The 90,000-nt window shown below is 37.5% G+C and carries 83 protein-coding genes and 1 tRNA gene (1 of these 84 cut by a window edge); 45 read left to right on the plus strand and 39 right to left on the minus strand.

Going from position 1 to position 90,000, the window contains the following annotated elements; translation table 11 throughout:
• The coding region (locus tag U0R11_RS07295) for a pseudouridine synthase (protein WP_406750963.1) at window positions 1-1,113 on the plus strand (1,113 nt) is incomplete at its 5' end.
• Between the two features lie 81 nt (window positions 1,114-1,194).
• On the opposite strand, the gene U0R11_RS07300 is transcribed toward U0R11_RS07295, so the two are convergent.
• Window positions 1,195-2,121: an AraC family transcriptional regulator gene (locus tag U0R11_RS07300; protein ID WP_406750965.1), complete on the minus strand. Its 927-nt coding sequence runs from the start codon at window positions 2,119-2,121 to the stop codon at window positions 1,195-1,197.
• A 315-nt stretch (window positions 2,122-2,436) separates the two neighbouring features.
• Between U0R11_RS07300 and U0R11_RS07305 the strand changes: the two genes are divergently transcribed.
• The 8 genes from U0R11_RS07305 (at window position 2,437) to U0R11_RS07340 (ending at window position 9,119) form a co-directional block, all read left to right on the plus strand.
• Window positions 2,437-3,462, plus strand: coding sequence for a rod shape-determining protein (locus U0R11_RS07305; protein ID WP_166373829.1), 1,026 nt, complete (start codon window positions 2,437-2,439; stop codon window positions 3,460-3,462).
• 16 nt (window positions 3,463-3,478) lie between these two features.
• A complete protein-coding gene (mreC, locus tag U0R11_RS07310; protein WP_406750967.1) occupies window positions 3,479-4,318 on the plus strand; it encodes a rod shape-determining protein MreC in 840 nt (279 codons plus the stop codon).
• Window position 4,319: 1 nt separating this feature from the next.
• Complete coding sequence (locus U0R11_RS07315) at window positions 4,320-4,829, plus strand: hypothetical protein (RefSeq protein WP_406750969.1); 510 nt, start codon at window positions 4,320-4,322, stop codon at window positions 4,827-4,829.
• Window positions 4,830-4,928: 99 nt separating this feature from the next.
• Window positions 4,929-5,537 carry a sigma-70 family RNA polymerase sigma factor gene (locus tag U0R11_RS07320; RefSeq protein ID WP_406750971.1) on the plus strand — a complete coding sequence of 203 codons (609 nt, stop codon included), beginning with the start codon at window positions 4,929-4,931 and terminating at the stop codon, window positions 5,535-5,537.
• Between the two features lie 53 nt (window positions 5,538-5,590).
• The gene (locus U0R11_RS07325) at window positions 5,591-5,863 is read left to right on the plus strand and encodes a phosphohydrolase (protein ID WP_406750973.1); all 273 of its coding nucleotides are present in this window, start codon (window positions 5,591-5,593) and stop codon (window positions 5,861-5,863) included.
• Between the two features lie 20 nt (window positions 5,864-5,883).
• Window positions 5,884-6,450 (plus strand): guanylate kinase, encoded by a 567-nt coding sequence (gmk, locus tag U0R11_RS07330; protein WP_406750975.1) that lies wholly within the window; start codon window positions 5,884-5,886, stop codon window positions 6,448-6,450.
• Window positions 6,451-6,453: 3 nt separating this feature from the next.
• Window positions 6,454-7,026 (plus strand): nicotinate (nicotinamide) nucleotide adenylyltransferase, encoded by a 573-nt coding sequence (gene nadD / locus U0R11_RS07335; protein ID WP_406750976.1) that lies wholly within the window; start codon window positions 6,454-6,456, stop codon window positions 7,024-7,026.
• Between the two features lie 17 nt (window positions 7,027-7,043).
• Entirely contained in the window at window positions 7,044-9,119 is a 2,076-nt protein-coding gene (locus tag U0R11_RS07340; protein WP_406750978.1) for a ComEC/Rec2 family competence protein, read from the plus strand.
• A 32-nt stretch (window positions 9,120-9,151) separates the two neighbouring features.
• On the opposite strand, the gene typA is transcribed toward U0R11_RS07340, so the two are convergent.
• From typA to cysS, 5 genes are all read right to left on the minus strand, one after another.
• Entirely contained in the window at window positions 9,152-10,960 is a 1,809-nt protein-coding gene (gene typA, locus U0R11_RS07345) for a translational GTPase TypA (RefSeq protein ID WP_406750980.1), read from the minus strand.
• Between the two features lie 114 nt (window positions 10,961-11,074).
• Window positions 11,075-13,027 carry a 1-deoxy-D-xylulose-5-phosphate synthase gene (gene dxs / locus U0R11_RS07350; RefSeq protein WP_406750982.1) on the minus strand — a complete coding sequence of 651 codons (1,953 nt, stop codon included), beginning with the start codon at window positions 13,025-13,027 and terminating at the stop codon, window positions 11,075-11,077.
• A 67-nt stretch (window positions 13,028-13,094) separates the two neighbouring features.
• Complete coding sequence (locus U0R11_RS07355) at window positions 13,095-13,958, minus strand: rhomboid family intramembrane serine protease (RefSeq protein ID WP_406750984.1); 864 nt, start codon at window positions 13,956-13,958, stop codon at window positions 13,095-13,097.
• Between the two features lies 1 nt (window position 13,959).
• Entirely contained in the window at window positions 13,960-14,700 is a 741-nt protein-coding gene (locus tag U0R11_RS07360; protein WP_406750986.1) for a rhomboid family intramembrane serine protease, read from the minus strand.
• A 4-nt stretch (window positions 14,701-14,704) separates the two neighbouring features.
• A complete protein-coding gene (gene cysS, locus U0R11_RS07365; RefSeq protein WP_406750988.1) occupies window positions 14,705-16,198 on the minus strand; it encodes a cysteine--tRNA ligase in 1,494 nt (497 codons plus the stop codon).
• Window positions 16,199-16,365: 167 nt separating this feature from the next.
• Between cysS and U0R11_RS07370 the strand changes: the two genes are divergently transcribed.
• Together U0R11_RS07370 and U0R11_RS07375 are read left to right on the plus strand one after the other, a co-directional pair.
• A complete protein-coding gene (locus U0R11_RS07370) occupies window positions 16,366-17,544 on the plus strand; it encodes a hypothetical protein (RefSeq protein WP_406750989.1) in 1,179 nt (392 codons plus the stop codon).
• Window positions 17,545-17,554: 10 nt separating this feature from the next.
• Window positions 17,555-18,463 carry a PfkB family carbohydrate kinase gene (locus U0R11_RS07375; protein WP_406750991.1) on the plus strand — a complete coding sequence of 303 codons (909 nt, stop codon included), beginning with the start codon at window positions 17,555-17,557 and terminating at the stop codon, window positions 18,461-18,463.
• Here the strand turns inward: U0R11_RS07375 and U0R11_RS07380 are convergent.
• The 11 genes from U0R11_RS07380 to U0R11_RS07430 all read right to left on the minus strand — a co-directional run bounded on the left by U0R11_RS07380 (window position 18,460) and on the right by U0R11_RS07430 (window position 32,010).
• Entirely contained in the window at window positions 18,460-19,728 is a 1,269-nt protein-coding gene (locus U0R11_RS07380; protein WP_406750993.1) for a M16 family metallopeptidase, read from the minus strand. The genes U0R11_RS07375 and U0R11_RS07380 overlap by 4 nt on opposite strands.
• 69 nt (window positions 19,729-19,797) lie before the next feature.
• Window positions 19,798-20,979, minus strand: coding sequence for a type IX secretion system outer membrane channel protein PorV (gene porV, locus U0R11_RS07385; RefSeq protein ID WP_406750995.1), 1,182 nt, complete (start codon window positions 20,977-20,979; stop codon window positions 19,798-19,800).
• A gap of 101 nt (window positions 20,980-21,080) precedes the next feature.
• Window positions 21,081-24,425, minus strand: coding sequence for a type IX secretion system sortase PorU (gene porU / locus U0R11_RS07390; protein ID WP_406750997.1), 3,345 nt, complete (start codon window positions 24,423-24,425; stop codon window positions 21,081-21,083).
• Window positions 24,385-25,008 (minus strand): SprT-like domain-containing protein, encoded by a 624-nt coding sequence (locus tag U0R11_RS07395; RefSeq protein WP_406750999.1) that lies wholly within the window; start codon window positions 25,006-25,008, stop codon window positions 24,385-24,387. The genes porU and U0R11_RS07395 overlap by 41 nt, the downstream gene beginning before the upstream one ends.
• Window positions 25,009-25,071: 63 nt before the next feature.
• Entirely contained in the window at window positions 25,072-25,245 is a 174-nt protein-coding gene (locus tag U0R11_RS07400; RefSeq protein ID WP_269004519.1) for a hypothetical protein, read from the minus strand.
• 197 nt (window positions 25,246-25,442) lie between these two features.
• Window positions 25,443-25,937: a GtrA family protein gene (locus U0R11_RS07405; protein ID WP_406751001.1), complete on the minus strand. Its 495-nt coding sequence runs from the start codon at window positions 25,935-25,937 to the stop codon at window positions 25,443-25,445.
• A gap of 12 nt (window positions 25,938-25,949) precedes the next feature.
• Entirely contained in the window at window positions 25,950-27,347 is a 1,398-nt protein-coding gene (locus tag U0R11_RS07410) for an NADH-quinone oxidoreductase subunit N (protein ID WP_406751003.1), read from the minus strand.
• Window positions 27,348-27,383: 36 nt separating this feature from the next.
• Complete coding sequence (locus tag U0R11_RS07415; protein ID WP_406751004.1) at window positions 27,384-28,832, minus strand: complex I subunit 4 family protein; 1,449 nt, start codon at window positions 28,830-28,832, stop codon at window positions 27,384-27,386.
• A gap of 22 nt (window positions 28,833-28,854) precedes the next feature.
• Window positions 28,855-30,735 carry an NADH-quinone oxidoreductase subunit L gene (nuoL, locus tag U0R11_RS07420; protein WP_406751006.1) on the minus strand — a complete coding sequence of 627 codons (1,881 nt, stop codon included), beginning with the start codon at window positions 30,733-30,735 and terminating at the stop codon, window positions 28,855-28,857.
• 30 nt (window positions 30,736-30,765) lie between these two features.
• Entirely contained in the window at window positions 30,766-31,095 is a 330-nt protein-coding gene (gene nuoK / locus U0R11_RS07425; protein WP_109324234.1) for an NADH-quinone oxidoreductase subunit NuoK, read from the minus strand.
• 105 nt (window positions 31,096-31,200) lie between these two features.
• Window positions 31,201-32,010: an exonuclease domain-containing protein gene (locus U0R11_RS07430; RefSeq protein ID WP_406751008.1), complete on the minus strand. Its 810-nt coding sequence runs from the start codon at window positions 32,008-32,010 to the stop codon at window positions 31,201-31,203.
• Window positions 32,011-32,063: 53 nt separating this feature from the next.
• On the opposite strand from U0R11_RS07430, the gene U0R11_RS07435 reads away from it, so the two are divergent.
• Window positions 32,064-32,771 (plus strand): YjjG family noncanonical pyrimidine nucleotidase, encoded by a 708-nt coding sequence (locus tag U0R11_RS07435; protein WP_406751010.1) that lies wholly within the window; start codon window positions 32,064-32,066, stop codon window positions 32,769-32,771.
• 520 nt (window positions 32,772-33,291) lie between these two features.
• Here the strand turns inward: U0R11_RS07435 and U0R11_RS07440 are convergent.
• The 5 genes from U0R11_RS07440 to U0R11_RS07460 are packed head-to-tail and all read right to left on the minus strand — an operon-like array spanning window position 33,292 to window position 35,452.
• Window positions 33,292-33,381, minus strand: a complete 90-nt coding sequence (locus U0R11_RS07440; RefSeq protein ID WP_406751097.1) for a DUF5408 family protein — start codon at window positions 33,379-33,381, stop codon at window positions 33,292-33,294.
• On the minus strand, window positions 33,382-33,684 hold the full coding sequence (locus tag U0R11_RS07445; protein ID WP_223144113.1) for a (2Fe-2S) ferredoxin domain-containing protein: 303 nt from the start codon (window positions 33,682-33,684) through the stop codon (window positions 33,382-33,384).
• Between the two features lie 5 nt (window positions 33,685-33,689).
• Window positions 33,690-34,451: an exodeoxyribonuclease III gene (locus U0R11_RS07450; RefSeq protein WP_406751011.1), complete on the minus strand. Its 762-nt coding sequence runs from the start codon at window positions 34,449-34,451 to the stop codon at window positions 33,690-33,692.
• A 4-nt stretch (window positions 34,452-34,455) separates the two neighbouring features.
• Window positions 34,456-34,821, minus strand: coding sequence for a hypothetical protein (locus U0R11_RS07455; protein ID WP_406751012.1), 366 nt, complete (start codon window positions 34,819-34,821; stop codon window positions 34,456-34,458).
• A gap of 16 nt (window positions 34,822-34,837) precedes the next feature.
• Window positions 34,838-35,452 (minus strand): hypothetical protein, encoded by a 615-nt coding sequence (locus tag U0R11_RS07460; RefSeq protein WP_406751014.1) that lies wholly within the window; start codon window positions 35,450-35,452, stop codon window positions 34,838-34,840.
• 209 nt (window positions 35,453-35,661) lie between these two features.
• Between U0R11_RS07460 and U0R11_RS07465 the strand changes: the two genes are divergently transcribed.
• The gene (locus U0R11_RS07465; protein WP_406751016.1) at window positions 35,662-36,978 is read left to right on the plus strand and encodes a 4-hydroxy-3-methylbut-2-enyl diphosphate reductase; all 1,317 of its coding nucleotides are present in this window, start codon (window positions 35,662-35,664) and stop codon (window positions 36,976-36,978) included.
• Here U0R11_RS07465 and U0R11_RS07470 read toward each other — a convergent pair.
• Window positions 36,975-37,865, minus strand: a complete 891-nt coding sequence (locus U0R11_RS07470) for a fructosamine kinase family protein (protein ID WP_406751018.1) — start codon at window positions 37,863-37,865, stop codon at window positions 36,975-36,977. The genes U0R11_RS07465 and U0R11_RS07470 overlap by 4 nt on opposite strands.
• Window positions 37,866-37,996: 131 nt before the next feature.
• Here U0R11_RS07470 and U0R11_RS07475 point away from each other — a divergent pair, with 131 nt between their 5' ends.
• Window positions 37,997-41,290, plus strand: coding sequence for a hypothetical protein (locus tag U0R11_RS07475; RefSeq protein WP_406751020.1), 3,294 nt, complete (start codon window positions 37,997-37,999; stop codon window positions 41,288-41,290).
• A 115-nt stretch (window positions 41,291-41,405) separates the two neighbouring features.
• Here U0R11_RS07475 and U0R11_RS07480 read toward each other — a convergent pair whose 3' ends face one another.
• Genes U0R11_RS07480 through rpmH form a run of 5 tightly spaced genes read right to left on the minus strand, consistent with a single transcriptional unit; the run spans window position 41,406 to window position 44,883 of the window.
• On the minus strand, window positions 41,406-41,915 hold the full coding sequence (locus U0R11_RS07480) for a DUF2480 family protein (protein WP_406751022.1): 510 nt from the start codon (window positions 41,913-41,915) through the stop codon (window positions 41,406-41,408).
• Window positions 41,915-42,610, minus strand: a complete 696-nt coding sequence (gene tsaB / locus U0R11_RS07485; RefSeq protein ID WP_406751024.1) for a tRNA (adenosine(37)-N6)-threonylcarbamoyltransferase complex dimerization subunit type 1 TsaB — start codon at window positions 42,608-42,610, stop codon at window positions 41,915-41,917. The genes U0R11_RS07480 and tsaB overlap by 1 nt, the downstream gene beginning before the upstream one ends.
• 1 nt (window position 42,611) lies before the next feature.
• Window positions 42,612-44,282, minus strand: coding sequence for a S41 family peptidase (locus tag U0R11_RS07490; RefSeq protein WP_406751026.1), 1,671 nt, complete (start codon window positions 44,280-44,282; stop codon window positions 42,612-42,614).
• The gene (gene rnpA / locus U0R11_RS07495) at window positions 44,263-44,667 is read right to left on the minus strand and encodes a ribonuclease P protein component (protein WP_166373864.1); all 405 of its coding nucleotides are present in this window, start codon (window positions 44,665-44,667) and stop codon (window positions 44,263-44,265) included. Before rnpA ends, U0R11_RS07490 begins: the two co-directional genes overlap by 20 nt.
• A gap of 60 nt (window positions 44,668-44,727) precedes the next feature.
• Window positions 44,728-44,883, minus strand: a complete 156-nt coding sequence (gene rpmH / locus U0R11_RS07500; RefSeq protein WP_109324196.1) for a 50S ribosomal protein L34 — start codon at window positions 44,881-44,883, stop codon at window positions 44,728-44,730.
• Window positions 44,884-45,180: 297 nt separating this feature from the next.
• On the opposite strand from rpmH, the gene U0R11_RS07505 reads away from it, so the two are divergent.
• The 4 genes from U0R11_RS07505 (at window position 45,181) to U0R11_RS07520 (ending at window position 47,833) form a co-directional block, all read left to right on the plus strand.
• Window positions 45,181-45,432, plus strand: coding sequence for a type II toxin-antitoxin system ParD family antitoxin (locus U0R11_RS07505; protein ID WP_406751029.1), 252 nt, complete (start codon window positions 45,181-45,183; stop codon window positions 45,430-45,432).
• Window positions 45,425-45,718 (plus strand): type II toxin-antitoxin system RelE/ParE family toxin, encoded by a 294-nt coding sequence (locus U0R11_RS07510; protein WP_406751031.1) that lies wholly within the window; start codon window positions 45,425-45,427, stop codon window positions 45,716-45,718. The genes U0R11_RS07505 and U0R11_RS07510 overlap by 8 nt, the downstream gene beginning before the upstream one ends.
• A gap of 291 nt (window positions 45,719-46,009) precedes the next feature.
• Entirely contained in the window at window positions 46,010-46,861 is an 852-nt protein-coding gene (locus U0R11_RS07515; RefSeq protein WP_406751033.1) for a hypothetical protein, read from the plus strand.
• 195 nt (window positions 46,862-47,056) lie between these two features.
• Window positions 47,057-47,833 carry a glycosyltransferase family 2 protein gene (locus U0R11_RS07520; protein ID WP_406751034.1) on the plus strand — a complete coding sequence of 259 codons (777 nt, stop codon included), beginning with the start codon at window positions 47,057-47,059 and terminating at the stop codon, window positions 47,831-47,833.
• Between the two features lie 148 nt (window positions 47,834-47,981).
• On the opposite strand, the gene rpsJ is transcribed toward U0R11_RS07520, so the two are convergent.
• Window positions 47,982-48,287, minus strand: a complete 306-nt coding sequence (rpsJ, locus tag U0R11_RS07525; protein ID WP_130895342.1) for a 30S ribosomal protein S10 — start codon at window positions 48,285-48,287, stop codon at window positions 47,982-47,984.
• Window positions 48,288-48,476: 189 nt separating this feature from the next.
• Window positions 48,477-50,681, minus strand: coding sequence for a hypothetical protein (locus U0R11_RS07530; protein ID WP_406751037.1), 2,205 nt, complete (start codon window positions 50,679-50,681; stop codon window positions 48,477-48,479).
• A 217-nt stretch (window positions 50,682-50,898) separates the two neighbouring features.
• Between U0R11_RS07530 and atpD the strand changes: the two genes are divergently transcribed.
• The 6 genes from atpD (at window position 50,899) to U0R11_RS07560 (ending at window position 56,613) form a co-directional block, all read left to right on the plus strand.
• Window positions 50,899-52,416, plus strand: a complete 1,518-nt coding sequence (gene atpD / locus U0R11_RS07535) for a F0F1 ATP synthase subunit beta (protein WP_406751039.1) — start codon at window positions 50,899-50,901, stop codon at window positions 52,414-52,416.
• Window positions 52,417-52,425: 9 nt separating this feature from the next.
• Entirely contained in the window at window positions 52,426-52,656 is a 231-nt protein-coding gene (locus tag U0R11_RS07540) for a F0F1 ATP synthase subunit epsilon (protein ID WP_109324192.1), read from the plus strand.
• Between the two features lie 4 nt (window positions 52,657-52,660).
• Entirely contained in the window at window positions 52,661-53,197 is a 537-nt protein-coding gene (locus U0R11_RS07545; protein ID WP_269010078.1) for a hypothetical protein, read from the plus strand.
• Window positions 53,198-53,301: 104 nt separating this feature from the next.
• The gene (locus tag U0R11_RS07550; protein ID WP_406751041.1) at window positions 53,302-53,760 is read left to right on the plus strand and encodes a MarR family winged helix-turn-helix transcriptional regulator; all 459 of its coding nucleotides are present in this window, start codon (window positions 53,302-53,304) and stop codon (window positions 53,758-53,760) included.
• A gap of 60 nt (window positions 53,761-53,820) precedes the next feature.
• Entirely contained in the window at window positions 53,821-55,611 is a 1,791-nt protein-coding gene (locus tag U0R11_RS07555) for an acyl-CoA dehydrogenase family protein (protein ID WP_406751043.1), read from the plus strand.
• Window positions 55,612-55,713: 102 nt separating this feature from the next.
• Entirely contained in the window at window positions 55,714-56,613 is a 900-nt protein-coding gene (locus U0R11_RS07560; RefSeq protein ID WP_166373873.1) for an OmpA family protein, read from the plus strand.
• Between the two features lie 45 nt (window positions 56,614-56,658).
• Here the strand turns inward: U0R11_RS07560 and U0R11_RS07565 are convergent, their stop codons facing one another.
• Both U0R11_RS07565 and U0R11_RS07570 read right to left on the minus strand, forming a co-directional pair.
• The gene (locus U0R11_RS07565; protein ID WP_406751045.1) at window positions 56,659-56,973 is read right to left on the minus strand and encodes a LytR/AlgR family response regulator transcription factor; all 315 of its coding nucleotides are present in this window, start codon (window positions 56,971-56,973) and stop codon (window positions 56,659-56,661) included.
• A 1,537-nt stretch (window positions 56,974-58,510) separates the two neighbouring features.
• Window positions 58,511-58,583: transfer RNA gene (locus tag U0R11_RS07570), tRNA-Met, on the minus strand.
• Between the two features lie 96 nt (window positions 58,584-58,679).
• Between U0R11_RS07570 and era the strand changes: the two genes are divergently transcribed.
• Both era and der read left to right on the plus strand, forming a co-directional pair.
• Window positions 58,680-59,582: a GTPase Era gene (gene era / locus U0R11_RS07575; RefSeq protein WP_406751047.1), complete on the plus strand. Its 903-nt coding sequence runs from the start codon at window positions 58,680-58,682 to the stop codon at window positions 59,580-59,582.
• Between the two features lie 10 nt (window positions 59,583-59,592).
• The gene (der, locus tag U0R11_RS07580) at window positions 59,593-60,915 is read left to right on the plus strand and encodes a ribosome biogenesis GTPase Der (protein WP_406751049.1); all 1,323 of its coding nucleotides are present in this window, start codon (window positions 59,593-59,595) and stop codon (window positions 60,913-60,915) included.
• On the opposite strand, the gene U0R11_RS07585 is transcribed toward der, so the two are convergent.
• Together U0R11_RS07585 and U0R11_RS07590 are read right to left on the minus strand one after the other, a co-directional pair.
• A complete protein-coding gene (locus tag U0R11_RS07585) occupies window positions 60,895-61,944 on the minus strand; it encodes a YCF48-related protein (RefSeq protein ID WP_406751051.1) in 1,050 nt (349 codons plus the stop codon). The genes der and U0R11_RS07585 overlap by 21 nt on opposite strands.
• 54 nt (window positions 61,945-61,998) lie before the next feature.
• Entirely contained in the window at window positions 61,999-64,494 is a 2,496-nt protein-coding gene (locus tag U0R11_RS07590) for a T9SS type A sorting domain-containing protein (RefSeq protein WP_406751053.1), read from the minus strand.
• 248 nt (window positions 64,495-64,742) lie between these two features.
• Here U0R11_RS07590 and U0R11_RS07595 point away from each other — a divergent pair, with 248 nt between their 5' ends.
• Window positions 64,743-66,410, plus strand: coding sequence for a glutamine--tRNA ligase/YqeY domain fusion protein (locus U0R11_RS07595; RefSeq protein WP_406751055.1), 1,668 nt, complete (start codon window positions 64,743-64,745; stop codon window positions 66,408-66,410).
• 31 nt (window positions 66,411-66,441) lie between these two features.
• Here the strand turns inward: U0R11_RS07595 and ftsY are convergent, their stop codons facing one another.
• From ftsY to rpmG, 3 genes are all read right to left on the minus strand, one after another.
• Complete coding sequence (gene ftsY / locus U0R11_RS07600) at window positions 66,442-67,419, minus strand: signal recognition particle-docking protein FtsY (protein WP_406751057.1); 978 nt, start codon at window positions 67,417-67,419, stop codon at window positions 66,442-66,444.
• A gap of 102 nt (window positions 67,420-67,521) precedes the next feature.
• Window positions 67,522-67,674: a DUF4295 domain-containing protein gene (locus U0R11_RS07605; protein ID WP_109324168.1), complete on the minus strand. Its 153-nt coding sequence runs from the start codon at window positions 67,672-67,674 to the stop codon at window positions 67,522-67,524.
• An 18-nt stretch (window positions 67,675-67,692) separates the two neighbouring features.
• Entirely contained in the window at window positions 67,693-67,875 is a 183-nt protein-coding gene (rpmG, locus tag U0R11_RS07610; protein ID WP_166229754.1) for a 50S ribosomal protein L33, read from the minus strand.
• A gap of 175 nt (window positions 67,876-68,050) precedes the next feature.
• On the opposite strand from rpmG, the gene U0R11_RS07615 reads away from it, so the two are divergent.
• The 7 genes from U0R11_RS07615 to lon all read left to right on the plus strand — a co-directional run bounded on the left by U0R11_RS07615 (window position 68,051) and on the right by lon (window position 76,584).
• Window positions 68,051-69,265, plus strand: a complete 1,215-nt coding sequence (locus U0R11_RS07615) for an NADH-quinone oxidoreductase subunit D (RefSeq protein WP_406751060.1) — start codon at window positions 68,051-68,053, stop codon at window positions 69,263-69,265.
• Window positions 69,266-69,268: 3 nt separating this feature from the next.
• A complete protein-coding gene (locus tag U0R11_RS07620; RefSeq protein WP_406751062.1) occupies window positions 69,269-70,246 on the plus strand; it encodes a polyprenyl synthetase family protein in 978 nt (325 codons plus the stop codon).
• Window positions 70,247-70,294: 48 nt separating this feature from the next.
• Window positions 70,295-70,918 carry a rhomboid family intramembrane serine protease gene (locus U0R11_RS07625; RefSeq protein WP_406751064.1) on the plus strand — a complete coding sequence of 208 codons (624 nt, stop codon included), beginning with the start codon at window positions 70,295-70,297 and terminating at the stop codon, window positions 70,916-70,918.
• Complete coding sequence (locus U0R11_RS07630) at window positions 70,912-72,084, plus strand: 1-deoxy-D-xylulose-5-phosphate reductoisomerase (protein ID WP_406751066.1); 1,173 nt, start codon at window positions 70,912-70,914, stop codon at window positions 72,082-72,084. The genes U0R11_RS07625 and U0R11_RS07630 overlap by 7 nt, the downstream gene beginning before the upstream one ends.
• Window positions 72,085-72,100: 16 nt before the next feature.
• The gene (rseP, locus tag U0R11_RS07635) at window positions 72,101-73,492 is read left to right on the plus strand and encodes an RIP metalloprotease RseP (protein ID WP_406751068.1); all 1,392 of its coding nucleotides are present in this window, start codon (window positions 72,101-72,103) and stop codon (window positions 73,490-73,492) included.
• A gap of 3 nt (window positions 73,493-73,495) precedes the next feature.
• A complete protein-coding gene (locus tag U0R11_RS07640; RefSeq protein WP_406751070.1) occupies window positions 73,496-73,999 on the plus strand; it encodes a DUF6702 family protein in 504 nt (167 codons plus the stop codon).
• A gap of 89 nt (window positions 74,000-74,088) precedes the next feature.
• Window positions 74,089-76,584 (plus strand): endopeptidase La, encoded by a 2,496-nt coding sequence (gene lon / locus U0R11_RS07645; RefSeq protein ID WP_406751072.1) that lies wholly within the window; start codon window positions 74,089-74,091, stop codon window positions 76,582-76,584.
• On the opposite strand, the gene U0R11_RS07650 is transcribed toward lon, so the two are convergent.
• The gene (locus tag U0R11_RS07650; RefSeq protein WP_406751074.1) at window positions 76,545-78,467 is read right to left on the minus strand and encodes a RecQ family ATP-dependent DNA helicase; all 1,923 of its coding nucleotides are present in this window, start codon (window positions 78,465-78,467) and stop codon (window positions 76,545-76,547) included. The two genes, lon and U0R11_RS07650, sit on opposite strands and share 40 nt — an antisense overlap.
• Window positions 78,468-78,632: 165 nt before the next feature.
• Here U0R11_RS07650 and U0R11_RS07655 point away from each other — a divergent pair, with 165 nt between their 5' ends.
• The 11 genes from U0R11_RS07655 (at window position 78,633) to U0R11_RS07705 (ending at window position 89,748) form a co-directional block, all read left to right on the plus strand.
• Window positions 78,633-78,845, plus strand: a complete 213-nt coding sequence (locus tag U0R11_RS07655; RefSeq protein ID WP_406751076.1) for a response regulator transcription factor — start codon at window positions 78,633-78,635, stop codon at window positions 78,843-78,845.
• 154 nt (window positions 78,846-78,999) lie between these two features.
• On the plus strand, window positions 79,000-79,284 hold the full coding sequence (locus U0R11_RS07660; protein WP_406751078.1) for a hypothetical protein: 285 nt from the start codon (window positions 79,000-79,002) through the stop codon (window positions 79,282-79,284).
• Window positions 79,285-79,290: 6 nt separating this feature from the next.
• Window positions 79,291-80,022, plus strand: coding sequence for a GLPGLI family protein (locus U0R11_RS07665; RefSeq protein WP_406751080.1), 732 nt, complete (start codon window positions 79,291-79,293; stop codon window positions 80,020-80,022).
• 426 nt (window positions 80,023-80,448) lie between these two features.
• Entirely contained in the window at window positions 80,449-81,186 is a 738-nt protein-coding gene (locus tag U0R11_RS07670; protein WP_406751082.1) for a GLPGLI family protein, read from the plus strand.
• 213 nt (window positions 81,187-81,399) lie between these two features.
• Entirely contained in the window at window positions 81,400-82,137 is a 738-nt protein-coding gene (locus U0R11_RS07675; RefSeq protein WP_406751099.1) for a GLPGLI family protein, read from the plus strand.
• The gene (locus U0R11_RS07680) at window positions 82,130-84,694 is read left to right on the plus strand and encodes a hypothetical protein (RefSeq protein WP_406751084.1); all 2,565 of its coding nucleotides are present in this window, start codon (window positions 82,130-82,132) and stop codon (window positions 84,692-84,694) included. Before U0R11_RS07675 ends, U0R11_RS07680 begins: the two co-directional genes overlap by 8 nt.
• 331 nt (window positions 84,695-85,025) lie before the next feature.
• Window positions 85,026-86,501, plus strand: coding sequence for a DUF4301 family protein (locus U0R11_RS07685; RefSeq protein ID WP_406751086.1), 1,476 nt, complete (start codon window positions 85,026-85,028; stop codon window positions 86,499-86,501).
• A 428-nt stretch (window positions 86,502-86,929) separates the two neighbouring features.
• Window positions 86,930-88,120 (plus strand): mannonate dehydratase, encoded by a 1,191-nt coding sequence (gene uxuA / locus U0R11_RS07690; RefSeq protein ID WP_406751087.1) that lies wholly within the window; start codon window positions 86,930-86,932, stop codon window positions 88,118-88,120.
• Between the two features lie 139 nt (window positions 88,121-88,259).
• On the plus strand, window positions 88,260-88,664 hold the full coding sequence (gene rpsL, locus U0R11_RS07695; RefSeq protein WP_109324130.1) for a 30S ribosomal protein S12: 405 nt from the start codon (window positions 88,260-88,262) through the stop codon (window positions 88,662-88,664).
• A gap of 72 nt (window positions 88,665-88,736) precedes the next feature.
• Window positions 88,737-89,204: a 30S ribosomal protein S7 gene (gene rpsG, locus U0R11_RS07700; protein ID WP_109324129.1), complete on the plus strand. Its 468-nt coding sequence runs from the start codon at window positions 88,737-88,739 to the stop codon at window positions 89,202-89,204.
• A 136-nt stretch (window positions 89,205-89,340) separates the two neighbouring features.
• A complete protein-coding gene (locus tag U0R11_RS07705; protein WP_109324128.1) occupies window positions 89,341-89,748 on the plus strand; it encodes an RrF2 family transcriptional regulator in 408 nt (135 codons plus the stop codon).
• A gap of 1 nt (window position 89,749) precedes the next feature.
• Here U0R11_RS07705 and U0R11_RS07710 read toward each other — a convergent pair whose 3' ends face one another.
• Window positions 89,750-90,000 carry the end of an RluA family pseudouridine synthase gene (locus U0R11_RS07710; protein WP_166373933.1) on the minus strand. 481 nt of this gene lie beyond the right edge of the window, so the window shows 251 of its 732 coding nt (coding positions 482-732); its start codon lies beyond the right edge, outside the window — the gene reads right to left on this strand; it ends in the stop codon at window positions 89,750-89,752.

Consider the following 90,000-nt stretch of genomic DNA (forward strand, 5'->3'; position numbering starts at 1 on the left):
CGTTCATTCTCAGGCCCAAGAAGAGATTCAGGAGATACTCGTCGCCCATTTGGAGATAGAGAAAGAAGACCCTATGATGCAAACCGCGAATTTTCTGAGGATAAGCCATTTGTGCCCAAAGAAGATTTTAGTTCTGAGCCAAGTAGTGAGCAAGGAAATGATGAAGTAAAGCCAAGAGCTTATAGTAGTGATCGTACTCGTCCTGACACAAGAAGAGAAGATGCTCCAGAAAGCAGAGACTTTTCTGAAGGCAGAAATGCTAAGTTCTCCAAGCGCGATACGTTTAAAAGTAGAAATCGCTATGAGGAGAAACCTGCCTTTACCCCTCAATATAAGTTAGATCGTTTTAGAGAAAAAGCTCCAGCACGTATACAAAAGAAATTCATTCAGGAAGAGCGCAAGAATGATTCCATTCGTTTGAATCGTTACATTGCCAATGCCGGTATTTGTTCTCGTCGTGATGCAGATAAGTTGATTGAAGCGGGAGAGATCAAAGTAAACAATAAAGTAATTACAGAAATGGGCTATCAAGTTCAGCCTACGGATATTGTAAAATATGGTAACCGTAAACTGAACAGAGAAAAACCAGTTTATGTGCTTTTAAATAAACCCAAAGATTTTCTTACAACTACAGAAGATCCCAATGATCGTAAAACTGTGATGGAATTGGTGAAAAATGCTGGTGATGCCCGCATTTACCCAGTAGGTCGTTTGGATAGAAATACCACTGGTTTGATTTTGTTGACCAATGATGGCGAGTTAGCTGATAAATTAACGCATCCTTCCAATGAAATAGAGAAAATCTATCAAGCAGAATTGGATAAGCCTTTGACAGATGAAGATTTGGAGAAGATCAAAGCAGGTTTGGCCTTAGAGGACGGAGAAATCAAGGTAGATGACATCGCCAAGGTTACACCAGATGGATACGTTGTGGGAGTAAAAATCCACTCAGGTAAAAATCGCATTGTTCGTCGTATTTTCGAACATTTAGGTTATGAAGTAACCAAGTTGGACAGAACTACATTTGCTGGATTGAATAAGAAAGATTTGCCAAGGGGCAATTGGAGGTATTTATCTGAAAGAGAATTGGTTAAGTTGAAATACTTAATGTAGGTACAAACAAAAGGCCCATGAAAATGGGCCTTTTGTTTTACAAATCTTTTTGATGTTTATTTCAACCAACCTAGTGAAGCATTATATATTCATCAATGATTCTCTTCTTCTCATTTTTCCTGCTGGGATACCGAACATCATTTTAAAACGACGGCAGAAATAGGCCGTGTCTTTGTAGCCCACTTCGGAACCAATGGCTCTAATCGATTTCTTGGTAGTTCTCAATAATCCAACAGCAGCTTCCATTCGTTGGTACTCAATATAATCCTGAGGATTGATTCCTGTCAGCATTTTGAAATATTGACCCACATAGTCTTCTGATACGTTAGCCACATTGGCTAGGACTTTATTAGAAAGATCTCCACCCAAATTATCTTTGATATAGGCAAAAATGTCTATTAAGCGTGGGTCTTTGAAATAAGTACTGTTGGTAGCTAATTGCTCAACAAACAAACGGTTACGAATGATGTAGCGAATTACTTCAATAACGATTTCTTCCGTCTTAATTTTGATGATACGCCCCTTGCCAATCTCCTCTGACATATCTTCCAACAAGATTTCCTTGATGGATTGCGCTAGGTTATCATCTTTCTTTATTAAAAATGGAGGTATATCTAAGGAAGTAAAGAAGTTGACGGAGTCAAACACCTTTGCCTCAAAAGCCACCATGCCAAATGAATTATCCGCTTTGCCAATAATGGCAGGATCCATGTTTTGATCAAAATACAATTCACGGTGCGTCATGAATTCTTCATTATTGACGGCTTTCGGTTTTTCGGAATTACCATAGGTCACGCTGACCATTTTTCCACCGGGTATAAAGAGCATATCACCCTCTTCTACAGGAGTGTCTTCCTCACCAAATGAAACCTCTCCTTTGTACAAAATCAAGAGAGAGTTTTCCACATCATAATAATTTTTGATGCGGATTGGTTGTAATATTCTAATGTTTCTCGCCTTAATGAATTTAACACCAAGGGATTCGATAATTTTGTTATAATCTTCCATTTTTTTGCTCGTTTACAAACATTCAGAACATTTGTAGGATTAAACTTGGACAAAACTAATAAAACAGATAATAATTCCAAATTATTTAATCCAATTTTTTCCTTAAATTGACAAATAAATTATTGTAATAAACCTATAATTGGCAGCTTTTGCTTAGGAATGCATTTAAAGCGTAGTTTAGATTGACTTTTATAATTATTTCGAGGATATTCCATTTTTTGATTTAATTTAAATAATTAGCTCGTTTTTTATTGGTAAATTTGTTTTTTAGCTTTAGTTCAGCCGCACGACTGGGGTATATTTTAGCATTCAATTATGGGAATTTTTAATTTTCTAACCAAGGATATTGCCATCGACTTAGGTACGGCCAATACCCTGATTATTCACAAAAATCAAGTGGTGGTAGATGAGCCATCCATCATTGCGTTGGATCGAACAACCAACAAAGTGTTAGCTGTTGGTAGACAAGCCATGATGATGCATGAAAAGACCAACGATAACATCAAAACCATTCGTCCATTGAAAGATGGGGTTATTGCAGACTTTACTGCAGCCGAATTAATGATGCGGGGCTTGATTAAAATGATGGATAAAGGAAATTCATTTTTCTCGCCTGCTTTACGTATGGTTATTTGCATTCCTTCCGGAATAACGGAGGTGGAAAAAAGAGCGGTAAAAGATTCGGCAGAGCATGCCGGTGCACGTGAAGTATACATGGTTCATGAGCCGATTGCAGCGGCGATTGGAATTGGAATAGATATCGAACAACCTAACGGTTCTTTAGTCGTAGATATTGGAGGAGGTACCACCGAAGTAGCTATTATTTCTTTAAGTGGTATTGTGGTGGAGAATTCCATCCGTGTAGCAGGTGATGAATTTACTCGTGATATCAAAGATTATTTGTTACGAGAACATAAGTTAATTATCGGAGAACGTTCAGCAGAACAAATTAAAATTCAAGTTGGGGCTGCTTTACCCGAACTAGAAAACCCACCTGCTGATTTTGAAATTCGTGGTCGTGATCAAATGACGGGAATTCCGAAAGAAATTTTAATCAACTATTCTGAAATAGCTTATGCGCTGGATTCTTCTATTACCAAAATAGAAGTTGCCATTATGGAGACTTTACAACGAGCTCCGGCAGAGTTATCAGGTGATATTTTCCACAATGGTATTCATCTAGCTGGTGGTGGTGCGATGTTGCATGGTCTAGATAAGCGTATTGAAAAGAAAACGCAATTGAAAGTCCATGTTGCTGATGATCCATTAAAGGCAGTGGTACGTGGAACAGGAGAAATCTTGAAAAATCTAGAGAAATACAGACCTGTTTTAATCACCTAGCCAAAAAAATTTAGGTATGAATCAATTGTTTCAATTCCTCTTACGACAAAGGAACCTCCTTTTGTTTTTCGTATTGGAATTGATCAGCTTATGGTCCGTATTTAAGTATAATGACTACCAAAGAACACTGTATTTTAATACCACAAATCAGTGGGTAGCTTCTTTGTTGGCTCAAAAGCAAGAAGTTCAGAATTACTACCAACTTAGGGATATCAATCGAGAATTAGCGGCTGAAAATGCGAAATTACGGCAAGAAGTGTTTCAATTAAAAGCCAAGCAAGCACCCGAATTGAAGTTACCTTATTTTATCAGTGAAGCAGTATTAAACCGATATCAGCCCGTGGCGTGTAAGGTCATAGATCTAAGCACCCAACAATCTCAAAATTATTTAACGATAGATAAAGGAACAAAAGATGGCCTTCATCCTGGAATGGCCGTAATTTCCTCCACAGGTGTGGTAGGGAAGGTGCTCTCTTGTACAGAAAATTTATCCATGGTTATTTCCATTTTGCACATCAACAATACGGTTTCAGCTAAGCTGAAATCCAGTGGAGAGTTGGGCTATGTTAAATGGGCTGGCTGGCAACCTGAGGTGGCAGAAATGATGGATGTGTCTAAATATAAAAAAGTAGTCAAAGGAGATACCGTAGTAACCTCCGATTACAATGCAGTTTTTCCGCCCAATGTGCCCATAGGTATTGTAGCCAAACTAGGCTTGAAAAAAGATGGTAATTTTCATGATATAAAAATCATGTTATTGACCCATTTTTCGACCTTACAATATGTCTATGTGATTAAAAACCGATTGGCATGGCAGCAAGCTAAATTGGAACAATCTAAACCAAAGACGGAATAAGATGGGATCAAGTAGTACTTTTCGATGGATTTTGACGGTAATTTTCACCTTATTCATTCAAGTTCTATTTTTAAGGGATTTGACCATTGCCTATTTTGCCTTTTGTTTCATCTATGTATGGCCCTTAATCAAGGCACCAATAGATACTCCTCCTGCCTATTTAATGTTGGGGGCTTTTGTACTAGGCTGGATGGTGGACGTATTTTACAATACCCATGGCATGCATGCTTTTGCTTCCGTATTAATGGCCTCTTTACGTACTCCAATCTTCAGATTGTTAACGCCAGCCAATGGCTACGATGAGCGTTCGAGTGTAAGTTTACAAGAAATGAGACCTTTGTGGTTTTTTTCTTACTTGTTTTTGATGCTTTTTTGTCATCACAGTGTATTATTTCTCTTGGAAGCGAGTGATCTAAGCTTGTTAGGAATTAGCCTGTTGAGGGGTTTTTCTAGCTGCTTGTTGGGCCTCTTGGTATTTGGTATTTTAGAACTTTTTAATTTGAACAAATAAGCCTTTTTGTCATATTTTTCCTTTCTTTTTTCTTGGGCATAAAATTGTAGGAAGGGAATGTACGTTATCAGAAAATGATAATGCCTTAATATATTGACTATGGACGTCCAAGTAGAAAATGAAATCGATCCTTCGCCACATGCGAGACAGATTTTTGAAAAGGAATTTATGCCGCATTTAGATGCGATGTATAATTTTGCATTGAGATTGACGAATGATGAGGATGATGCACAAGATTTGGTTCAAGATACCTGTTTAAAAGCTTATCGTTTCATCCATTCTTTTGAGCCTGGTACCTATGCCAAAGCATGGTTATTTCGCATCCTAAAGAATAATTTCATTAATGATTACCGCAAAAAATCTCGCGGTCCATCCAAAGTTGAGTTTGAATGGGTGGAGCAATCTTTTGCCGGTGATGATGATCCAGAACCTTCTCATCAAGCGGATTTACACGCGGAGACGGTGAATGAAATGTTGGGTGATGAAATCACAAAAGCCATACAAGCTTTGCCGGTGGACTTCCGTATGATTATTATTTTATGTGATTTGGAGGAGTTTAGCTATGAGGAAATGGCTAAAATTTTAAATATTCCTATTGGTACAGTACGTTCACGTTTACACCGTGCCAGAGCATTATTGAAAGACTCTTTAGCGACTTATGCTAAATCAAAAGGATATGGAGCTGACACTTTGTCAGAGTTGGATTGAACTTTTACATCAAGGCTTGTGTTAGCCCAAACAGAATGAATTAATTAATGAGCATGAAGAAGAGCTGTGAACATCAGAAAGATTGCATGAAGCTAATCCAGCGCATTTTGGATAAAGAAGCAAGTCCAGAAGAGGAGGCTGCCTTTTTGGCCAACAAAGATCAATGTATTCCTTGTCAAGAAGGTTATGAATTGGAAACGACTTTAAAAAAGGCGATTAAAGAAAAATGTACTGCAAAATGTCCTGATGAACTTTTCGCTCGGATCAAAGAGAAACTTTTTCTATTAATTATCCTTATTTCCATCTTAATTCCCTTATTTTGTTAGCTTAAACAAACATCAATTTTTTGGAAGGGAAATTAATTATTTTTTCAGCACCTTCGGGTTCAGGTAAAACGACCATCGTTAAAGAACTCATCAAAAATAATTCCAATTTGGGATTTTCCATTTCAGCTTGTACCAGAGATAAGCGCGGGAGATCAGAGGAGAATGGTAAAGATTATTATTTTTTAACTCCTGAAGAGTTTCGTCAAAAAATCAATGAAGAGGCCTTTGTTGAATGGGAAGAAGTCTATCCTGGGGCCTATTACGGCACATTGAAATCTGAAATTGAGCGGATTTGGGCATCTGGCAAACATGTCATTTTTGATGTGGATGTGAAAGGTGGACTAGCGTTAAAGAAATATTATGGAGATCGCGCTTTAGCTATATTTGTGAAGGTTCCAACCTTAGAAATTTTGGAAGAAAGATTGCGTTCTAGAGGTACAGAAAGTGAGGAAGCCTTATCCAAACGCATCTTTAAGATGAAATTTGAATGGTCTTTTCAAAGTCAATTTGACGTCATTTTGGTGAATGATAACTTAGAGGAAGCAATCGAAAAAGCACAATCTCTTTTCGATGATTTTACCCAATAAACCATGAAAATCGCTTTGTTTTTTGGTTCATTTAATCCCATTCATCACGGTCACCTGATGATTGCCCAAGCTGTATTGAACCAAACTGATGTTCAGCAGATTTGGTTTGTGGTTTCGCCTCAAAACCCTCATAAAAAGAGTAAAAGCCTGTTACATGAGTTTGATCGATTGGATTTAGTGGAAAGAGCCATCGCAGATAATTTTCAATTCAAAAGCTGTGATATTGAGTTTAGCTTGAAGAAACCCTCCTATACAATTGATACCCTCATCCATTTGTCAGAGAAGTTTCCTCAGCATGAATTTGAATTGATTATGGGTGGAGATAATTTAGAACAATTTAAAAGCTGGAAAAACTACGATAAGATTCTTGATTATTTTGGTCTTTACGTATACCCACGTGGGGAAGAGCCTACAAGCGACCTGTGGAATCACCCTAAAGTTAGAATGGTGAATGCGCCCGTTTTGCATATTTCAGCTACTTACATCAGAGCGTGCATTCAAAAAAAACATTCGATCAAATATCTAGTTCCTGATACTGTTGAGCAGTTAATCGCTCAAAAAAAATTCTACATTTAAGCCTTAGCGCTTAAAAATTGTTTTCATTTTTCAGTCCATTTCCTTTTTTACGACTTTGCCTATGGTGGGCATTGGGAATTATTTTAGTTCCTGAAAATCCCACAGAATTGGTTTACCAGGTTCTTTTTTGTCTCTTTTTGGTAGGCCTGTTTTGCATCATCATTTGGACAAAAAATAGACCACTTTTTTATGCTTGTTCTTTATCCTTAATCTGCTTTTGTGCAGGATATCTGCGCACGTTGGACGTGATAAATCAATTTCAAAACTTGCCTTCTGATGTCATTGCTTTTCGATTTCAGCTGGTAAGTACACCTATTAAAAAGCCAAAAACCTATGCATTTGTGGGAGAAATTTCAGCATATATGAATTCAAAAGGGGAATGGAGAGCTATACAGACTCTAAGTCAATTCTACTTAGATAATACAGTTGATTCTCCACAAATGGGGGATATCTACCTCGCTAAGGCTCATCTTCAAGCCATTCGACCAGCGGCATTTCCATATGGACAAAACTGGTCAGCCTATTATGCCAGAAAAGGAATATATTCCACGGCATATTTGGCAGCAAAATGGACGAAATTGCAGCAGCGTACCGAAAGTAATTTTTCATATAAAGCGTTTTTTGAAAGTTTGCAACAGAAACTATTGCAGCATCTTCATCGGGCGCTTCCTGGGGAAAGGAATAGGGCTGTAGGAGGTGCTATGTTATTGGGAGGACATGAAAGTATCGACTTTGAAACAAAAAAGAGTTATGCGGCTTTAGGGGCCATTCATATTTTATCAGTTTCTGGGATGCATGTAGGAATACTTTTTATGTGTATTCAATTTTTTCTCACATTCATCCCTCGTCGTAATCGAATATTTTCTATTGGAGTTTTCATGCTACCTATACTTCTTATTTGGATGTATGCTGGAATTACTGGATTTTCTGCACCAGTATTACGCGCGAGTTGTATGTTTTCGGTGGTACTTTTTGCTCAGACATTTCGATATTCCCTGAATTCAATCAATCTCTTGGCATTTACGGGTTTTGTGATGCTGGTTTGGGATCCCATGCAACTATACGATGCGGGTTTTCAATTGTCGTTTTTAGCTGTTTTAGGAATACTTATATTCCAACCCTCATTAAATGCTATTTGGGAACCGAATATAAAACATCCCATAGGACAATATATAGTTAAACAAGCATGGTCTTTAACTACTGTAGCTGTTACCGCTCAAGTTTTGACTTTCCCTTGGATCTTGTATTACTTTCATCAATTCCCCCATGTGGGTATTATGTTATTGGTGAATCCCCTACTGGTGTTACTGTCATCTGTCTCTTTGATTTTAGGATTAGTATTCCTACTGATTGGACCCATTTTTTATGCTTGGGACATTAGTCATTTGTACATTATTATGGGAAAAATTTTGGATACAAGTCTCACATTTCTGCATGAAATAATGTTTTGGATTGATCATGCATTTCAACCAACGATCCCTTTTTTACATTGGGAAAATTGGATGTTTGTTTCGTACTATTTGATGCTAATCCTAGTGAAATACTGGTGGGATATTCGGCGCGTTATCATTTTAGGTTTTTTTGGTTTAGTGCTAATTGGTAGTGTTTCGTATTTTCAATTGGAGCAATGGAAAGCAATGAAACATCAAAGATTAGCGTATTTAGGCCAATATCGGGGAGAACCGGTATGGCTTTCAATACATGGATTAAAAGCCATATTGCTAGCTCCTAGGAAGACGTATCAAGATCCAGCTTGGATACAATCCAACATTTCTCCTGTTTTGGCACATCATTTTATCGAGGATACAGTTCAAGTGAAATGGGAGGAAGAAAAGAATGTTTCTTGGCAATGGAAGGGTAAGCGATTTTATATAGTTCAGCAACCTCAGGTGACATTTTCTGCTAAAATCGACGTTTTGATTATTAACAGTAAATTAAAAAAGCAAAGTTTTGATTGGTTGAAATCTAGGAGAGGGGGAGATTGGCTTTGGACTCAATCATTCGCAAGTTATTATCTGAAGAACTTGTCTAAGATAAATCACTTGCCCAATCATCAGCTGGCTTTGGACTCGGTTACCGCTAGGGTATATTAAAAAAGGCTGTCGTTTCGGACAGCCTTTCTAAATTATTTATTTTTTTGCTCTTGACGTTTACGTTCGTTTGGATCTAAGAAGATTTTACGCATACGTAAAGACTTTGGAGTGATTTCTAAATATTCATCTTTTTGGATGAATTCCATACACTCTTCAAGCGAGAAGTTTAATTTTGGTGCAATCTTGGTATTGGTATCAGTACCTGAAGCACGCATGTTGGTTAATTGTTTTGCATTTTGCAAGTTAACCTCGATATCGTTTTGGCGATTGTGTTCACCAACAACCATACCTGAGTAAATTTCTTCACCTGGATCGATGAAGAACACCCCTCTGTCTTGTAATTTATCAATGGCATATGGTGTAGCAACACCTGTGTTCATGGAAATCAATGAACCGTTAATTCTACCTGGAATTGATCCTTTAAAGGACTCATATCCAATAAAACGGTGTGCCATGATTGCTTCTCCAAAAGTAGCTGTTAACACTTTAGAACGTAATCCAATCAAACCTCTAGAAGGAATGTTGAATTCTAAGTGTTGTAAGTCTCCTTTAGGTTCCATAATCAATAACTCACCCTTTCCCTGAGTAGCTAATTCAATTACTTTACCAGCTACTTCTTCAGGTACGTCAACGACTAAAGATTCAATGGGCTCTAATTTTTCTCCATTATCGCCTTCTTTATAAATTACTTGTGGTTGACCAACTTGTAATTCATAACCTTCGCGACGCATGGTTTCAATTAAAACAGACAAGTGAAGGATACCACGACCAAATACTAAGAATTTATCTTCGCTTTCAGTAGTCATAACTCTCAAAGCCAAGTTTTTCTCTGTCTCTTTGAATAGACGCTCACGAATATGACGTGAAGTTACCATTTTACCTTCTCTACCAAAGAATGGAGAGTTGTTGATGGTAAACAACATGTTCATCGTAGGTTCATCAATAGCGATACGCTCTAATGCTTCTGGATTTTCTGGATCGGCCAATGTATCTCCGATTTCAAAATCTTCAATTCCTGTTACTGCACAAATTTCTCCACATTCTACCGTATCAACACGTACTTTACCTAAGCCTTCAAAAACCTGAAGTTCTTTGATACGCATTTTTTTAATTGAGCCATCTGACTTACAAAGTGCGATAGGCATATTTTCTTTCAATGTTCCACGCTCCAAACGCCCGATAGCAATACGACCTACAAATGAAGAATAGTCTAAAGAAGTGATTTGCATTTGAGGAGTACCTTCCTGAACTTTAGAAGCAGGAATGTGCTCGATGATGGCATCTAACAATGGGATGATGTTGTCTGTTGGAGTTTTCCAATCGGTATTCATCCATCCTTGTTTAGAAGAACCGTATAAGCAAGGGAAATCCAATTGCTCTTCTGAGGCATTCAAGTTAAACATTAAGTCAAATACGGACTCATGTACTTCATCTGGGCGACAGTTCTCTTTATCTACTTTATTGACAACTACGATTGGTTTTAAACCTAAAGCGATGGCCTTAGATAAAACGAAACGTGTTTGAGGCATAGGACCTTCAAAGGCATCGACTAATAACAAAACACCATCAGCCATACGTAATACACGTTCTACTTCTCCTCCAAAGTCGGCGTGACCAGGAGTGTCAATGATGTTGATTTTCACGCCATTGTAGCGAACGGATACGTTTTTGGAAACGATGGTAATTCCGCGCTCTCTTTCTAGGTCGTTGTTATCTAGGATAAGGTCACCAAATTCTTGATTTTCTCTAAAAATCTTAGATGCATGAATGATTTTGTCGACTAGGGTAGTTTTACCGTGGTCAACGTGGGCAATAATGGCAATGTTGCGAATGCTTAGCATATAATAATGGCGCTTTGATGAAATCAAATCTCTCTGCCTGAGGAAATTTAAGGTGCAAAGGTAGGGATAATTTCTTAGAAAAGTACTAATTGAAGATAATGAAATTGTGAAATCTTAGTCTTGATTCACTTTCTGAGAAGTAGATTTGATTTTGTTCGGATAGAAATCGGCAATTTTTTTCAAGATATTTTCAGAATCAATCCCACATAATTGGTAAAGTTCATGCGGCTCCCCATGTTCAATTATATCGTCAGGGACTCCTAATCGTAATATGGGTTTGTTGTATCCATGATCTAACATAAACTCCGCGATAGCAGAGCCAAATCCTCCTTGGATACAAGCATCCTCAACGGTAATGATTTGATTATATTGAGAAAATACTTCATGAAGTATTTCTTCGTCCAATGGTTTGACAAATCGCATGTCATAAAGCGCAGGCTTCAAGCCCAAAGATCTTGCTTTTTGGCAGGCTAATTCAGCTTCATTTCCAATATGGCCAATACTTAAAATGGCAATTTCTTCTCCATCCAACACTTTTTGTCCTTTGCCAATGGTAATTTCCTCAAAAGAAGTTCTCCAAACAGGCATGACACCAGAACCCCTAGGGTATCGAATAGTAATAGCCTTTTGATGATCTTTGAATTTATCTAATGAGGCTGTATACATGATATTTCTAAGCTCCTGTTCGTTTCTCGGTGCCGCAACAATCATGTTAGGTATACAACGCATGTAGACTAAATCAAATAAACCGTGATGGGTGGGGCCATCAGCGCCTGCAAGGCCTGCTCGATCTAAACAAAATATGACTGGGAGTTTTTGTAAACAGACATCATGCACCACTTGGTCATAGCCTCTTTGCATGAAAGAACTGTAGATGTTGCAAAAAACGGTTAGCCCTTGCGTCGCCATTCCTGCTGAAAAAGTAACCGCATGTTGTTCTGCAATACCCACATCAAATGCGCGATCGGGCATAGCTCTCATCATAATATTTAGAGATGAACCAGAGGGCATAGCAGGAGTAATGCCCATAATTTTTGGGTTTTGCTCTGCCAGTTCTAATATCGTATGACCAAAAACTTCTTGGTATTTAGGAGCTTGAGGATTATCAAATGTCTTTTTGTGGATCTCTCCGGTGATTTTATCAAATTTTCCGGGGGCGTGCCATAGGGTCTGATCTTTCTCGGCTAAGGAATAGCCTTTACCTTTGGTAGTGATGCAATGTAAAATCTTTGGCCCTGGAATATCTTTTAAATCATTTAACACCGTGGTTAAATAATGTACATCATGTCCGTCAATAGGACCAAAATACCTTAAATTGAGGGATTCAAATAGGTTGCTTTGCTTAAGTAAGGTAGCTTTTAACCCGTTTTCTATTTTCGAAACAATTTCTTGAGCTGATTTCCCAAACTTGGACATCTTGCCTAACAGATTCCAGACATCGTCTTTCACCCGGTTGTAGGTATGGGAGGTAGTAATATCTGTTAAATATTCTTTTAAAGCACCTACATTGGGATCGATTGCCATGCAATTATCATTTAAGATAATCAACATGTTATTGGGGATATCCCCCGCATGATTCATGGCTTCGAAAGCCATACCAGCAGTCATGGATCCATCTCCAATGACCGCAATGTGCTGTTTGTGAAATTCTTTTTTATACCTAGAGGCGACAGCCATACCCAGTGCCGCAGAAATGGATGTAGATGAATGCCCTACGCCAAAGGCGTCATATTCACTTTCTGAACGCTTAGGGAAACCACTAATTCCTCCCAATAATCGATTGGTATGAAATGAATCTTGGCGCCCAGTTAGAATCTTATGGCCATATGCCTGATGTCCAACATCCCAAACAAGCTGGTCATCAGGTGTGTTGAATACATAATGCAAGGCTACCGTTAATTCAGTGACGCCTAAGGAAGCACCAAAATGCCCACCATTGACTGAAACATTGTCGATGATGAATTGGCGTAATTCATGACAAACCGCAGGTAATTCTGCAGGGGACAACTTCCGCAAATCCGCTGGGGATTGGATTTTGCTTAAGATAGGTCCGGCTTGAAATTGCATCTTGGAGGGGTAAATTTGATGAAGGGTTCTGATTTAACTATACAAAGGTAAAAATGTTTTTGGCTGACTAGTCATTTTTTTGACTTGCTTTAAACAATCGTTTCTTTTCATGCTTACTTAAACTTTCATAACCTGAGGTTGAAATTTTATCTAAAATCGCGTTCAATTCATCCTCTTCAATCTCATCTGCTTCATTTTGCTCCACAAAATCCTGAATTTTTTTCTGGACAGTCATGGAGTAAGAATAAATTTTTTCTTCAGGTACGGGTCTTCTAGATTGCCTTCTTTGATAAGAATAGGCATAAAGAAATCCTAATAAGGCTCCTCCTAAATGGGCTATATTACCACCGGCATTAGTTCCAGTGGTTTCAATCATGGACCAAAGAATATAAAATGCAGCCACGTATTTAATAGCTACTTCTCCAAAGATCAATAAATGCACTTTATAATTGGGTTGTAAAGTTGCTGCACCTACAACAATGGCAAAAACACTGGCAGAAGCCCCATTTAAATATATGGGGCCTTTCATGACGAAATAGGAGAAGCTATTTAATAACAAGATGTAGGCAATGGCACCCGCCAATCCACCTAAAAAATACAATTGAATAAGGCGTTTTTGACCTACAAAGCTATGAATGATATTGCCAAACCAATATAGGAATAGCATGTTGAATACTAAATGGAAAACCTCGAAATGCGCAAAGAAATAAGTAAAAAAGGTCCAAGGTTTGTATAAGACCAATTTGGGTTGAGAAGAAAGGGCTATTTGTTCTAGTAATTGATTATACCAATCTTCCTTTCCGGCCAAGGATAAAAAAACATGGCTTAGGGAAATGACAACAAAGACAAAGATATTAGCCAAAATAAGTCGCCACAACCCATTTTCTGGATTTTGAATGACGAGCCTGATGTCTTGCCAAATACTTTTCATCTCAATAGAAATTGTTTCTATGTGTTTTCCAAACTTTCAATAAAACTACTGCAAAAATCATCCCTCCAATGTGGGCGAAATGAGCAACATTATCCCCTTGACTTTGCTGAATGCCCGCATATAACTCATAAAGGCCATAAAACGTAACGAAATATTTGGCCTTGATCGGAATAGGAAATGGGAACAAAAACATTTCTGAATTTGGGAATAAATAACCAAAAGCCATGATGATGCCAAAAATGGCACCCGAAGCTCCACCCAAGGCACCCATATTAATCAAGGCCTCATAATTAGATATAACCCAGTTGATGTTGATTTGTCCACCAGGAGCCGAAATGACCCCATAGTGCTGGGCATAATCAATCAAATTATCTGAATTAGGGTTCGACAAAACAAGCTCTGTGGCCCTTCTTATTTCTGCAAAATCAATGAAATGTTGGATGCCCATGTATAAGAGTCCCGCGCCAATTCCACAAAAAAAGTAAAAGAAAAGAAAGCGTTGCGCACCCCAAATGCGTTCTAATAGGGAGCCAAACATATACAGTCCAAACATGTTGCCTAAAAGGTGCATGAAACTAGCATGAACAAACATATAGCTGACCACCTGGAAAAAACGGAAATCACTAGCGCCGAAATAATGTAATGAGAGTAGTTCTTGAGGAAAGCCAAAGCCCTTGATCAAGTAAAGCCCCACATTAATTAACAATAAAGTACGTACCGTAGGTGTTAAGTTTTGTAGCATTTTTTTATTCTTCGTAACCCCAATCAATGGAGGTTTTCATGTCTTTTATGAGTAATCCCATGGATTTGAAAGTTGTTCTAATTTCATCCACTTTGTCGTATTGCTTACTTTGCTTGAATTCCGTATACAATTGAAGTAAGCCTTGAATCATGCTCTCCCAGTTATCTGGAAGTTCTTCTTTAATGCCTAATATATTTTCTAAGAATGAAATATAGTTAGTTTTTAATAAATCAAACGACTTTTCACCCATGGATTCTAAGGAAACTTGGGCTGTATACAGTTGATTTATTTTCTTCAATAAAGTGAATAAATTGGCTATCGTTACTGCCGTGTTCAAATCATCATTCATGCCACCATAACACCCTTGCACGGCTGCTTGTATTTCATCGCCGTGTTTGGTGTCGACAAGTTCAAGACTGGCATTCGCAGGGAAGGACATATTCTTTACGATTCTAAGTCCATTCGCGATACGCTTATACCCTTTTTGTGCGGCTTTTAATGCCTCATTGGAAAAGTCTAAGGTACTTCTATACTGCGATTGCAGCATGAAAAAGCGGACTGTCATGGGACTGAAGGCTTGTTCCAATAAAGGGTGATTTCCACTAAATAATTCTGAAGGTAAAAATGAATTCCCTAATGACTTACTCATTTTTTGGCCATTCACGGTAAGCATATTGGTATGCATCCAGTATCGAACAGGTGCTTTGCCATAGGTGGCTTTTGCTTGAGCAATTTCACATTCATGATGAGGGAATTTCAAGTCCATTCCACCACCATGTATATCAAATGTGTCACCTAAGTACTTATGACTCATGCAAGTACATTCTAAATGCCAGCCTGGGAATCCCTCTCCCCAAGGTGAAGGCCAATGCATCAAATGCTCAGGTGCAGCTCTTTTCCACAAGGCAAAATCCAAGGGATTTCTTTTTTCTCCCACACCATCCAAATCCCTGGTTTCTGTTAGTAAATCCTCTAACACACGACCAGAAAGTTTTCCGTAATCTCCTCCTTGTTTATTGTAGGTTTCTATATCAAAGTAGACAGAGCCATTCGATTCATAGGCTAATCCTTTGTCTAATAAAATCTTAGTTGTTTCAATTTGCTCCATAATGTGCCCCGTAGCAGTTGGTTCGATGCTCGGTGGAAGTAAATTGAATTGTTCTAACACTTGGTGGAAATTTTGGGTATAGCGATGTACAATCTCCATAGGTTCTAGCTTTTCAAGCTTGGCCATTTTCCCGATTTTATCCTCTCCTTCATCACCGTCACCCACTAAGTGCCCGACATCAGTGATGTTTCTAACATAACGCACTTGGTAGCCTATGTGACGTAAATAGCGGTGAAGGATGTCAAATGAGGTGAAAGTCCTTAAATTACCCAAGTGAACATAATTATAGACCGTTGGTCCACATACATATAATCCTACGTGTGGAGCATTGATGGCCGTGAATAATTCTTTTTCTCTACTGAGTGTATTGTATAATTTTAAGGCTTGCATGGTATAAATTATCCTTTCGGAGCTGCTATTTATAAAAGAACTAAAATTACTTTGATTCTTTTAAACCACCAAACGATATATAAGCATTGAATGTTTTATGGGTGGTCGGATTGCTCGTTTCATTCTATTATCTTTGTTGAATATTAACATTTCATTTCAAACCCAGCATGTATTTACGAGAAGTAGCTGAAGATAGCCAATTAAAAAAAGCTTTTTTAACCTTTCCTGTTAGCTTATATGCACATGATGCTAATTGGATTCGACCCTTGAATTCGGACATTGAGTCTATATTTGACCCTAAAAAAAATCCACATTTTAAACACGGGGAGGCTATTCGCTGGTTATTGTTTAATGAAGAAAATCAAGTCATTGGTCGCGTTGCAGCATTTCACGATGGAAAACCAGCCAAAGAAGGAGAATTATCCGCTGGAGGTATGGGATTTTTTGAGTGTATCGAAGACGAAAAAGCTGCTTTTATGTTGTTTGATGCCTGTGCTGAATGGTTAAAAAGCAGAGGATTAGACGCCATGGATGGTCCTATCAATTTTGGAGAGCGAGATAGTTTTTGGGGATTGATGGTGAAAGGATGGGAATTTGAACCTACGTATAAAATGCCTTGGACGAAAGAATATTACATCGCTTTTTTTGAGCGTTATGGTTTCCAAGATTATTTCCAGCAATATGTATTTGTTTCACCCGTTTCTGCGGCGAATGTAGCACCATCCATTGAAGAAAAAGCGCAAAGAATTTACCAAAATCCGAACTATATTTTTCAGCATATTGAGAAATCAGATTTAAGTAAATATGCTGAAGATTTCAAAGTGATTTTCAATGCTGCTTGGGCTAAATTCCCCGGTGTCTCGGCCATGAGCTCAGAGCAAGCACAGAAGTTAGTCAAGAAAATGAAGCCCATCATTGATGAGCAATTATTATGGTTCGCCTATACCTCAGAGGGAGAACCTGTGGCCTTTTTTATCGTGATTCCTGATTTGAATCAAATTGTTAAACACCTCAATGGTAAAATGAATGTTTGGGGAATGATCAAGTTTTTACTCCTGAAATGGAAAGGTGCTTTAACGCGCTGTTGCGGTGTGATTTTTGGTGTCGTGCCTGAACACCAAGGCAAAGGTGTGGAATCTGCAATAGCCCTGCGTTTCCGTCAAGCGGCCCGCGATAATCCTTTTTATCCTTATGAAACGATGGATATGAATTGGGTGGGCGATTTTAATCCTAAAATGCTTCGATTTGTATCTCAGTTGGGAGCCAGCATCGATAAAACATACATTACTTATCGTTATTTATTTAATCCAAACCAGCCCTTTAGTCGTTGTCCTAAAGTAGGCTAAATATTTTAAAATGAGCTTATTATCAATTGGAACAGTGGCTTTTGATGCCCTAGAAACCCCTTACGGGAAAACAGATAAAATTATTGGTGGATCTTGTACCTATATTAGTTTGTCTGCGGCATTTTTCTTGCCTAAAGTGAATGTAGTTGCCGTAGTGGGTGATGATTTCCCCAAAGAGTACATGGAAACCTTAGAAGAGAAAGGAATCGATTTGACCGGTTTACAAATTAAAGAAGGGGAAAAGACTTTCTTTTGGGCGGGGAAGTATCATAATAACATGAATACGCGAGATACATTGGTGACTGATCTAAATGTATTAGCTAATTTTCAGCCAACGATTCCTGCTGAATACCAAGATTGTGACTATTTAATGTTGGGTAACCTGACCCCTCAGGTGCAAATCGATGCGATTCAAGGTTTAAGCAAGCGTCCTAAATTGATCGTGATGGATACGATGAATTTCTGGATGAATGTGGCCATGGATGATTTGAAACGGGTATTGAAAATGGTGGATGTATTATGCATCAATGATGAAGAGGCACGTCAGTTATCGGAGCAATATTCGTTGAGAATAGCAGCTAAAATGATCATGGCCATGGGCCCTAAAACCTTGATTATCAAAAAAGGGGAACATGGCGCATTGTTGTTCCAAGAGGATAAGATGTTTTACTGCCCAGCTTTGCCTTTGGAAGAAGTTTTTGATCCAACAGGAGCTGGAGATACCTTTGTAGGTGGATTTATCGGGTATTTAGCTCAAAAAGATGATGTATCTTTTGAAAGCATGCGCCAAGCCATTGTCTATGGCTCAGCTATGGCTTCCTTCTGTGTCGAGAAATTTGGTACAGAACGTTTGTTTGAGATTAGTCCTGCCGACTTAGAGTCTCGAGTGAATGAGTTTAGAGAATTAGCTAGATTTTAAGCTCCAACCATCACCACATGTATTTCATCCAGGTTCAAGTACTGATTCGCTATGTCGCGCAGTTCTTGAGCTTGGCATTGGATAACTTGGCTTTGAAATTGATCGTAGAAGTCAGGCGCTAAGTTTTCAAGCTGAATGACTTTGATTTTTTCAGCGATATCAAAGGCCTGAGTGAGTTCACCTGTAAAGCTCCCCATCAAATAGTTTTTGACTAATTCTAATTCTTCTTCGGGAACCAATTCAGTTTGTAAAATTCGAATCTCTTTCTTAATTTCTTCTAAGGTTTGTGCACTATTTTCCCCGTTGACATCGGTACCTGTAACCCAATAAGCGGACTCTTGTAACGGAACTATGGAAGAAGATATACCATAGGTAAAGCCCTTATCCTCACGAATGTTATTTTGGAGTCTAGAACCAAAATAGCCACCTAAAATGGTGTTCAAAATACTGAATTTAAAATAATCTGGATGATTTCTTCCAATGGCTAATTTGCCTGCACGGATGGAAGTTTGTAATGCCCCCTCTCGGCGTTCATGTTCGATTTGAGCTGATTGGGGCTTTATTGGGGGTGTATTATCTGGCCAAGTTTTCTCAAAGCTTAAATGGCCAATAAAGCGGTCAAGCAACTGCAATTCTTGGTCAGAAACTTTACCAGAAAGGAAAATAATTGGTTTGACATTTGCCCAAGTAGATGTGTAGAAATCAAATAAATCATTTCGACTTAAGTCCAATAAACTTTCGGGTGTGGAGTGGCGGCCATACACATGATTTCCGAAAATTTGACCACGGAACAATTGGCTTGCTGCAAAAGAAGTCTTTTGCCAGTTTAGCTTGTTTTTTTGTATTTCAATAGCGATTTCTTTCTCGTATTCCTCTTGACTAAAAGTAGCTTCTTTCAGCATATCTGCTACCCATGGAATAAGTGCTTCAAAGTGCTTATTTAAACCATATACCGAAAAGTTCGCATGATCAAGATTGGCTTGAATATCCCAAAATGCGCCTAAAAAGTCAAAGGCCTCATGAATTACTTGTGCCGAGTGAGATTGAGTGCCCCTTCTCATGAGGTTCGCCACCATATTCGCCAAGCCAGCTTTAGCTCCCGATTTAGCACCTGCAGGGCTTATAATTTCCAGTTTAAAAACGGGTTGCTCACCAAGATTGATGGAATATACAGGAATTCCATTGCTTAGATGAAATACACCTACGCTAGGAAATTTCACTAGTTCAATGGGATAAGCAGCAGGAGGAGTGGAGCGGTCTAGCATGAGTTATTTGGGTAAAAAACAAATGACATTCCGAGGAATGTCATTTGAAATCAAAACATGTATGTTAGCTTATTTTTTAGAAGCACCGTTATTGATAGCAGCTAATAAAGACACACGAAGTGTATTAGCTAATGGGCTACCAGAACCTGTTGGAACTAAGTAAGCAAAATCAAATCCGTATTTTTGGTCTAATTTAAAACCTACACCGAAAGTGAAATATTTACGATTACCTTTCATTTCGCTTTCATTGAAATAACCTGTTCTTAAAGCGAATGAATTGTTGAATAAGTATTCAGCACCAATAGAAGTAGTGACTTCTTTTAACTCTTCACCAAATCCGTCTGGAGCATCAAACAAAGAACTAAAGATACCACCGATAGCCGTAGCATCGTTTGGATCATTTCCAACCTTAGCACCATTGGCATCGATTGAATATGGAGTCGGAACCATTAACTTGTTGAAATCTAAGGTAAAAGTTAAACGATTTCCTTCTGAAATGTCTTTCGTTGTAGCAACACCAAAACGAAGGTTTGTAGGAATGAAGTTTTTATCTACACCACCGTAAGAAACTTTACCTGAGATATTAGATAAAACTAAACCGTAAGTATATTTCCATTCTTTCGCAGAAACGCTATTCCAATACAATGCTACGTCAGCAGCTACTGTTTGTGCTGGCTTCATCGCCACACCTGAACCATTAGTTCCTGTATAGTTTCCTAATAAATTGGAATTGATGTATTTTAAATTAACACCTAAAGATAATGTGTTGGATAATTTACGTGCGTGTGTAGCGGTAATGGCATATTCTTTTGAATTGAAATTGCCTGCACTTTGTCCTGTTGAAGTAGTTGCTTGGAATAATCCTTGATCAAAATAGTTAATTGAGAATCCAAATGCTTGATCTTTACTTGTCTTTTTGTATCCAGCTATATTATAAAGAGCCATATCATTTACCAAGTTTCTCAACCAAGGGGTATAAGATATAGAGAATCCTAAGTCCTTCTCAGCAGTGGCTAATTTAGCAGGATTCCAATATATGGCGTTTACATCCGATGAAATAGCGACACCAGCATCTCCCATACCAGCCGAACGTGCATCTGGAGCAACATTCAAGAATAACATGGTTGGTGTAGGAATTCTTCCTGAATTAATTTGACCAGAAACTAATGCTTGTCCAAACGCATAAGAACTAATCAAACCTGCTACCAAGGTTAATAATGCTTTTGGGAATAATGAATTGTTTGTCGTCATTGTTTAAAAAAATTAGAGAGTCTATTCAGCATAAAGCGAAGTCCAAAAATAGGCATTTTTACGCTAATTGTTGTTTTATAAGCTAAAATATTTGTCAAAATTTATTTTAAGGTAGCTATTTTGCCCTTGTACTTACGGAAACCTGAGCCACTTATATCTTTGATTTCAAGCATATAATAAGCCCCAATTCCCATATTTCTTATCTCAGCGTCATGGAATACGAAAGAAAGATCCATGTATTCCGTTCCACCTCCCTGTAAATTTCCCATTTTTTCTACAATTGTTTGACCCAAAAGGTTGATAATTTTGAAATTATACATGTAATCCGACCAGAATATATCTTGCCAAAGGCGAATGTTCACCTGATCGTAGAATGGATTTGGATAAACTAGGCAAAAACTAGCAGTAAGATTCTCTTGCGAAACTCGAAAACGAAACGTTGACTCGCTCATGTTATTGTTTACATCAAAACATTTTACCTCAATTTTGTATTCTCCAGGAAGTAAATTCTGAAGGGGATATAACACTGTACCTTTGATGGATGAACCTGGTCTGGGTTTAAAATAGTCCAAAAGAGGCACTTTTAGGGTGTCATTTACCAATAAGTAACTGATCTCCCCATTGATTTTTTGCCACAAAAAACCCACATTATCTTCTAATTGAATTTCTACTTGGGGTTTTGAGCTAGTAGCCCATATATTGGGCTCGTTGGCCAAGCCAATTTGAATACTAGGTCCTTGCGTATCTACCATTGGTTGATTGCTGACTTTGAGATACACGCTTTTAGCCCCAGCCCATACCTTTCCAGCTTTATCTTTACCTAGTACTTTTAAGGTATTGTCACGTAAATTATTTGAAGTTTGAGGTATACTTTTTGGAGAGAAAGAGAGCTTTCCATCAGTAATTTTACTGGAAATCTTCCAAAATAGTTCTCCATCAGTTTCGTAAGCATAAACCGGCGATTTAGTTCCTAGGGTTTTTTGAGCAAGCTTTGGACCGATTAAATGCAGTTCCACTTCCTCTACATTGGCAGGTATTGGCAAGGTGACAAGAGTTTCAGATCCTGCCAAGAGTGTATCTATTGGTAGGCTGATGGACTGATAGCTCCAAGGTAATGCGAGGGAGGGATCTCCTAGTAAACTGATATTTCGATTGATAACTCCAGCATGACTTTGGTTTTTGGTATCTCGAAACAAATCCCCCATTCGATAATTGCTATCATGGATATGAGCTTGAATAAGTCGATAAAATGCTTGACCAAAGACATAATTACTACTTTGAAAAACAGGTCTAGTCGTACTAATCAAGCCAATTGCCCCACCTTGATTTGATATTAGGCTTAATTCGGCACCTGATAATACATTGGGGTCATCAAATCTTCCAAATTGACATGTGGCAGTCAGTACCCAGGGAAGATGTTGAGCATTAATCATTTTTTGAATATCCTCCGTTGTCCAAATTTTTTCATCTGCCCAAACCGTTTCTGCCCCATGACCAATATAATGGATGAAATCCCCTTGTTTTTCCCAAGCCTTTTTCACACGTAATTTAGTGGCGGACGATGTATATACTCCATTATTTATTAGCATGGGATATTGATCTAAGTAAATCTTTTGCTTCGGGAAAATGGGATTACTTTTGGCTAAACTTGAAGAAAAATCTTCTGCATCCTGAATATGAATATTGGAATCACCATCATCAGCAATCCAGGCAAATTGGAAAAAGGAAACTCCGGCAGATTTTTGTTTTTCACTGTAGTCCATGAGTTTGTTAACCAAAACCATAGCTTCTTGAGGATTTCTGGCTGGTAATCTACCCACCCCAATAGAAAGACTTTCATTGATAGCAAAATCTCCTTCTGTCCATTCTCCTTGTCCGGGAGCCAGCAACCCGTAATAGTCGTCCGAGGCATAGCTCAGTAAGGGGTGGAATGATTCTCTACTTTCATACGTAGGAATATAACTCGCTTTTTCTGAGGCAGTGGCAACTGAATTTTTGTTTTTATAATCGACGGAAGCATCCCCTAAAAGTATGGCATACTTTAAAAGAGCGTCAGGTCTATTTTTTTGATCAAACAAATAATCGCGAATGGCCGATACATCTTGTTTTCCACCGGAGTATTCATGGTAAATTAAATCACTTGTAATGACGGTGGTTTTGATGTTGGCCTTGGTGTTTTTGTATTCAGCAAGTTTTTCTGCGGCAGCTCGTAAAGCTGGACTTGTTACTATGATCAGTTCACTGGCTGGACCTTGCTTAATATCTTGATTTTCAATATGCTGAATAAAAGTTGGGGTATTTAGTTTACTAGGATCAAATAATAACATTTGACTTCCCGGTTTCGAAGTTATTTTCCCTTTGGCAATTGAATTATTTAAACTAAGCCAGTCTTGTTCCCCGTTTTTAAACCATATTTGATGTTGTTTGCTTAGATTTTGAATGGAAATGGTAAAGGTGGAATCCAGTATGTTGGTGAAGTAGTACAAAGGATTTTCATTGGCAGCATTTAACAATCTGGGATAATTCAGGGAAAGGCTATTGAGATATCCCGTACCTACAGAATTGATGTAATTAATTTTCCAAGACCATTGGTTATTTTTAATGGTCGGAATAAGCCAAACGGAGAATTCATTGGTTTGGATTTTTTGATCATATCGATCTCCAGAAATACTTCCTAAGGTCCAAGGGGATAGTGTATTATTTTCTATTGTAAACGCAAAAGAACCTTCCTTTACCGAGCTTGAGGCTAATTGTCCGAACAGCTGAGCAGCTTTTCCTTCTTTATAATCCTTGATTGGATATTGAATAATTTTTTCATTATTCCCATAAAAAGCATCTCCGAGCCATTGTCTTCCAGATTGGATTGCATTTGTTAAATCAGGTTGATAGTGAAAGTGAGACCAGGCATAATCGATACTGGGTTCTTGGCCTGTTTCCCAATTATTTTGTTTGATTCTGTTGCTTTGTGAATTATCCCAACGAATAAAATAAAAGGCAGAGTCACTGTATGGGTGGATATTTGTTTTCCATTTCTTCTGTTCTTTATCCCAATTAGTCACATGTGAGGACTCAGCGAAAAAGCAAATTTGTTCATTCTCATCCCAAATTCCATTTTCTTCTCCCAGGAATAAGCTGGTAACAGGAACTAAGTCACTTGTTCTCGGACTAGTATTCAGTTGGGGCAATACACCTCGTTGACCTTGGTAGACAACTACTTTTTGCGGATTGATGCGGCTAGGATCTATCTTATTTTTACGGAGCCATTCTTTATTTATTTGATAGACGCCAGTTTGGTTTATGGCAATTTTTGTCCAAGTTCCTTCTGATAAGACGGAATGAGTTTGTGATAAACCAATGAAGGGAATGAATAAAATATGAATGAAACCCAAGAAAAAAAGTCCAGGATTAATCGGTGGATTGGTTTTCCAATAAGCTAACTTGGGCATTTTTGGCTACTAAATAGAGTTTTCCGCTAATCTGTTCTTTGCAAATGTAACGTGTTCTTCGAAGTTTCCCTTTGACGAGGCGGAGGTTTTTTAGAAAAAACAATTGATTCTCTGCTAATTCATGTAAACTAATCAGGGGTGTTTTTGGATCAAATGTTTTTAAAACTTCCACTAAGGGAGTATACATGGATGAAGAAGCCGTTGGGTTTTTCAGGTAGGATTGGAGTACTGTAACAAATGGCTCTGGGAGTAAATCAGGATCAAGGATCGGTTCAAACAAGTTGTAAAATTCCTGTTTCCATTCCTTACCATGAGGAGAGACTTTATTTTTAAAAGCTAAATAGGTAGTTAAATGTGCTACTTCATGAATGTAAGTAACCAAAAAAGCATAAGGATTCAGGTTGTGATTGACTGTAATCTGATGTCCTTTTTTGGGAGAAAAACGGTAGTCGCCTAATTTGGAACCCCGTTCTTTACTGACTATAAAGTCAAAGGAGTAATCTTGCCAAAGCTGAAAACAGTACTCAGCTACGCTGGCGGGGAAATGATCGAAAAAGGATTGGATTCTTTTGCTTTTGACCATTGGGTAAAGGGCATAAAAAAAGTCCTTCGCAAGCGAAGGACCTTTCTCTCTTTTGCTTTGAAATTATTTCGCAGCAGCAGTGTCAGCAGCAGCAGTGTCAGCAGCAGCAGTATCAACAGCAGCAGCAGCAGCAGTATCAACAGCTACAGTGTCAGCAGCAGCTTCAGTTTTTTTCTCACCACAAGATGCCAAAGTTACCATTGCAGCAACGAAAGCTAGAGCGAATACTTTTTTCATTTTTTTGATATTTAAGGTTTGAGCTACAAAACTAATGGAATGATTTGTATCTACCAATTATTTTGACAAAAATTTTAAGAAATTTTTAAGTATTGGGATACAAATATTTAAAAATGACCATTTAAATCCCATTAGGCCTATTTTTGAATCTTAAGAATATTAAGTAAATCTTAAGTATTTATAAGAATGGAATGAATTTAGCGAATTAAATCCTTGAAACGGTCGTAAAAACCGCTGCTTTTGAAGGTGAAAGATTTGTGTAAAACATAGTTTGATACAAAACTAAAACCCATCCCATTGATGGTAGTCAGTACTTGAGTCAGGTTGATTTTTTTGACAGAATAGGGAATTTGCCAGTAAAAATCACGCATGATTATATTCAATCCACGGTAAGGTATCACACTAAAAAACCACGTGACAAATCCTGAAAAAGAGGCTACCATCAAAAATTTGATCATTTCTCTTCTGGTTTGCTGAGACTGCCGAGCATTGAAGGCGAACAATTTGGTTAAAATAAAACCGACAACCAGAGAGATGTAATAAGCAGGTAAAATGGACTCTTCGTAGGAAACTTCAAACCAATCTTTAATAAGTCCTCCTGATACCAATTGAACAACAGCCCCTGTTCCTGCTATGAGGAAATAGGCGAATAGGTCTTTTTTATTAAATAGTTTAGAGTTCGATTTGCTCAAAATGGCGAAAGATTAGAATACACTTTTTACTAAGCTAGGGTAAACACCTAAGATGATGGTACCCAACGTACAAGCCCAAAGTGCCATTTTGAATAGTGCAGGTATTTCTATTTTTTCGATCTCGCCAGCTTTTAAGTAGACAGCGATAATGCCTTTGAAATAATAGTAAATACCTACAGCTGACATAAAGATGGCCAAAATAACGGGGTAGATGATATTTCTACTAAAGGTATCTGAGAAGATAAAAAACTTACCCCAGAAACCAGCCGTTAATGGAATACCTGCCAATGAAAGCATGGAAATCGTGAAACAAAATGCTAAACCAGGGTTGTTTTTAGCTAAACCCTCAAATGAACTGAAGTTTTCTGGTTTTTCTACTCGCGCACTTTGATATTCTGAAACTAAAATTAGTACGGCGAATGCCACTACTGTGGCAAGGGTGTAGGATAGTGAGTAATAAAGGATACTAGAAGTGGTACTAATTTGCTTGGAACTAACGGTTAACAATAGATATCCTGCATGAGAAATACTTGAAAAGGCAAGCATTCTTTTGACACTTTGCTGGTAAACAGCTGAGATATTTCCTACGACAAGTGTTAACATACTGATGAAATAAACAGGTAGGACCCAAACGGTATATAGACTTCCAAATATGCCAGAAACTAAATGGAATAGGGCAGCAAAGCTAGCCGTCTTCACAATCGTTGACATAAACATGGTAAAGATGGTCGGAGCTCCTTCATATACATCGGGAGTCCAAAAATGGAATGGTGCAGCAGATACTTTGAATAATAATCCAACGATGACTAATAGCACACCAATAAATAAGAAACTAGGAATAGATTCAGGAGCGGTACTAGTTAGAATGGTTCCGATGTTAGAAATGTAGAAAGATCGGGTGGCGCCATAAACCAAGGTAATTCCAAAAAGTAAGAAGCCCGTGGTAAATGATCCCATCAGGAAGTACTTAATAGCAGCTTCATTAGATCTAAGATTTCTTTTATCACTACCCGTCAAAACATACATGGCTACTGACAAGATTTCTAATCCCACAAATAAAACAATCATGTGATCAAATGAAACCATCAAAATTGCTCCTACCAATGAAAATAGCATGATGGCATAATATTCTGCCGGATGGGTGTGCTCATCATCTTGGCCAAATGCTTTGGAAAATGCCACGACAAAAAAGGCCGCTAATTGTAAGATGAGGCTAAAATTAATGGAGGTATTGGTAGTACGGAACATATTTCCAAACCACAATAATTCATGATTCCAGTCGGAAACGGTCAAAGCCATGGACACCACTAAAAACAATAGGGTGATCAATTGTATTGTTTTTCTTGGGAACCAAAATCCTAAGAATAAATTACTAATGCCAAAAAGAGATAAAGCAATGATAGCCGTCATAATTGTATGCGATGCTGTTTATATATTTTGTGGTTTCTATTTTAACAAAGAAACCAAAGCCTGAACACCAGGTTCAGTGAAATTTAAAATCCATGTAGGGTAAATGCCACCCATAATAACTAAAGTGCAAAGTGGAATTAAAACCCATTTCTCGGCTGCACTTAAGTCTTCAAAGTCTTTGGTGATACGAGAAAAGTTGCCAAACATTGTTTTTTGAATCAGACGTAAAGTATATACAGCTCCTAAAATAATGGTGATACCTGCCACTATACCTAAAATCATGTCATGGTCAAACACACTTTTTAATAGTAAAAACTCACCGATGAATCCATTGGTCAAAGGCAAGGCTACTGAACCTAAACTTAAAATGACAAAAGCTACGGTTAACACGTAGGAGTATTGAGTAATACCCCCCAACTGAGCTATTTCTCGCGATTTTGTTCTTCTTTCCATGATTTCAATAATGAAGAACAAGCCTACTATATTGATACCATGAGATAGCATTTGATATAAAGCTCCTTGGATACCTTCTAAGCTTTGGCTTAGAATACCTGCTGACATCAATCCAACGTGCGCAAAAGATGAATAGGCTAATAAGCGTTTTGCATCTTTTTGTTGAATGGCAATAATAGAACCGTAAATGATTCCTATAACCGATAAAATGATCGCCGTATTTCCCCAAGTAATGATTCCTAAAGGGAACATGGGTAATACCAAACGGATCAGTCCATAAGTACCCATTTTCAACATAATCCCGGAAAGAAGCATCGTGGCTTGGGTTGGAGCTACCGTGTAGGTATCTGGCTGCCAAGTGTGGAAAGGGAATATGGGCATCTTGATAGCAAAAGCAATAAAAAAGGCTAAGAATAAATTCCCTTGAATATGTTCTGGCAACATGGTTGCCGTTTGGTATAGGGTTTCTATATCCGATGAATGACTTCCTGGAGTAACTAAATACACATAAATTAAACCAATCAATAAGAATAAAGAACCAAATAAGGTATAAACAAAGAATTTGAACGTAATCGCATTTTTGTTTTCTCCTCCATAAATAGCTGCTAAGAAATAAATGGGCAGTAAAGAAGCTTCAAAGAAAAAGTAGAATAAGAAGGCATCTTTAGCAAGAAATGCTCCCATTAAGGCTGTTTGCATAGCGAGCATTAAACCTTGGTATTGGGAATTGTTGGCTTTATCCGAATTAGCGGTAGTAGCCACAATGAATGGAACCATCAAGGCACATAGCGCTATTAGAATGCCATTTACCCCATCTACCCAAAGAGAAAATGAAATACCTGCCTCTTCAATCCATGGTTTGGTGAATACTAAACCATTTTCAGCAGCAGCGGCATCTTTTAATACCAATATGGTAGCAACTAATTCAATGATGGACGCTATCAAAGAGATAGCAAAGGCCTGTTTAGGCTTTGCAACCAAAAGAATGGCGCCTATAACAAGTGGGAAAAAGAGTATAAATAGTAAAGACATACCTTATTATTTCAAAGATGAATTATAAAATTCGTGAACGAAGTGTTAAAACTAAGATAAGCGCAATAGAAACGACCATCATAAAAATATAGTAACCTACATTTCCAGTTTGAGCTTTTCTAATTTCATCTGATGCCGTTTTAACTGTTTTTCCAACACCTTCCACGATTAAGTCAATCACCAAGAAATCAATCACCTGTGCAAAGAAAGTGGATAAGACTTGAATCGGACGAACAAATACGAAATCGTATAATTCATCAATATAGAACTTACGATAAATGAATTTTTGAATGCCTTGAATGGACTCATCATTTCCAGGAACCGCTTTTTGAATTCCAAAATAATAGATAGCAAAAATAGCAGGTAAGAATGCCGCTAATAAAGGAGCACCCATTTCTAAGCTGAAGAAAGAAATTTCTCCAGCTGTGTGTGGCTCTGGTAAGATAGGGGCTAACCAATGTGCTAGGAACTCATGACCACCTGCAAAATGAGGTAGATTAATGAAACCTCCTCCCACAGAGAATACCGCTAAGATGATCAAAGGGATCGTCATGCTCCAAGGAGATTCATGTAAATGATGAGCTTGCTTTTCTGTTCCTCTAAAATCACCCCAAAATGTTAGAATGAATACGCGGAACATATAAAAGGAAGTCAAGGCTGAGCCTAAAATCGCTAAACACCACATAGCAAAGTCATGATGATATAAAGCGGCTAATATTTCATCCTTAGAAAAGAATCCAGCAAATGGAGGAATACCAGATATGGCAATAGTACCTAATAAGAAAGTCAAATAGGTAATGGGCATTTTACTTTTTAATCCTCCCATTTTACGAATGTCTTGTTCATCCGACATGGCATGGATAACCGAACCCGCACCTAAGAACAACAAAGCTTTAAAAAAAGCGTGAGTCATTACATGGAAAAATGAAGCGGTATAAGCAGATGCTCCTAGACCCATGAACATATATCCCAATTGAGAAACGGTTGAGTAAGCCAATACTTTTTTAATATCATTTTGGAAAAGACCTATGGCGGCACCCAATAAGGCAGTTGCCAAACCTATCCAACCTACGAAATGCAATACTTCCGGACTTAATTCAAATAAGGCATTGGCGCGAATAACCATGTAAATACCAGCCGTAACCATAGTAGCAGCGTGTATCAAAGCAGAAACCGGTGTTGGACCCGCCATGGCGTCTGGTAACCAAGTAAATAAAGGTATTTGGGCAGATTTACCCATGGCACCAATGAATAGACAGAATGCGATTAGGCCAATATTTCCTACTTCAGTGCCGTCTTTAATCGTTGAAAAAATCGTTTGATAATCCGTAGTTCCAAATTCTTGAATCAATAAGAAAATACCGACTAAGAAACCCAAATCTCCAATACGGTTCATGATGAAAGCCTTTCTGGCAGCATCCCCATAACTGTTTTTCTGATTCCAAAATCCGATTAATAAATATGAACATAAACCAACCCCTTCCCATCCGATGAATAAGACGGTGAAGTTAGCTCCTAAAACCAAGATCAACATAAAGAAGATAAACAGGTTTAAGAAGGAGAAAAACTTGCCAAACCCTGCATCATGAGCCATGTAGCCCATGGAATACAAGTGAATTAAGGTACCTACTCCCGTGATAACCAAAAGCATCATGATCGACAAGGCATCTATCTGGAATGCAAAAGGAATGCTTAGATCTGCCACTTTGATCCAATCCGCTAATTGAATGATGTGGGTCTGGCCGTCAAAATTTAAAAATAGTTGAAGGGAGATCACAAAGGCTACCAAGGGAGGGATGGTTCCCACGATTCCAGCGATTGATTTCGATAATTTCGGATAAGCCAAACCATTGATGGCAAAACCAATCAGTGGTAAAAGAGGAATTAATAGAAGTAATGACATAGTCGAATATGCGATGAAATTGTGCTGAAATTAATTTTTTAACTTATTAAGCACACCAATATCGATGCTTTGAATGTTACGATAAATCATAACGATAATCGCCAATCCCACAGCCACTTCGGCAGCAGCTACGGCCATAATAAAAAAGACAAATATTTGTCCAGATGGATCTGAGTAATAAGAAGAAAATGCCGCTAGCAATAAATTTACCGCGTTAAGCATCAATTCGATAGCCATAAAAACAATGATGGCATTTCGACGAGTAAGTACACCCAAGATTCCAATACAAAACAACGCTGAGCTCAGCATGATGTAATTGGTCAGTGGAATGGTACGTATTATTTCTGGTATGGATTGCATGGTAAAAATGTAAAGGTCAATGAATCAAATGGCCTATTCAAACGAATGCTTTTATGCGGGGCAAAAATAGGAAATAAACTGACAAAATAGAAATTATCTAGGGGGCTAACGCTGAAATCCTTTTAATTTAATTTCCGTCAATTTTCGTTTGGTGTCCATCGGGAAATCCCCTTTCATGATCCAATCGTAATAGGAAGGATCTGATTTTAACACTTCAGCGATTGGTCTTCCGATGTGTTTGCCGAAATTGAATACCGCTACTTGATCTTTATTATATACCATTCGGTTGGCAAAATCAATGGAATTGGAAGCACTTAATTGATGTAAAACTGCCACATCATTCTGAATAGGGAAATATTCGTTTCCTTCTGCATCCTTCATGGTCGTGTTTTCATAATGCTTTACTTGGGCATTTAATACTTCCAAGGTGGCTAAAACATCCGCTTCTGCGCCGTGAGCACCAATCAGGTCTTTTTGGCAATAAAACTTGTATGCTGCAGTTAAATTACGGGGCTCCATCATGTGGAATATCCGCTGAGCATCCACCAATCGTCTATTTTTTGTGTCAAAATCAACATCACTTCGAAGGAACTCCTCCACCAACATAGGTACATCGAAGCGGTTGGAATTAAATCCCGCTAAATCGCATCCCTCTAAAAATTGTGCCATGGACTTAGCAATTTGCTTGAAATTGGGCTCATCCTTAACGTCTTCATCATAAATTCCATGGACCAATGATGCTTCTAGCGGAATTGGAATCCCAGGATTTACTCGACGAGTTTTGATGTCAATTGTGCCATCAATGTTTGCTTTGGCTATGGAAATCTCCACGATTCGATCTTTTTGTACCTGTATTCCGGTTGTTTCTAAATCAAAGAAGGCAAGCGGTTTGGTTAATTTCAGTTGATGCTCCATAGTATATTGCTCATAAAGGCTTCGCAAAGGTAAATGATTATTACCTTTGTTGGATGATATTTCAGCCTAAAGCTATTTTTTTTGATTGGGACCATACCTTATGGGACCATGACCGTAATTCCCAAGAAGTCATACTGGAACTAGTGGAAGAATTTGGCTTAGACAAACAAAGTCCGCTACCGGTCTCCTCTATTTGGGATACCTACCAGCAAATCAATACCGCATTATGGGATGATTATCAAATGGGTTTAATATCCCAAAGTGAATTGCGCGAATCGCGTTTTTTGCGTTTTTTTCAAGCCATTCAAGTACAAGGGCCTGCTGATACATTCTCAGAACAATTTCTTTTCAGAACACCCCGTAAAACCCATTTGATGGAGGGCGCTCAAGATTTGTTAGAAGCTCTTTCACCACATTACCCTCTCTATATTTTAACCAATGGCTTTGAGGATATACAGCATATTAAAGTGGCCTCTTCTGGACTAGGCCATCATTTTAAGGAATTGATTACTTCGCAAGGTGTTGGGGCAAAAAAACCTGAAATTGCCTTTTTTGAACATGCACTCCAACGTGCAAATTGCCAAGCTCACGAAGCTTTGATGGTAGGAGATAATTGGCATGCGGATATTCATGGAGCCAATCAAGCAGGGATTCCTGCCATACATTATAATTTATCGGAAATATCAGAAGCAACTTGGCAAATTTCGGATCTAACACATGTGAAAAATCACTTGAAAATTTATTCAAACAAAGATAATTGATTATCGTTAGCCTTACGGTCAAATATCTTTTTATCCCGAATGAATTTTTTGTTTTCTTCTAAAAAAGAAATGAATCTTTCTATTTGTTGATATAAAGGATTGAAATCCACAGATTGTAAGTGGTAGGATTCTACATATACGTCCTTAAAATCGGTGATGACATAATCCAATTGCTCAATACCGTATTTCTGAAGACCTAGTAAATAAAGGTTTTGATGGTTTTTGGCAAAACGACCTGGTTCATAAAAAGAGGTGCTTTTTAAATCAAATGCCGTCTTATCTCCCACGCCGTCTACATAGCCGTAAATCATGGCATTTTTATAGCGGGACTCTAAATAAAACTGGGTTTTATATTTGCTAGGTAACAATTCCCTGGCTTTATCAATGACCCCATCTTGGAATAAGTCTTCCCCTTCACCCAGAGTTACTGCTCGTTCAAAATCTACTCCCTTTTTTTGTGCTACCGTAGTGGGTTTTTTAACTCGATTGATGCGCTCAATCATTTCAATTTCATCGACAATTATTTTGCCGTTTCCATCACGTGATTGATTAAGATATAAAGCGTAAGAATTGAGTAGGGTAGGGTATAAACGATACAACATAGTGCAATTTATCCAATTTCAAGTCGAGATACAATCTCGTTTCCAATTAAGTGTTTTTCTGTAATTTCAGCGACATCTTCTAATTGAACATTGCCATAAAATACTCCCTCTGGATAAACGACCATGCTCGGCCCTTTACCGCAGAAATCTAAACAACCAGCTTTTTGTATTCTGATTTTTTGATCACTTCCTGTTTCTGCCCATTTTGCTTTGAAGGCTTCTACTAATGCCATACCATGCTCAGATCCGCAGCATTTTTTAGGAGCAGGCTTATCATTGGTACAAATAAATACGTGTTTTTCGTAATGCATGGGTCTTAATTAAGGTGTATGACCACGGGACAGTGGTCGGAATGCTTGACTTCGGGTAAAATTTGGGCATGAGCAATTCGATCACGTAAGGAATCGCTAACCAGATGATAATCAATGCGCCAACCTAAATTCTTCCCTCTAGCACCAGCCCGATAACTCCACCAGCTGTAATGATGAGGTTCAGAATTGATATGTCGGAATGAATCCACAAATCCCGAATTAATAAAATTTTCCATCCATTCCCTTTCTTCTGGTAAAAATCCAGAGCTGTTTGCATTGGATTTCGGGTTGTGAATGTCGATGGCTTTGTGACAGATATTATAATCCCCAGAAATGATTAAATGGGGAATTTCATTTTTTAATTGATCAATGTATTGATGGAAATCAGCAAGCCAAATCATTTTAAATCCTTGTCTTTCATCACCACTAGAGCCTGATGGCATATAAACACTCATCACGGAAAAGTCTTCAAAATCCGCTCGGATGACGCGTCCTTCTACATCATATTTTTCGATGCCACATCCAATTGAGACTGACTTTGGCGTAATTTTAGAAAAAATAGCCACTCCAGAATAACCTTTCTTTTGGGCAGAATGCCAATATACTTGATAGCCTAAAGCTTCAATGGCTGAAGTATCCACTTGGTCTTTGTCTGCTTTTAATTCTTGCAAACAAAGCACATCAGGATTTTCGTCCTTCAACCATTCAATGAATCCTTTTTGAATGGCGGCTCTTATTCCGTTAACGTTGTATGAAATAATTTTCATAAACTTAGGCTTGTTCTGGGCTAAATACTTCTGATTTGAAATACTGAATGATATGGGCTTTTATGAGAATCTCCTGTTCCTTAAGTGGTATTTGAGGTACGGCCTGAACTAAATTCCAATGTGGCCATCCTTCTGAATCTAAGCCTTCTAAAGCGTAAAATCCACTAAAGCTCAGTACTTTACAAGTTGCAATGTGCATTAAATCTTGTTTTTGCTCCTTACTAAAAGTAACATGACCTTTCCCCAATTCTTGTACACCAATCAAAAAAAGAACGGAGTCAACATCAGCAGGTCTTTTATTGAATTGAGTTTCAAGGAAATCAAGTACTTGATTCCATTCTGGTATAACTATGCTAGGTTCAAAATCCATGGGTAAGCAAGAGCATTTAGTTCTGCAAAGCTACTTTGAATTTGGCAGATTCAAGCACGGCTTGTTGACCTTTTGGATTATTGGCGATGAGAATTAATTCGCCTTCGACAAAATTCGATGTAATTTTTGTGATATTGACACGGCCTACACCGTTCTTAACTCCTTCTTTATTTGGCAAACTTGATTCGAAGAAATTATTTTTATCTTGGTAATTATCTAGATTTTTAATCAAATTTCCAATGTTGGAAATTTCCCCGTCTCCAGGTATGAAATAAGTGCCTGGTCCTTTGATTTTATAAATCTTCAAATAAACAGATTCAAGGTTTTTTTCCTGTGTACAAGTTAGGGTTAGTACAGGATTCCCCATTTCATTTTTTACTTGAGCATCAATATTCTTGGTTTCGATTCGGTGATAATTTTCTTCATCAAAAACGATTTTGCCAGCAAAAAAACCTGGCTCCGTTGGTTTCTCAGAAAATGAAGATTGATAACTAAACATGAACACAATAATTCCTAAACCCGCATATAAGATGTTTATAGGGTATTTTACGAATGAAATAAAGAAAACGCCAATGGGGTTTTTATCAATATTCTGCCAAAATCGGACTTTCGATGAAGTAGATTTGTTCATACTTTTTTTGGCTTAACAGGTAGAAACCGGAATGCTGAGAAGAAAATCAATTACAAAAATATTATAACTATACTGATTTGCCAAGATTTCCTCAATTTTTTAACGCGGGATTTATTAAGTGGTTATTTTTTTAATAGTGAATGGAATTGTAAATCAATTGGTAAATTTGAAAACTGTTAATCAAATTATTAGTTATAAAGGTTGTGTAAATGAAAGAGGGTATTGATCAAACTATTTTAAAGTATCGGTTCTCTCATGGTAGAACTGAAAAAAGAAATTTTAAAAAAATGAAATCTTTTTCTATTCCTTCCTTGTTTAAAAGCGAATTGATTAGCCGAGTCAAGGAAGTACGTCGTTTAGGAGATAAGCTCAAAAAGAATTTCAAACCCTCTGTATTTGATTTTGGGTCAGTGGAAATATTGCTTTCTCGTCATTTTGGCTTTTGCTATGGGGTGGAAAATGCGGTAGAAACAGCCTATAAAATTATTGAGGACAATCCTCAAAAGCGGATTTTTCTTCTTTCAGAAATGATTCATAATCCTGCCGTGAACGCAGATTTGTTAGATTTAGGGGTAAAGTTTGTTCAAGATACCTATGGTAATCAATTGGTTGCTTGGGATACTTTGACTAAAGAAGATATAGTCATTATTCCGGCTTTTGGAACTACACTTGAAGTTCATGCCATTTTGGATAAAATCGGTATCGATTTATATGCTTATGATACTACTTGTCCTTTTGTTGAAAAAGTATGGAATAGGGCCAATCAAATTGGGCAGAATAAATATACAGTTGTGGTGCACGGAAAACCCAGTCATGAGGAGACTAAGGCTACTTTTTCCCACTCTCAAGTGGTTACTCCTACCTTGATTGTTAAGGACTTAGAGCAAGCTAAACGATTAGCATATTACATCCGAAAAGAGAAAACCTCTCAAGAATTTTATGAGGAATTTGAAGGTCAATTTTCTCAAGGTTTTGATCCAGAAAAAGATTTAGAGAGAATAGGTGTCGTGAACCAAACGACTATGTTGGCGATTGATACCCAGGAAATAGTGGAATATTTGAAAGCTGAAATTGTCCGTTTCTATCAATTAGAGCCAAATCAAATTACAGCCCATTTTGCCGATACCCGTGATACGTTATGTTATGCTACCAATGATAACCAAAGTGCTACCTATGGCTTAATTGCTGAGGAAGCGGATTTTGCCATCATTGCTGGAGGGTATAATTCATCGAATACTTCTCATTTGGTCGATTTGTGTCAGGAAAAACTACCTGCTTATTTTATTAAGTCGGCTGAAAAATTGATTTCAGAAAAAGAAATTCTTCATTTTGATAATAAAAACAAAGAAGAAGTTACCATAAATGGTTACATACCTCAAAAGCCTAAAGTGCGCATCTTATTGACGTGTGGAGCATCCTGTCCAGATGCGGTTATTGAAGAAATTCTTCGAAAATTAGTATCTTTTTTCCCAGATGCCAAAGATGTAGAAAAGGTAGTAGAGAGCTGGACTTTAGCTCAGGCTTAAGTTAAATAGGTATCTAATATCTTATTTACTGCCGGTAGGTAGCCCTCTCCGAACAAATTGACATGTACCATTAATGGGTATAAATTGTAGAGAGGAATCCGCTCATGGAATCCTTTTAAAATCGGGAAGGACTCATGATAAGCTTCATAGAATTCTTTTTCAAAACCTCCAAACATGGTGGTGAAAGCTATTTCCGCTTCTCTCAAACCAAAATAACAGGATGGATCCACCAAGCTTACTAAACCATGTTGATTGACCATGGCATTTCCTGACCATAAATCCCCATGAATTAAAGCAGATTGCTCATTGGGAATGATGGATGGGATTTTATCGTAAAGTTTTTCAAATGCCTCATTCGTTATGCCATCAATTTTTCTGTGGTATAAGGCGGTATCTACTTGATACTTTAATCGGTTTTGAATGAAAAAATCCACTCCTTGCAAGTTCCATGTATTAACCTGTTTCGCTGCACCTATGAAATTGTCATAGTCTAAGCCATGCCCTTGAGAAGTTGTCGTTTGATGTAAATGGGCCAATTTTATACCAAAATCACTCCAGTAATTTTCTTTTTTTTCAGCAGATGGAATACACTCCATCACCAAGTATTCCTTTTCATCCAATTGTCCTACTCCCAATACCTGAGGAACTGGAATGGTATTGGTGGAGGCTATCAAAGCCAAATTTTTCGATTCTGCTTGGAATAAGCCTTGGTGATCACCTTGATTCCATTTGATGAAATATTCTCCTTTTGTTAACTTAACACGAACAGCTAAATTAAAATTTCCTCCATAAAAAAATTGAAAGTCCTCAATGATACCAATTTCGCCTAAATTTTGGCGAAGTATACTTTCAATAAATTGATACTGTTCTTGTGATTGTTGCGACATGCTGGAGTCAATATTCTTCAAAAATACCAAAATAGAAACTCATGGGCAATTTTATTTTGGCCCTTTCATGAATGGTATGCGTTTGAAAATTCGTATTTTCAAGTTCTGACTTGTTCTGATTAGCAAAACCCGTGTACAATCCGCTTCAAAACCAATTACGAAACTACCATCAACAGCTTTCTCGAAAAGAGTTGTGGAAATCCTTGATACATGCTGCTATCTGGATTTTAAGTGTAGCATTTTTCTTGATTTTATTGGAATACCTAGCTTGGTTTTCATCAGCCATTCGTGGAATATTTTTATACGCATTTTTTATAAGTTCAATTGGAATTCTGTTATTCTTTGTTCGAGGGCCAATCTGGGATTTAATGCGTCCTTTGGGTCAAGAAGATTATTATCGATTGGCCATTAATTTAGGGAAATATTTGCCTTTAGAACATGCAGATGCGTTAATTAATGTACTTCAATTACAAAGTCAAGCACCTGATTATTCTTTAGAACTTTGGCAGGCTGCCATTGAAGAAAAGCAATCCTTTTTGAAGCAATATCATTGGGAGGATTTTATTCAGTTAAGGGAATTGAAGAAACCTTTTTTATTGTTCCTTGCACTTTTTGCCGTATTGGGAATCGGCCAGTTGACCTTCCCCAATCTTTTCCGTAAGCCGAGTTTACGTATTTGGAATTATTCATTTCATTACCCTAAGGAATTACCTTTTGAATTTGTTGTTTTAAATAAACCCTTTCAAGCTGTTGCAGGAGAAAACACCGAATTTTTACTTGAGCTAAGGGGTAAAAATTTACCTAGTGAAGTGGTTTTACATTGGGATGGGGAGCGTATACCATTAAATCCCACAGAAAAGACCAATCAATTTCGGGGATTAATTCCAGCGATTCAAGTGGAGAAATGGCTGCAATTTGAGGCAGGGGGATATTTTTCAGAACCGCAGCTTTTACCCGTAGTGCGAAGGCCTGGCTTGAAGGAAATGACGATTCAGTTGATTTATCCTAGTTACTTAAAAAAACCAAGCGAGACTATACATCAAGCGATTCCATTGAAAGTTCCTGAAGGAACTATTGTTCGTTGGGAAATGACTTCATCTGGTGCTGAAGAATTGGGTATTCAGTTTCAAAACAAATCATCAGTTGAATGGGCAAGCCCCAATTTGTTAAGAACGAAGTATCAATTGACTAAAACTATCAGCCAAAATAGCGGATATCAAGTTATTGCAAAAAATGCGCAGATGCCTGTTCAAAAAAGTGTCATACAACCCATTGAGGTTATTTTGGACCAAAGGCCGAGTTTGCAAACTCAGTGGTTGGAGGATACGCTATATTATCGATTTAGGGTATTAAATGCCTTGATAGAGGATGATTATGCTTTAGGTCAAATGCGCTTATCCTATCAAATTAAGCGGAAAGATGTCAAGGGCTTTTCAGTCAAAAAAATCCAGGTAATTCCAATACAGGCTGGTGTGAAGCGCATGGAAGTGGAGTTTATCTGGCGCGTCGATTCATTGGCATTACATCCGGGAGATCAAATTCATTATCGAGTGGAGGTTTCCGATCAAGATGGTTTGCATGGCCCTAAGTGGACACAGTCTAGACTTCAAATTTGGGAGTATCCTGAGCGCCAAAGCTTAGAAAAGAAGATGGATCAACAAGTAGATCAGGCTGAAAAACAAGTATTGAATTCTCTTCAAAAGGCTCAAAATATGAAGCAAGAGATCAATGAATTGACCAAGCGAGTTCAGCTTGGGAAGGAAGTTGACTTGAAAGCTTTACAAGAAGTATTGGATAAAGAAGCTGCATTAAAAAAGACGATTGAAGAGCTAAAAAAGATGCAAGAACAATGGATGGGTCAGCAAATGAGCTTCCAGCAAGTGGATCCAACTTGGATGAAGAAGATGGAAAATTTGCAGAAAATGATTTCTCAGCTTTGGGATCCTGACATGGAGAAACGACGCGATGCGCTGTTGAAAAATTGGGAAAAGGAGTCGGCCACTTTATGGCAAAAACACTTGGATCAAATGCGGAATCAAGGGAAGAATATGGAGCGGGAATTAGAGAGGCTACAGCAGTTTTATCAAGAGTTGAAAGTAGAAAAAATGCTAGATGAATCCATTTCTCGTTGGAAGGAATTGGCCAAAAAGCAAGAGGAGTTGAGTGAAAAGAACAACGGGAAAAATGAACAAGAGTTAGCTAAGCAACAAGAAGCCCTGAACAAAGAAGTGGAAGAGGAAAGGAAAAAGTTGGATGAGATTGCTCAAGAGAAAAAGGAGATTCCAGGTGAGCAGGATTTGGATAAAGAAGAGAAATTGCAAGAGGAGATGGAGGAGAATTTGGATAATGCCCAAGAAAATTTACAAAATAAGCAGTCGAAACAAGCCGAAACCAATCAAAAGAAAGCCGCTGAAAAAATGAAAAAATTGGCTAAAAAATTGGAAGAGCAGCAGGAGCAGCAGGAATCTACCGAAGTGGCTTTGAATTTAGCTCAATTGCGCTTGTTGATGGAAGATTTGTTGCAATTGTCTTTTGATCAAGAACGCATTATGAAAGCGTATAAAAAGATTCCTGCAGGAGATGTGGCCGTTCGTCAAATCGCTCAAGAGCAAAATAAGTTGGGAGAGATGGCTACTATTTTGGAAGATAGTTTAATTTCCTTGGGAAAAAAATTGATGCCACTGTCTCAGACCATCACTAAGGAAACGGCTAATATGAAGCAAAGGATGCAGGAAGCGTCCCGTATGATGAAGGAGCGTAAATGGGATTTTGTGCCGGTAAGGCAACAAGAGGCCATGGCTGCGACGAACCAATTGGCTGTGTTGTTGTCGGATTTATTACGGCAAGTGCAGGATCAAGCAGCACAAGCCAAATCTGGAAAGAAAGGCAAGTCGAAAGGAAACTCAAAAGGGAATTGGGGGAAAAGACAGCAGCAATTGAATCAAAAAGCCAGAAAAATGGGGTCCCAGCCTATGATGATTACCAATGAAGAATTGATAAAAATGGCAGAAGAACAAGCGCAGATTCGTCAGGAAATGGAGCAAAAAATGAATGAGTTACAAGGCCAACCTGGTAGTCAAGGTTTACAGAAATCCTTATCAGACTTAATTAAGGATATGGATAAAAATGAGTCGGATATTGTGAATAAGCGCTTGAATAATTCGTTACAACAGCGTCAAGATCAAATGCTCCCACGTTTGATGGAAGCGGAAAAGGCATTAAAAGAACAGGGGGAAGACCCGAAACGAGAATCAAAAACAGCCTTACAAAAGTGGAAAGAAAACCCTCCTCCCAACTTAGCACCTTTCCTTAAAAGACAAAAAGATAATCGAGATTTATTCCAAAATGTTCCAGTAGATCTTTTACCTTATTATCAACAAAAAGTGATGCAGTATATGGATAAGATTAAGCAGAAATTGAAATAAAATTTCCTAACGCTGGCAAGGTTCCAAACCTTGACAGCGTTGTCAAAACGAATGAAATTTTACACTTATTGTCCAATAAGTTGATATTAAAAGTCAGGAAAGAAGAAGGCTTTTTTTACGATTTCCTTTTAAATAAAGGAACGGTACTACAAGGCTCACCAAAGAACAAACTCTTTACTATAGGCTGAAGTTTTTGTGCAATTTGTACGTAGGCATCGGTAGGAACCGACTCTTTCGAACAGCCTTTTATTACTACTCTAGCCCCTACTAGATCTTGAGTGTCCAATTCATCGATCCTTTGTTTAAACAGCGTTTTTTCCAAATCATCCAAGGTCCCGAAAACTATAGTTTTTGCATATGGACTTAATTGAATACTTAAAAGCATAAAAGCCCAAGTTGGTATAATCGCATCATTGCTACATCCCACCGCTACATGCTTACCTTGATAATTTGCCCAATCATGTTCTGCAAGGAAATTTCGAAAGTCTTTTTCTTTTAAAACTAGTTCCATGAATAACTGGGGTTTAATGTCCAAAAAGATTCGCTCCCCTGGGATTCGCATTTCTTCCAAATCCAATTGAATTAAACCACTTTGTTTTACTCGATTGACGATTTCTTCTTCCATTACAATGATTTATTTTTAGGCTGAGTTCCCATGAATTCTTTCAAATAATCCGGTTCTAGGCTAACCAAATCTTGGAAGTTTTTGTTCAAATATTCATCATAGGCTAAAGCACCCATGAATTGAGCTTCAGGAAATAATGGACTCTTAACAAATTGAATATCAGGATGCTGGCAAGTATTTTGCCATTTTTCAGCACCATTGCCAAAGGCCAGCAATGTTGTTCCTTGTAAATCAGCAAAGGAATTTTCATCTAAAATGACAGCTTTTGAGGCTTGAATCTCTTGCAAATCTTCCATTTCATAACAAGCCGCATAAACTTCCATTCTTCGCGCATCTAACATAGGAAGTAATCGGACTTGAGAAAATTCTTGTTGGCTTTGTCGAAAACCTTGGGCTAATATTTTTAAAGTAGGTAGTGCTATTAATGGAATGTCCAATCCAAAACATAATCCTTTTGCTGTGGCTAAACCAATTCGTAGTCCAGTATATGAGCCTGGTCCCATGGAAACAGCGATAGCTTCTATTTGAGATAAATTCAATCCATTTTCTTGTAATAGCGAATCGATTAAAACAGTGACTTGTTTTGAATGTCCCCCTTCTTCGACAATTAATTTTTGAGCAATTAATTCTCCGTTTTGATGTATCGCGACGGAACAAGTTGGGGTAGAAGTTTCTATACTAAGAATCAAATTCATGTTATTTTCCTGCCAAAATCGATTGAAAACGATTATTCTGTTCAAATAATTTTAAAGCTTCGCGAATGGAAGGGTCCTTTGAAAATGACCATTCATTCATTCCTTTTTGAAGGTAATAATGTTGTACAATCTCCTGTTCCAATAAAGTAATGATGTCTGACTGATAAGCAGTTAATTCTCTATCCAAATTGGATGCCCATTCCTTTCTGAAATTCTGAAGTGCAGGTTCCATGCTAGCGTAGGATTTATCCTTTTTGGCTAATTCGCTGATTACATGGAATTGCTTCTCAATTTGACTTTCAAATTTGAAATTTTGTTTTTTCAACCAAGTACAAAATGCTTGATATTCAATGGGACTTAAACTGAAATCTTTGGCTGTAGAAATACTTGGATGACTGCTTCGAAAATAACAAGCATAGAGAAAAATCATATGCTGCTTTTGAAGGGCATTCGTGAATGGGGAGGTGCTTATTTTTTCTACCGCGATATCAGGGGTAATTCCTCCTCCATCGACTACTTTACGGTGATTTTTAGTGTAAAATGTTTTACTATTCGAATCTTTTAAGGCAACGGCACTTCCATCTGGATTTCGATGTTGATAATCGATTGCTTGAATACAACGACCGCTTGGAATGTAATATTTAGCTGTAGTTATCTTCATTTTAGTTCGGAAAGGTAAATCTCGAGTAACTTGAACAAGACCTTTTCCAAAGCTTTTTTGACCAATTAAAACAGCGCGATCATAATCTTGCATTACGCCAGCCACGATTTCCGATGCAGAAGCCGAATGATTATTGATCAATATAATTAAGGGTAATTCAGGTTCCGTGCTGGGATTGAGAGCATTATAGGTTTTATTCCACTCTTCCACCTTTCCGCGAGTAGAAACTACTTCCGAGTCTTTGGGTAGGAATAAATTACAAATATCAACCGCCTGAGTCAGAAGCCCCCCTGGGTTTTCCCTCAAGTCCAAAATTAATTTTTTCATGCCTGCCTGTTTCAAGCTTTGCAAAGCATTTTTTAATTCTTTGGCCGCGGAAGCATTAAAATCTTCTAATAAAATATAACCTACTCCTGGTTGAATAATACCAGAATACACCACATTTTTAATTTGAACGGTCTCTCGATTGATGCTTATTTCTTGTGGTGTGGTTTGGCCATTTTTGAGCACTTTGACCAAAATTTTGGTCCCCGCTTGGCCACGCAACAGTTTGGAAGGGTCGGCATCTGGTTTGTCTGAAAGAGCAATCCCATTGACTGCAATAATTTGATCTCCAATGCCCAACCCTGCTTTTAAGGCAGGACTATTTTCTTCAATAAAAGAAATCCGAAACGTTTGATTGATTTCCGCCAAAATGATACCAATTCCTTGGTATTTTCCAGTGGTCATGGTTAAAAAATCCTCTAATTCATCTTCTGGATAAAAGACAGTATAAGGGTCAAAACTTTTTAATAAAGCATCAATAGAAGTCTTTACAGCCTGATTAGGGTTCACTTCATCTACGTAGAACTTATTTAATTCTTTAAAAACGGAAGCGTAAATATCTAGGTTCTTGGCAATTTCAAAAAAACGGTCTCCTGGGGAGTTAAATGCTAAGACGCATATGATACTGATTCCTGAAAGGGAGGCGATGAGCCAATTTTTGATGGACTTAGGAGTTTTTTGTGGCATCTTTTTGGGTATTGCTAAATTCTTGCAAGACTAGCTGCATTTTCTTATTGATCCGATCAAAAGGCTCAATTGTAGAAGCAATATAAACAAAAGCCAGAAAATCTGGTAATTTCTCTTTCCCTTCTCCTAGGTGAAAGGCTTTGTTCAAGCGATAAGCTTCTCGGATTCTTCTTTTGATGAGGTTCCTATCGACCGCTTTTTTGAACTTGCGCTTTGGGACGGAAATAAGAATTTGTGGAAATTCTAAAGGCTGAGGGCCAAATTGATATAAAACTCGAAAAGGATAGACAAACCGTTGTGCTACGATCTGACTATCCTTTTGGAATAGTGAATCTATGATTTTGACTTGCGTAAGTCGCTCGGATTTTTGAAAAGTAAACTTCACGGCATGAAACTTGTTGTACAACTAAGCTAACCTGAAATCTTCTTTCCTAAGATCAAAGGCTTATTTTCCTCTCTTCTCGTCAGAAACTGAAAGTTTGTGACGACCTTTAGCGCGACGTGCTGTTAACACACGACGACCATTAGCTGTAGACATACGCTCACGAAATCCGTGCTTATTTTTTCTTTTTTTAACCGAAGGTTGAAAAGTTCTTTTCATTTCTTTAACATTTACATATTTCGAAACTGATTCGAATTGGGTTTGCAAAGGTACAAAAAAAATATTTTTAACAAAGCATTCTGTTTAAAAAAAATGAAAGAGTTTTTGATGAGGGGAGTGTTTTTGTTTTTGCGACTCTTTATTTCGTTCAACTTATCCATATGAATCAAATAAAGCGCACTTTCGCAGTATTTTTTAGGTCAGCGAATTCTATATTTATTTATTGATAAAATGAATTAGCCCTATTGACAAATTACCAATTTTTGGTAATTTTATCACGAATAAACTACCTCATATATGGGACGAAATACATCAATATCGCTCGGGAATCATTTTGAAAATTTTATTCAACATTCGATAGATGATGGTCGATATACTAATGCTAGCGAAGTTATTCGGGCAGGACTCCGCCTTCTTGAAGATGAGGAAAGCAAGGTTATTGCATTAAGAAAAGCTGTTAATGATGGAATAGCAAGTGGTCGTTCTATCCATTTTGATCCTAAAAAACATTTGCAATTACTCAAAGCTGGGAGGAAGTCAAATGGCTAAGTATTATTTTACTAATAAGGCTGTAGATGACTTATCTTCCATTTGGACATATACCGTTGAAATCTGGTCAGAAAACCAAGCTGATGCATATTTTCAATTGCTTTTATCTTCATGTCATGAATTGGCCATTAATCCAACCTTAGGAAGAAATTATGAAATGTTAGGAAAGGATATTTTGGGGTATAAATCTGGAGAACATTTGATTTTGTATTCAAGAATTTCTCAAAATGAAATTGAAGTAATTAGAATTCTTCATGGAATGATGGATTTGAAAAAGGAATTTTAGATTCGTAATATTTTTAACCCAATAATTCCCCCAAATCCAATGAATTATATATCAAGAATGATATACTAAATTTTCAAATTTGAGTAATCTAATTTTCGATAAAAGAGCCCTTTTTTTTTCAATTTATAGAAATAGAAAATTTTATTTTCCACATTAGATAAACCGTTAATTTACTTTTGAACAAATTTTACTTTTTAGATAGATTCGTTGCACTGAAAAACTGTTGAATTTTTCAGTAAATTAAACGTCACCAAATTACTTGTCTCATCAAATGAGAAAAATTCAAAAATAATGGTGAAAGCACCTGATGACATAGAAGAAATAATTTCATCTATGAACAACTTACCTGTAAATGATTTTTTGGGATATTCGCCCAATGATATGAAGTATTTACTTTATGATGCTCTAGAAAAGAATTCCCCAGTACAATTTCTGGATAAAATAGATGATGGTACGCTAGATAAAATGCCACTTTTCCGAATTGTGGAAGCATATATAAAAATCATTCAACGGGAAAAACATATTAAATTAACACCTCTGGGAGCTTTGCCCCGGAAGGTGATCACAGAACTCTATGATTTGCGATTTTTACTGGACGATTTTATTGAAATCGGTTTATATAAGTTGTGGAAAGAGGAAGATTGTATTTCTATAAGAAGTGCAAGGCTAACGGCAGAATTGGCGGGGCTAGTTAGAAAAACAAATGGGAAATTGACTTTGACTAAAGTGGCTATTAATTTATTAGAGACGAATAATCGGCAACAAATGTTTCAAAAGTTTTTTAAAGCTTTTGTTAATAAGTTTCCATGGAGCTATAATGATGGTTATCCAGAAGTGCCAGTTGGACAATTTGGTTGGGCATTTTCAGTTATTTTACTAAGCAAGTTTGGCAATGAGCCTCAAACCAGTAGGTTTTATGCTGATCTTTATGGTAAAGCTTTTCCGAATCTGTATACATTTTTTCAAGATGATTCTTCCAATGAAGATAGACAGTTTAATCGTTGTTATTCCATTAGAACCTTCAATCGTTTTATGCTTTGGTTTGGGTTTATAACCATGGAGAAAAAAGAGATAATCAGCACAGGCAATGAGCCAATTCAAAGTACACACATTTTATCCATTGTATTTAAAATTACAAGTTAAGAATTCACAATATGCCATGTATTAATTTCTTGTTGATTAGCCTATTAACTAAATCAGGTTGAAATCAATAAATGGATAAACCTCATAAGATTAATTTGATTCATTTCTGGTAGTGGTTTGAATAATTCCGATTATTCTCTCCCCAACCCCAATTATTCCCAATTTCTTCTGACAATCTCTATCTTTGTGAAATCTATGAATTCACCTAAGGTTTCCATCATTACCGTTTGTTATCAGTCTGCGGCTACACTCCGACAAACCATCGAGAGTGTACTAGCTCAAGATTATCCTAATCTAGAATATTGGGTTATTGATGGCGGTTCCAAAGATGACAGCCTCTCCATTTTAAAGGACTACGAAGGTCAAATTCATTACATTTCAGAAAAAGATCAAGGCATATACGATGCCATGAATAAAGGCTTGGCACGCGTAACGGGAGATATTATCGGTATGATTGGCGCAGATGATTTTTATCCTGCTAACGATATTATTTCCTCTGTAGTTACTCGTTTTCAAGAAAAAGGCACGGACACAGTATATGGGGATATTCAGTTTGTGGATCCAATCAGTGGAGCTTTAGTTCGGTTTTGGTCGGCTGGTGAATATCAACGCAACAATTGGCTCTGGGGTTGGATGCCTCCGCATTTGTCCTTTTATGCCAAAAAATCGGTATATGATGAAATTGGGCCTTTTCGGACCGACTTCACTTGTGCCGGCGACTATGATTGGATGTTACGAGCTTTATATAAAGCCAAAAAAACGGCAGCATATTTGCCCAAAACGCTCATGACCATGCGCAATGGAGGTACTAGTACAGCCTCATGGAAGCATCGTTTGGTGGCTAATCGGGAAGATCGACAAGCCTGGAAAGACAATGGACTTCAACCGTATTTTTTCACTTTATTTCTAAAGCCTGTTCGGAAGATTTTTCAATTGTTTAATTCAGAGAAAAAAGCAGGTAGAGAATTGTAAGTTATAATTTATAAATTATAGAAATGTGTATTATTTTTGAAAATGAAATGGCCTGTACAATCATTCATAATTCATCATTTATAAATTATAATTATAAAAAAAGGTCTTTGCATTGCTACAAAGACCTTTTTTGTGAAATTCGAAATCATTAAACTTTGATTTCAACATCAACTCCTGATGGTAATTCCAATTTCATCAACGCGTCCACAGTCTTAGCTGAAGAAGAGAAAATGTCAATTAAACGCTTGTAAGTGCATAATTGGAATTGCTCACGCGCTTTTTTGTTCACGTGGGGTGAACGCAAAACAGTGAATTTCTCAATCTTAGTAGGAAGTGGGATAGGGCCAGAAACAACTGCTCCTGTAGCTTTAACCGCCTTAACGATTTTTTCAGCTGACTTATCAACCAATGAATGGTCGAAAGATTTCAACTTGATGCGAATTTTTTGATTCATGTTGTTTGGTTCATTAAGTGAATAGGAAGCGAAAGAACCATTTACTCCGTTCCCCATAATATTCTCTGCAAAGGTAAGTCAAATTTTTAAACTAGCCAAAAGGAGCTTAATGTAGAATGTAAAATGTAGAATTAAGAATGAATGGAAGCAAAATCTATTCTACATTCTTCATTCTACATTTTACATTAACTAAAACTTCTGCCTATTCACCGCCTTTTCCTTAGCCACGGAAAATGCAGCAGCATGGGTTTGATATAAAGCTGGATCTAATTTTTTCAAACGGGCCATAGCTTCTTCTGCATAGCTTATTTCCCCTTGTTGGAATGACTCATTGATAAATATGGGATAAAACTCAGCTTGCTCCTCATTCCATTGGACCGCTGCCAAACTAGCCTGATAGGCTTCTTGGTGCTTACTGGCTTGATGCAATAAAGGAAGAGCTTGCTGTAAAATGCCCACGCTAAATGGATAATTTTGAATGGCCGATCTAGCTTGTGAAACGTTTTCCAGTCGAACCTTGGCTTTTACTTCCAATAGTTGCTGTTTCCAATGGTGTAAAATTGGCAGATATTCTTGTGCTTTCGTTTCATTTTCTCTTTGAACCAACAGGTCTAATTTATTTAATGCCCGTAATGGTTGTTGGTGATAAAAATCCTGCCAAGCATCAAGGAAGGCAATTTCTGGAAATTTTTGTAACCAATTAGGGTCCTTTATCCATGTTTGAATTGGATAAACGGTCGACTGCCCTTTGAAATAAAGGCTACTAGTATAGATGTAAGCAAAATCCCTCACATCCAGTTGGAAATCCAATGCTTCTTGTGTGTAATCAGCTGGTAATGCTTGATTTTTCTGCCAAAGAAGGGCTAGTAAATTACTTTTAACGGCACGGTCAGAACTTGTTGACCAAAGGGCTATTTCATTTTTCTGTACAATTTTACTTCTATGATGCACATCAAAATACAACAAATTTGCCCAGGTAATCGGTGTTTTGGGAGCTAATTCTTTGGCCATGACGGCAAAGTAAGCTGCGGAATCAAGCTGTTTTAATTGTTCATATACACGACTTAATTGAGTAGCGATTTGAGCGCTTTCTGGAAATAATTGGTGGGCTTTTTTGAGTGTAAATAAAGATTCAAACCATTGGTTTTCATTTCCATAGATGTTGGCCAATGCCACAAAGTTTTTCTCTTGTGGATATTTAATTTGACTAGTTTGTAAATAATAAGCTTGTTTCTCAACATCACCTGCAATCTGAGATATTCTAGCCAGACTCAAATTGCTTTTTTGATTCAATTTACTGTGAATCATGGCATTCTTATAAGCCATTTCCTCCAACATTCGACCTCCTCCAAAATGTTCTACATCGCCTTGTTCATTGTAATATGCAGCCACAATTTGATGCCAAGAAGTCCCTTGTCGAGCGAAAACCCACGAAACACAAAGAATAAATACTCCAATTTGAATTAAATAAATGGGGATGAAATGAGCCTTATGAATGACTTTATAGATTGCTAAGTTTTGTTGGATAGGCTCTTTGAAATTGGCCCAAAGAAAAACTGGAAATAGTAATATCATGGCCATGTGCGTCATGATGCCCCAGCTTTCAATCGCCCGAATTCCCACTTCATTATTATTCCATAAAAAGGGGATTAATATGGAATGACTTAGTAAAAATAAGGCGGCAAATAATTTTTGTTGGGATTTGTCTTCCAATCGAAGACTTCGAAACATACCTAGGGCAAAACTAGTTTCTAAAATAATAAATGCAGGGACATATAAAGTAGATGTCCAAAAGCCCCACAGGTTCCCCATACTTAATATCAGGTTGACCAAATAAAAGAGCAAAAAGCCTACAAACTTTCTTTGACTTGAAGCTTTGTCAGGGCCATGCGAAATTTCTAACATGAAAGAAGGTATGGCAGAGCTGCTTAAGATGCATAGCCAACCTGCAGCGATAACAGAGATAATTATCAAAGGACTATGTAAAAAGCCAAACCATTCCTTTGGGCTTAGTTCAATATTTCTCCAAAAAATAATGCCACACCAAACTAGTATTCCTAAAAGGATTTGCCGCCAATTTACTTTTGCCCATGATTGAAGGAATTGTCCTAAAAGTGTCAAGCCAAAAATTGCCAAGAATGCACCCACTACGATGGGCCAAAATACAGGGGCAATTAATTTTACATAGTAATGTTGACGTACGAGAAAAATGGAGGACTGAGTAGTGTTATTGGATTCTGGGAATAAAGAGATGCTCTGAGGGATTAATTCACTGACTTCTTCCCAGGCTAAACCCTCTATTCCACCCCAAACGTATATTCCTAGGCAAAAGAGGCCTATAAGGGAAGAAAAGATAAACCAGATGGTGGGTATTTGATCAATTCGCTGTTTCATGCATGGGATAAAAATAGGCAATGGCTATATAACGTAAATTTCTGCATAAACTTTAATTCATTCAAAGAAAAGGGCGGATATCGACAAAAAATAGCAAAAAAATACAAACTTCGGTTTTGCTAATTGGAATTTACCGACTAATTTTGCAATCCGAATGTCAATAGCATTCGATTCAATAACAATTCTTAGTTTTTAAGCTAACAAATTTATTTTTCAAATGGCAAACGCAGTTAATAAAGGAAAAGTAGCGCAGGTAATTGGCCCCGTAGTCGATGTAAGCTTTGAAGGTGAAGGCTCTCACTTACCAGCTATCCTAAATGCACTTTCTGTAACCAAAACCAATGGACAGGAACTTATCTTAGAAGTTCAACAACACTTAGGAGAAGATCGAGTAAGAACCATTGCGATGGAAGGTACTGAGGGACTTCAACGTGGACAAGAGGTAATTGACAAAGGAACACCGATGACAATGCCAACGGGTGAAGGAATTAAAGGCCGTTTGTTTAATGTAGTAGGAGAGGCAATCGATGGTATAACACAGCCAAAATCAGCTGGAGGATTACCTATTCACCGTTCTGCTCCGAAATTTGACGAGTTAGCAACAACGACAGAGGTTTTATTTACAGGTATTAAAGTAATTGACTTATTAGCTCCTTACGTAAAGGGTGGTAAAATCGGTTTGTTTGGTGGTGCTGGTGTAGGTAAAACAGTATTGATCATGGAGTTGATTAACAACATTGCAAAGGCATACGAAGGTTTGTCCGTATTTGCAGGTGTTGGAGAGCGTACTCGTGAAGGAAATGACTTATTACGTGAGATGATTGAATCTGGCGTTATTAAATATGGTGAAGAATTCAAGCATGCGATGGAAGCTGGTGAGTGGGATTTGACGAAGGTTGATGAAAACGAATTAGTTAAATCACAAGCAACACTCGTGTTTGGTCAAATGAACGAACCTCCAGGAGCTCGTGCTCGTGTGGCTTTGTCTGGTTTGACAGTTGCGGAACACTTCCGTGATGGCGATGGAGAAGGTCAAGGTCGTGATATCTTATTCTTCATTGACAACATCTTCCGTTTTACTCAAGCAGGTTCTGAGGTATCGGCTTTGTTAGGTCGTATGCCATCTGCGGTAGGTTACCAACCTACTTTAGCTACAGAAATGGGAGCTATGCAAGAGCGTATTACTTCAACCAAGCGTGGATCAATTACATCTGTACAGGCGGTTTACGTACCTGCGGATGACTTGACTGACCCAGCTCCAGCAACAACATTTGCTCACTTAGATGCTACTACCGTACTTTCTCGTAAAATTGCGGAATTAGGTATTTATCCAGCTGTGGATCCTTTGGATTCATCTTCTCGTATTCTATCTGCTGAAGTTTTGGGAGAATCTCATTACAATACGGCGCAACGTGTGAAAGAAATTTTACAACGTTACAAAGAGTTACAAGATATTATTGCAATCCTTGGATTGGACGAATTATCGGAGGAAGATAAATTAGTTGTATCTCGTGCTCGTCGTGTTCAACGTTTCTTGTCTCAACCATTTTTTGTGGCTGAACAATTTACAGGCTTAAAAGGCGTTTTGGTAGACATCAACGATACCATCAAAGGATTTAATGCGATCATCGACGGTGCTTACGATCACTTGCCAGAGGCAGCGTTCAACTTAGTAGGTAGCATTGAAGATGCCATAGAAAAAGGTGAAAGATTGTTGGCAGAAGCTGCTAAATAAAAAATAGATATGTTTGTAGAAATTATTACACCCGACCGTAAAGTGTTTTCCGCAGAAGCTTCTGTGGTGACTTTACCTGGCGTTAATGGTTCCTTTCAAATTTTGAATGATCACGCAGCTTTAGTTAGTACTTTGAAAAAAGGTTTATTAACTGCCGACAAAGAATCATTTGAAATTGAGGGAGGAGTTGTGGAAGTATTAAATAATAAAGTGCTTATCCTTGCAGAAGGCGTTAATTAATTCCATGAAAAACTTAGCCATTGTTTTGTTTACTGTAGTGCTTTTAAGTAGTTGTTCACAACAAGCATATTTGACGGGATCTTTGATGACTTTAATCAAAGAAAACCAACTTCCTCTAGAGAAGATTCAGTTCTACAATGACAATGCCCTTTTTCTGGAAAGAGAATTAAATGCATCAGATGCCAATGTTAAATCGGGTAAGATCATATTAATCAATGGTAAGTCAATTAACCGCGTCACATTAGAACAACAGACTCCTGGTGTTTTAGTGAAGCAAGCCAATGATCAATTATTGATTTCCTTTGAGGCAGGAGCTGGAGAAGAAAAAAGTTTACACTTCGGGCCTGTTGTAGGTGAAAGAGGAGAGTATTATTACCAATTGGTTGATGATGCTGGAAGTCCTACTTTCTCTCGATTGAGTTACGATGGGAACAAATACTTACTTTACAATAAAAAGAAGGTTCGTTTGATGATTATGAAGTCTTCATTCTCAGGTTTGAAAGTGAATAGCAAAAGAATGCGAGGAAATCGTGTGAGATAATCAGAAATATTTTGGAATTTTGAAAATAGGATGCTTGCATCCTATTTTTTTTTGTCACATTTTTACATAATGGTATGCTTGCATACTAAATTAACTCCTTGATCATGAAAGCAGAAAGTACCTTTGATTTCCAAATTAAATCAGCCTGGTATGCCATCAGCCGGATGTATAATACCTATGCTGCACAATTTGATATGTCCATGGCCATAGGTTATGTATTGTTACATATTGATAAGTATGGAACTCCTGCTACTAAAATTGCACCAGCGCTTGGTCTGGAAGCCCGAAGTTTGACTCGGATGCTGAAAACATTAGAAGATAAAAAATGGATACGCCGAGAGACTAATTATGCCGACAAGCGCGTTGTTAAGATATTCTTAACCGATTTAGGCAAGAAAAAAAGAGATGTGGCTAAGCAAGGAGTTATATTATTTAATGAAAAGCTATTTGAACGAATTGGCGCCGAACAGTCTCAAGAGTTCTTTAAGGTGATACAATCTATTAATCAGTTTTTAGAGGAAGATGCTACTGAAATTCTACAAACACTGAATCTAAAATCATAATTACACTCATCAACAAATTTCAAACCACATTACATTCATCAACAATTAAAATTTGAGACTATGGCTACGAACAAAACAATGAAAGGGGGAGAGTTTTTAATTCGCCCACTCTTACCTGAGGAATTATTTATTCCTGAGGAGTTTTCAGAGGAGCAAAAAATGATAGGTCAGACTTGTATTGACTTCATCAAGACAGAGATTCAACCTCGGTTGGAAGAAATGGATGGTGCCAAAGATAGCTCTGTCATGGTGGACATGATGGACAAAGCGGGCAATTTAGGCTTATTAGGAACTTCTGTACCTGAAGAGTATGGTGGATTTGGGATGGATTTTAATACTTCCATGTTAGTAGCAGAGGCTTGCGGAGCAGGACATTCTTTTGCTGTGGCATTATCGGCCCATACAGGTATAGGAACATTACCTATTTTGTATTATGGTACTGAGGAACAAAAACAACGCTATTTACCTAAACTGGCTTCTGGTGAGTGGAAAGCTGCTTATTGTTTAACTGAACCAGATTCTGGTTCAGATGCTAATGCTGCCAAATCCAAAGCTTTATTATCAGAAGATGGTAAAAATTATTTGATTACAGGTCAAAAAATGTGGATAACCAATGGCGGATTTGCGGATGTATTCATCGTTTTTGCCAAAATAGCAGATGATAAAAACTTGACGGCTTTCATTGTAGAGAAAAGTTTTGGTGGAATTACCATGAACGAGGAGGAGCGTAAAATGGGAATTAAAGGCAGTTCTACCCGTCAAATCTTTTTTAATGATTGTCCAGTTCCTGTAGAAAACTTGTTGTTTAAACGTGAAGGTGGATTTAAAATAGCGGTTAATATTCTAAATATTGGTCGAATTAAACTAGCTGCTGCCGTGATTGGTGCAGGAAAACGAGTGATTGATCAGGCAGTACAATATGCCAATGACCGTAAGCAATTTGGGCAATCCTTACATCAGTTTGGAGCTATCAAATATAAGATTGCTGAAATGATTGTGAAAAATTATGCCAGTGAATCAGCTTGTTATCGAGTAGGACAAAATATTGATGATACTATTTCTGAGTTAAAGGCATCAGGAATGAGTGATTCTGAAGCTAAATTAAAGGGAGTAGAACAATTTGCAATTGAATGCGCCTTATTGAAAGTCCACGGTTCGGAAACCTTAGATTATTCTGTAGATGAAGGCGTTCAAATTTATGGAGGGATGGGATTTTCTGCAGAAGCTCCCATGGATCGAGCTTATCGGGACTCTAGGATTAACCGCATTTTTGAAGGAACGAATGAGATAAATCGATTACTAGCAGTAGGTACTGTTATCAAGCGAGCCATGAAAGGGGAGCTTGATATTATGACTGCTGCTATGGCTGTTGGCAAGGAGATTTTAGGTGTGCCCGATTTTTCCACCTCGGTACCAGAAGGGGTTTTCGGAAAGGAATACAAAGTGATTACTAACTTGAAGAAGGCCTTGTTAATGTCTGCTGGAGGTGCTTTGCAGAAGTATACTGCCGAAATCGAGCAAGAGCAAGAAATCTTGATGTCTTTGGCTGATATGATGATTGAAATTTATGTTGCGGAGTCTGTTTTAGTACGAGTGGATAAATTAATTCAGCAATCTGGCGAGGCTACCAATGATATTGCCAAAGAATGTGCATTGGTATATTTGCACGAAGCGGTAGATAAAATTCATCATCATGGTAAGGAAGTTATTACGGGTTTTGCTACTGGAGATGAGTTAAACGTTATGTTAATGGGATTGAAGCGTTTTACGAAAATCGATCCTAAAAACCTGAAAGAAGCTCGACGAAAAATTGCGGAGGCGGCTATTCAAAAAATGGGCTATATTTTTTAAAAAAAAATGGCAATAAGGACAAGATTTAGCGATATCATTCATACTTTTGTGGCAATTATATTTTAAACATTGAGTCATTAACCCCCAAACCGAATCATCATTATGAAAAAATTACTTTTAGTAATCGCTCTGATGCCGTTTTTCTTTTCTTGTGCAAGCAAAAAGAAAATTGCTGATTTGCAATCACGTTTAACAGAACTACAAGCTAGTAGTGACCAATCGCTTGCTAAATCAAGAGCTGATCTTGCTGATTGTCAATCTTTAACAGCTAGTTTACAAGCTGAGATTAAAAAGAGAGATGGTGAATTAGAAGCTAGAACTGCTTCTTTGAAGAACTTGCAAGAGCAATTGGATTACATGAAGAGAACAAATACCAATTTATTGGATCGTTTATCTGATTTGTCAGTAATCAATAAATCAGGTGCTGAAAGTATTCGTAAGTCATTGGATGCTTTGAATGAGCAAGGAAAGTATATCAAGGATTTGAACTCGACTATCCAACGTAAGGACTCAATCAATTTATCCTTAGTAATGAACTTGAAGCGTTCATTGGCTGATGTAAATGATGAAGATGTAACTGTTGAAGTGAAAAAAGGTGTCGTTTATATTTCTATTTCTGACAAGTTAATGTTTGCATCTGGTAGTTCTGTGATTAACTCTAAGGCGGAAGCTGTGTTAGCGAAAGTAGCGAAAGTAATCAATGATCATAAAGATTTAGATATCTTAGTTGAAGGTCATACTGATAGTGTGCCTATCTCAACAGATTGTATCAAAGATAACTGGGATTTAAGTGCTAAGCGTGCTACTTCAGTAGTTCGTTTGTTACAAACTAGATTCTCAGTAGATCCAGAGCGTATGACAGCTGGTGGCCGTGGTGAGTTTGAGCCACAAGCGGAGAACAAGAGTAAGGATGGACGTAAGATGAATCGTCGTACTGAGATTATTGTTACTCCTAAATTAGATCAATTCTTTAATTTGTTAGCTCCTCCTTCTGGAAAATAATCAAATAAGAAATAATAGAAAAGGGTCTCAATTGAGACCCTTTTTTTATGCGAAATGTTTTTTAACTAAGTCAAGTTTTCGACGAGAAATAGGAATTTCATTTCCCAGAATGGTTGTTAGTGTATTGGTGCCTTCGAAATTTTGACCTGAAATATTCTCTCTATTTACTAAGTACGATTTGTGTGCCCGCAAAAATGGGTTCATGCGTAATTGAGATTCAAATTTCTTAAGTGTTTTAGCAATCGTGATTTGTTTTTTGTTTTTTAGGAATACGATGCTGTAATTTCCTTTTCCTTCAATGAATACAATGTCGTCTACCGGGCATTGGTCAATGCTCGGCAATTTAATGTCTTTTTTCATAGGTTTATTATTATTAAATAGGTTCTGCGAATTTACTCAACAAACTGTGATTATCTGTCCTGCATTAATCTAACGGTAGATATACATTTTAAGTGGTAATTCTTTATTTTATTGATTTAAGGTTAAACTTGTTTTGTTTAGATTGATAATATTCCTGAAATGATCATATGATAGATTAGTGGTGCCTTCGGGAGCCTCAGGCACCATCGAGAGCCATACTGCACCATTGGGACCCTCAACAACCATCGGGAATATCATGCACCTGATTTGTTAGTTAGTTAGTTAGTTTTCTTTCTGGTGCCTTCGAGAGCCTCAGGCACCATCGAGAGCCATACTGCACCATTGGGACCCTCAACAACCATCGGGAATATCATGCACCTGATTTGTTAGTTAGTTTTCTTTCTGGTGCCTTCGAGAGCCTCAGGCACCATCGAGAGCCATACTGCGCCATTTGGACCCTCAACAACCATCGGGAATATCATGCACCTGATTTGTTAGTTAGTTTTCTTTCTAGTGCCTTCGGGAGCCTCAGGCACCATCGAGAGCTATAATATACCATCTGGAGCATCTTGCATTTGATTTATTGATTAATTTTTATCGTGCCTGAGGTTCTCGAAGGCACCGGACTTTAGTTGGAAATTTCTATAAGATTGCTGAGGTTCTCGAAGGCACCAGACTTTAGTTGGAAATTTCTATAAGATTGCTGAAGTTCTCAGAGGAGGTTTTGTATTCATAAATAGCCGTGGCTTTCCAAGGGTGACTGAGGCTATTCTCTCGAAGGTGCTTGAGGTTCTCGAAGGCACCGGACTTTAGTTGGAAATTTCTATAAGATTGCTGAGGTTCTCAGAGGAGGTATCGTATTCATAAATAGCCGTGGCTTTCCATGGTGGCCGAGGCTAGTCTCTCGAAGGTGCCTGAGGTTCTCGAAGGCACCAGACTTTAGTTGGAAATTTCTATAAGATTGCTGAAGTTCTCAGAGGAGGTTTTGTATTCATAAATAGCCGTGGCTTTCCAAGGGTGACTGAGGCTATTCTCTCGAAGGTGCTTGAGGTTCTCGAAGGCACCGGACTTTAGTTGGAAATTTCTATAAGATTGCTGAGGTTCTCAGAGGAGGTATCGTATTCATAAATAGCCGTGGCTTTCCATGGTGGCCGAGGCTAGTCTCTCGAAGGTGCCTGAGGTTCTCGAAGGCACCAGACTTTAGTTGGAAATTTCTATAAGATTGCTGAAGTTCTCAGAGGAGGTTTTGTATTCATAAATAGCCGTGGCTTTCCAAGGGTGACTGAGGCTATTCTCTCGAAGGTGCCTGAGGTTCTCGAAGGCACCGGACTTTAGTTGGAAATTTCTATAAGATTGCTGAGGTTCTCAGAGGAGGTATCGTATTCATAAATAGCCGTGGCTTTCCATGGTGGCCGAGGCTAGTCTCTCGAAGGTGCCTGAGGTTCTCGATGGTGACCGAGACTCTTGAAGGTGGCTGAGGCTCTCGAAGCCACATTAAACAAAAAAAGCAAACCATAAAGATTTGCCTTTTTACTTGTAGCGGGGGCCAGACTCGAACTGACGACCTTTGGGTTATGAGCCCAACGAGCTACCAACTGCTCCACCCCGCGATATATCGGAGTGCAAAGATGCAGGGTTTTGTCGAGAAAAACAAGTATCTTTGTATTTTAATGTTCATGCCCAAGTAACAAGGCGTGGTTTTTCTTATGGCATCTCCTCACAAATCTGGATTTATTAGTATTATAGGTAAACCGAATGTCGGTAAAAGTACCCTAATGAATGCATTAGTAGGTGAGCGATTGTCTATTGTTAGTTCTAAGGCTCAAACTACCCGTCATCGGATTTTAGGTATGTTGAATGGGGAATTTGAAGGGACACCTTATCAAATTGTGTATTCAGATACGCCTGGGGTTTTAATGCCTAAGTATGAATTGCATAAATCTATGATGCAATTTGTAAAGAGTTCATTGGAAGATGCAGACGTAGTATTATATGTGACAGATGTATTTGATGAATATGAAGATTTAGACTTCTTGACTAACTGGAAAGACCATACAGATACTCCGATTTTAGTTTTATTGAATAAAATTGATTTAGTCGGAACTGAAAAGCTTCAGGAACGGTTGGATTATTGGGGACAAGTATTTCCTGATAAGCCTATTTTGCCAATTTCTGCATTGGAGTTGGTGCATTTAGATCAAATCTTTGAACATATTGTAGCCAAATTGCCTGTTCATCCTCCATTTTTTGATCCCGAGGAATTAACTGATAAGCCCGAAAAATTTTTCGCATCGGAGATAATCCGTGAAAAAATATTCATGAATTACAAGAAGGAGATTCCTTATTCTTGTGAAGTAGTAGTTACATCATTCAAAGAAGAGCCTACTATTTTACGAATCGCCACAGAAATTTATGTAGAACGCGTCTCACAGCGAGCCATCTTGATTGGGCATAAGGGAGAAAGTATCAAAAAAGTGGGGATAGAAGCCCGCCAAGATTTGGAGAAATTTTTTGGTAAAAAAGTATTTTTAGAGCAATTTATCAAGGTGGAGCCAGATTGGCGTGCAAAGGCTGATAAATTGCGTTCATTCGGGTATTCGCTCGATTAATTTTAATAACATGTCAAATATAGTAGCAATTGTTGGGCGTCCCAATGTAGGAAAGTCGACCTTATTCAATCGATTGATTGAACAAAAAAAGGCCATTATGGATAACGTATCTGGGGTTACGCGGGATCGCCATTATGGTTATGGTCAGTGGACGGGTAAGTTTTTTACTGTGATAGATACCGGTGGTTATGTGCATGGTTCGGATGATATGTTTGAAGGGGCCATTCGTGAGCAGGTTGAAATGGCCATGGAAGAGGCAGATGTACTTCTTTTCGTAGTCGATTGTCAAGTTGGCTTAACGGATTTAGATAAGGATTTTGCTAAAGTACTGCGTAAATCAAAAAAGCCCGTTATTATTGTAGCTAACAAAGCGGATACGCATGATAAGGCATTTGTAGCAGCTGAATTTTATGAATTAGGTTTAGGAGATCCTTATGCTATTGCAGCGGAAAGTGGTAGTGGTACTGGGGACATGTTAGATTTAATGGTTTCTCATTTTAAAGAAGAGGGTGTCGAAAATCCTGAAGCTGGTGTGCCTCGTGTAGCCATCTTAGGTAGACCTAATGTAGGGAAATCATCTTTTTTAAATGCATTGTTGGGTCGTGAGCGCTCCATTGTGACTGACTTAGCTGGTACAACGCGAGATGCCATTCAGAATCGTTATACTCTCTACGGTAAGGATTTCATTATTACTGATACAGCAGGTATACGTAGAAAAGCGAAGATTGATGATAATATTGAGTATTATTCCGTATTACGTTCGATTAAGGCTATGGAAGAATGTGATTTGGCTATTATTTTAGTTGATGCCACGACCATTGATTTCAATACAGGATTAGAAGCTCAGGACATGAACATTATTAGCATGGCAGATAAAGCTAAGAAAGGAATTGTTTTGATGGTTAATAAATGGGATTTAGTTGCCAAGGATACCAATACCGCTATCAAGCTGGAGAATGCAATAAAAGAGCGTTTAGCACCGATTAATTATATGCCGATTATATTCACTTCAGTGATGGAAAAGAAGCGTATTTTTCAGGTAGTCGAAATGATGTTGGAAGTGTTTGAGAATCGTTCTCAGAAAATCGCTACTTCAAAATTAAACGATGTGATGTTGGAGGTAATCAATAATTATCCCCCACCAGCATGGAAAGGGAAATACATTAAGATAAAGTATTGTACTCAAGTTTCAACACCATATCCGACTTTCATCTTTTTCTGTAACTTACCTCAGTACATTAAAGAAAGTTATGAGCGCTATCTCGAGAATCAAATGCGAAAGGCATTTAAATTAGAAGGAACACCTATTTCATTATTTTTTAGAAAGAAATAATTGGTCTAAATCTGCTAAGGAAATTTTGGCTAATGTGCCTTTTGAACCTACAGCGAATAAGTATTTTTTGTGTAATAGGACGTTATGAAAGTGGGTTTCGCCAAGCGAAATCCACTTTTTGTTTTTAGGGTCATAAGCCGCACTCTTGGAGGGACCCACAACAACCCAATATTTGCCTGTCCAAAGTACCTTTTCCATATAGAAGCTTGGGGAATCACTCAACTTATGCCAGCTTAATCCAGCATCTTTGCTCTCAAGAATGCCAATGTTATTTCCATTTAAGCGCAAGTAATTTCCGCCCACCACCCAATAATTAGATTTATTCCTTGCCCCGATGGAAAAAAAACCACTGCTACTATCGGCTGGAATACTTTGGTGCATGACCTGAAACTTAGTGAATGTCTCATCTTGACTTTGTAGGATTCTTGCTTGAGCAGATCCACCCGTTACTAAGTTTAATTTTCCATTGATCCAGAGTATGGATGATCCACTGGCTGCAAAAGCGGCTTCTCTTTGTAATAAAGTAGGAAAGGATGTTATCTTGATTTCTTTTACTTTTTCTCCCCCATTTTCGATTTTGAACAAAGGGAATTGACCATTCATAGGGTCCGAAAGCATAACACCTTCTTGTTTTTTTTGATTCCAAGCAATCGCATCAAAGAAATAGGGGCCCGATTTTTTTTCAAACAAGATGGACCAAGATTGCCCATGGTCTTTACTATAGTATAATTTCGCAGCGCCTTTATCAGCTGGCCCTGCACTCATTAATAAAACTTTTTGTTGATCTATTAAAGCTAAATCTCTAAAATCCAAATTGTCAGCTCCAGGTACTTGTAACTCTTTCCAGCTAATTCCTCCATTACTTGAATGAACAATTGTTCCTAGCGTTCCTCCAATCCAAATTTCGTTTTTTATTTGACGAATAGCCCTAAAGGATGCTTTAGTTTGTAAGGGAATAGGTGTCCATTGTGCCATAGCTGGAAGCTTAGCCAATACAATGAGTAAGAAAAGAATTGTGTGAAGTTTCATAGCATAAAAAAAGCCTCCCGAGTAAACGAGAGGCTTTTAATCAAGTTTTTAATCTTATTTGCTAACGATAATTTTACCTGTATAAGATTTGCTATTATCTGCTGTGATAGTAACGATATAGATACCGTTACCTAATCCTGGCAATTTAAGAATATTAGTTGGCTCAGGATTGGCAGCGTTTAAAGCTGGAATTTTACCTGAGTAAACTGGACGACCAACCATGTCATACAATGTAACTATTGCGTTAGTCCAATCATCTAAGATTTGAATGTTAACACCATCAACATCTGGCTTAGTTACTGGATTAGGGAAGATAGCTACTCCATTAAATTCAGGATCTAATGTATAAGCATATTTAGTGAAGTCTGTATAGCAAGTTAATGGGAAACCGTCGATGGCATACAAATACTTTCTTCTCACGCTGTAATCACCATTGGTCTTTACCTTAGTAATATAGCTTTTCGAAGGAAGAGCAGTCGTTCCAAATTTCCACTCATAATCACTAGCTGTACCACCAGTAACAGTTGCTGGGAAGTTCAATGCTTTTAGGGTGTAAACTCCTTCTTTCACGATTCTAGCATCTGTAGCTACAGGATTCTGTTGTACACTTACTTTAATCTTGTTAGAAGCAGGAGAGATACATCCGTAGATATCAGTTGCTCTAGTGAAGTAAGTATCAGATGTTTTAATACCTTCAAATACCTTCAAAGTTGAAAGAGAAGTATTGGCGATACCATACCAATTAACAATGCTGTTTGAAGTAGAAGCAGTCAATGTTACAGCATTGAAAGCACTATAATCATCATCTTTTCTTGCGCAGAAAGTAGTTACACCACCAGCAGTAATCGTTGGTGCTGCAGGAAGTTCTAATACTTTCACCTCAACTGGTGCAGATGATTCAGAATAACATCCGTTTGCGTTGATGGTTTTTACTGTATAGAATCCTACTTTATTGTAATCGATAAGGCTAGAAGTTAATGCATTGCTCCATTCCCATTTAGTAGTTTCACCATTTGGTAATGAAGAAGCTTGCAATTGACCTGCAATTGGCGTTCCCTCGCAGAAACCAACAGTCGAAGCTGTTACCAATGAACCATTCGCTGGTTTTAAAGCAGTGATCGTAGGAGTAACAGGCTTGTCGTAGTTCTTCACAGTAACTTCATCAGAAGCAGGAGATGGGCAGTTGTAATTAGACACATAGTCCACTTTCACTTTCGCGTTTTGTTTGAAAATGATGCTTGATAAGCTACCTAAAGCAGCTGTTTCAACACCATCTACATACCAACGGAATTTCGATGGTTTCGTTGGAGTCTTATTAGCAGCCCATAAATACCCTTCGTTACGTACTAAAGAGGCAGAATCAACTTTCAAGGCAGTAGAACCTTCGATGCAATAGCCTAAATTTCCTGTGATAGGACCTGGCTTAGGTAATTCTACGTAAGTAATACGAACTTGGTTTGATTCTTTAGAACCACAAACACCAGATCTGTCCGTAATTTTTACGTAGTATAAAACCGATTTTTTCTCAGCAATAGCAGTTAATACACCAGAAGTGAAACCTGTAGCTTTGAAACGATCTGCACCATAATTATCAGATGGTTTGTATTCATCTTTTCCAAACCATTGGAATTCAAAATATTGATTATACTGACTGAAATTTAAGGTGTTGTTTCTTTCCGGATTGGTGTATATACCTAAGTCTACTAAGGTTCCTTGACAAACTTCTTTAGTTTCATTGTCTGGTAAAACACTTTTTACACTGTTTACAAATACGGTTGGAACAGCATATCCTTTTCTCACATCATAGCCTGCAGCCCTAGAATATTCTTTCATAGGAACATTGGTAGGGGTGATAGTAGGGTCTGATGGTAATGCAGCTGAATTCAAAGAATAATTGATGATACAACTAACACTGTAACGACCTGTAATATAGTCTGTACCAGATATTTTAATAGCATCCCAATTGGCGATTTCAACCGTTTTATTACCAACTGGCAAATACCACAATGTTCCATCTGGGCAACCAGTAGCTTTTAAGGAAATGGAACCTGAATTAGGGTCGTTGATGTCGCCACAAACAATGCTTCCATCTAACATAGAAACAGCTGGAGCATAATTTGCATCAGCTACTTGGATGGTTACTTTGGATACCATTGTACCTGGAGCCACCGTGCTTCCACCTGAAGTAGTTACACATTTTAACTCATAAACATAGGGTGCTCTGTTACCACCACCAGTAGGATTATTATCCAATGACAGGGCTAATGCAGTGACATTGTTGTCAGCTACTCCATTTCCAGGATAAGCTAAATCCCATGAATCAGCTAAGTTATAGTAAGTTACGCCACCATTGTTTTCATTTTTATAAAAACCCCAGTCGAAATAAGTGCCAGCAGGACAGCCAGATGCAACAAGTGCTTTAGTCTGACCACTTTTAACTAGTGTAGTTTGATCTCCTAGTTTACCATTAATAAGTTGTGCCGAGGCGGAATATGCCATTAATAAAACTAAAATGGCGGAAAAATTGAATTTGAAGAATTTGTTCATCATGTTAAGAACGAGTTTGAGTAGATTAATTAAACAATAAAGCTACCTATTGAATTAGGCACTAAATTAATTAAAAATATCTTATGTAGGGCAAGAAATTTATTAAATGGCATATAAAACAGCAATTAAATTTGAAAAGCAGAATATTCTATCAGCTTTCTGTTCGCATAGCTTAAATATTGCGTATTTTTGAAATTGAATAAATCATTTTCGACCCTAAAAACGACAGAATTGTCAAGAACGTATATTGAATGGAAGAATTAAAACCAAAATCCCTTAATTTTTTAGAAGAAATCGTGCAGGCCGATTTAGCAGCTGGAAAATACCCTCAAGGAATTTTCACTCGATTCCCTCCTGAACCTAATGGATACCTTCACATTGGTCATGCCAAATCCATTTGTTTGAACTTTGGTTTAGCTCAAGAATTTGGAGGAAAGACTAATTTGCGTTTTGATGATACCAATCCCATCACGGAAGAAACTGAATACGTAGAATCCATCAAGAAGGATGTGGCATGGTTGGGATTTAGTTGGGCTAATGAGCTTTATACTTCTGATTATTTTGAAACTTTATTTCAATATGCCGTACAATTGATTGAAAAATCATTGGCTTATGTAGATGATTCATCTGCCGAGGAAATTGCCGCTCAAAAAGGGACTCCCACCATTCCCGGTGTTCCAAGTCCTTTTCGCAATCGAACGGTAGAAGAAAATGTAGATTTGTTTCAACGGATGCGTGCGGGAGAGTTCCCCGACGGGGCGAAGGTTTTACGGGCCAAAATAGATATGTCGCATCCAAATATGCACATGCGTGATCCATTCATGTACCGTATTCGTCATGTGGAACATCACCGTACTGGAAATGCTTGGTGCATTTATCCGATGTATGATTTCGCTCATGGGCAATCCGATTCTATGGAAGGCATTACACATTCCATTTGTACCTTGGAGTTTGATGTACACCGTCCTTTATATGATTGGTTTATCGAGAAGTTAGAGATATTTCCAACCCATCAATATGAGTTTGCTCGACTGAATTTGTCGCACACGGTGATGAGTAAGCGAAAACTTTTGCAATTAGTGAATGAGAAAATTGTTCACGGTTGGGATGATCCTCGTATGCCCACTATTTCAGCTTTACGCAGAAGGGGTTTTACACCCGCATCCATACAAAATTTCTGTGATCGAATTGGTGTTGCAAAGCGGGATAACCTAATTGATATTAGTTTATTGGAATTCTGTATCCGGGAAGATTTAAATAAATCGGCTAATCGCTACATGGCTGTTTTGGATCCAATCAAATTAGTCATTACCAATTATACGGAAGGTAAAACGGAAGATTTGTTGATTGAAAATAATCCAGAAGACGAAAGTACGGGTAAAAGGTCAGTACCATTCTCTCGAGAATTGTTTATTGAAAGAGAAGATTTTATGGTGGATCCACCTAAAAAATTCTTTAGACTAGGTCCCGGATTATCCGTTCGGTTGAAAGGAGCTTATATTATTCAATGTGAGAGCTTTGAATTAAATGAAGATGGTTCTGTTAAAGAGATTTATGCTATCTATGTTCCGGAAAGTAAATCAGGACAAGATACTTCAGGTATCCACGTGAAAGGAACAATTCACTGGGTTTCTATTCCTCATGCTGAAGTGGCAGAAGTACGTCTATTTGATCGATTATTGATTGTAGAAGATGCTTCTGAATTAGGGGATGATTTTATGAAATTCATCAATCCAGAGTCTTTACAAGTGTTGGACAAGGTTTACGTTGAGCCTGCCTTGAAAGAAGCGCAAGTTGAAAAAGCAGTCCAGTTTATGCGCAAAGGGTATTTTTGTCTAGATAAAGACACGAAAGATGGGCATTTGGTGTTTAACCGTACCGTGACTTTGAAAGATACTTGGGCCAAACAGCAAAAATAGAGAAGAGGCCATACATTGCATCGCCTCTTCTCTATTTTTTTGCAAAAAGAGATTCAACAAATGTACTGCGATTAAATACCTGTAAATCGGAAATTTTTTCTCCAACGCCAATGTATTTGACAGGAATTTTGAATTGATCAGAGATTCCAATCACAACGCCTCCTTTGGCGGTACCATCTAATTTTGTGATGGCTAGGGCAGTAACCTCAGTCGCTTTAGTGAATTCTTGTGCCTGAATGAAGGCATTTTGTCCCGTAGATCCATCTAGAACTAAAAGCACTTCGTGAGGAGCATCAGGGATGAATTTTTGAACAACACGTTTGATTTTGGTCAATTCTGTCATCAAATTTACTTTCGTATGTAATCTGCCCGCTGTATCAATGATCACGATGTCGGCATTCATTTCTACTCCTTTTTTTACAGCATCATAGGCTACCGAAGCGGGATCAGTATTCATACCATGATCAATCACGGGAACCCCTACCCGTTCACCCCATAACTTTAATTGGTCCACAGCTGCCGCACGAAAAGTATCTGCTGCACCTAGAACCACTTTTAATCCATTTTGGTGAAATTGAGAAGCCAATTTACCTATGGTCGTTGTTTTACCTACACCATTAACTCCTACCACCATGATGACATAGGGTTTTTGTTTAGGCTCAGCAAAGGCATGTTGTAAGTCGGCCGACTGGTTTTCTTCTAATAAAGCGGCAATTTCTTCTCTTAAAACTTGATCTAGTTCTTCAGTAGACACGAATTTGTCGCGCTCAACGCGGCGTTCGATTCGGTCAATGATTTTTAAAGTAGTGGGTACTCCGACATCGGAACTTAATAGAATTTCTTCTAATTCATCCAATACCTCTTCATCAACTTTGGACTTACCTAAAACGGCTCTCCCCATTTTGGATAGAAAACCTTCTTTGGTTTTTTCCAGTCCTTTTTCCAAGGCCTCCAGTTCCTCCTGCTCTTGTGGTGCTGGTTTCTTTTTTAAAAAATCGAATAGTCCCATGGCTTTGAATGAAAATAAAAACGAATGTAACAAAAATAAAAAAAGTCCCTCACGAAGGGACTTTAATATCTAAGCGAAAAAAAAGGTGCCCCGCTTGAAAAATTAGTTTTTCAATGCAGCATTTACCTCATCTTGAAGAATAATTTCTTCTTTGAAGGTATAAGCTCCTGTGGTTGGATTTTTAACCGCTTTAATGATTTTAGCGTATTTTACGCCTCCTTCTTTTTTTAACGTTGCAACTACTTTCTTAGCCATATTTCTTAAGTATTAAAACTATTTGATCTCTTTATGAAGTGTAACTTTCTTCAATACCGAATTATATTTTTTTAATTCGATACGAGCAGTCGTGTTTTTACGATTCTTAGTCGTGATGTAACGCGACATTCCTGGTAAACCAGATTCTTTGTGCTCAGTGCATTCTAGAATTACTTGAATGCGATTTCCTTTCTTTGCCATAGTATTAAAATCTTTTTTCGCCTCATTTGAAACGGACTGCAAAGGTAGAAGAAATATTTTTTTTCGCAAAGTCTTTAAATAAAATATGTCGTAAAATTTTAAACATATTGATAAGTCGCCCTTAAATCCCTCCATTGGGCTTTTATTTACTGTCCTTTTTTCCCATTTTTGTTTTATGAAGCCCCTTCAATATCAGTATCAAGCCGAGAATTTTGCCTTATCCGACCCAAATCGGTATTCGCTTGAAAATTTGAAATCTGAAGAGATGATCATTTCATTGGGGCCTCAGCATCCATCTACCCATGGAGTATTGCGTTTGGAATTGATATCCGATGGAGAATTGGTCGTGGATGTAGTTCCTCATTTGGGGTATTTGCATCGTTGTTTTGAAAAACACGCTGAAGCTTTGCCTTATAACCAAATTATCCCCTACGTTGATCGATTGGATTATATGGCCTCCATGAATTCAGAGCATGCCTATGTCATGGCGATAGAAAAGATGTTGGAGTTAGATGGCAAATTACCTCCACGAATTGAATACATCCGTGTCTTAGTGGCTGAGCTGAATCGAATTGCTTCTCATTTTGTTGCGGTAGGTACGTATGGATTGGATATAGGAGCCTATACTCCATTTTTGTGGCTGATGCGGGATAGAGAACATATTCAACGTTTGTTGGAATGGTTATCTGGAGCAAGAATGTTGTATAATTATGTGTGGATTGGTGGTTTGTTTTATGATTTGCCTGTAGGTTTTGAGGAGCGGGTGAAAGAATTGCTTCCAAATCTGAAATCAACCATTCAAGAAGTTAAAAATTTGGTAGAGGAGAATAGTATTTTCATTAAAAGAACGGCTAATATTGGCGTATTGCCTTTGCCAACGGCTATCAATTACGGTTGTACTGGTCCTGTATTACGTGGCTCGGGATTACCTTTTGACCTACGTCGAGTAGATGCTTATTCGGTTTATCCAGCGTTGGAATTTGATATTCCCATAGGCGAAGGGGCTATGGGTCAGGTTGGAGATTGTTGGGATCGAAATCATGTTCGAATCAGAGAATGCGAAGAATCTATACGAATTATTGAACAATGTCTCCATAAATTAGTTGGAGATTGTAAAAGAACCAAGGACTTTCAGCCTCAGGCTATGGTTCCTAAGAAAATTAGGCCAGCCGCTATGGATGTATACTTCCGAGCCGAAAATCCAAAAGGTGAGTTAGGCTTTTTTGTTCGTGCTGATGGCAAATCCGATATACCTAGTCGAGTGAAAGTACGAGCTTGCTCATTTCACCATTTATCAGTTTTACCCACCTTGGCTAAAGGAACCTATTTGGCGGATTTAGTGGCGATTATTGGGTCTTTGGATTTAGTCATGGGGGAAGTTGATCGATAAATTATGATAAAAGAATTTTTACAAGTCTTAGATAGTGAGATAGATCGCATGGAGCAGGGGAAACAACCTGTGGAGTTGTACGAGCCTATTCAATATTTAATGGCTTTAGGAGGGAAGCGTATCCGTCCTGTGATGTGTTTGATGGCCTATTCATTATTTCGGGATGATTGGAAAACACAAGTTAAACCTGCCTTGTCCATCGAAGTATTCCATAATTTTACTTTGATGCACGATGATATCATGGACAAAGCTCCATTGAGAAGAGGTAAGCAAACGGTGCATGAGAAGTGGAATGATAACATAGCGATACTTTCAGGCGATGTGATGTTGGTAGAGGCTTATCAGTTTTTAAATCAAATCGAAGGAGTAAGTCTAGCTCAATTTCAACATATTCTAGAACGCTTTAGTTGGACTGCGGCTGAAGTTTGTGAGGGACAACAATGGGACATGAATTTTGAAGAAAGGAAAGATGTGCAAATTGACGAGTATATAGAAATGATCCGATTAAAGACTTCGGTATTGTTAGGGTTTTCGATGGAGATGGGAGGCTTATTGGCTCAAGTAGATCAAGGTATTGCTCAGCAATTATATCAAATTGGGGAGTTTGTGGGTTTAGGGTTTCAGTTGAAAGATGATTTATTGGATGTTTATGGTGACCCAGAGAAATTTGGAAAGCAAGTGGGAGGGGATATACTGGCTAATAAAAAAACATATTTATTGATTCGGGCTTTGGAATTATCTCAAGGAGAAATTCGCGATCGTTTGACCTATTGGATCAATCAAAAACAGGTTGATGCTGTTGAAAAAGTTAAAGCTGTTACTGAAATATATACTCAATTGGGTTTGAAAGAGGAAGTGGGTTTGCAAATTCAGTCTTATTTTGATCGTGCATTTGCTGGAATGGAAGCATTGCCTTTGCCGCAAGAAAAGAAAAATACCTTATTGTCTTTTATGGCAGGGTTGGTTGATCGGGAAGTTTAATGTAGCTTTGTGGCAATTATATGGCTTCATCACGAAGCTTTTTGTTTTATGGGGGATTCTATCAGTTTTATCATCATTGTCATTACCGTCTTGGTGTCTTTGTTGTGTTGGCAAAAGCCGGCACTTATGGATAGGATGACCATGAATCCGTTTAAAATTAACCGAAGGAAGGAGTATTGGCGTTTTATAACATCAGGATTCATCCATGCTGATTTTACGCATTTGTTTTTCAATTTGTTTTCATTTTTCTTTTTTGGCTTACAGCTAGAAAACATTTTTACCATATTATTCCCAGAATCAGGTCAAATCTTGTTTGTTATATTTTATTTAACAGCCATCGTGGCAGCAGATTTGCCCACTTACTTTAAACAAAGCAAAAACCCACATTTCAATTCTTTAGGGGCATCTGGTGCAGTATCCGCGGTTATTTTCGCAGGAATATTATTTTTTCCAACGGAGAAAATCTATTTATTTGGCATCTTAGGTATTCCAGGTTTTATTTATGCAGGTTTGTTTACTTGGTACTCCATTGCTATGGATCGTAGAGGAAGGGATTATGTGAATCATTCGGCCCATTTATATGGAGGATTATACGGTTTAGTATTTGTGACTTTTTTGTATCCAAAGGTGTGGTTGACGTTTGTTGAACAAGTAAAAGCGATGCTTTGGTAGTAGATCAAAAACATATTGCCATCTTAGGTTCCACGGGTTCCATCGGGACTCAAACTTTGGAAGTAATTTCATTGCATCCAAATCAGTTTAAAGTGGAAGTGTTGACGGCTCAGTCGAATGCTACCTTATTAATTCAACAAGCCTTGGAGTTTTTGCCAAGTCATGTGGTGATTGGAGATGAGAGTCAATATTCCCTAGTGAAAGAGGCTTTGGCGCATTTGCCGATTGAAGTACATTCCGGAGCCAAGAGCTTGGAATATGTGGTTTGTTTGGATGAGGTGGATGTGGTGTTGACAGCATTAGTGGGTTATGCTGGATTGTTGCCCACCGTGCGTGCTATTGAAGCCAAAAAGCCCATAGCGCTAGCTAATAAAGAAACATTAGTTGTTGCTGGGGCATTGATTATGCCCTTAGCGGCAAAGATGGGCGTCCCGATTTTACCCGTTGATTCAGAGCATTCAGCCATATTTCAATGCTTGATGGGTGAATCCCACAACCTCATTGAGAAAGTAATATTGACTGCTTCTGGAGGGCCATTTCGGTCTTGGAAGAGGGAACGATTAGCCAAAGTGACAAGGGAGCAAGCTTTAAAGCATCCCAACTGGACCATGGGCGCTAAGATAACCATTGATTCAGCTAGTCTGATGAATAAAGGTTTGGAAGTCATCGAAGCTGCTTGGTTATTTCAAGTGAAAGCTAATCAGATTGATGTAGTCGTTCATCCACAATCCATCGTTCATTCCTTAGTTCAATTTCAAGACGGATCTATCAAGGCACAGCTGGGTTTGCCTGATATGAAATTACCTATCCAATTTGCCTTGGCTTATCCAAATCGTTTGGAAGTGGATTTTCCTCGATTCAATTTTGCCGCTTATCCTAATTTGACATTTGAAGAGCCCGATATGGCTACTTTTAGGAATTTGGGATTGGCATTTGAGGCATTGGATAAAGGAGGAAATATGCCCTGTATATTGAATGCTGCCAATGAAATAGCTGTGGCGGCTTTTTTAGAAGATAAAATTGGCTTCCTAGAAATGTCTGATTTGATATCCGAAACCATGGAACGTGGAACTTTTTTGGCTAATCCGACATTAGAAGACTATGTTCAAAGTGATCAATTAAGTAGAGAATTAGCTACCCAATGGGTAGTAAACAATAGTAAATAGCAATTAAAGCAAGATTATGGAAGGTTTGATTATGGCGGGGCAATTGATTTTAGGATTGTCCATATTGGTAACATTGCACGAGTTTGGTCATTTCATTACTGCGAAATGGTTTAAAATGCGCGTAGAAAAATTTTATCTGTTTTTTGATTTTCTATTCCCAATTCCTTCTTTACTAAACTTTGCTTTATTTAAGAAGAAAATTGGCGATACAGAGTATGGTTTAGGCTGGTTTCCTTTAGGGGGATATGTGTCGATTGCTGGGATGATTGATGAAACACAAGATGCGGCTACTTTGGCTAAAGAACCTGAGCCTTGGGAATTTAGAGCTAAACCCGCTTGGCAGCGATTGATCGTGATGCTAGGAGGAGTGATTGTGAATATCATCACAGGTGTTGTCATTTTTATTTCATTGACCTATTCCAATGGGAATAATTACATTTCCAAAGAGGAATTAAATAAAAATGGAATAGTTGCTCTGGATTTAGGCCAACATATTGGACTTAAAACGGGGGATAAAATTATCCGTGTGAATGGGGCTGATTACAAGCAATTATCCGACTTGCGTTCGTCGGATGTACTACTAGGAGATAATTCATATTATACGGTTTTACGTGACGGGAAAGAGGTGGAAATTCAAATTCCAGCTAATTTTATTGGACAACTAAGTGATAAAAAGGCCGCTTTCATTGAGCCAATGACGAAATTTAAAGTCTTGGAAGTAACTGCTCCTAATCCTCCAAGTTTATTGGACAAATGGTTAGGTAAAGATTCAGAAGAGATGTTACCAGCCTTGTCAGCCGGTTTAAAGTCAGGAGATTATATTACGGCTGTCAATCAAACTCCGATTCAGTTTTACCATGAGATTCGAGAAGTATTAAGTAAGGAAGCAGGCAAACCTATTCGTTTGGCTATACTTCGTCAAGGAAAAGCAGACACCTTGGATATGGTGGTAGCTAAATCTGGACAAATCGGTTTTCAGGCGGATATTTTAATGAAAATGTCGCATGAAGATTACAGTTTTGGACAATCTGTGGGAATTGGATCAAAGCGTGCATTTTCAGTTATTACGGATAATATTCGTGGATTCAAGAAAATAGCCACTGGTGACGTATCGGCCTCGAAAGCATTGAGTGGCCCAATAGGGATCGCGCAAATGTTTGGAGGAGTGTGGGATTGGACAAGATTCTGGATGTTAACAGGTTTGTTATCTATGGCTTTGGCCTTCTTCAATGTTTTACCTATACCTGCTTTAGATGGAGGCCATGCGATTTTCTTATTGTATGAGATGATCACTGGAAAACCTGCCTCAGATAAGGTAATGGAACGTGCACAGCAAATCGGTATGATTTTATTGTTAGGTTTAATGGCTTATACTTTTGGAAACGATATTTTTAAGTCTTTCTTTTAAACGTTGAAAAAACAGCTTTTTTTCATTCTTTTGTTCCTTTTTTTATCTGTTGATAGTGTAGGAAGCAAAGAGCGCCATCCTTTCCACACCAGTGTTACGGAATGCGTGTACAATGAAAGGGAAAAATCCTGGGAGATAGCTATTCGTTTATTTCAAGATGATTTGGAGCAAGGCCTCAGCAGTTTTCACGGGAAAAAAGTGAGTTTTGAAAATGCCGCTAACATGGATGAGTTATTGGAGTCCTATATTCGCAAGCATTTTGGGTTTCAAGTAAATAAGCAATTACAAACGCCTTATCGCTGGATAGGCTGGGAGCCTAATCCAGATGTGATTTGGGTTTATGTGGAAATTCCTTCAGATCAAGATTTAGCAGGAGTGTTTGTTATGAATGATCTTTTGGTGGAACAATTTCCTGACCAAACTAATTTGTTACATTGCGCTAAAGGAGAAAAAAAGAAATCGTTTTTATTTCAAAAAAATCAAGTTCTCCATCAGATAGTGTGGTAATTTATCTGCCAACTTGTCTTATGGCATGAAATTTGTTTAAGCTCCATACGTCTTTCAAGATTGGAGGGTAAGATTAAATTAATGTGTGTATGAATAATCCAAATGACCTTTTTAAGCATTTGAGTCTATCGGATATTTCCGATTTCGAGAATATTGAGTTAATTCCTATTAGTGCTGAGGGATTGGAAAACAATGACAAAATGAGCGTTTTGTCAGACGAACTTCCCATTCTGCCAATACGTAATATTGTTTTATTTCCAGGTATGGTGATACCCATTACGGTAAGCCGCCAGAAATCAGTACGATTAGTAAAAAAAGCGTACAAAGGAGATCGAACCATCGGGGTATTAGTTCAAGCGAATAATTCAAAGGAAGAGCCTCAGCCAGATGATTTATACAAAGTTGGCACCGTAGCACACATCATCAAGATGTTTGTTCTACCTGGTGGAAACACCACCATAATTGTTCAAGGGCGTAAACGTTTTGAGGTCAGGGAATTCATTAAAACAGACCCAAACTTAATAGCGAAAGTGAACTATTTGGAAGACAATTTCCCGAAAAAATTGAATAAAGAAAATAAGGCACTGGTTTCTACATTAAAGGAATCAGCGTTGAAAATATTGAATTTGAATCCTGAGATTCCAAGGGAAGCCCAGATAGCATTAGATAATATTGATTCATCTGCCTTTTTAGTACATTTTCTTTCTTCCAACATCAATGCTGAATTAAAGGATAAACAAGAATTACTGGAAACATTGGATGGAATAGAGCAAGCTACGCATCTGTTGGAATACATGATGAAGGAAATTCAGCATTTGGAATTAAAGCGAGAGATCCAAAGCAAGGCTAGCAGTGATATTGACCAGCAACAGCGAGATTATTACATTCGTCAGCAAATCAAAGTCTTGCAAGAAGAGCTTGGTGTAGAAAGTCCAGAACAAGAATTGGATGGTTTACGCGCTAAGGGCGCTAAGAAAAAATGGTCTAAAGAAGTCAATGATTTTTTCTTGAAAGAATTGTCTAAGCTTCAAAGGACCAACTCCATGTCGGGTGAATATCCGATGTTGATGAACTTTGTCGAACTTTTGGTTGACTTACCTTGGTCAGAATATACCAAAGATCATTTTGATTTGATTAAGGCCAAAAAGATATTGGATGCTGATCATTTTGGATTGGAAAAAGTCAAAGAGAGAATCATTGAATACTTAGCGGTACTGAAGATGAAGGGAGACATGAAAGCACCTATTTTGTGCTTATATGGCCCTCCAGGTGTAGGAAAGACTTCCTTAGGAAAAAGCGTAGCCAAGGCATTAGGACGTAAGTATGTCCGTATGGCTCTTGGAGGTTTACGTGACGAAGCTGAAATTAGGGGTCATAGAAAAACCTATATTGGTGCGATGCCAGGAAAGGTGATTCAAAATATCAAAAAGGCGGGATCTTCCAATCCGGTATTCATCTTAGATGAGATAGATAAAGTGGGTTCAGATCACCGAGGGGACCCGTCGTCCGCTTTATTGGAAGTATTGGATCCAGAACAAAACAATAGTTTCATGGACAATTACTTAGAGGTCGAGTTTGATTTGTCTCGAGTGATGTTCATTGCTACCGCCAATAACTTAGATACGATTCATCCAGCTTTGCGTGACCGTATGGAGATTATTGAGGTGAGTGGTTATACCATGGAGGAAAAAGTACAAATTGCTAAAAAGCATTTGTTGCCAAAGCAGAAGAAAGAACATGGTTTGGAAAGGGCAGACTTTAGCATGACTGATACTGCTATCCAAAAAGTGGTAGAAGGTTATACGCGTGAATCGGGTGTTAGAAAATTAGAACAAGAGCTGGGAAAAGTTGTGCGCAAAATAACTAAATCTATTGCTATTGGTGAGGAGTATCCTCATAAACTACAAGCCGCCGATGTGGTACGTTTATTGGGTCAAGAAAACTTTGAGAACGATTCATACGAGAGTAATGAATACGCGGGCGTTGTCACTGGATTAGCCTGGACACCTGTGGGTGGAGATATTTTATTCATTGAAACGTTGTTGAGCCGAGGTAAAGGACAGTTGACTTTATCGGGTCAATTAGGGGATGTGATGAAGGAATCGGCCATGGCTGCTTTGAGTTTTTTGAAAGCCCATGCTGATTTATTGGATATCGATTATCGAATTTTTGATCAATATAATTTACATATTCACGTTCCGGCAGGTGCGGTACCTAAAGACGGTCCTTCGGCAGGAATTACCATGTTGACTGCGATAGCTTCGGCTTTGACACAAAGGAGGGTAAAGCCTAATTTAGCCATGACGGGAGAAATAACCTTGCGAGGGAAAGTGCTTCCAGTGGGAGGAATTAAAGAAAAGATTTTAGCAGCTAAGCGCGCAGGAATCAAGGAAATTATCTTGTGTCAAAAGAATAGAAAAGATATCGAGGAAATTGAACCGCGGTATATTACGGATCTAACATTTCATTATGTAGAAAATGCGATGGAAGTTTTAGCCTTGGCCTTATTGCATGAGCAAGTAAAAAATCCAGTACATTTTGTTCTTCAGGATGAGGCTAAACCTAACTCATCGGTAGCGGTATAGGTGATTTCACCTATGTCTAAGGCGTATTGAATGATTCGGATGGCTTCGTCTTTTGAAAGAGGGCGGAGGCAATCTACTAGGTTTTGTAAACTTAAAGAACCGTGTTGTAGGTAATGTAAAATTAGTTTACGTTCACTTTCATGACTTTCAGGATAGGCCTTCCCCGTGGAGGCCTTTTTTTGTTCAATGCAGGTATCGCAAATCCCACATTTTTTGTCCAAATTCTCTCCAAAATAAGCAACGAGTAATCGGGTTCGACATATTTTTTTATCTCGAACATAATGTTCTACTGCCTTGATTTTGCTCAGACTTCGGTCTTTCTTTTTATGGTAAGAGGTCCAGTCGATGGGTAACTGAGATACAGAGGCCCTTGGGCTGAGCAGCGTTAATTTCGCTAAGCCATTTTGTTTGTCATAATCCAACAATTCAAACTTTTCAAGCAAGGCTAAACTTCGTTCTATCTCAGCAACAGGAGCTTTGAATTGTTGGGATATGGCTGTTTCTGAAATAGGAACAAATTGTTGGTAGAGATTTCCACCAAACATCCTCAAAAGACATTTAATAAACGATTCAAATTTTTCATTGCGAATTTGAAAATCGTATAGTTCTGTGGCAGAAACATTGATTTTGATTTTGGATGGATTTTGGTAGGCATCATTTAACAAAAATAGGCCTTCTTTTTCCAATGTTTTAATAGCAAAAAAGGTTTCCGATGGAGGAAGATTGAATCGCTTTGCCATGTCGGACCAATCAAAATCATAGTGCATTAATTCCCCACTACCTTCAGGGATTTGTAAATAATTGCTGATGGTTTGATATACTTTTTTCAGAACGTCTGCTTCGGGATAGGATTTAGACCATTGCGAGCTGAGTTCTATGACATCTTTTTCTTCGACTAAAATAGCGGCATAAGCTTTCTTCTCATCGCGTCCGGCTCGACCTGCCTCCTGGTAATAGGCTTCTAAAGTATCGGGTAAATCGAGGTGGACCACCAACCGTACATCTGCTTTATCTATTCCCATTCCAAAGGCATTGGTGGCTACGATGGTTTGAATATGACCTTCAATCCATTCTTTTTGTCGGGAACTTCTTTCCTTGGGATCTAGACCTGCGTGATAAAAAGTAGAGGAAATTCCATGATGTTGGATCAATTCACTGATTTGCTGGGTCTTTTTTCTGTTTCGGACATAGACAATGGATGATCCAGGAACCCTTTGAAGCATTTGAATTAGCTTTTTTTCTTTGTTTTCTTCCCAAATAACAGAATAAGAGAGGTTAGCCCGACTGAAGCTCTTTTGGAATATCTGTGGTTTTTTGAAATCAAGCTTTTGTAAGATGTCTGCTTTGACTTCTGGATTTGCACTTGCTGTTAAGGCCATGCAAGGAGTATTTGGGAATAAATTTTTGAAAGATAGAATTTCCAAATATGATGGGCGGAAATCATATCCCCATTGAGATATACAATGTGCTTCATCCACAGCAATGAGCGAAATGTTCATTTGCTTAGCTCTTTCCAGAAATAATTCTGTTTTTAGTCTTTCTGGGGAGACGTATAAAAATTTGATATTTCCATAAATGCAATTATCGAGCAGTATATCGATTTGTCTCGGATGCATGCCTGAAAAGAGAGCTTCGGCAGCGATGTTTCTTTGTTTTAGCTGGTTTACTTGATCTTGCATTAAAGCAATCAAAGGCGAAATTACGAGGCAAATGCCTTCCATGGCCATGGCTGGAACTTGAAAGCAAATGGATTTTCCACCACCCGTAGGTAATAATGCCAGGGTATCTTTTTTGTCCAATATAGAACGGATTATCTCTTCTTGTAGGGGTCTAAAAGAGTCGTAATTCCAGTATTTTTTAAGAATGGCGTGGATATCCTGCATAGCTAATTCAAAGCTACCAAAAAAATAGTTAGACTATTTATGAACTTCTTGATTAATACATAAGATATGTAGGGATTGATAATATCAGTTATTTGATATTTTTCTATGATTAATTTGTATTATTGAATTAATGCTGCATACTTTTGGTATATATACCCACCACTAATGATACTTACTACTTCAAACATACACGATTTCACTAATCGGGAAATCGAAATAATTCATTTATCTCAACGAAATTTTTCTTGCCAAGAAATAGCGGTAAAACTGTTTATCTCAGAACATACTGTCCGAAAGCATCGACAAAATATTTTGATTAAAATAGGAGGTGTAGGAAAGAAGGATTTTAGATTATTCATTCGTAATTACCCTGAATAGGTGCTGGGCTATATACTTCCAAAATACTACTTAAATACTACTTTTTGCATAACGCGCACAGTTTTTTAGAAAATTAACTTTGAATCAAGTTTGCAAACCCTGGTATTACCCGAAAAACCACTAAGAAGTAGGGGATAATTTTAGTTTTTTTAATATGAAAAAGTTATTATCAATAATTTTATTCTTCATGTTGTTTCCTCAATTTATTTTCTCCAAAACAAATGAAAATAATAATTCACGAAATATCGAAAGAGCATTAACCTCTTGTACTGCAATCGCAGTTACAACATGCATTAGAGTAAATTCTCATGGAGAGACTTATACAGTCCAGATCTATTCAAGAGCAACTTCTTGGAGTCGGCGCGCACCTATAGCTGAAGTTTGTGCTGCGGCTCAAAGTGCTGTAACTGAAGCAAATATTAATGCATGTGGGAACTAATAGAATATGAAAACGATATTTTTATTACTATCAATTCTTAATTCATTCTTTTTAATAGCTCAAGAGGATTGGCACATAATCAATTACGATAATTATGTGCCATATACTTCAATGAAATTAAATTATTTATTAGTTACAGGAAATAAAGTCAGCTATTATTTTAATGTACCAAAAGGATTTAAAGCAAATCCTGAAATTTTAAAAAAATATATTTCTCCAATAAGAGTTATTGTCGTAAAGAGAAGCTTTGAGAATGAAATAATTACCAAGGAATTTAATCCTGAAAATTCGGATGAAGTATTTTATATAAAAGAAAATTTAGAAGGATTAGTAAAGTGGGAAATTCAAAATGAAAAAAAACAAATTTTAGGTTATACTTGTCAGAAAGCAATAAGTAATTTCCGTGGCCGAAGATATGTGGCCCACTTTTCCAGTAAGTTGCCTATTTCTGATGGCCCATTTAAATACTTTAATTTACCAGGCCTTATTTTAGAAGTTTATTCAACTGATGGGTTCGTGAAATTTTCTGCTAATTCTATTACGAAAGAGCATTTAAAAATTGACGCTTCTTCATTTGAACAATTAAAACCTAAATATATTTCTTATGAAAGCTTTAAATTCCAATTAGCGCAAATAATGGCAGAAAAATCAAAAAAGTATAATTCAAAGGCTAGTGTAGACGCAGATGGCATTCAATCCTCTGTAAGTTTTGGTATTGAACGAATCGAAAAGGATTAGAATTTTCAAAGGATAGAATTTTTAATTCATAGTAGTAAGCATGTTTTACTTTGAGTCCAATTTTGTCTTTGCTAAAAAAACTGAAAAAATTTATTAGTAATTAGGAGGTTTATTTTTTTTGAAAAAAATTAAGAATTAGAAGAAGATTATGGTTTTGTTTTTTGATAGAAAAAATTACTTAGCTTTTTCATTCTAAGTGCAGTGCCTTTCATTGGTAAAGCATATTGTACTACGGGTACATTTACTTCTTCTCATAGTGAAACGTATCGATATACTGTTTGCGTAACAGGGTCAAGCAATGATCAAGCATTAGCCAATAGTTACGTTGCTTATCTTCAAAGAAAAGCATACTAAAATTTCAGAAATTAAAGAGGTTGAATGTTTCAATCTCTTTAATTTTTTAAGTAACCTAAAACTTTTTTATTCATGAAAGTTAAAACTATTTTTCTGATTGGTGTATTTTCAATTTGTTCTACTATTCTATTTGCCCAAAATGTTGTTTTGGTAACTTATGAAGAAAATCAAAGTGGTAAAATTTCAATAACAAAATTGACAGTTAATAATAATCAAAGTATATACAAAACAATTTCTATCAAAGGCTTCGAAGAAACACCTGGAGAATTAAAAAAGATAGTTGATAATCTAGAAAAAAGCTCCATTTATCTTGTTAAGTTATTTCGTGAGAATAAAATTTTATACCCAGCCATTCGTGTATTTGATCAAAAAAAGCAAATCATTTTAGATTCATTGAATTGCATCAAGTGGAAATTGATAACGGGTACAACGAATGTTAAATACTTAGGTAGAAAGGTTAAAACGGCAAAGTGTCATTTCAGGGGTAGAAATTATTCGGCGATGTATTGTCCCGATATTCCAATATCAGATGGACCATTCAAGTTCAATGGATTACCAGGTTTAATATTAAAAATATCTTCTGATGACAATTTTGTTTCATATAATGCCACAAAAATAGAATTTTCTAAGGATGTAAAGTTTGATATTGCACCTAAATATTTTACCAATCAAATAAAATTTTGGGATTACGTAATTCTTGCCAAGAAAGAGATGGCGGCAGATTATCAACATTTTTTATCAACGCTTCCTCCCGAACAAAGAAACGTAAAATTTGATGTTAAAGTAGATCGAGTTGAAATGGTATTTTAACCTTATGGGAAAGATCAAAATTATCTGTATTGTTGAAAACTCGATAAGTCATATAAATCCATAATTGACCTCTTTAATCGATGTTAAAATCGATAGAATATTTAAAGACTAATTTCCCGTTAAATTCGAGGCCTTTTATACTTCTTCGCATCGAAAATAAAATTTTCATTGTTTTTAAATTAAACCCTAACCACCTTGAAACACTTAATCATATTGTCACTTTATTCTTGTTTTTTAAATCTACAAATAGTATCAGCTGAACAAGTTATTTCTGTAGAGTATAAGGAACTTTATGCGCAACCGCAATATATTTCCAATGGTACACCAATTTTCAAATTGATCATGTATCCGAATTACTCCGTCTATTTTAAGTCCGACTTTATTAAAAATAACTTACCTTTTTTTTCAGAAAATGAGCCTGATGAAAATTTCAAAAGGGCAAATGACTATTTATTTAAATTTTTTAAGGAGCAAAAAATTTTATCACTTTCAAATAAAATAGGTAATAAGTATTTCATTGTTTCTGATTCCATTCCATTGGTTAAATGGAAAATACTCAAGACTAAACCGATTCGATATTTGGGTTTAGATTGTTATCAAGCGCGTGGGCACTTTCGAGGAAGGCATTATACGGCATATTTTGCACCCAAAATTCGAAATCCTGATGGACCATTTAAGCTTTGTGGATTACCAGGACTAATAATCAAAATTGCCTCTGATGATCACTTCAAGATTTTTCAAGTGATTAAAATCAATTACCATGAAAAAGAGATTATTGGTGTTCCAGAAAAGTTTAAAGAGAAACCAATATCCTTTCCAAAATATGCTAGCTTACAGAGAGCGGCGGATAAAAAATTTATTCAAGAAGATAAAGCACGCTATCATTTAAAACCGGGGGAAACACGAGAAGTATATTTTGAATACTTAGGAAAAACAATTGAACTTGAATAGGTTTATCACAACTATTTTATTGGGTATATGGTGTGTTTTTTTTTCATTCCAAGTAAAAAGCCAAACCTCTAATTTCCGATTTAAATTGGTTGATGGATCGAATGGAAAGCGAATAGAACAAGGAATTATTACTTATGAGGACACTTTAGGGAATTTTGTCAAATTCACTAAAATCGATTCTAGTATGTTGTATGATCAAGTACCAAATACTACACTTAAACTTTCTATAAATGCATTTGATTATCATACCTATACGGAAGTGATATCATTCCCCATTCATGAATTAAAATATTTTTTCTTGAAGAAAGACACTAGCTACCTACTTTCAGAAGTAATTGTCCGACCTAAAAATTATAATTATTTGCCTGATACGGTTTCTATGAAAGTAAAGGATTTGCGCCTTTCTTCTGATATAAAAATTGAAGATGTATTAAAGCGTTTCCCAGGTATTAAAGTGGATGAAAATGGAAAAATTACCTATCGAAATAAGCCTGTAGAAACCGTTTTGTTGGATGGTGAAAATCTCATGGAGTCAAATTATGCCTTGGCAATAAAAAACATTAAGGTGGACGAAATTGATGAAATTGAGGCATATGACCATTTTTCGGAAAATTCAATCATTGCAGAATTAGGTTCGTCTCAATTGACTGCATTGAATCTTAAATTCGCGCGAAAATTTTCATATACCCAGTCGGGAAGAGTCAATGTCGGAATAGTGGAAAATCAATTAACTGGATACAATCTCCAATCAAACTCTATTATCAATACAAAATATGTAAAAACATTTGCCTTACTATCAACTAATAATTTTGGGGATAACCTTTCATCGATTAATTACCTTGATTACCGTGATGTGAGTCCATTGTATGAAAACGTTCCTCACTTTCCTTTGAATTATGGTGGCATATTTCCCAATATAGGCAAGTTGAAGTCTAATCGAAACAAACAGTTTTCAGGTAATTTGAATAACATATTCAAATTACACAGCAAATTAACCCTAAAATCATTCACCAATTTTTTGAGTGATGATTTTTCAAATAAACAATCAAACCAGACCACCATTAATTTACCCGAAAACAGCTTCCAAATATCCGATGATTTTAATTACCAAACCTTGCCCAAGAAATGGGGACAATCTGTTAATTTGAAATATCAACCAGCACACAATCTCATAATTGAAGGCAAATATTATTTAAACGATGGAAGGATTAATTATGTTACGAATCAAGTAATTAATACCGATGTAGGATTTAATTCACAGCAGAAAAGTGATATAAAGGATTATTATTTGGAAACTTTATCGACCCTTAAAGTAGGTCATAATTCGGCTATTCAACTCTTTTTTCAACATTTATCTAGTAGAAATGGGCTCAACCTGTTTATGAATTATCTGCATCCTATCAATCAGTCGATCAACCAATATCTTAATCAAACATATTTGGAAAGTAAGTTTACAGGTAAATGGGTAAAGGTTTGGATTCCTAAAAAATTAATAGCTGAAACTTGGTTTCAATCGTTGACATTGGAACAAGAATTGAATAATCAAGGAAAAAAATCATCTGATTTCATTGAATATAGAAATACCATTCATCAAGAATTCAAAGGAAACATTAGAGGATGGCAGTATTCAGCCAAGGTAGATAATGTTCAATTGAACGTGGATAATAATGGATTAAAAGAAACTAGAAGAATTTGGAATATGGAGTATGGGCTTAATTCAAGAATGTTTAAGCAAAATTTTCTCCTTAACTATAGTAAGTTCATTAATCCAAGTTATAGAAATTATTTCATTCACGACACCTTATTTCTTGATAGTAGAAATAAACGAATTGATTCCATTCAAATGGGAATTCCCTTTCTAGAAAAGTGGAATGCAATCATTTCAAATAATCAATTAAATAAGTTTTCTTATCAATTTAGCTTTACAAAAATCAATTATCAAGGAGGCTTCATTACAAATAATCATTTGTCCAACTTATTTAGTATTCAAAAATACCAATGGCAAAATTTATCAACTGAGCAAGAACAATTCAATGGGGAAGTCGCATGTTACATTAAAGAAATAGCAGTAAATTTCAAACTAGTGGGAATGCATTCGATTCTAAATTTTGCCAATTTTGTCAATAATGTTGATTTACGGAATAATAAATCAATTTCAAATGAACTTACCTTCAGTGCCAAATCAGGTTATCTGAAAAGCTTTAATTTTTATGAAGCTTTTACGATTGAAAATTCGATGTTTGAAAATCAATTCAGTTCATTTAGAAACACCGTGTATAAAAATGTGTTACAATTTAGTGTGACCACACCTCGAATCTTTAGCTACTTACAAATCAACTCATTTCAATTTTATCAAGGTGATGCATTCTTGCATTTTATTAATGCAAGTGTTGATATTAAATCAAAAAAGCCAAACCTTATATATACATTATCCATGGATAATTTACTCGATATTCGAAATCGAACAATTGTTTCCATAAATGATTTTTCTCGTACTGAGTATAAAAACTACTTGGTTGGCAGATTAATAAAATTGGGTGTGCAATTTTCTCTGTAATTTTTTTTCTAAAACGATTACATTTGTTTAATTGGTGTAGAATTGATTGCTATAAGCCAACCCTACAATCAATCTACTTAGAATTAACCTTAGTTTATTTCCTAGCAATAAGACTGAATGCCAATTGGGATTGTTGGATGCTTTAATTTTATAATTAAGTTGAAAGGTGTGATATTATTTGGAAAATAATTCAATCAAAAACTATTCACGAACGGAATATGAAATTTGTCAAATTGGGTAGGATACCTACATTGGGTTTGCATTTTCTTTTAGATTTCTTTCGGTCAATTATCTTTTTTTCTATATTGAAATTGATTTAACACAATAAAACATGCTGAACACTGTAGATCTAACATTATTAGAAAAGAAAGGTATCAAACCTTCCGAAGTACAAAAACAAATTGATTATTTTAAACAAGGATTTCCTTGGATGAAGTTAGATCGTGCTGCCAGTATTGGTAACGGTATTATTCATTTGTCGGATGCGGATGTGGATCGTTATGTCAAGCGATTTGAAGAGGCTAAAAAGACTATGTCCATTTTGAAAATGGTGCCTGCATCGGGAGCCGCGACCCGTATGTTTAAATCATTGTTTGAGCATTTGTCGGAAACAAAACCCAATAAGGAATCTTCAGTATTTTTTGATCGACTTAGTGAGTTTGCCTTTGCTCCTGAATTGAAAAAATTGTTGCCAGAGTGGTCAACAGAACAAGAGATTTTAGAAAACTTGTTGTTGAATAAGGGCTTGGATTATGGATCATTACCCAAGGGTTTATTGTCATTTCATTATTATGAAGATGAAGTAAGAACGCCTTTGGAGGAGCATTTAGTGGAGGCGGTAGAATATGCTTCAGATGGGAAGGATGCGTATTTGCATTTTACTGTTTCTCCTGAGCATCGTAGTCGTTTCGATGCCTTGGTGAATCAAGTTGTACCTAAATTAGAAGAAAAATTTCAAGTGAAATTTCATATTAGTTTTTCTGAACAAAAGCCAAGCACGGATACCGTTGCGGTAGATATGGATAATAATTTATTCCGTGAAGCTGATGGGTCGATGTTATTTCGTCCTGCTGGACATGGGGCTTTATTGGAAAATTTAAATGATTTGGACGCGGATTTGATCTTTATTAAGAATATCGACAATGTGGTTCCTGATAAATTAAAAGAAAGTACCATTGTCTATAAAAAGGCTTTAGGAGGATTATTGGTGGAGATATTGGATAAAATTAAAGTCTATGCTAAGGTGTTGGAAGGAGAGGTGAGTGCTTCTATCTTACAAGAAATACAGGATTTTGCCACAACATATTTAGGAATTCTGCCAGGTAAAGCTTGGGATGCACATACCCAAGCAGAGAAATTAGCCTTATTCAAAATGATTTTTAATCGCCCGACGCGTATTTGTGGAGTGGTAAAAAATACAGGAGAGCCTGGCGGCGGTCCATTTTGGTGTCGGGATCAGGAGGGGAATAGTACACTGCAATTGGTAGAATCTGCCCAAGTGGATATGTCCAATGAATCACAGAAGGCCATTTTTACAGGATCAACTCACTTTAATCCAGTGGATTTGGTTTGTGCTACGAAGGATGTCAATGGTAAGTCGTTTGATTTACTTCAGTATCGTGATATGAGTACTGGGTTTATTACCGAGAAAACGAAGGATGGGAAGAAGCTAAAAGCACAGGAATTACCCGGTTTATGGAATGGAGCAATGGCCTACTGGAATACCATTTTTGTCGAGGTTCCGTTGGACACCTTTAATCCGGTAAAAACGGTTAATGATTTATTGAGGCCGTCACATCAAAATTAAGGGACGTTTTGTTCCTGAATAAAAAGGCTTTAATTTTGCGGCCTTTGAAAGAGATAGATATTAAAGAAAGTATATAAATGCTTGATTACAAAAACCTTGCTTGGTATCCAGGCAAGGTTTTTTTTGTCCAATATCCTGGTCAAAATTATCAAGTTTTTTATATTATTTTGAGTAGGAAAGGCTAATTTTGTGTTCTTATTTTTATGTTGGAATTTTGTCTTGAAGATTTGTCAACTTAAGATTTGTCAACTTTTCAAAAGTTGACAAATCTAAGCGATGGGGCAGAATGATCCTTCATGCGATATTAAGCGAATGGAAATAATAGTAATCAACAGTAAGTGCTTGCAACTGAAAATTATGAAATCAATAGTTGATATTGCGAGGAAAACTAATTAAGTAAATTTCAATAGAATATATTCAGAATAAATATGGCATTAGAACAAACATGGCGATGGTTCGGACCCAATGATCCGGTAAGTTTATCGGATGTCAGACAAGCTGGCGCAACGGGCATTGTGAACGCATTGCATCAAATTCCGAATGGTGAGGTTTGGGAGTTAGATGATGTTTTGGAAAGAAAACACATTATTGAATCGGCGGGTCTAAGCTGGTCGGTGATTGAAAGTATCCCTGTCCACGAGGCAATCAAAACACGTTCAGGTAATTTTAAGACATACATAGAGCGCTATAAGCAATCGATTCGTAATTTGGCAAAAGCGGGTTTGGATACCGTTTGTTATAATTTCATGCCAATTTTGGATTGGACTCGAACCGATTTGGATTTTGAACTACCTGATGGCTCAAGAGCTTTGCGCTTCGATGCAGCTGAATTTGCTGCATTTGAATTGTATTTATTGAAAAGACCAGGTGCTGAAAATCATTATAGTTCGGAGCAAATCCAACGTGCCAAGACTTGGTTTGATCAGTCAAGCCCAGCTCAACGAGAGAAGTTGATCCGTAATGTTATAGCAGGATTACCTGGTAGTGAGGAAAGTTTTACTTTAGTTTCCTTTCAGGAAGCCTTAGATACATACACACATGTAGGCGAGGCTGAATTAAGGGAGCATTTGTATGAATTTATTCGGGAAATTACTCCTGTGGCAGAAGAATCTGGCGTCAACTTGTCCATCCACCCTGATGATCCTCCTTATCCTATTTTGGGTTTACCACGTGTGGTTAGTACAGAATCTGACGCTAAGCAATTATTAGCTTCTTATGAAAGCCCTAATAATGGTTTATGTTTCTGTACAGGTAGTTATGGAGTAAGAGAAGAGAATGATTTGGTCGGTATGGTAGAGCGATTGGGTGATCGAATTAATTTTATTCATTTACGAGCGACTCGTCGCGATGAATTTGGTAACTTCTATGAAGCAGACCACTTGGATGGGGATGTAGATATGTTTGGCGTGATGAAAGCCTTGGTACTGGAGCAAAAAAAACGAATTACCCAAGGGAGAAAGGATGTTAGAATGCCTTTTAGACCGGATCATGGGCATAAAATGTTGGATGATTTGCAAGTAGGTAAAAAGACTAATCCGGGATATACCGCTATTGGTCGATTAAGAGGATTAGCTGAACTGAGAGGCCTAGAATTGGGTATCGAAGGATTTTTGAAATAAAATTCCAAAATGATGTTTTGAATTCTATTTCTAATTGCTAACTTTGCACCCCCGTTACTATGGCATTACTCTATCCAAATGAGGTTAAGCTATTTAAGGGAATAAAAAAGATTTAAAATTTAAACGGTAATTATTTAAAATGCCAACTATTCAGCAATTAGTGCGCAAGGGCCGTGAGCAAATGACTTGGAAATCTAAGTCACCTGCTTTGGATTCTTGTCCACAAAGAAGAGGAGTTTGTACACGTGTGTACACAACTACTCCAAAGAAACCCAACTCAGCTATGCGTAAGGTAGCTCGTGTTCGTTTAACTAACCAGAAAGAGGTGAATGCCTACATTCCAGGTGAGGGTCACAATTTGCAAGAGCACTCGATCGTATTGATTCGTGGTGGTCGTGTGAAAGACTTACCAGGTGTACGTTATCACATCATTCGTGGAGCATTGGACACAGCCGGTGTATCTGGTCGTTTACAATCTCGTTCTAAGTATGGTGCTAAGCGTCCTAAACCAGGTCAAGCCGCAGCTCCAGCTAAGAAGAAGTAATATTTTTTAACACAAAGATCCAGTATGCCTCGGTGAAGGCAGAAGTTTGGGTCGACATTAAACATTAACACCATGAGAAAGGCGAAACCAAAAAAGCGCTATTTATTGCCAGATCCTAAATTTAGGGATGTATTAGTAACTAAGTTTGTAAACAACTTGATGTATGACGGTAAAAAGTCAGTGGCATTCACTATTTTTTACGATGCTTTAGATAAAGTAGAAGAGCGTACGAAAGAGAATGGTTTAGAAACTTGGAAAAAAGCATTAAACAATGTAATGCCATCTGTAGAAGTAAAGAGCCGCCGTGTAGGTGGAGCTAACTTTCAGGTTCCAACGGAAGTGCGAGCTGAACGTAAAGTTGCGTTAGGAATGAAGTGGTTAATTGGATATGCAAGAAAAAGAGGTGACAAAACAATGATGGATCGCTTAGCGAATGAGATCATTGCTGCATCTAAAGGTGAAGGAGCTGCTGTGAAGAAGAAGGATGATACACACCGTATGGCGGAAGCGAACAAAGCGTTCTCTCACTTCCGTTTTTAATAAATGATTCTTTAGAAGGGCCAACCGCAAGGTTGGCCTTTTTTATTTAAGCTGATTTTTATCACAATTTGAGAATTTGGCAAATCTTGATAAAATGTTTAGCTTTGGTCAGTTCCTATTTAATCCCTATTGACAAATGATTTCTAAGAAGGCAAAGTATGCTTTGAAGGCGTTGAAAGTGTTAGCTCAGGCTTATGAAAAAGGCCCGTTGTTGATCTCACACATTGCAGAATCAGAGAATATTCCTAAAAAGTTTTTAGAAGCCATTCTATTAGAGTTAAGAAATCATGGAATTCTTCAAAGTCAAAAGGGCAAGGGGGGAGGATATTATTTACGTATTCCTCCAAGTCAAGTGACTTTTGCCAAAATTATCCGAATTGTGGATGGCCCGATTGCGCCAGCGCTTTGTGTATCCTTGCATTTTTATGGTAAGTGCGACGACTGTGCCAATGAGGAAACCTGTAAGTTACGTTCTGTTTTAGCCAAATGGCGTGATGCCAATTTATCTGTTTTGGAAAAAACGACTTTAGAAGAGCTGATCTAGGCTATTCGTATAAGTGATCTAAATTCTTTTCTTTTACCTCTTCCGCATCAAGCTCTAGGAACTCTTCCCAGAATGAATTGTTAGGCACAGCCGCTTTGCAAATAATGGGTGTTTTCTTGATAGGATGAACAAAGTATAATCTACGGGCATGTAGGTTGATACTGGCATCGGGGTTTGGTCGGTCATAACCGTATTTGATATCTCCTCGGATAGGACAACCCAATGTGGCCAATTGCACGCGAATTTGATGAG

Source organism: Aquirufa salirivi, from assembly GCF_045310485.1.
GTDB classification, from domain to species: Bacteria; Bacteroidota; Bacteroidia; order Cytophagales; family Spirosomataceae; genus Aquirufa; species Aquirufa salirivi.

Coding starts and splice junctions, on each gene's coding strand:
- U0R11_RS07300 (WP_406750965.1), bottom strand. CDS start 2,121: ATGGAAGATTATAACAAAATTATCGAATCCCTTGGTGTTAAATTCATT.
- U0R11_RS07305 (WP_166373829.1), top strand. CDS start 2,437: ATGGGAATTTTTAATTTTCTAACCAAGGATATTGCCATCGACTTAGGT.
- mreC (WP_406750967.1), top strand. CDS start 3,479: ATGAATCAATTGTTTCAATTCCTCTTACGACAAAGGAACCTCCTTTTG.
- U0R11_RS07315 (WP_406750969.1), top strand. CDS start 4,320: ATGGGATCAAGTAGTACTTTTCGATGGATTTTGACGGTAATTTTCACC.
- U0R11_RS07320 (WP_406750971.1), top strand. CDS start 4,929: ATGGACGTCCAAGTAGAAAATGAAATCGATCCTTCGCCACATGCGAGA.
- U0R11_RS07325 (WP_406750973.1), top strand. CDS start 5,591: ATGAAGAAGAGCTGTGAACATCAGAAAGATTGCATGAAGCTAATCCAG.
- nadD (WP_406750976.1), top strand. CDS start 6,454: ATGAAAATCGCTTTGTTTTTTGGTTCATTTAATCCCATTCATCACGGT.
- typA (WP_406750980.1), bottom strand. CDS start 10,960: ATGCTAAGCATTCGCAACATTGCCATTATTGCCCACGTTGACCACGGT.
- dxs (WP_406750982.1), bottom strand. CDS start 13,027: ATGCAATTTCAAGCCGGACCTATCTTAAGCAAAATCCAATCCCCAGCG.
- U0R11_RS07355 (WP_406750984.1), bottom strand. CDS start 13,958: ATGAAAAGTATTTGGCAAGACATCAGGCTCGTCATTCAAAATCCAGAA.
- U0R11_RS07360 (WP_406750986.1), bottom strand. CDS start 14,700: ATGCTACAAAACTTAACACCTACGGTACGTACTTTATTGTTAATTAAT.
- cysS (WP_406750988.1), bottom strand. CDS start 16,198: ATGCAAGCCTTAAAATTATACAATACACTCAGTAGAGAAAAAGAATTA.
- U0R11_RS07370 (WP_406750989.1), top strand. CDS start 16,366: ATGTATTTACGAGAAGTAGCTGAAGATAGCCAATTAAAAAAAGCTTTT.
- U0R11_RS07375 (WP_406750991.1), top strand. CDS start 17,555: ATGAGCTTATTATCAATTGGAACAGTGGCTTTTGATGCCCTAGAAACC.
- U0R11_RS07380 (WP_406750993.1), bottom strand. CDS start 19,728: ATGCTAGACCGCTCCACTCCTCCTGCTGCTTATCCCATTGAACTAGTG.
- porV (WP_406750995.1), bottom strand. CDS start 20,979: ATGACGACAAACAATTCATTATTCCCAAAAGCATTATTAACCTTGGTA.
- porU (WP_406750997.1), bottom strand. CDS start 24,425: ATGCCCAAGTTAGCTTATTGGAAAACCAATCCACCGATTAATCCTGGA.
- U0R11_RS07395 (WP_406750999.1), bottom strand. CDS start 25,008: ATGGTCAAAAGCAAAAGAATCCAATCCTTTTTCGATCATTTCCCCGCC.
- U0R11_RS07400 (WP_269004519.1), bottom strand. CDS start 25,245: ATGAAAAAAGTATTCGCTCTAGCTTTCGTTGCTGCAATGGTAACTTTG.
- U0R11_RS07410 (WP_406751003.1), bottom strand. CDS start 27,347: ATGACGGCTATCATTGCTTTATCTCTTTTTGGCATTAGTAATTTATTC.
- U0R11_RS07415 (WP_406751004.1), bottom strand. CDS start 28,832: ATGTCTTTACTATTTATACTCTTTTTCCCACTTGTTATAGGCGCCATT.
- nuoL (WP_406751006.1), bottom strand. CDS start 30,735: ATGTCATTACTTCTATTAATTCCTCTTTTACCACTGATTGGTTTTGCC.
- nuoK (WP_109324234.1), bottom strand. CDS start 31,095: ATGCAATCCATACCAGAAATAATACGTACCATTCCACTGACCAATTAC.
- U0R11_RS07430 (WP_406751008.1), bottom strand. CDS start 32,010: ATGGAGCATCAACTGAAATTAACCAAACCGCTTGCCTTCTTTGATTTA.
- U0R11_RS07435 (WP_406751010.1), top strand. CDS start 32,064: ATGATATTTCAGCCTAAAGCTATTTTTTTTGATTGGGACCATACCTTA.
- U0R11_RS07445 (WP_223144113.1), bottom strand. CDS start 33,684: ATGCATTACGAAAAACACGTATTTATTTGTACCAATGATAAGCCTGCT.
- U0R11_RS07450 (WP_406751011.1), bottom strand. CDS start 34,451: ATGAAAATTATTTCATACAACGTTAACGGAATAAGAGCCGCCATTCAA.
- U0R11_RS07455 (WP_406751012.1), bottom strand. CDS start 34,821: ATGGATTTTGAACCTAGCATAGTTATACCAGAATGGAATCAAGTACTT.
- U0R11_RS07460 (WP_406751014.1), bottom strand. CDS start 35,452: ATGAACAAATCTACTTCATCGAAAGTCCGATTTTGGCAGAATATTGAT.
- U0R11_RS07465 (WP_406751016.1), top strand. CDS start 35,662: ATGAAAGAGGGTATTGATCAAACTATTTTAAAGTATCGGTTCTCTCAT.
- U0R11_RS07470 (WP_406751018.1), bottom strand. CDS start 37,865: ATGTCGCAACAATCACAAGAACAGTATCAATTTATTGAAAGTATACTT.
- U0R11_RS07480 (WP_406751022.1), bottom strand. CDS start 41,915: ATGGAAGAAGAAATCGTCAATCGAGTAAAACAAAGTGGTTTAATTCAA.
- tsaB (WP_406751024.1), bottom strand. CDS start 42,610: ATGAATTTGATTCTTAGTATAGAAACTTCTACCCCAACTTGTTCCGTC.
- U0R11_RS07490 (WP_406751026.1), bottom strand. CDS start 44,282: ATGCCACAAAAAACTCCTAAGTCCATCAAAAATTGGCTCATCGCCTCC.
- rpmH (WP_109324196.1), bottom strand. CDS start 44,883: ATGAAAAGAACTTTTCAACCTTCGGTTAAAAAAAGAAAAAATAAGCAC.
- U0R11_RS07505 (WP_406751029.1), top strand. CDS start 45,181: ATGGGACGAAATACATCAATATCGCTCGGGAATCATTTTGAAAATTTT.
- U0R11_RS07510 (WP_406751031.1), top strand. CDS start 45,425: ATGGCTAAGTATTATTTTACTAATAAGGCTGTAGATGACTTATCTTCC.
- U0R11_RS07515 (WP_406751033.1), top strand. CDS start 46,010: ATGGTGAAAGCACCTGATGACATAGAAGAAATAATTTCATCTATGAAC.
- U0R11_RS07520 (WP_406751034.1), top strand. CDS start 47,057: ATGAATTCACCTAAGGTTTCCATCATTACCGTTTGTTATCAGTCTGCG.
- rpsJ (WP_130895342.1), bottom strand. CDS start 48,287: ATGAATCAAAAAATTCGCATCAAGTTGAAATCTTTCGACCATTCATTG.
- U0R11_RS07530 (WP_406751037.1), bottom strand. CDS start 50,681: ATGAAACAGCGAATTGATCAAATACCCACCATCTGGTTTATCTTTTCT.
- atpD (WP_406751039.1), top strand. CDS start 50,899: ATGGCAAACGCAGTTAATAAAGGAAAAGTAGCGCAGGTAATTGGCCCC.
- U0R11_RS07540 (WP_109324192.1), top strand. CDS start 52,426: ATGTTTGTAGAAATTATTACACCCGACCGTAAAGTGTTTTCCGCAGAA.
- U0R11_RS07545 (WP_269010078.1), top strand. CDS start 52,661: ATGAAAAACTTAGCCATTGTTTTGTTTACTGTAGTGCTTTTAAGTAGT.
- U0R11_RS07550 (WP_406751041.1), top strand. CDS start 53,302: ATGAAAGCAGAAAGTACCTTTGATTTCCAAATTAAATCAGCCTGGTAT.
- U0R11_RS07555 (WP_406751043.1), top strand. CDS start 53,821: ATGGCTACGAACAAAACAATGAAAGGGGGAGAGTTTTTAATTCGCCCA.
- U0R11_RS07560 (WP_166373873.1), top strand. CDS start 55,714: ATGAAAAAATTACTTTTAGTAATCGCTCTGATGCCGTTTTTCTTTTCT.
- U0R11_RS07565 (WP_406751045.1), bottom strand. CDS start 56,973: ATGAAAAAAGACATTAAATTGCCGAGCATTGACCAATGCCCGGTAGAC.
- era (WP_406751047.1), top strand. CDS start 58,680: ATGGCATCTCCTCACAAATCTGGATTTATTAGTATTATAGGTAAACCG.
- der (WP_406751049.1), top strand. CDS start 59,593: ATGTCAAATATAGTAGCAATTGTTGGGCGTCCCAATGTAGGAAAGTCG.
- U0R11_RS07585 (WP_406751051.1), bottom strand. CDS start 61,944: ATGAAACTTCACACAATTCTTTTCTTACTCATTGTATTGGCTAAGCTT.
- U0R11_RS07590 (WP_406751053.1), bottom strand. CDS start 64,494: ATGATGAACAAATTCTTCAAATTCAATTTTTCCGCCATTTTAGTTTTA.
- U0R11_RS07595 (WP_406751055.1), top strand. CDS start 64,743: ATGGAAGAATTAAAACCAAAATCCCTTAATTTTTTAGAAGAAATCGTG.
- ftsY (WP_406751057.1), bottom strand. CDS start 67,419: ATGGGACTATTCGATTTTTTAAAAAAGAAACCAGCACCACAAGAGCAG.
- U0R11_RS07605 (WP_109324168.1), bottom strand. CDS start 67,674: ATGGCTAAGAAAGTAGTTGCAACGTTAAAAAAAGAAGGAGGCGTAAAA.
- rpmG (WP_166229754.1), bottom strand. CDS start 67,875: ATGGCAAAGAAAGGAAATCGCATTCAAGTAATTCTAGAATGCACTGAG.
- U0R11_RS07615 (WP_406751060.1), top strand. CDS start 68,051: ATGAAGCCCCTTCAATATCAGTATCAAGCCGAGAATTTTGCCTTATCC.
- U0R11_RS07620 (WP_406751062.1), top strand. CDS start 69,269: ATGATAAAAGAATTTTTACAAGTCTTAGATAGTGAGATAGATCGCATG.
- U0R11_RS07625 (WP_406751064.1), top strand. CDS start 70,295: ATGGGGGATTCTATCAGTTTTATCATCATTGTCATTACCGTCTTGGTG.
- rseP (WP_406751068.1), top strand. CDS start 72,101: ATGGAAGGTTTGATTATGGCGGGGCAATTGATTTTAGGATTGTCCATA.
- lon (WP_406751072.1), top strand. CDS start 74,089: ATGAATAATCCAAATGACCTTTTTAAGCATTTGAGTCTATCGGATATT.
- U0R11_RS07650 (WP_406751074.1), bottom strand. CDS start 78,467: ATGCAGGATATCCACGCCATTCTTAAAAAATACTGGAATTACGACTCT.
- U0R11_RS07655 (WP_406751076.1), top strand. CDS start 78,633: ATGATACTTACTACTTCAAACATACACGATTTCACTAATCGGGAAATC.
- U0R11_RS07660 (WP_406751078.1), top strand. CDS start 79,000: ATGAAAAAGTTATTATCAATAATTTTATTCTTCATGTTGTTTCCTCAA.
- U0R11_RS07665 (WP_406751080.1), top strand. CDS start 79,291: ATGAAAACGATATTTTTATTACTATCAATTCTTAATTCATTCTTTTTA.
- U0R11_RS07670 (WP_406751082.1), top strand. CDS start 80,449: ATGAAAGTTAAAACTATTTTTCTGATTGGTGTATTTTCAATTTGTTCT.
- U0R11_RS07685 (WP_406751086.1), top strand. CDS start 85,026: ATGCTGAACACTGTAGATCTAACATTATTAGAAAAGAAAGGTATCAAA.
- uxuA (WP_406751087.1), top strand. CDS start 86,930: ATGGCATTAGAACAAACATGGCGATGGTTCGGACCCAATGATCCGGTA.
- rpsL (WP_109324130.1), top strand. CDS start 88,260: ATGCCAACTATTCAGCAATTAGTGCGCAAGGGCCGTGAGCAAATGACT.
- rpsG (WP_109324129.1), top strand. CDS start 88,737: ATGAGAAAGGCGAAACCAAAAAAGCGCTATTTATTGCCAGATCCTAAA.
- U0R11_RS07705 (WP_109324128.1), top strand. CDS start 89,341: ATGATTTCTAAGAAGGCAAAGTATGCTTTGAAGGCGTTGAAAGTGTTA.